This window comes from Streptomyces sp. NPDC054872 (assembly GCF_053610705.1).
The window spans coordinates 1-106,370 of record NZ_JBSGYY010000032.1 but is presented as its reverse complement, the minus strand read 5'-3'; the positions used below and the strand labels follow the sequence as shown (position 1 = coordinate 106,370).

Sequence of the window (106,370 nt, the reverse complement as noted above, 5' to 3'; positions counted from 1 at the left end):
GGGGTGAGTGACGCCCGAACGTGCGGGGGCGCCCGCTTCGAGCGGGCGCCCCCTCACGCGTCCTACATCTCGCCCAGCGTGACGTCGGCGGTCTTCTCGGAGCCGTCCCGTACGTACGTCACCTGCGCCTTGTCGCCCGGCTTCTCCCCGGCGAGCGCCTCGGAGAGCGAGGTGATCGTGGTGATCTCGGAGTCGCCGAGCTTGGTGATGATGTCGCCGTTCTCCAGGCCGGCCTCGGCCGCCCCGCCGTTCTTCTGGGCGTCGACGACGGCGACGCCCGCGGGCCTGTAGTCGTCGCCGAGGACCGTGCGCCCGGTGATGCCGAGCGCGGCCCGGCCCGAGTCGGTGACCTTGCCGTCCTTGATGATCTGGTCGGCGATGGTCTTCACCATCGCCGACGGGATCGCGAACCCGATCCCCGGCGCCGCGCTGTCGCCCATCTGCGGGTCGGTCGCGGCGAGCGTCGGGATGCCGATGACCTCGCTGTCGAGGGTGACCAGGGCGCCGCCGCTGTTGCCCGGGTTGATCGCGGCGGACGTCTGCACCATGTTCGCGATGGTGGCCCCGGCCGTGCCCTCCGTACGGGGCTCGCTCACGGTTCGTCCGGTGGCGGAGATGATGCCCTGCGTGACGCTGGACGACAGGCCGAGCGGGGAGCCCATGGCCAGCACGATCTGCCCGACCTTGGCCTTCGTGGAGTCCGCGAACTTCGCGGGCTTGAGCTTGCGCGGCGGGTCGTCGAGCTTGATGACGGCGAGGTCCTGCTCCGGGTAGGTGGCGACGAGCTTCGCGGTGAGGGCCTGCTCCCCGGTGGCCGTCGTGACCTTGAAGGTCTCCTCCTTGCCCACGACATGGGCGTTGGTGACGACGTGGCCCTTGTCGTCGTAGACGACACCGGAGCCGAGGCTGTCGGAGGCGTCGATCTGGACGACCGACGGCAGGACGTCCTCGATCACCTGCTGGTAGGCGCCCTGCAGATCGCTCTCCGCCATGGGAGCGGCCTGAGTGGTGGACTCACCGGAGTCCCCGGAACCGGCGCTCGAGCAGCCGGCGACGAGGAGCGCGGAGGCAAGGGAGGCGGACACGGTGATGGCACGGATACGCGAGGCAGTCATGCCCCGAGTGTCACGTCGGCCCCGATGCGCCGCCCTGAAATAGACCGCCGATCAGGGGGCATCGGCCTGTTCCAGCCCGCCGCCGGGAGCATTCGGCCCCAACCCACCCAATCCGCTGCGGGGTATTCGGGTGGGTGGGGCGGAAACATCCGCCGCGAAGCGACGGTTCAGTCAGTCCCGCACACCGCAGACGTGCAACAGAGCCGCGACCCGGCGATAGGGGTCGGTCCGCCCGGCCCGCTCCTCGGCGGCAAGCAGCGCCGCCAGTTCCGCGTCCTGCGGCGGTACGGCGTCATCCGCCGCGCCGTCGGTGAAGACCCGCACCCCGTACCAGGCATGCAGCGGCGCCGCGATCCCCGCGAGCGAAGCGGAGACGGCGTCGAGCCGATCGGCCCGCGCCTCCAGGCCGAGCCGATTGCGGTACACGGTGGAGTCGAAGGCGGCCATCGCCCCCGCCCAGTCCCCGGCGAGCCCCGGCCGCATGGCCAGCGCGTCCGCGTTCCGCACGAGAAGGGAGAGCAGCCCGCCGGGGGCCAGCATCCGGGCCAGGCCCGCGAGCAGCGCGTCCGGCTCCTCGACGTACATCAGGACGCCGTGGCACAGCACGACGTCGAAGCTGCCCGGCAGGAAATGCACCCCGGTCTCGCGGCCGTCGCCCTCGACGATCCGCACCCGGCCCTGGATCCCCTCGGGCTCGGCGGCGAGCGCGGCACGCGCCGCGGCCACCATCGCCGGATCCTGCTCGACGCCGGTCACCTTGTGCCCGGCGCGGGCGAGCCGCAGGGCCTGCGTGCCCTGGCCCATGCCCACGTCGAGCACCCGGAGCCGCTGCCCCACGGGGAAGCGCCCGGCTATCTGCTCGTCGAGCTGTCGGGTCACCAGCTCCTGGCGTACGGCGTTACGCAGGCCGCCCAGCTTCTCCAGCCACGCGGTGGCCCCGCCGGCGAATCCGCTCAGGGCCGCTCTCCGCGCTTGACCTGCGGCTTCGGCAGACGCAGCCGGCGCATCTGGAGCGTACGCATCAGGGCGTAGGCGACCGCGCCCTTCTTGCTCTCGCTCGGGAAGCGCTCGTTCAGGCGCTTCTTCAGACGGACCGCGGTCGTCACCGAGTCCACGATGATCAGGACGATCACGAAGAGCCAGAGGAGCAGCGCGATGTTCTGCAGCTGCGGGATCCGGACCATGCTCAGTACGAGGATGATCACGGCCAGCGGCAGGAAGAACTCGGCGATGCAGAACCGCGAGTCGACGAAGTCACGCGCGAACTTGCGCACGGGGCCCTTGTCGCGGGCGGGCAGATAGCGCTCGTCACCGCTGGCGAGCGCCTGACGCTGCTTGTCCATCTGGACGCGGCGTTCATTGCGCTGCCGCTTGGCCGCCTCCTTGCGCGTCACAGGCGTGTTGGCCACGCTGCGGCGCTGGGTCTGGGCCTCACTGCGCTTGGGCGTGGGGCGGCCCTTGGGGGCCTGCGGGTCACGGGGCTGCTGGGAGTCGGTCACCGGGGCCTTGGCTACCGGGGCCTTCTCGTCCTTGGATCGGCTACGGAACACAAAACCCAAGGGTACGGGGTGCGGACGTGTGGACCCCAGCCCCACGGGGAACGATCCGGCAACACCGGGCGTCTTGATTGTGTGGCTAAGGGGACGTTCCGTGTGGTTTACAAGCGGTTTTCGGGCGCTTACCGGGGGTGCACCTACTCCCTACGCCTGAGCCCGGCCGGACACAGTCGTCCTTGGGGATGAGCGCATCCGCACGCGAACAGTGCGGTAATGGATGCAGGGCCCGTACTGTGGGTTCTGAGCAGTACCTGGAGCTGGAAGTCCGTCAGAAGGGGGCGCGCGAAGCCCATGAGCGGTGTCATGAAGCGTATGGGGATGATCTTCCGCGCGAAGGCGAACAAGGCCCTTGACCGGGCCGAGGACCCGCGCGAAACCCTCGATTACTCGTACCAGAAGCAGCTCGAGCTGCTCCAGAAGGTGCGCCGTGGTGTCGCCGACGTGGCGACCTCGCGCAAGCGCCTCGAACTGCAGCTGACCCAGCTCCAGAAGCAGTCCTCGACCCTTGAGGACCAGGGCCGCAAGGCCCTCGCCCTCGGCCGTGAGGATCTTGCCCGCGAGGCGCTCTCGCGCCGTGCGGCCCTGCAGCAGCAGGTGACCGACCTGGAGACGCAGCACCAGACACTCCAGGGCGAGGAGGAGAAGCTCACCCTCGCGGCCCAGCGCCTGCAGGCCAAGGTCGACGCCTTCCGCACGAAGAAGGAGACGATCAAGGCCACGTACACCGCCGCCCAGGCGCAGACCCGGATCGGCGAGGCCTTCTCGGGCATCTCCGAGGAGATGGGCGACGTCGGCATGGCGATCCAGCGCGCCGAGGACAAGACCGCGCAGCTCCAGGCGCGGGCGGGCGCGATCGACGAACTGCTCGCCTCCGGTGCTCTCGACGACTCCTCCGGGCTCGCCAAGGACGACATCCAGTCCGAGCTGGATCGCCTCTCCGGTGGTACTGATGTAGAGCTGGAACTGCAGCGGATGAAGGCGGAACTGGCGGGTGGCTCGTCGGCGTCGCCGAAGCAGGCCATCGAGCCGGGTCAGGGCCAGCCCCAGACCCAGCAGCCGCAGGACACTCCGCGCTTCGACAAGCAGTAGTTCACCGCTCACGTCCGAGGAGGGCGACATGATCGTACGGATCATGGGGGAGGGGCAGGTGAAGCTGGCCGACAGCCACTTCACCGAACTGAACAAGCTGGACGACGACCTGCTCTCCGAGATGGAGAGCGGCGACGAGTCCGGCTTCCGCCGGACGCTGGGTGCTTTGCTGGACAAGGTCCGGGAGCTGGGCGAACCCCTCCCGGACGACGCCCTCGAACCCTCCGAGCTGATCCTCCCCGCGCCGGACGCGACGCTGGACGAGGTCCGGACGATGCTCGGCGACGACGGCTTGATCCCGGGCTAGACCGCCGCTTCGCGGCGGATGTCTCCCACTCACCCGCCCATTCCACAGCGGGTGCCAGGTGAGCCGGAGAACTGGATGCGGGGTAATCGAGTGGGTGGGCGGGAAGAATCCGGCGCGAAGCGCCGGGACAGGACAACCGGCCGGACGCGGCTCAGCCAGGGCTCAGCCGCAACGCCCCGCAGGGGCAAGCGGCAAGACGGGTCCCAGCAGCCCGCAGGGCCCCGTACGGTTTGAGGCGTGACCACTCTCGTGCGAGGCCGCTGCTGGGCCAAGGCGCACCCCCTGGCTGTGGACGGAACCCTCGCGGCAGCCGTCCTCGTGTGCATGGTCATCGGTTCCTTCGTCGAGCCGTACGGCCATGACGGCGGCCCCACCTGGGGCACCCGCACCCCGGGCATCCTCAGCCTCGTCCTGATGCTGCTCGGCGCCTCCGCGCTGATCTTCCGCCGCCGGGCCCCCTGGATCGTGCTCGCGGCGACCTGCACCTTCACCGTCGTCGACCTGGCCACCGGCGAATTCCGCGGCAGCGTCGTCATGAGCGCGGTCATCGCCCTCTACACCGTCGCCGCCACCACCAACCGCCCCACCACCTGGCGCGTCGGCCTGATCACCATGACCGGGCTCACCGCGGTGGCGATGCTGGCGGGCCCGCTGCCCTGGTACGCCCAGGAGAACCTCGGCATCTTCGCCTGGACCGGCATGGCCGCGGCCGCCGGTGACGCCGTCCGCAGCCGCCGCGCCTTCGTCGACGCCATACGCGAGCGCGCCGAACGCGCCGAACGCACCCGCGAGGAGGAGGCCCGGCGCCGCGTCGCCGAGGAGCGGCTGCGCATCGCCCGCGATCTGCACGACGTGGTCGCCCACCACATCGCCCTCGTGAACGTCCAGGCGGGAGTCGCCGCCCACGTCATGGACAAGCGGCCGGACCAGGCCAAGGAAGCCCTCTCCCACGTACGCGACGCCAGCCGCTCCGCGCTCAACGAACTGCGCGCCACCGTCGGCCTGTTGCGGCAGACCGGTGACCCCGAGGCGCCCACCGAGCCGGCCCCTGGCCTGGCCCGCCTCGACGACCTCGTCGAGACCTTCCGGCACGCGGGCCTGCCCGTCGAGGTGACCTGCGACGACACCGTGGCCGACCTGCCCGCCGGGGTCGACCTGGCCGCTTACCGCATCATCCAGGAAGCCCTCACGAACGTGCAGAAGCACGCGGGGGTGGGGGCCAAGGCCGAGGTCAGCGTCATCCGCGTGGGACCGAACGCCGAGGTCACGATCCTGGACGACGGCGGGGGCGAGAAGAAGGAACCAGCCGGCGAGAGCGACGGCGGCGGGCACGGCCTCCTCGGCATGCGCGAGCGCGTCAGCGCCCTGAACGGCCGCTGCACCGCGGGACCCCGCTACGGCGGCGGCTTCCGCGTCCATGCGATCCTGCCGGTCACGGCAACGCCGGTCAGCCCGGCAGAGGGAGGGACCGCGTGACGATCCGGGTGCTGCTCGCCGACGACCAGGCCTTGCTGCGCAGCGCGTTCAAGGTACTCGTCGACTCCGAGCCCGACATGGAGGTCGTCGCCGAGGCATCGGACGGCGCGGAGGCCGTCGAGCTCGCCAGATCCGAGGCAGCGGACGTGGTCCTGATGGACATCCGCATGCCCGGCACGGACGGCCTCGCCGCCACCCGGCTGATCAGCGCCGACCCCGAGCTGGCCCACGTACGCGTGGTCATGCTGACGACCTTCGAGGTCGACGAATACGTGGTGCAGTCGCTGCGCGCCGGTGCCTCCGGCTTCCTCGGGAAGGGCGCGGAGCCGGACGAACTGCTCGGCGCGATCCGGATCGCGGCCGCCGGTGACGCCCTGCTCTCCCCGGTGGCGACGAAAGGCCTGATCGCCAAGTTCCTTGCGCAGGGCGGCAGTTCGGACGGAGAGGGCGGGGTGCGCGGCGAGCGGCTCGACGCGCTCACCGGGCGTGAGCGCGAGGTGCTCGTACAGGTCGCGGGCGGTCACTCGAACGACGAGATCGCCGAACGCCTCGAGGTCAGCCCGCTCACCGTGAAGACGCACGTGAACCGTGCGATGGCGAAGCTGGGCGCCCGCGACCGGGCGCAACTCGTCGTCATTGCCTACGAATCGGGCCTGGTACGTCCAAGGGTGGAGTGATTGCGGGCGCGACGTACTGCACTCGCAGTATGCGCCGCATAAGAACGGGTCCTCGGAGTGACGATTCCTGCTCCGGACATGGCAGATCGTGTAGGGGGCACCGGCCCTGCCGGTGCCCGTTCCTGCGCAGTACGCCACAGAGAGAGACCACCATGTCCTGGCTGTCCCGGTTCAGCCTCGCCCAACGGGCCCTTGTCGGGCTGATATCGATCATCGCCCTCGTCTTCGGCGCGATCGCGATCCCTCAGCTCAAGCAGCAGCTGCTGCCCTCCATCGAACTGCCGATGGTGTCCGTCCTGGCCCCGTATCAGGGCGCGTCCCCCGATGTGGTGGAAAAGCAGGTCGTCGAACCTCTCGAGTCCTCGATCGACGCGGTCGACGGCATCACCGGCATCACCTCCACGGCGAGCGAGGGCAACGCCGTGATCATGGCCCAGTTCGACTACGGCAGCGGCTCCAAGCAGCTCGTCGCCGACGTCCAGCAGGCCGTGAACCGCGCCGGGGCCCAGCTCCCCGACGACGTGGACCCGCAGGTCATCGCGGGCTCCACGGACGACATCCCGACCGTGGTCCTCTCCGTCACCTCCGACAAGGACCAGCAGGCGCTCTCCGACCAGCTCGACCGCACCGTCGTGCCCTCCCTCAAGGACATCGACGGCGTAGCCCAGGTGACCGTCGACGGCGTGCGTGACATCCAGGTCGACGTCACCCCCGACGACAAGAAGCTGGCGAAGGCGGGCCTGACCCCGGCCGCGCTCGGCCAGGGCCTCCAGGCCGGCGGCGCCACGCTGCCCGCGGGCTCCTTCGACGAGGGCGGCAAGAACCGCACCGTCCAGGTCGGCGGCGGCTACACCTCCCTGAAGCAGATCCAGAACCTGATGGTCACCCCCGAGGCGGCGCCGGGGGAGCGGCCGGGCAAGCCGGTGCGCCTCAGTGATGTCGCCACGGTGAAGCAGACGCCTTCCGAGGCCACCTCCATCACGCGGACCAACGGCGAGCCCAGCCTCGCCCTCGCGATCACGATGGACCAGGACGGCAGCGCCGTCGCCATCTCCGACGCGGTCAAGGACAAGCTGCCCGACCTGCGCAAGGATCTGGGCGCGGGCTCCGACCTGACGGTCGCCAGCGACCAGGGCCCGGCGGTCTCCAAGTCCATCGACGGCCTCACCACCGAGGGCGCGCTCGGCCTGGTCTTCGCGGTCCTCGTCATCCTGGTGTTCCTGGCGTCGATCCGCTCGACGCTGGTCACCGCGGTCTCCATCCCGCTCTCGGTCGTCCTCGCCCTGATCGTGCTGTGGACGCGGGACCTCTCCCTCAACATGCTCACGCTCGGCGCGCTGACCATCGCCATCGGCCGCGTCGTCGACGACTCGATCGTGGTCCTGGAGAACATCAAACGTCACCTCGGATACGGCGAGGAGCGCGAGGACGCGATCATCAAGGCGGTCAAGGAGGTCGCGGGCGCCGTGACGTCCTCGACCCTGACGACCGTCGCGGTGTTCCTGCCGATCGGCCTGGTCGGCGGCATGGTGGGCGAGCTCTTCGGCTCCTTCTCGCTGACGGTCACGGCGGCGCTCCTGGCCTCCCTGCTCGTCTCGCTGACGGTCGTGCCCGTCCTCTCGTACTGGTTCCTGCGTCCCCCCAAGGACGTCCGCGGCGCCGACCCGGAGGAGGCCCGCCGCAAGGCAGAGGAGAAGGAGGCGAAGAGCAGGCTGCAGCGCTTCTACGTCCCGGTGCTCCGCTTCGCCACCCGGCGCCGCTTCACCAGCCTCGTCATCGCGGTCGTGGTCCTCGTGGGCACGTTCGGCATGGCACCGCTCCTGAAGACCAACTTCTTCGACCAGGGCGAGCAGGAAGTCCTGACCATCAAGCAGGAGTTGAAGCCGGGCACCAGCCTGGCGGCGTCCGACGCCTCGGCCAAGAAGGTCGAGAAGATGCTGGACGGTCTCGACGAGATCAAGGACTACCAGGTCACGGTCGGCAGTTCCGGTTTCATGGCGGCCTTCGGCGGCTCCACGGACACCAACCAGGCCTCGTACACCCTGACGCTCAAGGACAAGTCCTCGTACGACGCGACGCAGGACAAGGTCGAGGAGGAGCTCGGCAAGCTCTCCGGCATCGGCCAGACGTCCATCGCGGCCGGTGACGGCTTCGGCAGCCAGGATCTGAGCGTGGTCGTCAAGGCCGCCGACGGCGACGTCCTGCGCAAGGCCTCCGACGAGGTGCGTGACGAGGTCGCGAAGCTCGACGACGTCACGGACGTGCAGAGCGACCTGTCGCAGAGCATCCCGCGGATCTCGGTCAAGGCGAACTCGAAGGCCGCCGCGGCCGGGTTCAACGACACCACCCTCGGCCAGGCCGTCGCCCAGTCGGTCCGCGGCACCAAGAGCGGCAAGGCGATCCTGGACGACACCGAGCGCGACATCGTGGTGAAGTCTGCGCGGCCCGCGAAGACGGTCGCCGAGCTGCGCAAGCTGAACCTCGGCCCCGCGAAGCTCGGTGACATCGCCGACGTCAAGCTGGTCGAAGGACCGGTCTCCATGACCCGTATCGACGGCGCCCGCGCCGCGACGATCACCGCCAAGCCGACCGGCGAGAACACCGGCGCCGTCAGCGCCGACCTCACCAAGAAGCTCGACGCGCTGAAGCTGCCGGACGGCGCCACGGCGTCCATCGGCGGCGTCTCCGAGGACCAGGACGAGGCGTTCGCCTCGCTCGGCCTCGCGATGCTCGCGGCGATCGCGATCGTCTTCATGCTGCTCGTGGCGACGTTCCGCTCGCTCGTGCAGCCGCTGATCCTGCTGGTCTCGATCCCGTTCGCGGCCACGGGCGCCATCGGCCTGCTGATCGCCACCGACACCCCGATGGGTGTCCCGGCGATGATCGGCATGCTGATGCTGATCGGCATCGTGGTGACGAACGCGATCGTCCTGATCGACCTGATCAACCAGTACCGCGGGCAGGGTCACGGCGTGGTCGAGGCGGTCATCGAGGGCGGCCGTCACCGGCTCCGCCCGATCCTGATGACGGCCCTGGCGACCATCTTCGCCCTGCTCCCGATGGCCCTCGGCATCACGGGCGAGGGCGGCTTCATCGCCCAGCCGCTCGCGGTGGTCGTCATCGGCGGCCTGATCACGTCGACGCTCCTGACCCTCCTCCTCGTCCCGACGCTGTACGCGATGGTGGAACTCCGCAAGGAGAAGAGGCGCACGAAGCGCGAGGCGAAGCGCGCCAAGAAGGCAGGCGTCCCGCCGCAGGCGGCCGCGGACTCCGGGGACCAGGAGCCCGCGAAGATCTGACGCCACCCGCAAGGAGCGCTGAACGCGGTAAGGGGCACCCGGCAATGCCGGGTGCCCCTTACCGCGTGAGAACCATCAGGCCTACGGCAACGCCAGCATCCGCTCCAGCGCCAGCTTCGCGAACTGCTCGGTCTCGCGGTCGACCTCGATCTGGTTGACCAGCTTGCCCTCGGCCAGGGACTCCAGGGCCCAGACCAGGTGCGGCAGGTCGATCCGGTTCATGGTCGAGCAGAAGCAGACCGTCTTGTCGAGGAAGACGATCTCCTTGTCCTCGGCGGCGAAACGGTTCGCCAGGCGGCGTACGAGGTTCAGCTCGGTCCCGATGGCCCACTTGGAACCGGCGGGGGCCGCCTCCAGGGTCTGGATGATGTGCTCCGTGGAGCCCACGTAGTCCGCCGCGGCCACGACCTCGTTCTTGCACTCGGGGTGCACCAGGACGTTCACGCCGGGAATCCGCGCGCGCACGTCCTCCACGGACTCCAGCGAGAAGCGCCCGTGCACCGAGCAGTGCCCGCGCCACAGGATCATCTTCGCGTCACGCAGCTGCTGAGGCGTCAGGCCGCCGTTCGGCTTGTGCGGGTTGTAGAGCACGCAGTCGTCGAGCGAGAGGCCCATGTCGCGGACCGCGGTGTTCCGGCCGAGGTGCTGGTCGGGCAGGAAGAGGATCTTCTCGCCCTGCTCGAAGGCCCACTCCAGGGCCCGCTTGGCGTTGGACGAGGTGCAGATCGTCCCGCCGTGCTTGCCGGTGAAGGCCTTGATGTCGGCCGAGGAGTTCATGTACGAGACGGGCACGACCTGCTCGGATATCCCGGCCTCGGCCAGCACGTCCCAGCACTCCGCGACCTGCTCGGCGGTGGCCATGTCGGCCATCGAGCAGCCGGCGGCCAGGTCCGGCAGGACGACCTTCTGGTCGTCGGTGGTCAGGATGTCCGCGGACTCGGCCATGAAGTGCACGCCGCAGAAGACGATGTACTCCGCCTCCGGCCTGGCGGCCGCGTCCTTGGCCAGCTTGAAGGAGTCGCCGGTGACATCCGCGAACTGGATGACCTCGTCGCGCTGGTAGTGGTGGCCGAGCACGAAGACCTTGTCGCCGAGCTTCTCCTTGGCGGCGCGGGCGCGTTCCACCAGGTCGGGGTCGGAGGGCGACGGCAGATCGCCGGGGCACTCCACGCCGCGCTCGCTCTTGGGGTCCGCCTCGCGGCCGAGCAGCAGCAGAGCGAGCGGTGTGGGCTGAACATCGAGTTCCACGAGGTCCACGGGGGACTGGGCGGTGGTCACGACACGCACCCTTTCTGAATGTGATGAGCGCGGCGGCAGCCGCTCCGGTGGAGCCGGTGCTTGCACCGGGAGCCTTCTCGTCTAATTGACGTTATCTATCATAACCGCTTCACGTCAGTTTGACGATGCCCATAGTGTCGATGTGACGCGTTCGCCTCCGACGGGTCGGTGCCCCGCCGGGCGGCATGTGCGAGCATGAAGGGACAGACAGCCGAGAGACAGTCGAGAGACACATGCACTCGGCCCGGAATGAATCCGCGGCCCCGCCGGTTGCAACCGTCGGCAAGCAGTCTCCGTACAACCCGGGAGAGAAGCAGATGTCCGTATCGGACGAGACCACCACCGTGAGCGACGGCATCCTCCTGTCCGACGCCGCCGCGGCCAAGGTCAAGGGCCTTCTGGAGCAGGAGGGCCGGGACGACCTGGCGCTGCGCGTCGCCGTTCAGCCCGGCGGCTGCTCCGGCCTTCGCTACCAGCTGTTCTTCGACGAGCGCTCGCTCGACGGCGACGTGATCAAGGACTTCGACGGCGTGAAGGTCGTCACCGACCGGATGAGCGCTCCGTACCTGGGCGGCGCTTCCATCGACTTCGTCGACACCATCGAGAAGCAGGGCTTCACGATCGACAACCCGAACGCCACGGGCTCCTGCGCCTGCGGCGACTCGTTCAGCTAGACCGGTACGTACCGAGCTGAGTCCGTACTGAGCTGAGTTCGCACGTACGAAGGCGGCCCCCGAAGCGTTTCGGGGGCCGCCTTCGAGTGTGTCCGCGGTGCTGCTACTTGCGCGGCACCGTCCCGCCGCCCTTAGCGTCCACGACCTTGCGCTCGCCGAGCGGCTGGTCGAGGGTCACGGTCTTGGTGATCTCCTTGGCCATCATCACGCAGACCTCGCCCTTCTTGTGGGTCTCCGTGACCTCCACGCGCACGCTGCTCTTGCTCTCGTCGGCCGAAAGCGAGTAGTCGCTGCAGACGCCGCCCCAAAAGCGCACCGTCAGGGACTTGCCGTCCGCGCGGTAGGACTCGACGCGCGCGGTCGGGTCCTGCTTGCCCGCGTCCGGCTCCTCGGTGGGCGCCGGGGTGGCGGGCGGAGTGCTCGGCGAGGTGAGGAACTTCGGCTCCACCGCCGTGTGCGTCACCGTGAAGGTGTCCTGCGCGCCCTGCGGCTTCACGTCGAACAGCCAGGAGGGCACCAGCGCCTGGCGCCCGTCCACGAACTGCACCGCGAGCCCGAAGGTGGCGCCCTTCACCGTGACCGGCTGCGGCTTCGGAGGCGCGGAGGAAGGCTCCTCGCACGGCGCCTTCGTCCCCTTCTCGACCGCGGGTCCTTCACCCTCCGAGCTGTCCGCGGTGTCGCCCGCGGGGTTCGGCACCGCCGACGCGCAGCCGCCGATGCCGACCCGGCCGCCGCCGTCGCTCGACGCGTTGAGCTGGTCCAGGGTCTTCTCGGCGCTGATCACCGGGTACGTGGCGCCCTTCTCCGGCGCCTTCAACTGGCCGCTGCCGCCGACCACTTGGCCGTCCGAGCCGACCTGGATACCGGTCGACCAGCCGTACGTCGGCAGGCCGCCCACCTTCGGGTCGGCGTTCACCACCCGTACGCCGCCCATGAGTTGACCCGCGTCCAGCTTCGCGTCGTCCTGGCCCACGGCCTTCAGGACCGGCGCCGCGGCCTTCTTCGCCGCGCTCTCGCCGACCGCGTCACCCTCGCCGTTCGGCGCGGCGGACGGCCCCGAGGCCTCCGAACAGGGCTTGCCCTTCTCGCAGTTGTCGCTGCCGCCGGTGGCGTACTTCGTGAACGTCCAGGTGCCGGGCGCCTGCTTGCTCACCTGGAGCGAGGGGCCGGAACCGTCCTTCGTGGGGCCGATCTTCCAGGCGCCGTCCTGTGACGTGGGCTTGCCCGTGACGCCGAGGGCCTTGGCCAGCTCGGTGACCTGGTCCTGGCTTACGGTGCCCCGCGCGTGGTACACGGCTGCCTCGTCGGGGCCGCCGGGCAGCTTGCCCTCGGCGCGGTAGGCGGCGCCGTTCGGATCGGGCTCGCCGGGGGCGATGCCGCTGGTGTCGCCGGTGCCGCCTTCCCGCCGGTCGCCGTCCGTGTGGCCGTCGAGGGCCAGGGGTGGGGGCGTGCCGCCGTCGGCGGCGGGAGAACTGCCGTTGCCGTCGCTGCCGCCTGAGGCGGTCGCGGCGAAATAGGCGCCGCCGCCACCGACGAGCAGCACCGTGGCCGCCACCGACGCGACGGCAAGGCGGGAACGCCGCCGATGCTGCTCGGCCGCGTCATGAACGGGTCGCTCGGTGCTCACCGCATCGCTCCTTCGACTGCACTGCTGTCCCTGGAGGCCCATGGGCGGGCCTCGTTCGTATTCCGCGTCCCCTTTACGGGGGACAGCGGTGGGACGCAGCGGGGGAGCGCGCGGTTCCCTCGGCGCGCGCCGACGCCCCTGGCTCAGTCGCCGTACTCGGACATGCCGTCGATCAGCCGCGCGGAGGCGGACGGAACGCTGACGCCATGGATCAGCGCGGGCGACACCGGGGCGGTCGCGGCGGCCGCCGGGGCCACCCAGTGCGGGGCCATGCGGGCGCAGTCGCCACGCAAGGTCTCCAGGGACTCGGCGGGCAGCTCGACGGGACGGGCGTTCACGACATGCTTCGAGATAACGGCCATAACCGCACCGTACGCATCGCACACCTCGCGAAAAAAGACCTACTAACGGGTAGTTTGGCCTCTTCAGCGGGGGTGCACCGACCCGGTAGCGTGAAGTGTCAACCCCCGCCTCTCCTCCACAGGAGCATGCCGTCGTGCGTATCGCAGTCACCGGCTCCATCGCCACCGACCACCTGATGACCTTCCCCGGCCGCTTCGCCGACCAACTGGTCGCGGATCAGCTGCACACGGTTTCTCTCTCGTTCCTGGTCGACGCCCTGGACGTACGCAGGGGAGGTGTCGCCGCCAACATCTGCTTCGGAATGGGCCAGCTCGGCACGGACCCGATCCTGGTCGGAGCCGCGGGCTCGGACTTCGGCGAGTACCGCGCCTGGCTCGACCGGCACGGCGTGGACACGGCGTCGGTCCGTATCTCCGAGACGCTGCACACGGCACGCTTCGTGTGCACCACGGACGCCGACCACAACCAGATCGGCTCGTTCTACACGGGCGCGATGAGCGAGGCCCGCCTCATCGAACTGAAGACCGTGGCCGACCGCGTGGGCGGCCTCGACCTGGTCCTCATCGGCGCGGACGACCCCGAGGCGATGATGCGCCACACCGAGGAGTGCCGGACGCGCGGGATCCCCTTCGCCGCGGACTTCTCCCAGCAGATCGCGCGCATGGACGGCGAGGAGATCCGTACCCTCCTGGACGGCTCGACGTACCTCTTCTCGAACGAGTACGAGAAGGGGCTCATCGAGTCCAAGACCGGCTGGACCGACGCCGAGATCCTCTCCCGGGTCGGCCACCGCGTGACCACCCTCGGCCCCAACGGCGTGCGCATCGAGGCCGCGGGCCAGGACCCGATCGAGGTCGGCGTCCCCGAGGAGAAGGCGAAGGTCGAGCCCACCGGTGTCGGCGACGGGTTCCGCGCGGGCTTCCTCTCGGGCCTGTCCTGGGGCGTGTCCCTGGAGCGCTCGGCGCAGCTCGGCTGCATGCTCGCCACCCTGGTCATCGAGAACGTCGGCACCCAGGAGTACGAGCTGCACCGCAGCGACTTCATGGACCGCTTCACCAAGGCGTACGGCGATGAGGCGGCGTCCGAGGTCCAGGCCCGCCTGGTCTGACCCCGCCCGGCCTGACCCCGCCCGGCCCGGTCAGGAGCTCCGGCGGACCACATAGGCACTGCCGTGGTCCGCCGGCTCCTCGCCCACGTACTCCTGTCCCCGCATCTCGCACCACGCCGGGATGTCGAGCCGCGCGGCCTCGTCGTCGGCGAGGACCGTGACCGTGCCGCCCACCGGCACGTCCCCGATGACCTTCGCCAGCTCGATGACGGGGAGCGGGCAGCGCTTGCCGAGCGCGTCGACCACGAGCGAGCCGGACTCCGCACGCGGGGCCGAGGCCACCGGTGCGCCCAGTTGCTCCCGTACGCCGGCCACCACGCCCGGCAGAACCCCCAGAAAACGCTCGACGTCCGCTTCCTGGGTCCCCCGTGGGAGTGACACCCGGACGTTGCCCTCGCTCAGCACGCCCATCGCCTTCAGGACATGGCTCGGGGTCAGCGTCGAGCTGGTGCAGGACGAGCCGGACGACACCGAGAAGCCCGCCCGGTCCAGCTCGTGCAGCACCGTCTCCCCGTCGACATAGAGACACGAGAAGGTCACCAGGTGGGGCAGGCGCCGCTCCGGATCGCCCACCACCTCCACGTCAGGCACCAGACCCGGCACCCGCGCCCTGATCCGCTCGGTCAACTCCCGCAGCCGTGCGCCCTCCTCGGCGGCCTCGGCCTGCACGGCACGCAGCGAGGCCGCGGCGGCGACCACCGCCGGGATGTTCTCGGAGCCGGGGGCGCGCCCCGACTCCCGCTCGTCGGCGGGACCTTGCGGGGCGAACCGCACCCCCTTGCGGACCACCAGCAGCCCCACGCCCGCGGGCCCGCCCCACTTGTGGGCACTGGCGGTGAGCAGCGACCACTCCCCGCCCACCGGGCCCCACGGCAGCGACTGCGCGGCGTCCACCAGGAGCGGCACCCCGGCGGCCCGACACGCCGACGCGACCTCGGCCACCGGCTGCTCCGTGCCCACCTCGTGGTTGGCGGACTGCAGGCAGGCGAGCGCCGTGTCGGGGCGCAGACCGGCGGTGTACGCATCCGTGGACACCGCCCCCGACCGGCCCACGGGGATCTCCGACACCGCCCCGCCGTCGGCTTCGAGCGCCGCCGCCGCATGGAGCACCGAAGAGTGTTCGACCGCCGACACCACCAGATGGCGCCCGACACGCCGACGCCCCGCGAGGGCCCCGGCCATTCCGGAGTGCACCGCCCGCGTACCCGAAGAGGTGAAGGAGAGCTCGTCGGGGCGGCACCCCACGGCCTCCGCTGCGGCCTCCCGCGCGGCGTCGAGCAGCAGCCTGGCCCGCCGCCCCTCGCGATAGAGCCGTGCGGGATCGGCCCACCCCTCGTCGAGCGAGGCCTGCAGGGCCTGCCGGGCCACGGGGTGCAGGGGAGCGGAGGAGGCGACATCGAAGTAGGACACGGGGCAACGCTAAGCGCCCCGCAGGGCCGCGAGGAACGGCGCGGCCCGCCCCCACGGACCCGCAGTCGCGGACGGAGAGGTTCCGCCCAGCCGGTGGGCAGCCGACCCCCCGTCAGAAGGCAGCCGCAGGCAGGGCGCCCACCCTTCGGAGTGACCCGCGGCGCGTTAGGCACCCTCCCCGCGCGACCCCAAATAGCGTCCAGTAAGGTTTGGCCCGCATAAACATCCAAACCCCTGCCCGCCGCAGGGCGGCGACCGACGACCGAGAAGGCCGCACCCGACCGCGCGGGCCGAGACTCTCGGGAAGGCGCTACGTGAGTCCCAACGGCTCCGACCGCTCGTCGCGGCGCCCGATGCGGCGGAAGCTGCCGCAGGTGCTGACTGCGGGCCTGATCTTGGCAACCGCGACAGGTTGCACATACAAGGACTTTCCCCGCCTTGGTATGCCCACCCCCGTAACGGAGGAGGCTCCCCGGATCCTCTCCCTCTGGCAGGGCTCGTGGGCGGCAGCGCTCGCCACGGGCGTGCTGGTCTGGGGTCTGATCCTGTGGAGTGTCATCTTCCACCGGCGCAGCCGCACCAAGGTCGAGGTACCTCCGCAGACGCGTTACAACATGCCCATCGAGGCGCTCTACACGGTGGTGCCTCTCATCATCGTCTCGGTGCTCTTCTACTTCACGGCACGTGATGAGACGAAGCTCCTCGCTCTCGAGGACAAGCCCGCCCACACGGTCAACGTGGTCGGCTACCAGTGGAGCTGGGGCTTCAACTACATCGAGGACGTGCCGGGTTCCGACAAGGGAGACGCGAAGTCTGCCAAGGAGCTGGAGGCCATCCCGGACAAGTTCCGAGATGCGTTCCCGTCCAACGCCGGTGGCGTCTACGACGTCGGTACGCCCGGCCAGCGGAACCCGCAGAACGGCAACCCCGGTCCGACCCTCTGGCTCCCCAAGGGCGAGAAGGTCCGGTTCGTGCTGACTTCGCGTGACGTCATCCACTCCTTCTGGGTGGTGCCGTTCCTCATGAAGCAGGACGTCATCCCGGGCCACACGAACGCCTTCGAGGTGACTCCGAACAAGGAGGGCACCTTCATGGGCAAGTGCGCCGAGCTCTGCGGTGTCGACCACTCCCGGATGCTCTTCAACGTCAAGGTCGTTTCCCCCGAGCGCTACCAGAAGCACCTCGAGGACCTGGCGAAGAAGAACCAGACCGGTTACATCCCGGCCGGCATCGAGCAGACGAAGCACGAGAAGAACCGGGAGACGAACAACCTGTGAGCATCCTCAACGAACCTCAGGGTGCCGCGGCAGCAGAAGACTCGTACGAGGACGAGCTGCCGGTACGGCGCAAGCAGCCGGGCAACGTGGTGATCAAGTGGCTGACGACCACCGACCACAAGACCATCGGCACGCTCTACCTGGTCACGTCGTTCGCGTTCTTCTGCATCGGCGGCGTCATGGCGCTCTTCATGCGCGCCGAACTCGCTCGTCCCGGCTCGCAGATCATGTCGAACGAGCAGTTCAACCAGGCGTTCACGATGCACGGCACGATCATGCTGCTGATGTTCGCGACGCCGCTGTTCGCCGGATTCGCGAACTGGATCATGCCGCTGCAGATCGGCGCGCCCGACGTGGCGTTCCCGCGGCTGAACATGTTCGCGTACTGGCTGTACCTCTTCGGCTCGCTCATCGCGGTGGCCGGCTTCCTCACCCCGCAGGGTGCGGCCGACTTCGGCTGGTTCGCCTACTCCCCGCTGTCGGACGCCGTCCGCTCGCCGGGCATCGGCGCCGACATGTGGATCATGGGTCTGGCCTTCTCCGGCTTCGGCACGATCCTCGGCTCGGTCAACTTCATCACCACGATCATCTGCATGCGCGCACCCGGCATGACGATGTTCCGGATGCCGATCTTCGTGTGGAACGTCCTGCTGACCGCGGTTCTGGTCCTGCTGGCCTTCCCGGTTCTGGCCGCCGCGCTGTTCGCCCTGGAGGCGGACCGTAAATTCGGCGCCCATATCTTCGACGCGTCCAACGGCGGCGCGTTGCTGTGGCAACACCTCTTCTGGTTCTTCGGCCATCCAGAGGTGTACATCATCGCGTTGCCATTCTTCGGAATCATTTCCGAGGTCATCCCGGTCTTCTCCCGTAAGCCGATGTTCGGTTACATGGGTCTGATCGGCGCGACGATCGCCATCGCGGGTCTCTCCGTGACCGTGTGGGCGCACCACATGTACGTCACCGGTGGCGTGCTCCTACCGTTCTTCTCCTTCATGACGTTCCTGATCGCCGTGCCAACGGGCGTGAAGTTCTTCAACTGGATCGGAACGATGTGGAAGGGCTCACTGAGTTTCGAGACACCGATGCTCTGGGCCGTCGGCTTCCTGATCACCTTCACCTTCGGTGGTCTGACCGGCGTCATCCTGGCCTCGCCGCCGATGGACTTCCACGTCTCCGACTCGTACTTCGTGGTCGCGCACTTCCACTACGTCGTCTTCGGCACCGTGGTCTTCGCGATGTTCTCCGGCTTCCACTTCTGGTGGCCGAAGTTCACCGGCAAGATGCTGGACGAGCGGCTCGGCAAGATCACCTTCTGGACGCTGTTCATCGGCTTCCACGGCACGTTCCTGGTGCAGCACTGGCTGGGCGCCGAGGGCATGCCGCGTCGTTACGCGGACTACCTCGCGGCCGACGGTTTCACCGCCCTGAACACGATCTCGACGATCTCCTCGTTCCTGCTGGGCCTGTCGATCCTGCCGTTCTTCTACAACATCTGGAAGACGGCCAAGTACGGCAAGAAGATCGAGGTCGACGACCCGTGGGGCTACGGCCGTTCGCTCGAGTGGGCGACGTCCTGCCCGCCGCCGCGGCACAACTTCCTCACCCTGCCGAGGATCCGTTCCGAATCCCCGGCGTTCGACCTGCATCACCCTGAGATCGCGGCTCTCGACCAGCTCGAGAACAGCGGCCACGGTGACAAGGCGCTCGCGGGCGGCAAGGAGGCCGGCAAGTGAAGGTCCAAGGCAAGATGTTCATCTGGCTGAGCGTCTTCGTGCTCGTCATGGCGATCGTCTACGGCTGGTGGTCGAAGGAGCCCGCGGGTACGACCGCACTGTTCCTGGCCTTCGGTCTGTGCATCATGATCGGCTACTACCTGGCCTTCACGGCCCGGCGTGTCGACGCGGCCGCACAGGACAACAAGGAGGCCGACGTAGCGGACGAGGCCGGCGAGGTGGGCTTCTTCAGCCCGCACAGCTGGCAGCCGCTCTCGCTGGCCATCGGTGGCGCGCTCGCCTTCATGGGCGTCGTCTTCGGCTGGTGGCTGCTGTACTTCTCGGCCCCCATCCTGATGATCGGCCTCTTCGGCTGGGTCTTCGAGTACTACCGGGGCGAGAACCAGACCCAGTGAGTCTGTGACCTCCCGCTCCACCGAAGGGCCCGGACACTCCGTCAGGAGCGTCCGGGCCCTTTCGGCGTGTCGCGCTTGACACTCGTACGGGTCACTCGGCGCGCCGGAGCCGAGGAACGTCCATACCGTGAGTTCATGAGCCACTCACCGCGAATCCGCACGGTACTGAGCTGCACCTTGCTGGTGGCCGCCCTCGGGGTGGGAACCACGGCGTGCGGCAGCTCCGACGGCCATCCGCTCTCGGCGAAGCCGTACGACGCGGCCGGCCAGATCGCCTTCAACGGCCCGGTGGGCAGTCAGAAGGCGGATCCGGACAAGCCCCTGGAGGTGACCGCCCAGGGCGAGGACGGGCGCATCACCGACGTGACGGCCACCGACGCGCAGGGGCGGTACGTGGCGGGTGAACTCGCCGCCGACGGCGCCCGTTGGCACAGCACGGAGCCTCTCGCGGCGGGCGCGCACTACACGGTGCGCGTCAGCACGGAGGACGAGGAGGGCTCACCAGGCCGCAAGGTCCTGACGTTCGAGACGAACGAGGCGGCCAAGAAGAAGCGGCTCGACGTCACCTTCGGCCCCGAATCCGGCAAGTACGGGGTGGGGCAGCCGGTCACGGCCAAGCTCAGCGCCAAGGTGAAGGACAAGAAGGCCAGGGCCATCGTGGAGCGCTCGCTGAAGGTCGAGACGCAGCCCGCCACGAAGGGCGTGTGGCACTGGGTGGACAGCCAGACGCTGCACTACCGGCCCAAGGAGTACTGGCCCGTGGGCGCCACCGTCAACGTCCGGAGCAACCTCGCGGGCATCAAGGTCCGCGACAAGCTCTGGGGCGGCGAAGCGAAGCCGCTGCGGATGACCATCGGCGACCGCATCGAGGCCGTGACGGACGCCGGTTCGCACTGGATGACCGTCTACCGCAACGGCGAGGAGATCAACTCCATCCCGGTGACGACGGGCAAGCCCGGCTACTCCACGCGCAACGGCGTCAAGGTGGTGCTGGGCAAGGAGTACTCCGTACGTATGACCAGTGCCAGCATCGGCGCATCGGACTTCTACGACAAGATGGTCTACTACGCGACGCGGGTCACCGACTCAGGTGAGTACGTGCACGCCGCCCCCTGGTCGGTCGGCTCGCAGGGGAACGCGAACACCAGCCACGGCTGCACGGGCATGAGCACCGGCAACGCCGCCTGGTTCTACGAGACCGTCCGGCAGGGCGACATCGTGCGGGTCGTCAACAGCAACGGCGCGGACATGGACCCGTTCGGCAACGGCTTCGGCGACTGGAACGTCGGCTGGAAGAACTGGCGGGACGGCAGCGCGCTGCTCGGCGGGGCCAAGGAAGGCCCCACGGCGCTCGACGCGGCCCGGCTGCGGCCGCAGGTCTAGCAGCTCCGCAGAACAGCACAGAAGGCCCCGGGCCGAGGCGCGGGGCCTTCTGCCGTGGCGTCAGGCCTGGACGGCCAGCTTGTCGCGCAGGAGCGAGGCCAGGGAGTTCGCGAACTCGACCGGATCGACCGGAAGGGTCACCGCGGCCTCCGCGCGGCTCCAGGTGGCCAGCCAGGCGTCCTGCGGGCGCCCCATGAGCAGGAGGACGGGCGGGCACCGGAAGATCTCGTCCTTGAGCTGACGGCAGACCCCCATGCCGCCGACAGGGGTGGCCTCGCCGTCCAGGACGCAGACGTCGACGCCGCCCCGGTCGAGTTCCTTCAGCACTGCCGGCAGCGTCGCGCACTCGATGAACTCGACCGCGGGAACGTCCGCCGCCGGCCTGCGTCCGGTGGCCAACCGGACCTGCTCGCGGGTGCTCGCGTTGTCGCTGTAGACCAGCACCGTGGCGGTCGGCTGCATTGTTCCTCCGCTTCGTTGAGGGGCTCTCGGCCAGGGGCCGATGCGCGGATGCTACTCCTCCGGACACCCCGTCAACAGCGGTTCGGACAGCCCTTCGATGGGCCATACGGGCAGGACACACCCCGCAGACACTCCGAACGGCACCCCCCGGGGTGAGGGCGGGATAAGCGACCGACATAATGTCGGTCGTGGCGACAGCAACGACAGTAGATACCGGGCACGCGCACCCGCCGGTCAATCGGCCGAACCTCACCAGCGTCGGAACCATCATTTGGCTGAGTTCCGAGCTGATGTTCTTCGCGGCCCTCTTCGCGATGTACTTCACCCTGCGATCGGTGACAGGACCTGAGCACTGGAAGGAAATGGCGTCCGCGCTGAACTTCCCGTTCTCGGCGACGAACACCACGATCCTGGTGCTCTCCTCTCTCACGTGTCAGCTAGGCGTGTTCGCCGCTGAGCGTGGTGACGTGAAGAAGCTCCGGATGTGGTTCATCGTCACCTTCATCATGGGTGCGGTCTTCATCGGCGGTCAGGTCTTCGAGTACACCGAGCTGGTCAAGCACGAGGGCCTTTCGCTCTCGTCCGACCCGTACGGATCGGTGTTCTACCTGACCACCGGCTTCCATGGCATGCATGTGACAGGCGGTCTCATCGCCTTCCTGCTGGTCCTCGGCAGGACGTACGCGGCCAAGAGGTTCACCCATGAGCAGGCGACCGCAGCCATCGTCGTGTCCTACTACTGGCACTTCGTCGATGTTGTCTGGATCGGTCTCTTTGCCACGATCTACATGATCAAGTAAACGGGGCCGGGCCCAGCCGGGCCCGACGTTCCGACTCATTCCAGAAGCATCGACGCAGAAGATCCTGACACCGGGGTAATCCGTGAAAAAGCTCTCCGCACGACGACGCCACCCGCTGGCGGCGGTCGTCGTCCTACTCCTCGCGCTGGCGGCCACCGGGGGGCTGTACGCCGCGTTCGCACCCGCGGACAAGGCGCAGGCCGACGACACCGCCCAGTCCCTCGCCATCGACGAGGGCAAGAAGTTGTACTCCGTGGGCTGCTCCAGCTGCCACGGAACCGGCGGTCAGGGGTCCTCCGACGGTCCTAGCCTGGTGGGCGTCGGCGCAGCCGCCGTCGACTTCCAGGTCAGCACCGGCCGTATGCCGCTCCAGCAGCCGGGCGCCCAGGCGCCGAAGAAGAAGGCCATCTACAACCAGGCCCAGATCGACCAGCTCGCGGCGTACATCGCCTCGCTGGGCGCGGGCCCGACCATCCCCACCGAGAAGCAGTACAGCCCGGACGGGGCGGACATCGCCAAGGGTGGCGAGCTGTTCCGCACCAACTGCGCGCAGTGCCACAACTTCACCGGTGAGGGTGGCGCGTTGACGAAGGGCAAGTTCGCTCCTTCGTTGGAGGATGTCTCCCCGAAGCACATCTACGAGGCCATGCAGACCGGCCCGCAGAACATGCCGTCCTTCCCCGACACCGTGATGCCGGAGAAGAACAAGAAGGACATCATCGCGTACCTCGACGCGGTCAACGGCGAACAGACCGAGAGCCCTGGCGGTCTCAAGCTGGGCGGCCTGGGTCCGGTCAGTGAAGGCCTGTTCGGCTGGATCTTCGGTCTCGGCTCGCTGATCGCGGTCGCCGTGTGGGTCGCCGCTCGGACCGCAAAGGCCAAGAAGTCATGAGTAGCCAAGAGAAATCAGAAGAGAACCTGCCCAGCGTGCAGGAGACCGAGCACGGCTCGGTGGCGGTCGCGGACGAGAACCCGTTCGCCGACCCGGGCCTTCCGCCCCATGAGCACCGTGTCCAGGACATCGACGAGCGGGCCGCCAAGCGGTCCGAGCGTGCGGTCGCCTTCCTGTTCACGCTGTCGATGCTCGCCACGATCGGCTTCATCGCCTCGTACGTGGCGTTCCCGGTCGACAAGCGCGTCTACATCTGGCCGATCGGCCACATCAGCGCGCTGAACTTCTCCCTGGGCATGACCCTGGGCGTGGCGCTCTTCTGCATCGGCGCGGGCGCGGTCCACTGGGCCCGCACCCTGATGTCCGACGTGGAGGTCGCCGACGAGCGGCACCCCATCGAGGCCGAGCCCGAGGTCAAGGCCAAGGTCATGGCCGACTTCAAGGCCGGTGCCGCGGAGTCGCAGTTCGGCCGGCGCAAGCTGATCCGCAACACGATGTTCGGCGCGCTCGCCATGGTGCCGCTCTCCGGCGTCGTCCTGCTGCGCGACCTCGGTCCGCTGCCGGAGGACAAGCTGCGGCACACCCTGTGGGCCAAGGGCAAGCTGCTCGTGAACATGAACACGAACGAGCCGCTGCGCCCGTCGGACGTCCAGGTCGGCTCGCTGACCTTCGCCAAGCCCGAGGGCCTGGAGGAGCACGATCACGACTTCCAGAAGGAGATCGCCAAGGCGGCCCTGATGATCGTCCGGATCCAGCCGGACAACATCAAGGACAAGCAGGAGCTCGAGTGGTCGCACGACGGTGTCGTCGCGTACTCCAAGATCTGCACCCACGTCGGTTGCCCGATCTCCCTGTACGAGCAGCAGACGCACCACGTCCTCTGCCCGTGCCACCAGTCCACCTTCGACCTCTCCGACGGTGCCCGAGTGATCTTCGGCCCGGCCGGTCACGCGCTGCCGCAGCTGCGCATCGGCGTGAACGAAGAGGGCTACCTCGAGGCGCTCGGCGACTTCGCTGAGCCCGTCGGTCCTGCTTTCTGGGAGCGCGGATGAGCACTAAGACGACTGAGACGCGTAAGAAGGAGGCGCCCGCCGGTGAGCGGGTCGCCGACTGGGCCGACGGACGTCTGGGGATCTACTCCCTGGCCAAGGCCAACATGCGCAAGATCTTCCCGGACCACTGGTCCTTCATGCTCGGTGAGATCTGCCTCTACAGCTTCATCATCATCATCCTCACGGGTGTGTACCTGACCCTGTTCTTCCACCCGTCGATGAACGAGGTGGAGTACCACGGCAGCTACATCCCGCTGCAGGGTCAGCTGATGTCCGAGGCGTTCAACTCGACCATGCACATCAGCTTCGATGTGCGCGGTGGTCTGCTGATCCGGCAGATCCACCACTGGGCGGCGCTGATCTTCCTCGCGGCGATGTTCGTGCACATGATGCGCGTCTTCTTCACGGGTGCCTTCCGCAAGCCCCGCGAGGTCAACTGGGTCTTCGGCTTCCTGCTGTTCGTCCTGGGCATGTTCACCGGCTTCACCGGTTACTCGCTCCCTGACGACCTGCTCTCCGGAACCGGTGTGCGCTTCATGCAGGGCGCCGTCCTGTCCGTGCCGATCGTGGGCACGTACCTGGCGATGTTCCTGTTCGGCGGGGAGTTCCCCGGCGGCGACTTCGTGGCCCGGTTCTACTCGGTGCACATCCTGCTGCTGCCGGGCATCATGCTCGGGCTCGTGGTGGCGCACCTGATCCTGGTCTTCTACCACAAGCACACCCAGTTCGCGGGTCCCGGCAAGACGAACAAGAACGTCGTCGGCATGCCGCTGCTTCCCGTGTACATGGCGAAGGCCGGAGGCTTCTTCTTCCTGGTCTTCGGTGTGATCGCGGCCATCTCGGCGATCGCCACGATCAACCCGATCTGGGCGCTCGGTCCCTACCGTCCGGACCAGGTCTCCACCGGAGCTCAGCCCGACTGGTACATGGGCTTCTCCGAAGGCCTGATCCGTGTCATGCCGGGCTGGGAGATCAACGCCTGGGGTCACACGCTCGTCCTGGGCGTGTTCATCCCGCTGGTGATCTTCCCGCTGGTCCTGGTCGCGATCGCGGTCTACCCGTTCATCGAGTCCTGGGTCACCGGCGACAAGCGCGAGCACCACATCCTGGACCGCCCGCGCAACGTCCCGACCCGTACGGGCTTCGGCGTCGCGTGGATCACCTGGTACATGGTGCTGCTGATCGGTGGTGGAAACGACCTCTGGGCCACGCACTTCCACCTGTCGATCAACGCGATCACCTGGTTCGTGCGCATCGCCTTCTTCGTGGCACCGGTCCTCGCCTTCGTCATCACCAAGCGGATCTGCCTGGGTCTGCAGCGGCGTGACAAGGAGAAGGTCCTGCACGGCCGCGAGTCGGGCATCATCAAGCGCCTGCCGCACGGTGAGTTCATCGAGGTCCACGAGCCGCTCAACCAGGAGCAGCTGCACACGCTCACCGCGCATGAGCAGTACGCGCCGCTCGAGATCGGCCCCGCGGTCGACGAGAACGGCGTCGAGCGCAAGGTGTCCGGTTCGCAGAAGCTCCGGGCCAAGCTCAGCAAGGGCTACTACGGGGAGGACAACCAGATCCCCAAGCCCACCACCGAGGAGTACAAGGAGATCACCAGCGGCCACGGCCACCACTGATCCTCCGAACGCTCTGACGTTCTGACCACGGTCGCCACGGCGAGAGCCCCGTCCCATGCATCCAGTGCATGGACGGGGCTCTTTGCCGTCCCCCGGGCTGGATAAGGTGTTCCCGTCCCCGTGTACCGGGATGCTTTCTTCCTACGCTGACGAACCCAGGAGCGGCTATGAGCGCTGTGACCCCCGCAGGAGGCAACACCGCGGCGGCCCGTTCCTGGCCGGGTGTGCTGAACGGCCTGCTCGAAGGACGTGACCAGAGCACCGAGGACACGGCCTGGGCCATGGACCGCATCATGCGGGGCGAGGCGACCGACGCGCAGATCGCGGGCTTCGTCGTGGCCCTGCGGGCCAAGGGCGAGACCGTGGAGGAGATCTCCGGCCTCGTACGCACGATGTACGAGCACGCCAATGTGATCGAGGTGCCGGGGCGGACCGTCGACATCGTCGGCACCGGTGGCGACGGCGCCAAGACGGTCAACATCTCCACGATGTCCGCGATCGTGGCCGCCGGCGCGGGCGCGAAGGTCGTCAAGCACGGCAACCGCGCGGCCTCCAGCGCCTCGGGAGCCTCCGACGTCCTGGAGAAGCTCGGGGTGAACCTGGAGCTGCCGCTGGAGCGGGTCGTCGAGGTGGCCGAGGAAGCGGGGATCACCTTCTGCTTCGCCGTGAAGTTCCACCCGGCGCTGCGGCACGCGGGTGGGGCGCGCAGCCAGCTGGGCATCAGGACCGTCTTCAACGCCCTCGGTCCGCTCACCAACCCGGCCAAGGTGCGGGCCCAGGCGGTCGGGGTCGCCGACCCGAGGATGGCGCCGATCGTGGCCGGGGTCTTCGCCGAGCGCGGGAACTCCTCCCTGGTCTTCCGCGGCGACGACGGCCTCGACGAGCTGACGACCACGTCGACCTCCCGGGTCTGGGTGGTGCGGGACGGAGCCGTGCGCGAGGAGGCCTTCGACCCGCGGGACGTGGGCATCGACCTCGTCCCCGTCGAGGCGCTGCGGGGCGCCGACGCCTCGTACAACGCCGAGGTGGCGCTGCGCCTCCTGGACGGCGAGAAGGGCCCTGTGCGGGACGCCGTCCTGCTCAACACGGCGGCGGCCCTGGTGGCCCTCTCGCCGGGTGAGGGGACCCTGGTGGAGCAGATCGGCGCCGGCATCGCGAAGGCGGCCGAGGCGATCGACTCCGGGGCGGCGAAGAAGGCCCTCGAGCTGTGGGTGGCCGCCAGCAACAGGTGAGTGTGGTGCCTACCGCAGTCCGGATGCCGGACTGCGGTGGGCACCGGGAAGATCGTGTGGCAAGATGCTGCGCAGGTCATGAGTGACAGCGATTAGGCCCCGGCTCGCTGTCCGGCAACCCTCCGTCCGTGGCGGGGTGCCCCGGGTGAAGACCAGGCCGTACGCAGCAAGGCGTATGGCAAGCGCGGACCCCTGCGCACTCGATGAGTGTCGTACCCCTGGGGTCCTGGTCCTCAAGGGAGCAGTCTCGTGAGCAAGCGAATGCGATAGGGCTTTCCGGCCCCTTTTCCGCACCCCCTTTTTCTTCGTCACTGCGGCGCCGTACGCGCGCATCCGCAGTGAACTCGCCTGCCTTCCCACGGGAGTTCGCCATGTCCGCACGCATCGTCGCCACCACCGAAGCCGCCTCCGCCGAGTCCGCCGACCCCTGCTGTGCCGCGCCGCTGCCCGTCCTCGGCCGTGACGTCACCGTGCCGCTCGTCACCGGCGGCGAGGTGACCTACGCGGCGCTCGACTACGCGGCCAGCGCCCCGGCCCTGCAGCGGGTGTGGGACGACGTGGCCGCCTACGCGCCGTACTACGGCAGCGTGCACCGCGGTGCCGGTTACCTCTCGCAGCTCTCCACCGACCTGTTCGAGAACAGCCGCGTCACCGTCGCCGAGTTCCTCGGCTGCCGCGAGGACGACCAGGTCGTCTTCACCCGTTCGACCACCGACTCGCTCAACCTGCTCGCCGCGGCGCTGCCCGCCGACTGCCAGGTCTTCGTCTTCGAGACCGAGCACCACGCCTCGCTGCTGCCCTGGCGCGACGCCCGCGTGACGTACCTGAACGCCCCGCGCACCGCCGACCAGGCCGTCGCCACCCTGGAGCGCGCCCTCGCCGACCGTGACCCCTACGGGCCCGCCCTGGTCTGCGTGACCGGCGCCTCGAACGTCACCGGTGAGCTGTGGCCGGTCAAGGAGCTCGCCGCCGCCGCCCACGCGCACGGCGCCCGCATCGTCCTTGACGCCGCGCAGCTCGCGCCGCACCACCCGGTCTCCATCAGCGAGCTCGACGTCGACTGGGTCGCCTTCTCCGGCCACAAGCTGTACGCGCCCTTCGGCTCGGGCGTCCTCGCGGGCCGCTCCGACTGGCTGCGGGCCGCCGAGCCGTACCTCGCGGGCGGCGGCGCCTCGCGCAAGGTCGCGCGGCGCACGGACGGCGGCGTGGACGTCGAGTGGCACGACACCGCCGCACGTCACGAGGCCGGTTCGCCGAACGTCATCGGCGTGTACTCCATCGCCGCCGCCTGCAAGGCGCTCACCGAGGCCGGCTTCGACGAGCTCGTCGCCCGTGAGCGCCACCTCATCGCGAGGGTCCGCGAGGGCCTCGCCGACGTGCCCGCCGTGAAGGTGCTCTCGCTCTTCGGCGACGACGCGCCGCGCGTCGGCGTCATCTCCTTCGTCGTCGACGGCTGGAACAGCTCGCACTTCGCCGCCGCGCTCTCCGCCGAGTACGGCATCGGCGTACGCGACGGCCTGTTCTGCGCCCACCCGCTGGTGCGCACCCTCCTCGGCAGCGACCCGCAGACCCAGGGCGAGTGCGGTGCCCCCGAGGCCGCGCCCGGCGAGAAGTCGCTGAACGCGATCCGCGTCAGCTTCGGCGCGGGCACCCCGGACGAGCACGTGGAGCGTTTCGTGCGCGCCGTCAAGGAGCTCGTGGCGGATGGCGCACGCTGGAACTACCGCACCGAGGACGGGCGTTGCGTGCCGGACACCAACGCCGCCTGAGCCTTGGCCCGCCCCTTCAGGCGTGAGCCCAGGACGATCATCCGCAGGGCCCGCTCGGTCGCGTCGGTGAGGAATTCGCCGCCACGCCCGAGCGCCTCGGTGAGCGAGACCGGCGCGGGCAGGATCGCGCTGTAGGCGTCCACGCCCTCCGCCCGTACGTGGTGGGCGCCCTGGCCGATGGTGCCCGCGAGGACCAGGACCGGGCGGCCGAACCGCTTGGCCCGGCGCGCCACTTCGGCCGGGACCTTGCCGCGGGGCGTCTGGTGGTCGAGCGCGCCCTCGGCGGTGACGACGAGGTCGGCGCGGGCCAGGCGGGCGTTCAGGTCCAGGTGGTCCAGGAGGACGTCGAAGCGGGGGAGCAGCGCGGCGCCGAGTGCCGCGAGGCCGGCTCCCAGGCCGCCGGACGCGCCTGTTCCGGGGCCGAGGGCGAGGTCCCCCGTGGCGTGCAGGTCCCGGGTCAGGACGTGCGCCCAGTGCTCGAGGCCCGCCGCCAGCTGTTCGACCTGCGTGGGCGTGGCGCCCTTCTGGGGGCCGAAGACGCGGGCGACGCCGCGCTCACCGGTCAGGACGTTGAAGGGGTTGCAGGCGACGCGGATCTCGGTGTCCCGCAGGCGGGGGTCAAGGCCTGCGGGGTCGATGCGGCTCAGTCGGATCAACTCCCGTCCGCCGCACGGAAGTTCCCACCCGTCCGCGTCCAGGAGCCGGGCGCCGAGTGCCTGGAGCGCTCCCGCGCCCCCGTCCGACGTGCCGGAGTCGCCGCAGCCCACCAGGATGCGGCGGGCGCCCGCGTCGAGTGCGGCACCGATCAGTTCACCGACGCCGTACGTCGTCGTGGCGCCCGGGTCGCGCAGATCGCGGGGGACGAGCGAGAGCCCCGCCACGGCCGCCATCTCGACGACCGCCGTACCGTCCGGGAGCAGCGCGAAGTGCGTGCCGATCCGCTGGCCGACGGGACCGGTGGCGGGCAGCGCGACCAGGCGGCCGCCGCCCGAGGTGGCCAGGGCGCGCGCGGTGCCCTCGCCGCCGTCCACCAGGGGGATCAGATCGGTCTCGGCGTGCGGGACGACGCGGCGTACTCCTTCGGCGATGGCCTCGGCCGCGGACTGCGCGGACAGGGACTCCTTGAAACCGCTGGGGGCGATGGCGAAGTGGGTCAGCACGTGGGTCTCCAGAGTGGACGCAAGGGCGGGATCAGCGGACGGGTACGCCGAGCAGCGGCCAGAGCGCCACGGCGAAGAGCAGGACGAGGGCGGCGGTCAGTGGCGCCAGGACCGCGGAGAGGCGCAGCAGGTCGCGCGGGGTGTAGGTGGGGGTGCCCGGGATGTCGGCGAAGAGCGTGACGGGCTTCGCGGAGGCGGGCAGGGTGTGGCAGAAGCCGGCGGCGGCCGTGGAGGCGAGCGCGGCGGCGACCGGGTTGACGCCCGCGCCGACGGCCGCCGCGACGACCAGCGGGACCAGGACGGACGAGCGGGCCGAGCGCGACTGCAGGACCAGGTGCGCGGCCGTGCTGACCGCCACCACGAGGGCCAGGAAGAGCCAGGGCGGCACATCGAGCGGCACTCCGCCCACGAGCCACTTCGCCGCCCCCGACTCGGCGAGCGCGACGCCCATCGCCATCGTCGCCGCCATGAAGAGCAGCAGCGCCCAGGGCACGGTCTTCAGCGCGTCCTTGAGGCGTACGGTGCCCAGGGCGGGGGACGAGGCGACGACCGCGCCGATCAACGCGACGACGGCGGGCGGGACTTGGTGCAGCGGCTCGCTGCACCACAGGGCGACGACCGTGGCCAGGAGGAGCGCGCAGCGGGTCTCGGCGGGCTCCCAGGCTCCGGTGACCGGCTGCTCGCTGTGCTCCTGGAGCTGCTCGACGGTGATGTGCACCGGGCCCTCGCGGTCGGCGCGCCGTGTCGTCGTCAACAGGACTGCCTCCGCCGCCAGATGGGACGAGGCGATCGCGAGCGGAAGACCGAGCAGCATCCACTGCGTGAAGCCGATCCGCTCCCCGGTGGCCTCCCACAGCACGGACACCGTGATCAGATGCGCGCCCGCGCCGATCAGGGTCGCGACCGCGGAGAGCAGGATCACGGTCGGGAACAGCAGCGCGAGCATCACCACGAGGCGTTTGCGGTCGGCGAGAACCTTCGCGAGCGCCAGGAAGACCGGCAGCGCGAGCGCGGCGCGGCCCGAGGTGGCGGGCACCGCGAAGGCCGTGACCACCAGGGCGGCCGTCGTCAGATGCGTCAACTGCCGTACGCTGCGCGCCCCGCTGACGAGAAAGGCCGCCGCCCGGCCCGCCAGCCCGCTGCGGGCGACCGCGGCCGCCAGCACGAAGGCGCAGATAAGGAGCCAGACCGTCTCGTCACCGAGGGTGCCGAAGAGCGTGTCGCTGCTGATCACCCCGGTCGCGGTGAGCGCGAGCCCGGCGCCCAGCGCGATGTACGTGTCGTCGATCGGGGTGCTGATCCACGCGCAGGTCGCCAGGGCGAACACGGCCAGGGTGAGCCGGGCGTCGCCGCTCAGGCCGGGGAAGTTGCCCGGCACCAGGAGCAGCGCGCACAGGCTCAGCGCGACGCAGAGGGTGATGGCTTGGCGGGGATTCAGGGTCACGCACTGAGCCTCGGGCCCCGCCGTGAGCCCTCAATGAGCCGTGGATGAAAGGAAATTCACCCGGAGGGCGCCACTTCACCCCGGCAGGCGGTACCCCATCACCCCGGCAGGCGGTACCCCATCCCGCGTACCGTCTCCACGCGCTGCGCGCCCAGCTTCTTGCGCAGCGCCCTGACGTACACGTCCACGATGTTGGACCCGGGATCGAAGTCGTATCCCCACACGTGCGACAGGATCTGCTCCCGCGAGAGCACCTGCCCCGGATGGCGCAGGAAGAGTTCGAGCAGCACGAACTCGCGCGCCGTCAGGTCCACCGTCCGCTCGCCCGAACGCGCCCGGCGCGTGCGCAGGTCCAGCGTCAGATCCCCGCCCCGCAGCACCGTCACCTCCGGGGCGCCCGCCGCCGTACGCAGTCGCAGGCGCACCCGCGCCAGCAGTTCCTCGAAGCGGAACGGCTTGGTCATCCAGTCGTCCGCGCCGCCTTCCAGGCCCGCCACGGTGTCGCGGACGGAGTCGCGCGCGGTCAGCACGATGACCGGTGTGGACACGCGGGCCTCGCGCAACTGCCGCAGGACCGTGAAGCCGTCCTTGCCCGGCAGCCCGATGTCCAGGACGACCAGGTCGAAGCCGCCGGTCAGGGCGTAGTCGTAGGCCGCGTCGCCGTCGCCGACGACGCTGGTGGTGAAGCCGTTGGCGCGCAGGCCCTTCTCGACGAAGGAGGCGATGCGCTCCTCGTCCTCGACGATGAGGATGCGGTTGTTCATGGCTGTCCTGCTTCCTGTTCTCGCAGGTCGAGTACGAAGGTGGCGCCGCCGCCTTCCGTGGGCCGCAGCTCGACCTGGCCGCCGTGCCCTTCGGCGATCGCCCGCACGATGGCGAGGCCGAGTCCGGCGCCGGTGGCGCGGGCACCACGGCGCGCGGTGCCGCGCCGGAAGCGTTCGAAGATCACCGCGGCGTCCTGCGCCTGGACGCCGGGTCCGCTGTCGGCGACGTACAACTCGACGCGGCCCGCCGTGCTGCGCGAGCCGATGCCGATCCGCTGGCCGGGGACGGTGTGCTGGACGGCGTTCTGGGCGAGCTGCACCATCGCCTGGGTGATGCGCTGCGGGTCGAGGCCGGTTTCTCCGTCGGCCACTTCGGCCAGCTGCCAGTCCCGGTCGCCGAGCGCGCGTGCCTTGACGAAGACGTCCGCGGTCAGCTCGGCGAGCTGCACCGGCCGCGGGGTGACGAAGTCGGGCCGCTCGGCCTTGGCGAGGAGGAGAAGGTCCTCGACGATGCGGCTCATCCGGTCGAGTTCCTCCATGACGATCCGGACCGTCTCCTCCCGCTCTCCCGGGTCGTCGCCCATCAGCTCCAGGTGGCCGCGCACGATGGTGATGGGAGTGCGCAGCTCGTGCCCGGCGTCGTCGACGAACTCGCGCTGCGCCGCGAACGCGCGCTCCAGGCGGTCGAGCATGCCGTTGAAGGTCTCGGCGAGCGCCGCGATGTCGTCCCTGCCCTGCACCGGGATGCGCCGGGTCAGGTCCTGTTCGGTGAGCTGCGCGGCGGTCGTACGCACCAGGCGTACGGGCTTGAGGATGCGGCCCGCGACCGCCCAGCCGATGCCGGTCGTCATCAGGAGCGCGACCCCGGAGATGGCGAGCAGCATCGTGAACACGTCGCCCGCCTTGGCCTGTTCGCCCTCCGGGTGGAAGGCGACGACGAACGCCGCGGCCGGATGTCCGGCGCCGGCCGCGATCTCCACCTTGGCCCAGCGGACCTCGCCCCGGTCGCGGTGCAGCGTGCCGGTCGCGTCGGGGGAGTCGAAGACCGTGCGCAGTGCGGCGGGGTCCTCGGCGAGCGGATGGTCGATCCGCTGCTCGCGTGCCTGCTCCTTCTTCGCGGGCGGCTTGCCGGAGCGGCCGACCAGACCGAGCAGTTCCTCGTCGGGGTCGGCGTACTGCCGGGAGAGGAAGAGCCGCAGGAGGGGGTCGGGAGCGGTGAACTTCCGTCCGGTGTGCGGATCGACGCCTTCCCTGGCGAGGTTGGTGAACTCCCCGGTCTCCTGGGCGAGCAGCCGGTCGATGCGGTGGTCGACGTCGCGCAGCAGGACGGAGCGCGTGGTGGCCGCGACCGCGGTGAGCGCGACGGCCATCACCACGAGCAGCCAGAGCAGGATGCGGACACGGGCGGATATCCAGCGGTGCGGGCGCTCAGCCGTCGTCACCGGGACCGTCGTCGTCGTTGTCGCCCTGTCCGTTGCCTTCGTTGCCGTCGTCGTCGTCATCGCCCGTGGAATTCTCGCTCACCGGCGGCGGGGACACCGTCTCGTCGCTCGGCGTCGGCCGGGGCGAGGCGGGCTTCCCGGACGGCGACGACGAGGACGACGAAGGGGCCGACGAGGGCGAGGCGGGCGACCCGGACGGGGAGCCGCTCTCCAGCTCCACCTTGGGCGGGGCCTTGGGCGGCTCGGGGCTGTCGGTCAGGGCGTAGCTGGTCGCGGCGATGCCGAGGGGGATCGCCACGACGGCGGCCAGAGCGGCCATGCGGTGGGAGAAGACCATGACGGTGAGCGTGCGGGGCGTAGGGCGTCACAAGCATGAGCCGCAGATGAAGAAACCCTCATCCGGCACGCGTGCCGGACGCTGGGGGACCAGGGCCGGACGGCTACGAGTCGAGGCCGATCGCGAACGCCGCCTCGAGGTCGTGCTGCGAGTACGTGCGGAACGCGACGTGCGTGTCCGTCCCCTCGACGCCGGGGATCTTGCTGATCTTGCCGGGGATGACGTCGGCCAGGTCGTCGTGGCGCGACACGCGCACCATGGCGATCAGGTCGTAGGTGCCGGTCACGGAGAAGACCTCGCTGACGCAGTCGAGGGCGGCGATCGACTCGGCGATCTCCGGGATCCGGTCCACGCTGGTCTTGATGAGCACGATCGCGGTGATCACGGCTGACTGTCTCCCTCGGTAGCCGGTGCTGGCTTCTGCTTCTTCACTCTAGCTGTCCACCTGTAGCGCCCCCACGCGTACAGAAACCCCAGGGAGAACCCGACCAGGTGCGCCAGATACGCCACCCCCGGCCCCGCCGCGCCCTGCCAGGCCGCGAGCCACTGCAGCACCACCCAGAACGGCAGCACCACCCACGCCGGGAACCGCAGCGGCAGGAAGAAGAGGAACGGGAAGAGACTGGTGACCCGTGCCTTCGGGAAGAGGCTCAAGAAGGCGCCGAGCACCGCGGAGATCGCCCCCGACGCGCCCACCAGGGTCTGGTCGGAGTCCGCGTGCGCGACCGCGTAGGCGAACAGGGCGAGATAGCCGCAGCCGAGATAGAAGAGCGCGAACTGGATGTGCCCCATCCGTTCCTCGGCCATCGCCCCGAAGACGAAGAGGAAGAGCATGTTGCCAAGCAGATGAAGCCAGCTGCCGTGCACGAAGAGCGCGGTGGCGGGGCCGAGCAGGGGCCGCGCCGCGCCGCTGAACAGCTCGGAGGGAATGACGCCCCAGCGCTCGAAGTAGGCCTGCTGGGCGGCGAGCACCTCGTCGCCGGTGCCGTACGAGGGGTTGAGCCCGGACACCGGTGAGATCACGAAGACCAGACAGCAGGCGGTGATCAGGCCGTACGTCACCGGGGCGGACTGCCCCCTGAGCATTCGGCCCGCCGTCGTACCCCATGTCCTGATCATGAACAGAGCATGACGTAAGGGCAGCAAACCGTACAGAGTGCCCCGCCGCGTGGGAGGCCGCCGCATGGAGACCCTTACAGGCCTTAGGGTTACGGGCACCACGCACCATGGAATTCCGAAGGAAAGCGAACAGCCACGATGACGGTTCCTCTGCCGACCGACACCACCAGGTGGCGCTGCCAGCTCTGCGGCAACCTCACGCGCTTCGACGTGACCCGCAGTTCGAAGGTCGTCGAATATGTGCACCTCGACCTGGCCGGTGAGTCGAACATCGAGGAACGCGAGGTGGTCAGTGAGACCATCGAGTCGGTGCGCTGCCGCTGGTGCAACGCAGTGGACCAGGTGGAACTCGTGGACAGGCCGGGCGCCGGCTCCTGAGGGAGCGGGCCCCGCACAGCTAGTGGGGTGACGGATGGTGGAGAGCGCGAGCGGGGAGCCGGACGACGGCGCCGCTGAGGTGCTCGACCGCCCGCTGCCCGACGGAGTGCGCCGACGGGTCGTCCAGATCGTCTCGGACGGCTTCGGCGGCCTCACGGTCAGCGAACTGCCCGCACAGCTGCGGCAGTACGCCCGCTTCACGCCGACCCGGCGCACGAAGTTCGCGGGCAACGCGATGGCGACGGCCCTGGAGGGCGACGCGCTCTTCCGGCAGCGCATCGGCGAACGTCTCAGAGAGGCGCAGCCCGAGCTCACCGGCGCCCTGGACGCGGGCTCACCGCCCCCGGCCGCGGACCCCCTCGATGTGGCGGCCGCGGCCTATGTGCTGCGTCCCACCGGCTGGGTGAAGCTGGTGACCGCCGCGGGCGAGGAGGCCCTGCGGGCGGACGCCGAGCGCGTCGACGACGAGACCCGGGCCGAGCTCGAACGGCTGCGCGGAGAACTCGCGGCGGCCCGCGGCCAGACGAAGGCCGAGACCGAGCGGCTGCGCACGGAGCTGGAGTCGGCGAAGAAGGAAGCCGAATCGATGCATCGCAAGCTGCGCAGCGCTCTCAGCGACGTCAAGCGCGGCGAGGCGGCCCTGCGCAAGGCCGCCGCCGAGTACGACGCCGCACGCGCCGAAGGACAGGCACAGCTGTCCGCCGCCGAGAGCGAGGGCCGGCGGCTCAAGGCCCGGCTCAGCGAGACCGAGGCCGCCCTCGAGGCCAGCCGCAGGGCGGCGCGCGAAGGCCGCAGCGTCGAGGACATGCGGGTGCGGCTGCTGCTCGACACGGTGCTCGAGTCCGCCCAGGGGCTGCGCCGCGAACTGGCCCTGCCGCCCGTCTCCGTGCGACCCGCCGAGACCGTGGACGCCGTCGAGCCGGGGCGGATGACGCCGAAGGACATCGCCGCCCGGGCGCTCTCCGAGAACGACCCGGCGATCATCGACCAACTGCTCGCGCTGCCGCAGGCGCACATGGTCGTGGACGGCTACAACGTCACCAAGACCGGCTATCCGACGATGCCCCTGGAGAAGCAGCGGCTGCGGCTGCTCGGCTCGCTCTCGCAGCTCGCCGCGCAGACCGGCGCCGAGATGACCTGTGTCTTCGACGGGGCCGAACTCGCCGCGCCCGTGCTGCTCGCGCCGCCGCGCGGGGTGCGGGTGCTGTTCTCCAAACCGGGCGTCACCGCGGACGAACTCATCCGCCAGCTGGTGCGCGCCGAGCCTCCGGGGCGCCCCGTGGTCGTCGTGTCGACCGACCGCGAAGTGGCCGACGGGATCGCGAAGGCGGGTGCGCGGCCCGTCGCTTCGGCCGTACTTCTGAAGCGGCTCTCGCGCGGCTGACGCGCGCCGTTCCGCACGCCGGGCGTACGCCTGTTTCGCACTCCTAAAGGCGCGCAAGTAACTCCTGTGCCCTATGCCCGAATTGGGGCGCCGGTGGCGCGACGTAGCGTCAAGAGATCATCACCGGCTGTGCGTTATCGGTAAAATATGCCTCCCGCACCCCACTTTTTGCCGGTCAGGATTTGAACTGATCACAAGAAGGTCACTAGGGTCTCGCCTCGAACCTCCGCTCGGTTGATCACCCATCCGGGGTGACAGCGGTGGTACCCGCCGACCGGGTCTCGGTAGGCGGCTGGAGGAAGAAGGAGCCGCCTTCGTGGCGTCCCACCGTCGACCCAAGCAGCCGAGCCGCGCGCGCGTGACCGTGCTCACCGCGACTGCCGCCGCCGCCGTCGCACTCACCTCCCAGGCGGCCAACGCGACGCCGAGCGAGAAGCCGAGCAAGGACGAGGTCAAGTCCAAGGTCGACAAGCTCTACGAGGACGCCGGCCGGGCGACCGACCGGTACAACGGCGCCAAGGAGAAGCAGGAGAAGCTCGAGAAGGAGATCGGCGAGCTTCAGGACAAGGTGGCCCGCGGCCAGGAGGACCTCAACGACCTCCGCGGCGGCCTCGGTTCGATGGCCAGCGCGCAGTACCGCTCCGGCGGCATCGACCCCTCCGTCCAGCTCTTCCTCTCCGCCGACCCGGACGACTACCTCGACAAGGCGTCCGCCATGGACCAGTTGAGCGGTCATCAGGTCGAGGCGCTCAAGAAGGTCCAGGAGAAGCAGCGGACCCTCGCGCAGGAGCGCAAGGAGGCTTCCGACAAGCTCACGGACCTCGCCGACACGCGCAAGGAACTGGGCAAGAAGAAGAAGGAAGTCCAGAGCAAGCTCGGCGCCGCCCAGAAGCTGCTCAACACCTTGACCGCCAAGGAGAAGCAGGAGCTCGCCGCCAAGGAGCAGCGTGCGAGCCGCGACGCCGGCGACCGCGTGGACCTCGGCAAGGAGGCCCCTGCGTCGCAGCGCGGCCAGGCCGCCCTGAGCGCCGCGGCGACGCAGATCGGCAAGCCCTACGTCTCCGGCGGCAGCGGCCCCAACTCCTACGACTGCTCCGGCCTCACGCAGTGGGCGTACAACCAGGCCGGTGTCCAGATCACCCGGACCACCTACACCCAGCAGAACGACGGCCCGAAGATCGGTCGCGGCGAGCTGAAGCCGGGCGACCTGGTGTTCTTCAACAGCCTCGCGCACGTCGGGTTGTACGCGGGCAACGGCCAGGTGCTGCACGCCCCGAAGCCGGGTGCCGTGGTGCGCTACGAGTCGATGTCGACCATCGGCTCCTTCCAGTTCGGTGTCCGCATCTGAAACGACCGGCGTGCCGCCCAAACGGGCGAATTCCGGCAACTCACGCTGACCCCACGCCCCGTCGGTGACCTGCGTCTCCGGCGGGGCGTCACGTTGTGTGCACGGCAGGGTCTTTGGCCGTGACGTGATCCCACGGCTACTCTCGCGCCCATTCCCCCGACGCATCGGGGGATTTCCCCCCGGTTCGCCCGGGGGTCCGTCATGCGGAGGGAGAGCGGCTTCCCGTGGGGTCCCATCGTCGTCCCGCGCTGTCCGGTCTGGACCGGAGTACGCGCGTAACCGTCCTGTCAGCCGCCGCGGCGACCGCCGCGGCCGCGTTCGCCGCACCGGCGGGCGCCGCACCGCAGGACACCCCGGCGACCACCAAGGCCAAGGTGGACCGCCTCTTCGAGCAGGCCGAGAAGGCCACGGAGGCGTACAACAAGGCCGACGAGCGCGCGGACACCCTGCGCGAGCAGGTCGAGCGGGCCAAGGACAGCGTCGCCCGCGGCCAGGAGCGCATCAACACGATGCGCGGCGCGCTCGGTTCGCTCGCCGGGGCGCAGTACCGCTCGGGCGGCATCGACCCCTCCCTGGCCCTGATGCTCTCCTCCGACCCGGACGGCTACCTGGACAGGGCGGCCACGCTCGACCGCATCAGCGCCCGCCAGGCCGGTGAACTGACCGATCTGCAGAGGGCCCAGCGCAGCCTCGCCCAGGAACGCACGGAGGCGGGACACAAGCTCGCCGAGCTGGAGAAGAGCCGCACCGTCGTGGCCCGCCAGAAGCGGAGCGTCGAACACAAGCTCGCCAAGGCCCGCCGACTCCTGAACTCGCTGTCCTCGCGGGACCGTGAGGCGTACGACAGGTCATCGCGCTCGGGACGTGACGAGATGCCGGACCTCGGGGGCGCCGGGCCGTCCTCGTCGCGGGCCGCGGCCGCCATCGCGGCGGCGCGGTCGGCGATCGGCCGCCCCTACGTGTGGGGCGCCAACGGCCCCTCCGGCTTCGACTGCTCGGGCCTCACCCAGTGGTCGTACGCCCAGGCGGGCGTCGGCCTGCCGCGCACCTCGCAGGCCCAGCGGTACGCGGGACGTCAGGTGCCGCTGGCCCAGGCGCGGCCGGGTGACCTGGTCGCCTACCGCGACGACGCCAGCCACATCGGGATGTACATGGGCAACGGCCAGGTCGTGCACGCTCCCTACCCCGGCGCCCCCGTGCGCTACGACCCGGTCGGCATGATGCCGGTCTCGTCCGTGACGCGGATCTGACCGGCGGTCCGCGGCCCGCTGCCCTTACGATCTGAAACGTGGCTGGTCGCGGGCGTGGGTCGTGGGTCCTCGGGATGTGTGTCGCCCTGCTCGTCGGGTGCGGCGGTCCCTCGGCGCCCGATGCCGCGCCCGGCGACGTGCGCAGGCTGCTCGACCGGCGGGCGGAGGCGGTGCTCGACCGGGACGCGGAGGCGTACCGCGCGACGGGCCGCGACGCCGGGGCCGCCGGCGCCTACGACAACCTCCGCGAGGTCCCGCTCGAGTCCTGGCAGTACCGCCTGACCGCGTTCCGGCGCAGCGGCACGCGCGCCACGGCGACCGCCGACCTGCGGTACCGCATCAAGGGCTACGACAGCGAGCCGCTCACCACCTCGCGCGCGCTGACGCTCCAGGAGCGCGACGGACGGTGGTACGTCCTCGCTGAGCGGCCCGCGAAGAAGGCCACGCAGCAACTCTGGGACCAGGGGCCCGTGACGTCCGTACGGGGCACTCACAGCCTCGTGCTCGGCGTGGGGCGCGGCGGGCGGGAGAAGACGACGCTGCGCGAGTACGCGGCCCTCGCCGACCGGGCGGTCCCCCTGGTGCGGGACGCCTGGCAGGAGAAGTGGCCGCAGCGGGTCGTCGTCATGGTGCCCAAGTCCCTCGACGGCATGGCGGGGCTGCTCGGGGCGCCCGCTTCCGGCTACCAGGGGATCGCGGCGGTGACCACGGGGGAGACGGGCGGCTCCGGCGACGCGCCCGCGGACCGGATCATCGTCAACCCCGAGGCGTACGGCGTGCTCGGCGACTTCGGCAAGCAGGTCGTGCTGACCCATGAGACGACCCATGTCGCGACCCGCGCGCACACCTCGCCGGCGACCCCCTTGTGGCTCTCCGAGGGCTTCGCCGACTGGGTGGGCTACCGCGGCACGGGCCGCACCGCCGCCCAGGCCGCCCCCGAGCTGCGCCGTGCCGTCCAGGGGGAGCGACTGCCCGGCTCGCTCCCCGAGGACGACGACTTCGGCTTCAGCGGGGACGCGGGCCAGCTCGCGCAGGCGTACGAAGGGTCGTGGCTGGCCTGCCGGATGATCGCGGACCAGTGGGGCGAGGAGCCCCTGACGGACTTCTACGAAGCTGTCGGCGAGCGCGAGAAGAGGCCCGGGGCGGTGGAGGACGCGCTGCGGGACGTCCTGGACATCTCCCTGGAGGAGTTCACGGCGCAGTGGCGTACGTATCTGCGGGCCGAGCTCGGCTGACCTCCTCGGACGCCGACGCCCGCGCACGGGCCCGCGGTTCGGACACCGTTCGGCGCCACAGGCTCCGGCAGGCGAGCAGCGTCGCCGCGACGAGCAGGCCGTTGCGCACGAAGAGCAGGGCGATGCCCAGCGGGTCGCTCGCCACCACGTGCGAGAACCAGACGGGGAACTCCAGGAACGTGACGCACGTGGCCGCGAGCACCAGACGCGCGGGCAGCGCCATGCGGCTCGCGCGAAACGCCATGCACACGGCGGCGACCCCGACCAGCCACAGGAGGTACTGCGGGCTGATCACCCGGCTCGTCGTCGTGAACAGCAGTACGGCGACGAAGGCCGCGTCCGCGACCGTGCTCGCGGACCACTCACGGGCCCGCAGCCGCCATGCGAGGAGCCAGCAGAAGGCGGCCACGGAGAGCCCCTGCGCCACCGTGCTGACCAGTGTGACGTAGGGGCCGAGGAATTCCACCGAGCCGTAGTTGAGCTGCACCTCGCCCTGCCAGCCGAGGTGGCGCGCGACGTGGAAGACGAGCGCGCCGAGCGACTCGACCTCGGTGCCGCGGTCGCGCTGGAAGGTCAGGAAGGCGAGCGCGCCGGGCATCGTCACCAGGAAGGCGAGGGTGAGGCCGAGGGCGGTGGCGACCGCCGCGCCCCAGGAACTCCGGGTGGCACGCGCGCGTGGCATGCCGACGAGCAGCAGGGCGGGCCACACCTTGAGCAGCGCGCCGAACCCCGCAAGCGCCCCCGCGGCGCGTGGGCGCCGTGCGCCGCAGAGCAGCGCGGCGACCGCGACGGCCGTCACCATCACGTCGTAACGGGCGTAGACGGTCGGCCCGAGCAGCGCCACGCCGAGGACCCACACCCAGGCCCCGCGGAGGGTCTTGCCGGGCCGCCGGCCCGCGTACAGGAGCAGGGCGCAGACGAGCGCGTCGGCGAGGAAGGCGAGCACGAAGAACGCCGACGTGTAGTCCACGAAGGGCAGCAGGGCGGGGGAGAGGATCGCGAGGGCGGCGGCGGGCGGGTACTGCCAGGTGACGTCGTCGAGGGGGAAGGTGCCGGTGCGCAGGACCTCGTACCAGCCCTGGTAGATGACGGTGACATCGCTGGTCACGTCGGGGCCGGGCGCGGTGAGCACCTTGAAGACGCAGAGCAGCAGCACGGTCCTGGTCAGGACCCAGACGGTCAGGATCCGCGCCACGCGCACCACGCCCCTTTTCGGATACTTCATTGTGGTTCGTGGAGCCATGATGCCGGGCGCGGCCGTGGATGGGCCGAGAGGCACGCTCTGCCGGGCTTTCGGTACTGTCGGCGACGATGCACAAGACCCTGATCGTCACGAACGACTTCCCGCCCAGGCCCGGTGGCATCCAGGCGTTCCTGCACAACATGGCGCTGCGCCTGGACCCCGAACAGCTCGTCGTCTACGCCTCCACGTGGAAGCGGGGACGCGAGGGCGCCGAGGCGACGGCCGCCTTCGACGCGGAGCAGCCCTTCAAGGTCGTACGCGACCCCACGACGATGCTGCTCCCGACCCCGCGCGTCACGCGGCGCGCGGTCTCGCTGCTGCGTGAACACGGCTGCGAGTCGGTGTGGTTCGGGGCAGCGGCGCCGCTGGGGCTCATGTCGCCCGCGCTGCGCAAGGCGGGCGCGAGGCGTCTCGTCGCCACGACGCACGGGCACGAGGCGGGCTGGGCGCAGCTGCCCGCGTCACGCCAACTGCTCCGCCGCATCGGCGATTCGACGGACACGATCACCTATCTGGGCGAGTACACGCGCTCGCGCATCGCCGCCGCGCTGAGCCCCGCGGCGGCCGGGCGCATGGTCCAACTGCCGCCGGGCGTCGACGAGAAGACCTTCCACCCGGGCTCGGGCGGGGACGCGGTACGGGCCCGGCTCGGTCTGACGGACCGGCCGGTCGTGGTGTGCGTCTCGCGTCTCGTGCCGCGCAAGGGGCAGGACACCCTGATCCTCGCCATGCCGCGGATCCTGGCCCGGGAGCCCGATGCGGTGCTGCTGATCGTCGGGGGCGGCCCCTACGAGAAGGAGCTGCACAAGCTCGCCGCCGAGACCGGGGTCTCGGACTCCGTCCGGTTCACGGGGTCGGTGCCGTGGGAGGAACTTCCCGCGCACTACGGCGCGGGGGACGTCTTCGCGATGCCGTGCAGGACCCGGCGCGGCGGGCTCGACGTGGAGGGCCTCGGCATCGTCTACCTGGAGGCTTCGGCGACCGGCCTTCCCGTGGTCGCGGGTGACTCCGGCGGGGCGCCGGACGCGGTGCTCGACGGGGAGACGGGCTGGGTCGTCCGGGGCGGCTCCCCGGAGGCGGCCGCCGACCGGATCGTCACCCTGCTGGGAGACGGGGAGTTGCGGCAGCGCATGGGGGAGCGGGGCCGGGAGTGGGTGGAGGAGCGGTGGCGCTGGGATCTCCTGGCGGAGAAGCTGCGGGAGTTGCTTTGAGCGCCTGATGAGTTGCCGCCGGGGCTTGTTGCGCGGCTGACTGCCGGCGTGGGCTTGTCGCGCAGTTCCCCGCGCCCCTGACGGGGCCCAGCTGAGCGCCCCTCAAGGGGCGCGGGGAACTGCGCGAGCAACCAGCCACGACCGCACGTCGCAAGAGAAGAAGCCCCCCACGGCGAGTGGGCGCCCCGCCAACGCTACCCGCGGTAAAGCGCCTCGATCTCGTCCGCGTAGTCCTTCGCGACAACGTTCCGCTTCAGCTTCAGCGACGGAGTCAGGTGCCCCGACTCCTCCGTGAACTGCGAGGCGAGGACACGGAACTTGCGCACGGACTCCGCCTTGGAGACCGCCGCGTTGCCGTCGTCCACCGCGGTCTGGATCGCGGCGAGAAGATCCGGGTCCTCCCGGAGCGACGCGGCCGTGGAGTCCGCGGGCTTCCCGTGGTCCAGGGCCCAGCGGCCCACGAACTCGTCGTCCACCGTGACGAGCGCGCCCACGAAGGGCCGTCCGTCGCCCACGACCATGCACTCCGCGACGAGGGCGTGCGCGCGGATACGGTCCTCGATCACCGCGGGAGCGACGTTCTTGCCGCCCGCCGTCACGATGATCTCCTTCTTGCGGCCGGTGATCCGGAGGTAGCCGTCCTCGTCGAGCGTGCCGATGTCACCGGTGTGGAACCAGCCGTCGGCCAGCGCCTCTTCGGTCGCGCCCTCGTTGTTCCAGTACTCCGTGAACAGGTGCTCGCCGTGCAGCAGCACCTCGCCGTCGTCGGCGATCCGGACGACCGAGCCGGGCAGCGGCTGGCCGACCGTGCCGATCTTCTGGCGGTCCCAGGGGTTGAACGCGGTGGCCGCGCACGACTCCGTCAGGCCGTAGCCCTCCAGGACCGTGAAGCCGATGCCGCGGAAGAAGTGCCCCAGGCGCTCACCGAGCGGCGCGCCGCCCGAGATCGCGTACTCGCCGCGCCCGCCGAGGACGGCCCGCAGCTTGCTGTAGACCAGCTTGTCGAACGTCTTGTACTTGATCTTCAGGCCGAGCGAGGGGCCGCTCGGGGTGTCCAGCGCGCGGCTGTACGCGATCGCCGTGTCCGCGGCCTTGTCGAAGATCTTGCCCTTGCCATCGGCCTGCGCCTTGGCGCGCGCCGAGTTGTAGACCTTCTCGAAGACGCGCGGGACGCCCAGGATCATGGTCGGCCGGAACGAGGCCAGCTCGTCCGTGAGGTTCTTGACGTCGGGCGCGTGGCCCAGCTTGATCGGCGCCATCAGCGCGGCGACCTCGACCAGGCGGCCGAAGACGTGCGCGACGGGAAGGAAGAGCAGCACCGAGCACTCACCGGTGCGGAAGAGCGGTTTCAGGCGCTCCACCACGTTGCCGCACTCGGCGAAGAAGCTGCGGTGGGTAAGCACGCAGCCCTTCGGGCGGCCGGTGGTGCCCGAGGTGTAGACGATGGTGGCCGGGTCGTCGGCGCCCGCGACCGCGCTGCGCTCGTCGACGGTCTCCTCCGGGACGTCGGCGCCCGTGCGGTTCAGCTCGTCGACGCCGCCGCCGTCGATCTGCCAGACGTTGACCAGGTCAGGAAGACGGTCGCGCACGGATTCGACGGCGGCGCGGTGCGCGTCGAGCTCCACGATGATGCCCACGGCGCCGGAGTCGCCGAGGATCCACTGGATCTGCTCGGCCGAACTCGTCTCGTACACGGGCACGGTGACCGCGCCGGCGCTCCAGATGGCGAAGTCGAGGAGTGTCCACTCGTAACGGGTGCGGGACATCAGGGCGACGCGGTCGCCGGGGCGCACTCCGGAGGCGATGAGCCCCTTGGCGGCGGCGCGCACCTCGGCGAGGAAGGTCTTGGCGTTGACGTCCTGCCAGGTGCCGTCCACCTTGCGGCCGATGACGGCGACATCCGGGTGCTGCGCGGCATTTCTGCGGACGATGTCGGTCAGATTGCCGTCCGCAGGGACCTCGTACAGGGCCGGAAGGCTGAACTCGCGCAAGACTGCTGCTCCTACATAGGGCGCCGGCGCCACGACGTTGTGCGATGCGACGGTGCGGTCCAAGATCGGGCAGGTGCTCCGGGGGAAATGGGGGGAAAGACAGCTGGAGCACTACTGGACTGCCCGGACGTTACCCATGGGTATGGCTTGTTCGGTAGGGGGTCCGGGCCAGATGTTCGGTGCGTCACACGACGTTGTGGTCTGAACCGCACAGTACGCCACGCCATTCCCGACTCGGAAGTAACCGCAGGTCCGCCCCCTTCTCCGTGCTTCTCGGGGCCTCTACCCACGTTTGCCCGCTCGTTCTAGGGTGATCGGCATGCCAGGTTTCCGGGTCAATGTGGTCAGTGACGTGCACGGCAACACGAAGGATCTCGCCCGCGCGGGCGAGGGAGCCGACGCGCTCATCTGTCTCGGTGACCTGGTTCTCTTCCTCGACTACGCCGACCACTCGCGCGGCATCTTCCCCGACCTCTTCGGCAAGGAGAACGCCGACCGCCTGGTCGAGCTGCGCACCGCCCGCCGGTTCGAGGAGGCCAGGGAGTTCGGGGCCCGGCTCTGGGCGGGGATAGACCGCGGGCCCGCCATCGAGAAAGCCGTGCGCAAGCAGTACGCCGAGATGTTCGCCGCCTTCCCCTCCCCGACGTACGCCACCTACGGCAATGTCGACATACCGACCCTCTGGTCCGAGTACGCGGCCCCCGGCACCACCGTCGTCGACGGCGGCCGTGCCGAGATCGGCGGCCGGGTCTTCGGCTTCGTCGGCGGCGGCCTGCGCACGCCCATGCGGACGCCGTACGAGATCAGTGACGAGGAGTACGCGGCCAAGATCGAGGCCGTCGGCGAGGTCGACGTGCTCTGCACGCACATCCCGCCGGACGTCCCCGAGCTGGTGTACGACACCGTCGCGCGCCGCTTCGAGCGGGGCAGCCGCGCACTGCTCGCCGCCATTCACAGGACCCGCCCGCGATACGCACTTTTCGGCCACGTTCACCAGCCGTTGACCCGGCGGATGCGGATCGGGGCGACGGAGTGTGTGAACGTGGGGCACTTCGCGAGCTCGGGCAGGCCGTGGGCCCTGGAGTGGTGATGGTGGGCCACTTCGTGCGCGGTAGCCTTCACGCGTCACACACGTACACACCACCCCCCGTACCGGACCGCATCTGGAGGAGCCACAGAGATGGCGGAACACACCAGCTCGAGCATCACGATCGAGGCGGCACCGGCCGAGGTGATGGGGGTGATCGCCGACTTCGCGCGCTACCCGGACTGGACGGGTGAGGTGAAGGAGGCGGAGGTGCTCGACACCGACGACCAGGGCCGCGCCAAGCAGGTCCGCCTCGTCATGGACGCGGGCGCGATCAAGGACGACCAGACGCTCGGGTACACGTGGACCGGCGCGAACGAGGTCAGCTGGACCCTCGTCAAGTCGCAGATGCTGCGCTCGCTCGACGGCTCGTACCTCCTGAAGCCCGTGGGGACCGGCACGGAGGTCACCTACAAGCTGACCGTCGACGTCAAGATCCCCATGCTCGGGATGATCAAGCGCAAGGCGGAGAAGGTCATCATCGACCGGGCGCTCGCGGGCCTGAAGAAGCGCGTGGAGTCCGGCGGCAAGTAGCACCGGCGGGGGAGATCCGCCGCGCGGCGGCGGGACTCACCTCACGTACCGTTCACTCCTATGCGCACCCTCCTCGTCACCGGCCCCGGCGGTTCGGGCCGAACCACCGTCGCCGCGGCCACGGCGCTGTCCGCGGCCCGCGAGGGGAAGCGGACCCTGCTGATCTCCGCCGCCCCCCTCGACGCCCTGGGCGCGGACCACGCGAACCTCACCCTCCGCGGACTGGCCCCCGGCGACGAGTTCCGGGACGACCTCCTGGCCCTGCAGAACCGCGCGGGCTCCGCGCTCGACCTGCTCGGCGCCGGACGCCTCGACGGCGAGGAACTCACCCCCCTGCCCGGCAGCGACGAACTGGCCCTGCTGCGCGCCCTGCGCGACGCCGGACAGAGCGCGTACGACACCGTCGTGGTGGACCTGCCCCCGCTGCCCCGGGCACTCGCCGTCCTCGCGCTCCCCGAACAGCTGCGCCGCTATCTCCGCAGGCTGCTTCCGCCGGAGCGGCAGGCGGCCCGCGCCCTGCGGCCCATGCTCGGCCGCCTCGCGGGCGTCCCGATGCCCGCCTCCTGGCTGTACGAGACCGCGGCCCGCTGGGACACCGAACTCGCCGCCGCGCAGGCCGTGATCGAACACCCCGGCACGACGGTCGCTCTGGTCGCCGAGCCCGGGCCCGCGGGCGCCGACGCCGTGCGCGCCGCCGCCACCGGTCTCGCCCTCCAGGGCCTGCGCACCGACGCCCTGCACGCCAACCGGGTCCTCCCGGACGACACCGCCGACCTCTGGCTCTCCGGGCTCGTCGCCCAGCAGCGCAAGACGCTGACCGAGTGGGCACAGACGTACGGCGACATCCTCGGCACGCTCCCGCACCTGGGCCGCGACCCGCGGGGCGCCGACGACCTGGCCGCCCTGCGGGCGCCCGCCCCCGCCGCGGCCCCGGCACCCGTCCGGTGGCCCGTCGCCGACGCCCTCGCCGACGACGGCGTACTGGTCTGGCACATCCCGCTCCCCGGCGCCGTACGCGAGGAACTCGGCCTCATCCGGCGCGGGGACGAACTCGTCGTCACCACCGGCACCTTCCGGCGCATCCTGCCCCTGCCTTCCGCCCTGCGCCGCTGCACCGTCGCGGGGGCCGGCCTGCGCGACGGCGAGCTGCGCGTGCGGTTCGCGCCGGACCCCGATCTGTGGCCGCAGACACGGTGAACGCACAACCGCCGTTCGGGTAACGTCGAGAGTACGAATCCACCCGGACCGCCCTCCGCAGGAGTCTTCCGTCATGAGCGATGCCACCGAGCGCGAAGTGCCCGAACCCGAAGTGGCCGACACCGACGCCGACGCGTGGGCGAAGGCGTGCGCCGAGGACCTCGCGGCGGAGAAGGCCCGGCGCCGGGCCCAGTACGGGCCGCCGCCCGGTTCGGCCGGCGAGGAGCTGCGCAAGCTCGTCGACGCCGTCTCGGAGAAGCTGTCCGGCCTCCAGAGCCCGCTGCTCGGCGCGGTCGCCCAGGGCGCCGTCGAGCAGACCGTGCGGCAGGTCGTCCAGCAGGCGAAGGCCGCCGTCGAGCCCGTCATCGAGCGCAACCCGGACGTCTTCGACCACCTCGCATCCGCCGGCAGCGAACTGCTCGCCGCCTACCGCTCCGCGGTCGAGGGCCAGGAGGGCCGCTGGACCCGTGGCAGCGACGCCGCGAAGGGCCCCGACAGGCGCGACGAGGGCCCCGGCCCCGCCGAACACATCGACCTGGACTGAACACCCCTCGGGTACGGTTGGCCATAGCGGGGCTCGACCGAAACTGAGGGACACATGGGACTCACCATCGGCGTCGATATCGGCGGCACGAAGATCGCGGCCGGAGTGGTCGACGAAGAGGGCACCATTCTCGACACGCACACGGTGCCCACGCCGCCGACCGCCGAAGGCATCGTGGACGCGATCTGTGCCGCCGTCTCCGGGGCCGGCAAGGGGAACGACGTGGAGGCCGTCGGCATCGGCGCCGCCGGTTACGTGGACGACAAGCGCGCCACCGTTCTCTTCGCACCGAACATCGACTGGCGCCACGAGCCGCTCAAGGACAAGGTCGAGCAGCGGGTCGGCCTGCCGGTCGTCGTGGAGAACGACGCGAACGCCGCGGCCTGGGGCGAGTACCGCTTCGGCGCGGGCCAGGGCCACGAGGACGTCATCGTCATCACCCTGGGCACGGGCCTGGGCGGCGGCATCATCATCGGCAACAAGCTGCGGCGCGGGCGCTTCGGCGTGGCCGCCGAGTTCGGACACATCCGGGTGGTTCCCGACGGGCTGCTGTGCGGCTGCGGAAGCCAGGGCTGCTGGGAGCAGTACGCCTCGGGGCGCGCCCTCCTGCGCTACGGCCGGCAGCGCGCCAACGCGACGCCCGAGGCCGCCGACATCCTGCTCGGCCTGGGCGACGGCACGGTGGAGGGCATCGAGGGCAAGCACATCAGCGAGGCGGCCCGGCAGGGCGACCCCGTCGCCGTCGACTCCTACCGCGAGCTGGCCCGCTGGGTCGGCGCGGGCCTCGCCGACCTGGCCTCGCTCTTCGACCCCTCCGCGTTCATCGTGGGCGGCGGCCTCTCCGACGAGGGCGAGCTGGTGCTCGACCCGATCCGCAAGTCGTTCCGCCGGTGGCTCATCGGTGGGCAGTGGCGTCCGCACGCGCAGGTGCTCGCCGCGCAGCTGGGCAACAAGGCGGGGCTCGTGGGCGCCGCCGACCTGGCGCGCCAGGGCTAGCTCCCGCCGAATCCGCACGTCGTACGAGGCCCGCTGTCCCCCTTCCGGGGGCGGCGGGCCTCGTCGTGGCGGCACCGCGCGGCGCGTATCTTGATCCCCATGGTGACGCTGCCCAACTCCCGCACCGAAGACGACGGTTCAGCCGTGATCCGGGTGCTCAGCTACAACATCCGGTCCATGCGGGACGACACGGACGCGCTGGCCCGCGTCATCGCCGCCTGCGCGCCCGACCTCGTACTCGTCCAGGAGGCGCCCCGGTTCTTCCGGTGGCGCAAGAAGCTGGCGCGGCTGGCACGCGCCGCCGATCTGGTGATGCTCTCGGGCGGCGCCACCGCGTCGGGGCCCGCGCTGCTCTGCTCGCTGCGGGCCACCGTCGAGCGGACCGAGGACGTGCTGCTCCCGCTGACACCGGGGCTGCACCGGCGCGGCTTCGCCACCGCCGTCGTGCGCTTCGGCAGGGCCCGGCTCGGCGTGCTGAGCTGCCACTTGAGCCTGCAGACCGACGAGAGGTACGAGCAGGGCGGGATGCTGCTCGACCGGCTCGCCGGAATGGGCGTGGAACACGCCGTCGCGGGCGGTGACCTCAACGAGCGGCCCAAGGGGCGTACGTTCCGCAGGCTCGCCTCGGAGCTGCGGGACTGCTGGGCGACCGCGCCCTGGGGCGGCGAGAACACCTCGACGCCGGGGGACCCGCATCAGCGCATCGACGCGATCTTCGCCACCTCGGGCGTCGAAGTCCTCGGCTGCGGCGTGCCGTTGGAGCTGACAGGGGTGAGCGAGGCGGATCTGCGGGCGGCCACCGACCATCTGCCGGTGCTGGCCGCCCTCAGGATTCCCGCCGCCCGCGGCGCCTAGGCCACACCTGGCGCCTCAGACCACCGCGCCCCGGCCCGGGTCCTCGTTCTCCTCGTCGTCGTCGCCCTTCATCCGCGACACCAGTGTGGCGAAGCCGCCGAGGAAGCCGCCGATGCTGAGGGTCGCGAGCCACCACGTCATCTGCCAGCCGAGCAGCACGGTGAGCAGGAGCAGCAGCGGGCCGCCGAGCACCGCGAGCCAGGCGAACCTCGCCGTCACGTCCCCGGAGGGCAGCGGCGGCGGCTCCGGCGGGACGAAGTGGCCCTCGTCGTCCGCGCCCAAGTCGTCGTCCGACGCCTCGGGCGCGTCATAGTCACGCGGGCCGCCGCCCACGCCGGGGGCGAAGGAGACGGAGCCGCCCAGCGTCTTCTTGGACCCGGAGTCGTCCGGGTCCTCGGGAGCCGTGGGGTTCTTGGTGCTCTTGCCGCCCGTGTCACCGGTGTCGCTCTTGTCACCGGCCGGGGTGTCGTTCGTCTCCGGCTCCAGCAGGGCCAGGTCCTCGACGGACTTGAACGGCTTGGCGCCCGGCGGGTCCGCCGGTTCCTGGCCGTACCCCGCGACGATCGCCTGCCAGGCCGCGTCCTCGTCGAGTGGCAGACCCAGGCCTTCTGCGGGCTCCTGCCGCTTCTCGGGCTCGCGGCTCTCGCCGTCGGGTTCGATTCGGTCCTGCTCAGCCACCGGTGGCCGTCCCTTCCTTACCGACACTGGGGGCGAGCCGGCCGATGAACGCGTAGCTCTCGTCGAAGATCCGGTCCGCATCATGGTCCAACGTCGCGACGTGGTAGCTCTGTTCCAGGATGGTCTCGGTGACGTCCGTGGACGAGACCCGGCCGAGGATCCTGGCCGAGTCGGCCGGCGGCACCACGTGGTCCTGCGGGCTGTGCAGCAGCAGCAACGGCTGGGTCACCTGAGGCAGCTCACCGTCCACCCGCTGGAAGAACCGGCGCAGGGAGTGCGCCGCGTGGAGCGGGATCCGGTGGTAACCGACCTCCTCCGAGCCCTCCAGTGCGATGTCGCTCACGATGCCCTTGGTCGACGGCACCAGATACCGGGCGACCGGCAGCGCGTGCGCCGCGAGGCCGTGCACTTTGTTCCCCGGGTTCACCACGACGACGCCGCGCACCTCGTCGCCGTGCTTGGCCGCCAGCCGCAGGGCCAGCGCCCCGCCCATGGAGAGGCCGAAGACGAAGACCTCCGTGCACCGCTCGAGGAGGGCGCGCAGCTCGCGCTCCACCTCCGCGTACCAGTCCTGCCAGCCGGTGACCTGGAGGTCTTCCCAGCGTGTGCCGTGCCCCGGCAGCAGCGGGAGCGAGACGGTCAGGCCGCGGCCCGCGAGGTACTCCGCCCAGGGGCGCAGGGACTGCGGGGTTCCGGTGAAGCCGTGACAGAGGAGGACGCCGACCTCGCCGCCCTCGTGGCGGTACGGCTCGGCTCCGGGGAGGACCGGCACTTCGGTCTCCTTCGTGAGATGTGGCTGCGGGGTGTGGAGGAGTACTTCACCGTACGCGACCGGACTGACACCGACCAGGGTCGTCGGGCCCTTTGGCCTTACTGCGGGTTAAGGTCTGATCCACACTTAACAGGAGGCACTCGGTTTGATCTACGGCGCAATGAAGGTCGCCATCGGAGGGCCGCTGAAGCTCGGCTTCAGGCCCTGGGTGGAGGGCCTTGAGAACGTACCCGCCGAGGGACCGGCCATCCTGGCGAGCAACCATCTCTCCTTCTCGGACTCCTTCTTCCTGCCCGCGGTCCTCGACCGCAAGGTCACCTTCATCGCGAAGGCGGAGTACTTCACGTCCCCGGGCGTGAAGGGCAAGCTCACGGCGGCCTTCTTCAAGGGTGTGGGCCAGCTGCCCGTGGACCGCTCCGGCGGCCGGGGCGCGGGCGAGGCGGCCATCAAGAGCGGCATCGAGGTCCTGGAGCGCGGTGAGCTCTTCGGCATCTACCCGGAAGGCACCCGTTCGCCCGACGGGAGGCTCTACCGTGGCAAGCCCGGCGGCCTCGCGCGGGTGGCCCTCGCCACCGGGGCGCCCGTGCTCCCCGTGGCGATGATCGACACGGAGAAGATCCAGCCGCCGGGCAAGGTGATGCCGAAGCTGATGCGGCCCGGCATCAAGATCGGCGAGCCGCTCGACTTCAGCCGCTACCACGGCATGGAGCACGACCGGTTCGTCCTGCGGGCGGTGACCGACGAGGTCATGTACGAGATCATGAAGCTGTCCGGCCAGGAGTACGTCGACGAGTACGCGACGGCGGCCAAGCGCCGCCTCTCGGACGCGGCGAAGGCCGAGAAGGAAGCGGAGAAGAAGGCGGAGAAAGCGGCCGCGGCGGCCGAGAAGGAACGGTCCGGCGCGTAATCGCGTCGTGCAGGGGGAGCCGGCGGGCACCCCGCGGGCCGGCCGGGGGTGCCATGGGGTGGGGGACATGACCAAGCGCGTGCGCGTCATGAGGATGTCGGTCGAGCAGCCGCTGTGGCGCGCGCTGACCGGCTACCGCGTACTGACGATGCTGTACGCGATCGGCCTGTTCGTGGCCGCGCACCAGAACTTCGACCGGCCCTGGGTGGCCGTCGCGTTCTATGTGGTGCTCGCCGGCTGGACCATCGGCACGCTCCCGAAGGTCGCGAACGCGGCGAGCTGCACCAAGCGGTTCCTCATCACCGACCTGACCATCGCGCTGGTCGGCATCCTGCTCACGCCGGTCGCCGACTCGCACCAGCGGATCGTCCACGACGGCCCGACGCTGCCGTCGATATGGACGGCGGGCGCGGTGCTCGCGTTCGCGATCAAGGGCGGCTGGCGGTGGGCGGCGTTCGCGTCGGCGCTCGTCGGCGTGGCCAACATCGCGCAGCGCGGCAGGCCCACCCAGGACACGCTCCACAACGTGCTGCTCGTCTGCATCGCCTCCATCGCCATCGGTTACGTCGTCGAGGTGGCCCGCGCCTCCGAGCGCACCCTCGCCCGCGCCCTGGAGATCGAGGCCGCGACCCGCGAGCGGGAGCGTCTCGCCCGCGACATCCACGACAGCGTGCTGCAGGTCCTTGCGATGGTGCAGCGGCGCGGCAGCGCGCTCGGCGGTGAGGCGGCGGAGCTCGGCAGGATGGCGGGGGAGCAGGAGGTCGCGCTCCGTACGCTGGTGGCGGGCGGCCTGGTCCGCACGTCGCACGAGTCGGAGGACGCCTCGCTCGGAGCCGTGGTCCGGGCGGTGGACGAGCCCGACGATCCGGCCGACACCGACGGGGGAGAGCCCTGTGACCTGCGGTCGCTGCTCTTCCCGTACGCGGGCGCGAAGGTCACCGTCTCGGAGCCGGGCGCTCCGGTCGCCCTCGCCCCGAAGGCCGCCCGCGAACTGGCCGCCGCGGTGGGCGCCGCCCTGGACAACGTCCACCGGCACGCGGGCCCGGACGCCGGGGCCTGGATCCTGGTCGAGGACGAGCCGGACGCCGTGATCGTGACGGTGCGGGACGACGGCCCCGGCATCCCCGAGGGGCGGCTCGCGGAGGCCGAGGGAGAGGGGCGGCTCGGTGTCGCCCTGTCGATCAGGGGGCGGTTGCGGGACATCGGGGGCACGGCCGAGCTGATCTCGGTGCCGGGCCAGGGCACGGAAGTGGAACTGAGGGTCCCGAGGGCCGCGGAGCCCTCGGAGAACGTACGCGGCACACGGGGGAAGGCAGGCAAGGAACGATGAGCGAGCAGCAACAGCCACAGCAGCAGAACGGTGCGGGCGGCAAGGACGGCAAGGTCACGGTCAGGGTCATGGTGGTCGACGACCACCCGATGTGGCGGGACGCGGTCGCCCGCGACCTCGCGGAGGCCGGGTTCGACGTGGTCGCCACGGCGGGCGACGGCGAGCAGGCGGTGCGCCGCGCACAGGCCGCCGCACCCGACGTCCTCGTACTCGATCTGAATCTGCCCCTGAAGCCGGGCGTCCAGGTCTGCAAGGAACTCGTCGCCGCCAACCCGGCCCTGCGCGTGCTGGTCCTCTCGGCGAGCGGCGAGCACGCCGACGTCCTGGAGGCGGTCAAGTCCGGCGCCACCGGCTATCTCCTGAAGTCGGCCTCCACGGCCGAGCTGACCGACGCGGTGCGCCGCACGGCCGTCGGTGACACGGTCTTCACCCCGGGCCTCGCGGGCCTCGTCCTCGGCGAGTACCGCCGCCTGGCGTCCGATCCGGTGCCCGGCGCCCCGGACGAGCCGAAGGCCCCGCAACTGACCGACCGCGAGACCGAGGTGCTGCGGCTCGTCGCCAAGGGCCTGAGCTACAAGCAGATCGCCGAGCGCCTGGTCATCTCGCACCGCACCGTGCAGAACCACGTGCAGAACACGCTGGGCAAGCTCCAGCTGCACAACCGCGTGGAGCTCGTGCGGTACGCGATCGAGCGAGGTCTCGACGACGCGTGACCCCTCGGGCGACCCCTCATAAGGGTGAACTCGCGTGATCAACTCCCCTTGAACCGGAAGGAATTGACCATCCGGACCGTCCCCGGGTGACCTGGATCACCATTAGCGTGACTCGCATCAGGTCACTGAGGCGAAGGGACGTTTCCATGGCGGCCAAGAAAATCGGAGTACTGACCGGAGGCGGCGACTGCCCCGGGCTCAACGCCGTCATCCGAGGCGTCGTCCGCAAGGGCGTGCAGGAGTACGGCTACGACTTCGTCGGTTTCCGGGACGGCTGGCGCGGCCCGCTGGAGGGGGACACCGTCCAGCTCGACATCCCGGCCGTGCGGGGCATCCTGCCCCGGGGCGGCACCATTCTCGGCTCCTCGCGCACCAACCCGCTCAAGGCGGAGAACGGCATCCGTCGGATCAAGGAGAACCTCGCCAAGCACGAGGTCGACTCCCTCATCGCGATCGGAGGCGAGGACACCCTCGGCGTCGCCGCGCGGCTCACCGACGAGTACGGCATCAACGTCGTCGGCGTACCGAAGACCATCGACAACGACCTCTCCGCCACGGACTACACCTTCGGCTTCGACACCGCGGTGGGCATCGCCACCGAGGCGATCGACCGGCTGCACACGACCGCCGAGTCGCACATGCGGGTCCTCGTGGTCGAGGTCATGGGGCGGCACGCGGGCTGGATCGCGCTGCACTCCGGGCTCGCGGGCGGCGCGAACGTCATCCTCATCCCCGAGCAGCGCTTCGACGTCGACCAGGTGTGCGCCTGGGTGACCTCGCGGTTCAAGGCGTCGTACGCGCCGATCGTCGTCGTCGCGGAAGGGGCCATGCCCAAGGACGGCGAGATGGTCCTCAAGGACGGCACGCAGGACTCCTTCGGGCATGTGCGGCTCTCGGGCGTGGGGGAGTGGCTCGCCAAGGAGATCGAGGGACGGACCGGGAAGGAAGCGCGCACGACCGTCCTCGGGCACGTCCAGCGCGGCGGTACGCCCAGCGCCTTCGACCGGTGGCTGGCCACGCGCTTCGGCCTGCACGCGATCGAGGCCGTGCGGGACGGCGACTTCGGGAAGATGGTCGCGCTGCAGGGCACGGACATCGTGCGGGTACCGATCGCCGACGCGACGGCGAAGCTGAAGACCGTCGACCCGGAGCTGTACCGCGAGGTGGGCGTGTTCTTCGGCTGACCCTCGGTGGGCGGGTGCCCTGTGCCGCCGCTTCGCGGCGGAGCTTTCCCACCCGCCCACCTGTTTCCCCGCGGTGCCGTGTCGCCCCGTAAAACCTAGACTCGCCGCATGGAGATTCTCGCGTTCGGGGTGCAGGCGGACGAGAAGCCGCTCATCGAGAAGGCCTTCGCCGCGCACCACGACGTCCGCTGTCTCGACGTCTTCCTCACCGAGGACACCGCCCCCATCGCCGCCGGCTACGAGATCGTCTCGACCAGCGTCAACGCCGATCTCGGCAACCGTGTCCTGCAGACCCTCGCGGCGGGCGGCACGCAGATGATCGCCCAGCGTTCGACCGGCTTCAACAACATCGATCTCCTGGTCGCCGAGCGCCTCGGCCTCACCATCGCCCGCGTCTCGTACTACTCGCCGTACTCCGTCGCCGAGTTCGCCTGGACGCTGGCGATGGCCGTCAACCGCCGCATCGTGCGCGCGAGCAACCGCACCCGCGACTTCGACTTCAGGCTCGACGGCCTGATGGGCAGGGACCTGCGGGGCCGCACGGTCGGCGTGCTCGGCACCGGGAAGATCGGCGAGGCGTTCACCCGGATCGCGCACGGCTTCGGCATGAGGCTGCTCGGCTGGGACGTCGCCGAGAACCCCGCGTGCGTCGAACTCGGCATGGAGTACGTCGGGAAAGAGCGGCTCTTCGCCGAAGCCGACCTGATCAGCCTGCACGTCCCGTTGCTCCCCGCGACGCAGCACATCATCGGCGCAAAGGCGCTGCGGATGATGAAGGACGACGCGATCCTGGTGAACTCCAGCCGCGGTGGCCTGATCGACACGGACGCCCTGGTCTCGGAGCTGCGGATGGGGCGCTTCGCGGGTGTCGGGCTCGACGTGTACGAGGCGGAGGCGGGGCTCTTCTTCCTCGACAAGTCCCTCGAGGCCATCGAGGACGACACCCTGGCCCGCCTGGTGACGTTCCCGAACGTCGTGGTCACCTCGCACCAGGCGTACTACACCGTGGACGCGGTCGGCCAGATCATCGACACCACGGTGCAGAACGTCCTGGACTACAAGGAGGGCCGCCGCAGCGAGAACGTGCTGGTCCCGGCGGCCCCCAAGCCCTAGACGAGCACTCCGGAGAGCAGCTCCCGCACGATCGCCGTCCCGCGCAGCGAGAGCACCGACTCCGGGTGGAACTGGATGCCCGCGAAGCCGGGGCCCCGCAGCGCGTGCACCTCTCCGGTGGCCGCGTCCCTGCTCACCTCGATGCCGTGCGCGGCCAGTTCAAGGGACGTCTCCTCGTCGCAGTGGGCCGCGAAGCTGTTGTAGAAGCCGACCGTCTCCGGCCGCCCGAACAGGTCGATCCGCGTCTGGGCGCCCTGGTACGGGACCTCCTTGCGGACGATCTCCAGGCCGAGCTCGGCGGCCAGAAGTTCATGACCGAGGCAGACGCCGAGGACGCCGTGGCGGTGGTCGCGGATCACCTCGGCGGTCAAGGCGCGCAGGAAGGTCATCTTCGGGTCGTCGGGGTCCGAGGGGTTGCCCGGGCCGGGGCCGAGGATCAGCGGGCCCTCGTGTTCCCGGACCGTCTCCCGGAGCCCCGGCTCGTCGTAGCGGCGTACGGAGACCGTGAGGCCCGATGAGCGGAGCAGATGCGCCAGCATCGCCGTGAACGTGTCCTCGCCGTCGACGACCAGGGCGTGCCCGGTCAGCTCCGCCGTCTTTCCCCGAGCTCTCAACTCCGTTCGAGCAGGGGAGGCCCCAATCTGCATCTGCAGCCAGAACGGCGCGAGCCCGGCCCGCCGGCTGTCGAGGGCCGCCCGGACCCGCGGGTCGTCGGACAGGGCGGGGCGTACGCGCTCGTCGCGGGGCCGCCCGGGACGCACCCCGAGTGCGGTGAGCACGCCGGCCGCCTTGGCGTGCGTCTCGGCGACCTCGCCCGCGGGGTCCGAGCCCCGTACCAGTGTCGCGCCGACCGGGACCCGCAGCTTTCCGTCCGCGGAGATGTCGGCGGTGCGGATCAGGATGGGGGAGTCCAGGGTCTGTGCGCCGCCCGCGTCACGGCCGATGAGGGCGAGGGCCCCCGCGTAGTAGCCGCGCCCGCCCGTCTCGTGGCGCTCGATGACGCGGCAGGCGTTCTGCACGGGCGAGCCGGTGACGGTCGCGGCGAACATCGTCTCCTTGAGGACCTCGCGCGCGTCGAGCGACGACTTCCCCCGCAACTCGTACTCGGTGTGCGCGAGGTGGGCCATCTCCTTGAGCCGCGGCCCGACGACGACACCGCCCATGTCGCCGACGGTGCACATCATCTTGAGCTCCTCGTCGACGACCATCGACAGCTCCTCGGTCTCCTTGCCGTCGGCGAGGAAGCCGAGCAGATCGTCCGCCGTGGGCCCTTCGGCCGGGTAGCGGTACGTCCCGCTGATCGGGTTCATGACGACCGTCCCGCCGGACATCCGCACATGCACCTCGGGGCTGGCGCCGACCAGCGTCCGGTCCCCGGTGTGCACGACGTACGTCCAGTAGGCGCCCCGCTCGCCCACGAGCAGCCTGCGGAAGAGCGCCAGGGCGTCCGCCCTGGAGAAACCGGGGATCTCCCCCTCGTACGTGCGCCGGATGACGAAGTTCGCGCCCTCGCCCCGCCCGATCTCCTCGCGCAGCACCCGCCCGACGATCTCCCCGTAGGCGGCGTCGTCGACGTCGAAGGCCCCGCCCTCGACGCGCACGTCATGGCCGGGCAGCGTCGACAGGGCTTCGGAGAGCGGGAGTTCGTACGTCTCGTCGGGGGTCAGGACCGTGAGCGGCGTGCCGTCGTCGCGTACGTCGAAACCGCGCTCCCTGATCTGCCGGAAGGGGATCAGGGCGAGGCCCTCGTCGGGGATGTCGGCGAGCCGGTCGTACGTGCCGACCGCGCCGATCAGGACCTCGACCGTGTCGTGGTCGCGGCCGGGCGTGCGGCGGCGGAGCACGGCGAACGGACGGTCGTCGTCGACGAGATCGAGCAGGTGCTGGTGGGAACGGGCGGAATGCATCGGTTCGGTTCCTTCTCACTCGGAGAGGAACGGCCGCGCCCCGGACCCTGGTCCGGAAAACACTGAAGGCCGCCCCTCGGGCGGCCTTCGCGAGTCTCGAAACGCGCAGAGTCAGTGGGCCGCCGGATGAGCGGGCCACCACCAGTTTCGGTTCGTCTGCGCGTGCATGTCCCGCACCCTAGCGCATCATCAGGACGTCCAGGGCCTCGTCCAGATACGCGCCGAACTCGTCGAGGCCGGGCAGCGCCGACGGCACCGCGTGCCCGAGCTGCGCGTGCCCCAGATAGACCGTGTACGCGAGCAGCCCGCGGCGCCGCGCCTCCGGCTCGGGGAAGCCGAGCCCGACGAAGAGCTCGGCGACGTACGCCACCCGGCGCTCGGTCACGCGGCGCATGGCCTCGGCGACCTGGGGATGCGAGGCGGTCGCGAGGAGGGCGACCTCCAGGGGGCCGGAGGTGGCCGACGCGATGGCCTCGGCGAAGAGCAGGCGGATGCGCCGCCGGGGGTCGGGCTCGGCCTCGACCTCCTGGATCGCCCCCTCGGTGTGGATCTCGGCCCAGCGGTTCAGGGCGGCCTCGATGAGCGCGTCACGGTTGGCGAAGTGCCAGTAGAAACTGCCCTTGGTGGTGCCGAGGCGGACGGCGAGGGGCTCCACGGCGACGGCGGCGAGACCGCCCTCGCCGATCGCGGTGAGGGCGGCGTCCGCCCAGTCCTGAGCGGACAGCCGGGGCTTCGCCGTGGGCTTCTTCTGCTGCCGTTGCGCCATGGCCATACGGTACCGTATGGTCGACCATACGCCAGCGTATGGAGGTTCGTGATGGGCACGGTGCGCAATGAACACCAGCGTGTGATCAAGGCTCCGGCGGAGGTGGTGGGCGCCCTCCTCGATCGGCTCTCCGCCGACGACGACCCGGTCTTCCCGACACCGGCCTGGGCGGCGATGCTCTTCGACCGGCCCCTCGGCGTGGGCGCTGTCGGCGGCCACGGCCCGGTCCGCTACGCCGTCACGGAGTACGAGCCGGGAAGGCGCGTGCGCTTCGCCTTCACCCCGCCGGACAACGGCTTCCACGAGATGTCCGTCGAGCCCCTCGGGCAGGGGCGCTGCCGCGTCCGCCACGTCCTGGAGATCCAACCGCTCGGCAAGGACCGCCTGTTGTGGCCCGCCGTCGTCCGGCCCCTGCACGACACGATCATCGAAGAGGTCTTCGACAACTTCGAGCGGGCGGCGACGGGCGGCTGCGCCCGACCTGTCCGGTGGTCGCCCAGGGTGCGGCTCTGCAACCGGCTCATGTGGAGCCGCCCGGAGGCGGTCGGGACACCGGAGGCCGCCCGTCTGATCCGCACGGCCGTCGACCGCCCCGGCTACGAGGACGCGTACCGCATGGAGCTGCTCCCCGGGCAGCCCCGCGACCCGGCGGCCTGGACCGGCATCCTGCGCGGCTTCCCCGTGATCGCCCGCGAGGGCGACGAGCTGCTCCTGGAGGTGCAGGTCCGGGGCCTGACGGCGCGCGCCTCGATCCTGGTCGACGGGCGGCACGTCACGCTGAGCTCCACCGTGCGCGCCGACACCCTGCGCGGCCGGGCCTACTGGGGCGTCGTGAAGCGGGCTCACCCCTTCATGGCCCGCTCGATGCTGCGCCGCACGCACCGCGGGCTCGCCCTGGCGGCGCCGACCGCGGGGGAGCGGGAGCTGGAGCGCCGCCGCTCGGCTGTGTCGGGTCCGTCTCACTTGGTGAGCGGGTGAATGGACGGCGGACATCACCCCGTAATGTTGTACGGGTGACCGTGAACGCTAAGACCACCCCTAACAGTGGCAACACCTGGCGAGACCTTCCCGCGGCGCAGCAGCCTGAGTACCCCGATGCCGAGGCTCTGCGCGATGTGATCGCGGACCTCGAGTCGTATCCGCCGCTCGTCTTCGCGGGCGAGTGCGACCAGCTGCGCGCCCGACTGGCCTCCGTCGCCAAGGGAGAGGCGTTCCTGCTTCAGGGCGGCGACTGCGCCGAGGCCTTCGACGCCGTGTCGGCCGACCACATCCGCAACAAACTGAAGACGCTGCTCCAGATGGGCGCCGTCCTGACGTACGCGGCCTCCGTGCCCGTCGTGAAGATCGGCCGCATCGCCGGGCAGTACTCGAAGCCGCGCTCCAAGGGCACCGAGACCCGCGACGGCGTGACCCTGCCGACCTACCGCGGCGACTCGGTCAACGGCTTCGCCTTCGACGAGAAGTCCCGCGTCCCGGACCCCGAGCGCCTGAAGCGGATGTACAACGCGTCCGCCTCGACGCTCAACCTGGTGCGCGCCTTCACCACCGGCGGTTACGCCGACCTGCGCCAGGTGCACGCCTGGAACCAGGACTTCGTGAAGTCGTCCCCTTCGGGCCAGCGGTACGAGCAGCTGGCGCGCGAGATCGACAACGCGCTCAACTTCATGCGCGCCTGCGGGACGGACCCGGAGGAGTTCAAGACCGTCGAGTTCTACGCCTCGCACGAGGCGCTGCTCCTCGACTACGAGTCGGCCCTCACCCGCGTGGACTCGCGCACCGGCCGGCTCTACGACACCTCGGGCCACATGGTCTGGATCGGTGAGCGCACCCGTCAACTGGACGGCGCACACATCGAGTTCGCCTCCAAGGTGCGCAACCCGATCGGCATCAAGCTCGGCCCGACGACGACCCCGGAGGAGGCGCTGCAGTACATCGAGCGCCTCGACCCGGACCGCGAGCCCGGCCGCCTGACCTTCATCGTCCGCATGGGCGCCGACAAGGTGCGGGACAAGCTCCCGGACCTCGTCGAGAAGGTCACCGCCTCCGGCGCGACCGTCGCCTGGGTGACCGACCCGATGCACGGCAACACCTTCGAGGCGGCCTCCGGTCACAAGACCCGCCGGTTCGACGACGTGCTCGACGAGGTCAAGGGCTTCTTCGAGGTCCACAAGGGCCTCGGCACGCACCCGGGCGGCATCCACGTCGAGCTCACCGGTGACGACGTCACCGAGTGTGTGGGCGGCGGCGACGAGATCTTCGTCGATGATCTGCACCAGCGCTACGAGACGGCCTGCGACCCGCGCCTGAACCGCAGCCAGTCCCTGGACCTGGCGTTCCTGGTGGCGGAGATGTACCGCGACCAGTAGGTATTCCCGCAAGACGCGACGGTGGGGCACGGATCCATGTGATCCGTGCCCCACCGGCGTATCGGGGGCTTTTGTGGACCCGGGGTCGTGGGTAAGGTTAGGTTAGCCTCACCGATTAATCGGGACGGCGCCGCCGATGAATCCTGTCCGGGAGGTGAACCGCGTGTACGTATGCAACTGCTTCGGAGTCACCGAGGCGCAGGTGAGACAGCACGCGGCGGACGGCGCCTGTACGCCCCGCCAGATAGCGTCCGCCAGCAAGGCGGGCACCGACTGCGGTTCGTGCGTGCGGAGCATCCAGGCGCTCCTGGGCCGGGGCACGTGCCCCCGCAGGGAGCTGGCCGATCAGGGACAGCCCGTCCTCACCGGCCTGGACACGGGCCTGGACGAGGCCGCGTAGCCCACCGAGCCCACCCGTCAGCTCTCCGGCTGCTCGATCAGCTGCGAGATGTAGAGCGGCTCGCCGAGCTTCTCGACCAGTTCGAGCTGGGTGTCGAGATAGTCGATGTGGTGCTCCTCGTCCTCCAGGATCGACTCGAAGATATTCGCGGAAGTGATGTCTCCCTTGCCGCGCATCACCTCGATCCCGCGCTTGAGGCGGTCGATCGCCTCCGCCTCGATCTGCCGGTCGGCCTGGAACATCTCCGTGACGGTCTGGCCCACGCGTACGTGGAAGAGCCGCTGGTAGTTGGGCAGGCCGTCGAGGAAGAGGATCCGGTCGGTCAGGATCTCCGCGTGCTTCATCTCGTCGATCGACTCGGACCGGGTGTACTTCGCGAGCTTGGGCCAGCCGAAGTTCTCCTGCATCTTGGCGTGGAGAAAGTACTGGTTGATCGCCGTCAGCTCGGCGGTCAGCTGCTCGTTGAGAAATTCGATGACCTCGGGGTCGCCCTGCATCGCAGAGGCTCCTTCCACGTGGTAACTGGGCAGGTTCCGCGCATCCTTGCACCGGTACGGGAGACCGTCCAGTAAGTGCATGCTTAGTAGGAGTTGCCCCAATCAGCCTCCGACCGGCGCCTGTCGGCGGCCTCCTGGTCACGTCCACCTACCCGGGTCTGTCAGGATGGACTCATGGGTCAGTCGGCGGATCGCGCATCTCGGGGAGCAGTGGAGCCGGAGCTCCCACCGGGACAGCGACTTCAGCGGGGCTGGCCGGTCACCCACTACGGACCGGTGCCGAAGTTCCGCCCGGAGCGCTGGGAGTTCAGGGTCTTCGGGGCCACCGCCGACGGGGACAAACACTGCTGGACGCACGAGGAGTTCTCGGCTCTTCCGTACGCCACCGTGGTCGGCGATCTGCACTGCGTCACGAAGTTCAGCATGCTCGGCGCCGAATGGGGCGGAGTGCCCGCGCGGGCACTCCTTGAGATCGCACCGCCGGCGCCGGACGCCACCCACGTGATGGTCTGGGCCGAGTACGGCTTCAGCTCGAATCTGCGCATGGCCGACTTCATGGACGAGCGCACAATTTTCGCCACCCATAAAGGGGGCGAGCTGCTGACCGCGGAGCACGGGTTCCCGCTGCGGCTCGTGGTGCCCCATCTGTACGCCTGGAAGGGTCCCAAGTGGGTCCGCGGCGTGGAGTACATGACCGCCGACCGCCGCGGCTTCTGGGAGGAGCGCGGCTACCACAACGTCGGCGACCCCTGGACCGAGCAGCGCTACTCGTACCAGGAAGAGCCCGGGGACGGCCCCGAGCTCTGATCTCCTGGCGGCTGTGCTCAGTGGTGGTACTGGTGCACCACCGCGTGGCCCTTGCCGCGGCCGATCATCCACTTGTTGACCGGGACGGTGATCACGAAGGCGGCGGCCAGGGCGATGGCGAGGATCCACCAGAACATGGGGTCCGCCAGGTGGGCGTCCATCGCTCCGGGCCAGAGCGCGATCACGCCGTTGTCGATGAGTTCCATCACCGCGATGGACAGGGTGTCCGCGGCGAGCGCGACCCGGAACGCCGTCCTGAAATCGACGCCCGCCTTGAGGACGCCGCGCAGGGTCAGGGCGTAGCCGAAGAAGAAGGCCAGGGTGATCGCGAGGATCATCGTCTGCACGTTCCCCCAGCCCAGCGCGGTGCCGATGACCATGCCGAGGATCTCGCCGATGGCGCACCCGGTGAGGCAGTGGAGGGTGGCCTGCGCGGCCATGCGCCAGCTGACCTTGCCCATGCCGTGCTGCCCCGTGTGCTGGTGCTCGTGGTGCGCGTGCTCGGCGTGAGTGTCGTGATCGTGCTGCATGAGAATCCCCCAACGTCGGACAACGGTTCCTGCCGCCTGGCAAGAACCGTATACCCCTAGGGGGTATTCCTCAAGGGATCTCCGAGGTCTCTAGATGCTCCTGAGCTCCTTCAGACGCGCCACATCCGCCGCGTGCCCCTCCTTGCCGCCGGGCGTCTCGATGATCAGCGGCACGTTCTCGGTCGCGGCGTGAGTCATCAGCTCGCGGAAGGGTTCCTCGCCGATGTGGCCGGTGCCGATGTTCTCGTGGCGGTCCTTGTGGGCGCCGACCACGTCCTTGGAATCATTGGCGTGCACCAGCTTCAGGCGGCCCTCTCCGACGGTGTCGACCAGGAGGTCCAGCGTCTCCTTCATGCCACCGGGACCGGCCAGGTCGTGCCCCGCCGCGAAGATGTGGCAGGTGTCCAGGCAGACGCCCAGCTTCGGGTGGGCGTCCAGCGCCTCGAAGTACGGGCCGAAGTCCCAGGTGCGTGAGCAGAGCGAGAAGCCCTGGCCCGCGGTCGACTCCAGGAGGAGGAACGGGTCGTCGTCGTGCGTCAGCTCGTCGAGCAGCGGCAGCATCCGGTCGCGCACCTGTCGCAGGGCGACGGCGCGGTCCCGGCCACCGGTCGCGGAACCGGTGTGCACGACGACCCCGAGCGCGCCGATCGCGCGGGCCCTGCGCAGCGAGTGGCGCAGGGACTCCACGGACTTCTCCACGGTGGCCTCGGTGTGCGAGCCGAAGTTGATGAGGTAGGGCGCGTGGACGTACGCGGGGATCCCCTCGGCGGCACAGGCCGCGCGGAACTCCTCGTCCTGCTTCGGATTGCCGGGCGGCGTGGCCCAGCCCCGCGGGTTGGCCACGAACACCTGGACGGCCTCGGCGCCCAGGTCACGGGCGTACGAGAGGCCGACGGAGGCGAGGCCGCCCGCGACGGGGACATGGCCGCCGACGGGATTGCGGGACAGGGTGCCGGGAGGCGGGGTGCTGGGGGAGTCGTTGCTGCTCACGCGCTCAAGGGTGACATGAGCGCGTGAGCGTCCCGTCAACGGATCAAGGGATCAGCAGATCGGCAGGTCAACAACCCAACCGATCAACAACCCAACCGATCAAGGGATCAGCGGATCTGGATGGTGATCGTGGAACCCTTGGGGGCCGTGTCGCCGGCGTCCACGGACTGGTTCTCCACCTTGTCCCCGAAGAGGCCCAGCAGTCCGCGGTCCTCGTCGACGTCGAAGCCGACCGCCTTCAGCTCCTGGGTGGCCTCGTCGACGCTCATGCCCTCGACGTCCGGGACCTCGATCATCTCGGGACCCTTGGACAGCGTCAGCTTGACCGTGTCGCCCTCGGCGAGCCGCTTCTGGCCTTCCCTGGGGGACTGGTCGAGGACCGTGCCCTTGTCCTCGTCGGAGTGGACCCGCTTCGTCGCGATCTCGACCTTCAGGCCAAGGTCCTCCAGCTCGGAGGTCGCGTCGGCCTGGGAGTCGCCCGTCACGTCGGGGACATCGACCTCGGGTCCCTTGCTGACGGTGATCGCGATGGCCGAGCCCGCCTTGCGCTTGGTGCCCGCCTTCGGGTCCGTGCCGATCACGGAGCCCTTGCGGACCTCGTCGCTGAAGGCCTTGTTCGTCATCCCGGGAGCGAATCCGGCGTCCTTGAGTTCGTCCTTCGCCTTGGCCAGGGAGGCGCCCTCGAGGCTCGGGACCTTCACGATCTCGGGGCCCATCGAGATGGTCAGCGTCACCCGGTCGTTGTCCCGGATGCGCTCGCCCGCCTCGGGGTCGGTGGCCATGACCGTGCCGCGCTTGTCGGTGTCGCTGTACGCGCGCTTGACGTCCTTGACCTCGAGACCGGCTTCGCCGAGGCGCTTCTTGGCCGCCGCCTCGGTCTTCGCCAGAAGCGGTGGGACCTTCGTGAACTGGCCGGAGTTGATGTACCAGACACCCGCGCCGAGACCAAGGGCGAGAAGGACGGCGGCGACCACGGTCAGCGTGCGGCGGCGCGGATCGAGGCGCCTGCGTGCGGGCGCGGCCGGGGGAGCGGGCGGCGGCGACGCCAGGATGCTCGTGCGGTTGAGCTGGTCCTGCTGGTTCTGCCGGTCCCCGTCGCCGTCCGTGGGGAGCGGCAGCTGCACGGGGCGTCCCGTGCGCGGAATCACGCTCGTACGGTCGTCGGAGTTGTCGTGCTCCGCCGGGTGGGCCTGCGGCGGCACCGCGTCCAGCTGCTCGACGGAGAGCGCGGCGCGCGCCGCCCTGGCCTGCCCGAGGAGCGCCACCGCGTCGTACGGACGGACGTCGGGCGTGCGGGCGGTGGCGGAGGCCACGAGCTCGTCGAGCTCGACGGCGAGACCCGGGACGGCCGCCGAAGGGGGCGGTACGTCCTCGTGGAGGTGTTGGTAGAGCACCTGGGCGGGCGACTCACCGGAGTGCGGCTTGGCGCCGGTCAGCATCTCGTAGAGCACGACGCCGCACGCGTACACATCGACACGGGTGTCGGCGGTCCCGTGCTCTATCTGCTCGGGGGCGAGATAGGAGACGGTGCCGAGAACCGTGCCGGTCGTGTTCGTGACGGTGTCCACCGCGCGCACGAGCCCGAAGTCGGCGACCTTGACCCGGCCGTCATCCCCTATGAGGACGTTCTCCGGCTTCATGTCGCGGTGCACGAAGCCCGCGCGGTGCGCGGCGCCGAGCGCGGCCAGGACCGGCTCCAGGATGTCCAGGGCCGCGCGCGGCTGCAGGGCGCCGCGGTCGCGGAGCACGTCACGCAGGGTGCAGCCCGCGATGTACTCCATCGCGAGATAGACGTACGCGCCGTCGGCGCCCTGGTCGTACACCCCCACCACGTTCGGGTGGGAGAGCCGGGCGATCGACTTGGCCTCGCGGATGAAGCGCTCGACGAACGAGACGTCGGCGGCCAGTGTCGGGTGCATCACCTTGAGTGCGAGCACGCGGTCGAGGCGGGTGTCCACGGCCCGGTAGACCGTGGCCATCCCGCCGACCGCGATCCGCCCGTCCACGCGATAGCGGCCGTCGAGCACTTGCCCGACCAGCGGGTCCTGAAGGGTCGTGTCCACGCAGGGGAGTCTACGAGCCACCGCTGACACCGCTGCCCGCCCGGGCGAACTCGGGCCTCGACTGCAGCCGAGCTGTAACAGGCGCGGGACGCTCAGAACGCGGGCCGCTCCGGGTCGAGCCGTGCCATCCCCTCGGCGGGCGACGACGCCTCGGCGAAGTGGCGCCGGGGAATGCGCCCGGCCCGGTACGCGAGCCGCCCCGCCTCGACCCCGTGCCGCATGCCCTCGGCCATCAGGACCGGCTCCTGCGCCCGCGTCACGGCCGAGGCGAGCATCACACCCGCGCAGCCGAGTTCCATGGCCAGTGCCGCGTCGGACGCCGTCCCCGCGCCCGCGTCCAGGATCACCGGCACGCCGGCGCGTTCGACGATCAGCTGGAAGTTGTGCGGGTTGCGGATGCCGAGGCCGGAGCCGATGGGGGAGCCGAGCGGCATGATCGCCGCACAGCCCACGTCCTCCAGCTTCCGGGCGAGTACCGGATCGTCGTTCGTGTACGGGAGGACCGTGAAACCGTCGTCGACGAGGGTCTCGGCGGCGTCGATGAGCTCGATCGGGTCGGGCAGCAGGGTGCGCTCGTCCGCGATGACCTCCAGCTTGACCAGGTCGGTGCCGAGAGCCTCCCGCGCGAGCCGGGCGGTCAGGACGGCCTCGCCCGCGGTGAAGCAGCCCGCCGTGTTCGGCAGGACGCGGATACCGAGCCGGTCGAGGACGGAGAGCACCGAGCCCTGCACCCCGGGGTCCAGGCGGCGCATCGCGACCGTCGTCAGCTCCGTACCGGAGGCGACGAGGGAACGTTCGAGCACGTCCAGGCTCGGCGCACCGCCCGTACCCATGATCAGGCGGGAGGAAAGGGCGAGCCCGCCGATGACGAAGGGGTCGTCTGCCATGTCGGTTCAGCCTCCTTGGACGGCGGTGAGGACCTCGACGCGGTCCCCGTCGGCGAGCGGGGTGGTGGACCACCGCGTGCGCGGTACGACGGTTTCGTTGAGGGCGGCGGCGACCCCGGACGGGGCCGCGGTCAGGGTGGCGACGAGGGCTTCGAGCGTGGTGCCCGCTGCCACGTCGCGTGCTTCTCCGTTCACGGAGACGGCGGTGACGGCTGGGAGAGTCATACGGGCTGCTCCAGGAAACGCTGCGTGAGGGGATCGCGGACGAAACGCAGGGGGGTGAACCCCTGTGCCACGTCGGGCAGTTCACCGGTGGTCAGGGAGTGCGCCAGCACGTCGCCGGTGACGGGTGTCAGGAGGACGCCGTTGCGGTAGTGCCCGGTGGCCAGCTGGAGGCCGGGGAGCGCGGTCGGGCCGAGCAGCGGCGCGTTGTCGGGGGAGCCGGGGCGCAGGCCCGCGCGGGTCTCCGTCAGCGGCAGTTCCGTGATGCCGGGTACGAGCTCGTGGGCGTCCCGAAGCAGCTCGTACACGCCGCCCGCGGTGACCGTCGTGTCCCAGCCGAGCTCCTCGCTGGTCGCGCCGACGACGAGCTCGCCGTTCTCGCGCGGCACCAGGTAAATGCTGCTGCCGCGCACCACGGCGCGCACCGTGCGGCTCAGGAACGGCGCGAAACGCCGCGGCACCGTCAGCCGCAGCACCTGGCCCTTCACGGGGCGCACGGGCGGCAGGACGCCCTCCGGGACCCCGGCCAGGCGCCCGCTGAGGCTGCCCGCCGCGAGCACGGTCTGACCGGCCCCGAGCGCGGTGCCGTCGGCGAGGACGACGCCGGTGGCCCGGTCGCCCGCGACCGAGAGGCGCTCGGCCCACGCGCGGTGGAAGATCACCCCGGCCCGCTCGCAGGCCACCAGGAGCGCCGCCGCGAGCCTGCGCGGGTCGACCTGGTGATCGCCGTCGACGCGCAGGCCGCCCCGGACGCCGGGCGCGAGCATCGGCTCCAGGCGGCGGCACTCGCGCCCGCTCAGCCACTCCGACGCGAGCCCCGACTGCTGCTGAAGCGCGTGCAGCTCACGCAGGTGGGCCCGGTCGTCGGAGTCGAGTGCGACGGCGAGTGTGCCGCACGCGCGGTAGCCGAGATCGCGGCCGCTCGCCTCCGTCAGCTCGGCCGCGAACTCGGGATAGCGCCGCGCGGAGGCCAGATTCAGGCCGAGCAGCGTCTGCTCCCCGTAGTGCAGCTCGGTGACGGCGGCCAGCATGCCCGCGGCGACCTGCGCCGCGCCGCCGCCGGGCTCGGGGTCCACGACCGCGGCGGACAGGCCGCGCTGCGCCGCCCGCCAGGCCGTGACCAGGCCGATGATGCCGCCCCCGACGACAAGGACGTCGGTCGTGTTCGTCGTACGGGGTGGTGTCGGTGGATGCATGGGTGTCCAGCCCCTCCCTTCGCCGGCATGACCCGGATCAGGTTCGTACGGTCGGAGGCCGTCCAGCCTCCCTCTCAGCCCGGTGCGTCCGGGCTCCCGCGAGTGCTCTGCACCGGCCACCCTAGCCCCTGGCGTTCGGCGGCAGTAGGGGGAGCTGTCCGGGTATGAGCAGTGACGGTGTGTCAGAGATCTCGCCGTCGCGCCCTGAGGCGCGCCTCGTCCGCCGTCCTAGAGTGATCGGGTGAGTGAGCAGCGGAGGCAGGAAGAGCGCCGGGTCGTCGTCGTGGGCGCGGGGATGGCCGGGGTGCAGACCGCCGTGGCCCTGCGCGAGCAGGGGTTCGCCGGCGCGGTCACCCTGATCGGCGCGGAGCCCCACCAGCCGTACGACAGACCGCCGCTGTCCAAGGCCGTGCTGCTCGGCAAGGCGGAGGGCTCCGCCTTCGACATCGACTTCGAGGCGCTCGGCATCGAGCTGAGCCTGGGCCACGAGGTCACGGGGGTCCGTTCGGCGGACCACGAACTGGACACCGCCTCGGGGCCCGTGCCCTACGACGCACTGGTCATCGCCACCGGCGCCGAACCGATCATGCTCCCCGGTGTCTCCGGAGTCCCCGGCGTCCACCTGCTGCGCACGCTCGACGACGCCGAGCGGCTGCGGCCCGTGCTCGCCGAGCAGCACCGCATCGTGGTCGTCGGCGCGGGCTGGATCGGCGCCGAGTTCGCGACCGCCGCACGCGAGGCGGGCTGCTCCGTCACCGTCGTCGAGGCCGCGGAGCGACCGCTCGCCGGAGCGCTGCCCGCGGAGGTCGCCGCCCCGATGACGGCCTGGTACGCCGACTCCGGAACCGAACTGCGCACCCACGCGCGCGTGGAGCGCGTCGAGCCCGGCAGCGTCCACCTGGCCGACGGCACCCGGCTGCCCGCGGACGCGGTCGTCGTCGGCATCGGCGCACGCCCCGCCACGGGGTGGCTCGCGGACTCCGGCATCACCCTCGGCGCCCACCGGGAGATCCTCGCCGACGACCACCTGCGGACATCGGAACCCGACGTGTACGCGGTGGGCGACTGCTCCTCCTTCCCTTCGGGAAGGTATGGCGAGCGTCTTCTCGTCCACCACTGGGACAACGCACTTCAGGGCCCGCGCACGGTGGCGGCGAACATCATCGGCGAGACCCCTTCGGCGTACGACCCCGTCCCGTACTTCTGGTCGGAGCAGTTCGGCCGCTTCGTCCAGTACGCGGGCCACCACGCGTCCGCCGACGAGCTGGTGTGGCGCGGCGATCCGTCCGGCGCGGCCTGGAGTGTGTGCTGGCTGCGGCAGGGGGCTCTGGTGGCCCTCCTCGCGGTGGGCCGCCCCAGGGACCTGGCACAGGGCCGCAAGCTGATCGAGGCGGGCGCCCGCCTCTCCGCCGAGCTGGCGTCGGACCCCGCGGTTCCGCTGAAGAAAGCACTGCTGCCGTAGGGGTGCCGCCGTGACCGGGGGGCCTCTGACCGGCCGCTGTCGGTGCCCGGAGATACGCTTGACCCCGTGACCGAGATTGACGCAAAGACTGATGCTCTCGTCCCCGAGTGGCTCCACCTTCCCGACATCGCAGAAATGCTCGACGTCGAGGTGACGCGTGTGCGCCAGCTGGTCAAGGAGGGCCAGCTGATCGCCGTACGCCGTGGTGAGAACCGCGCGCTTCAGGTGCCGGCCGCCTTCATCGACGGCGACAAGGTCGTCAAGGGCCTGACCGGCACCCTGACGCTCCTGAAGGACGACGGCTTCTCCGACGAAGAGATGCTGGAGTGGCTCTTCACTCCCGACCCGACCCTGCCCGGCACCCCCGCACAGGCCCTGAGCGAGAATCGCGGCACGGAGGTGAAGCGTCGCGCCCAGGCGCTCGCCGTCTGACCGAAACGGAAACCGTTGCGTACGGGCCGCGGATCCCCCGGGGGACACGCGGCCCGTAGGCCACCGACGACCGGGGGACCTTTCCATGGCCACCAAGCCTGCCCGCGAGCAGCTCGCCGACGCCCGCCTCTACCTGTGTGTGGACGCCCGCAAGCGCCAGGGAGACCTCCCGGAGTTCCTCGACGCCGTCCTCGCCGGCGGTGTCGACATCTTGCAGCTGCGCGACAAGGGCATGGAGGCGGCCGAGGAGCTCGACCACCTCCAGGTCTTCGCCGACGCGGCCCGCCGGCACGGCAAGCTCCTCGCGGTGAACGACCGCGCGGACGTCGCGCACGCCATCGGCGCCGACGTGCTGCACCTGGGCCAGGGTGACCTGCCCGTCCCCGCGGCCCGCGCCGTCCTCGGCCAGGACGTCCTCATCGGCCGCTCCACGCACGCCGACACCGAGGCAGCCGCCGCGGCGACGCAGGACGGCGTGGACTACTTCTGCACAGGGCCCTGCTGGCCGACCCCCACCAAGCCCGGCCGGTACGCCCCCGGACTCGACCTCGTCAGGTACACGGCCTCGCTGGGCACCGACCGCCCGTGGTTCGCCATCGGCGGCATCGACGCGGGCAACCTCGACGAGGTGCTCGAAGCGGGCGCCCGCCGTGTCGTCGTCGTACGGGCGATCACGGAGGCGGACGATCCGGGCGCGGCGGCCGCCGACTTCGCGAAGCGGCTGCGTACGGCCTGATCGGCGATCTTCGGCCAACCTGCGGCGACGCTGTCCGCAGGGTGGACGGGGATTGGCCGGTAGCGGTGCCCCGTAGCTAACCTGCCCGTATGGCCCTAGGCACTGCTTCCACCAGAACTGATCGCGCACGCACCGTGCGCGACATGCTCGCGACCGGCAAGACGACGTACTCGTTCGAGTTCTCGGCGCCGAAGACCCCGAAGGGCGAGCGGAACCTGTGGAACGCCCTGCGCCGGGTCGAGGCGGTGGCCCCCAGCTTCGTCTCCGTGACGTACGGAGCGGGCGGGTCCACGCGCGCGGGCACGGTCAAGGAGACGCAGCAGATCGTCGCCGACTCGACGCTCACGCCGGTCGCCCACCTCACCGCGGTCGACCACTCCGTGGCCGAGCTGCGCAACATCATCGGGCAGTACGCGGACGCCGGCATCAGGAACATGCTCGCGGTCCGCGGTGACCCGCCCGGCGATCCCCTGGCGGACTGGGTCAAGCACCCCGAGGGCCTGACGTACGCCGCCGAACTGGTCCAGCTGATCAAGGAGTCCGGCGACTTCTGCGTGGGCGTCGCGGCCTTCCCCGCGATGCATCCGCGCTCGGAGGAATGGGACACCGACGTCCGGCACTTCGTCGACAAGTGCCGCGCCGGCGCCGACTACGCGATCACACAGATGTTCTTCTACCCGGAGGAGTATCTGCGCCTTCGCGACCGGGTCGAGGCCGCGGGCTGTTCGACGCCGATCATCCCGGAGATCATGCCGGTGACGAACGTGCGCATGCTGGAGCGGCTGCCCCAGCTCAGCAACGCTTCCTTCCCCCCGGCGCTCAAAGAGCGCATCCTCACAGCCAAAGACGATCCGGCGGCTGTACGCTCCATTGGCATCGAGTTCGCGACGGAGTTCTGCGCGCGACTCCTTGACGAGGGTGTGCCGGGGCTGCACTTCATCACGCTGAACAACTCCACGGCGACGCTGGAAATCTACGAGAATCTGGGTCTGCATCACCCGCAGACCTGACCGGTCGTACCCCTGCGGGCGGCGGCCGTGGGGAGAGGGGCGTACATGGGCTGGACGGTCCTCTACATCGCGTTCGGATGCGTCGCGCTGTGGCTGCTCGGCGAAGTGCTGCTGCAGTACAAGGCGCGGCTGCGCTGGCGGCTGCTCGCCTTCGGCGGCTTCCTCGGCGTGGTCATCGGCGTGCTGCTGCCGTCGGTGATCGTCATCGGTGCGGGCGCGATCGCCTTCGCCACGGGACAGACGTACGTGACGCTGTCCTTCCGGCGCGGTTTCTCCACCGGCTGGGCGCTCGGCGGCCAGCCCGGCCTGAGCAAGCGCCGCAAGACGACGCCACGGGGCGCAAAGGCCCATCAGGACCCCGTACTCCAGGTGTCCGATCTGGAGTACGAGGCGGCGGGCCCGGCAGGGCCGCCGCCCGAGGGCCCGCCCGACGTGGGGGTCTACGCGCCGGAGCCGCTGCCCGACGACACCGGGCAGTACGGCGTCTACAGCGACGCGGCGTACGCCCAGCAGCAGTCGGCCGCCGCGGACAGCGACTACGGCTACGACACGTACGCCACCGCGGGCTATGACCCCCAGCAGCCCTACGCGTACGGCGAGACGGGGCAGCAGCAGTACGCCGCGTACTCCGACCCATACATCGGGACGCAGTCGTACGGCGGCCAGCAGAGCTACGACACGTACGGCGACCAGCAGCAGTACGCGCCCTATCCCGCCGCAGATCCCTACGGCAGCGGGGCCGGGACGTACAACGAGACTCCGCCCGGCGGGGTCTGGGTGCCCCAGCAGCGCAGCGTCGAGGACCCCTACGGGCAGTACGGCGGCGAACTCCCGCCGGAGCAGCCGTACCCCTACCAGGGCGAGCAGGCCCCGGGGAACGGGTACGACGCGGGCTACGACGAGCAGTACCGGTACTGATCAAGGGCCCGCGGTGCCGGTCGGCGCCGCGGGCTTCCGCAGGTCACTGCGAGCCCCGGAACTCCGGTCCCTCCACGATCAGTCCGGCGACCAGCGTGCCGGACATCCCCGCGTGCGGAAGACCGCCGCCGGGATGGGCCCAGCCGCCGGCCGCGAAGAGCCCGGGCAGCCGTGTGCCGTTGGCCGGGTGGAGCAGCCGGCCCTCACCCGCCGCGAGGGACGGGGGCGGGACCGCGCCGCCGTCGGCGCCGGTGGCCTCCGCGATGTCGGCGGGGGTGCGCACCTCGTGCCACAGCAGGCGGTCCCGGAGTCCGGGCAGCACGGCCTCGGCGCGGTCGAGCAGCCCCTCCACGTCCGCCTCGGTGACCTCTGTGTGCGCGGGCACGGTGACCGTCAGGGTGACCGCCTCGTGTCCGGCGTCGGGCGTGAGCGCCGGGTCGGCCGGGCGCAGCACCGTGAGGGTGGGGGCGGCGGGCAGGCCGGGACGCTCCCCGAAGAGCCGGTCGAGCTCGTCCCGGCGGTCGGGGGTGTGCAGCACCGTGCGGTGGGGCGTCCCGTCCGGCCGTGCACCGGTCAGCGCCAGGAAGATCATCAGGCGGCTGGGGAGACCGGAGCGGGCCTGTACCTCACCCTCCGCCCGTATGTTCACACCGGAACCGCCGGGCATGGCGGATACACCGGACAACAAGCCGTCCAGTACGCCGGGGGCGACACCGGCGACCACGAAGTCCGCCTCGTGCGCCGTTCCGTCGGCGAGCTCGACGCCCGCCGCGCGGCCGTCCTTCTCGATGATCCGGGTCACGGGGGAGTCGAACGCGAACTCGACGCGCCGGGCGAGACACCGTTCGTACACGGCCCGCGCGAGCGCGCGCATGCCGCCGCGCACGGACCACGCGCCGAAGGTGTGCTCCATGTAGGGCAGGACGGCCGCGCTCGCCGGGGTCGCACGGGGGTCGAGGCCGCTCGCGAGGGCGTACTGCTCGAGGAGTGCCAGGAGGCGTGCATCGCCCCCCAGTTCGAACTCACCGGCCTCGGTGAGGGTCTTCGCGCGCCGCTCGCGCCGCAGGAGGCGCTTGTGCGGCACCGAGGGGTAGGGCTCGCGCTCGGCGAGAACCTGCCAGTTCGGCCAGAGGGGCTCTTCCAGGAGGGGGCGCCGGGTGCGGTCCCATGCCTCACGGGCGCGGTTCATGTACGCCGACCAGCGGGCGCCCGCGCCGCTGCCGAGGGCCGCGTCGAGGGCTTCGCCGACGCCCGCGCGCGACGCGTTCGGCAGATCGGCCGTCGTGCCGTCCGCGAAGACGTGCCGCACGGCGGGCTCCACCTGGGACAGCTCGACGCACTTCTCCAGCGGTTCCTTGCCCGTCTTGACGAACAGGTCGCGGTAGACGGCGGGGAGTTGCAGGAGGCCCGGGCCCGTGTCGAAGGCGAAGCCGTCCCGCTCGAAGCTGCCGAGCGCGCCGCCGTACGTCCCCGACCGCTCGTGGACCACCACCCGGTGGCCCGCCACGGCCAGCCGGGCGGCCGCCGTCATCGCGCCCATCCCTGCGCCGATCACCACAATCCGTGCCATGCCAGGGACTTTATCGGCCACCACTGACAGTCACGCCGGGAGCCCTCAGTCGGGCGGCCGGCCGCCGTGCGCCGCAAGCTGCCTCTCCTCGCGCCGCTGCGCCCTGCGCCGCAGGAACCGCCGGATACGCGAGATCAGGAAGTACAGCAGGATCAGGCCGAGCACCAGCAGAACGGCCGCGATGATCGCCGCCGCCTCCGGATGGAACATCGCGAAGGTGACGATCCCGGCCACCCCGAGATCCTCCGCCGTGCTCACGATGACGTTGCTGAACGGCTCCGGCGAGGTGTTGATCGCCATCCGCGTCCCGGCCTTCACGCAATGGCTCGCCAGCGCCGTGGAACCGCCCACCGCACCCGCGGCCAGGTCGGGCAGCGAACCGCTCTGCCCGGCGAGCAGCGCGCCGACCACGGCGCCGGACACCGGCCGGATCACGGTGTGCGCGGTGTCCCACACCGAGTCGACGTAAGGGATCTTGTCGGCGACGGCCTCACAGGCGAAGAGGATCCCGGCGACGATCAGCACATCAGGACGTTGCAGCGACTCCGGGACCTCGTCGGAGATCCCGGTCGCGCCGAAGACACCGAGCAGCAGGACCACGGCGTACGCGTTGATCCCGCTCGCCCAGCCGCTGGTGAAGACCAGGGGGAGTACGGACACGGACGCGATCGTAACCAGTCGGGAACGACCCGGCCTGGGGATGAGTGCCCAGGTCTGAGTATCCGTACCTAGTGATGGAGATGAGTATCAGCGCGGATGGGTCCCGACCTGCGCAGACGGAAGAGTGAGGGACACGGAGAAGGGCGCAGCGTCCGTACCGCCGACACGGGGCGGCGGAACGGCGCGGCGCCCTTGGCCGCTCCTCCCACCCCACCGAAGGTGGGAGTGAGACGCGGGGAGACGGACGGCGGCTCGGGAATGACCACCCGAGGGGCCGAACGGGGGACTGCGGGGGAACGCAAGAAGCGCCGGGCCGGTGCCACCTGGAGATCAGGCGGCACCGGCCCGGCGCCTTTGCGTGTGTGGCCCGGTCGCGGCTCAGCGGCTGCCGCTCACCCGGCCCTGCAGCAGGCGCGAGAGCGCCGAGTGCACGTCGTCGAGGGAGCGCTCCGGCTGGAAGGCCTGCCAGTCCAGGGCCGCCACCAGGACCATCCCGACGAGCGCGGCGGCCGTCAGGGGGATGTCGATCTCCTCGCTGAGCTCGCCGTTCTCCACGCCCGCGCGCAGCACGTCCTCCACGACGGCGACCGCCTGCTGCCTGACCACCATCAGGGTGGACTGCCAGGCGCGGTTGGTGCGCCACAGCTCGGCGACGTACAGCTGGGTGAAGGCGGGATAGCGGTCGATGAAGACCAGGCCCGCCCGGATCATCGCGTCCAGCGCGTCGACCTGGCTGCCGCCGCGCTCCACCGCCTTCTCGGACGCTTCCTTCAGGGAGGCGGTGAGCAGGCCGACGCCGTGCCGCAGCAGCTCTTCGAAGAGGACCGACTTGCTCGCGAAGTTGTAGTAGACCGTGCCCTTCGCGACCCCGGCCCGCTCGGCGATCTCGTCGACCGTCGTGGCCGAGAAACCCTGCTCGGCGATGAGGGTGACGGCCGCCTCGTAGAGCTTCTGCCGGGTGGCCTCACGCCGGGTGCTGGTTGCGCTGCTGTCCATGGGCCCGATTCTCACAGGTCTCGGCGCCCGGGCAGACGCACTTGCGGGTCTCACAGGCTCAGCTCCGGGTGCAGGCGGTCCAGGGTCCACACCTGCTTCTGGCGCGCGGAGAGCGCCGTCAGCGCGAGGGCGCCCGCGGTGAAGGCCGTGAGGACCACGCACGCCTGCCAGACGGGGCCGAGTCCGCCGCCCGTGATGAGCCTCCTCAGGGCGTCGACCACGTAACTCATCGGCAGGAAGGGGTGGATCGCGCCGAAGAAGGACGGACTCGTCTGGACGGGGTACGTGCCGCCTGCCGAGGTCAGCTGCAGCATCAGGACCGCGAGGACGAGGATGCGCCCGGCCGCCCCGAAGCGCGCGTTCAGCCACTGCACGATCGCGGCGAAACAGCACGTCACCAGGCAGAGGAAGCCCACCGTCCCGGCGGCCCGCGCCATCTGCAGGCCCAGGCCCCAGTGCAGGACCGACATCAGGGCCGCCGTCTGGAGCACGCCCAGCGCGGCGACCGGCAGCCAGCCCGCGAACGCGATCCGCCAGGCGGAGGCGCCCGCCGCGAGCGCGCGCCGGTTGAGCGGCTGGATCAGCATGTACGCCACCATCGCGCCGACCCACAGGGACAGCGGGATGAAGTACGGGGCGAAGCCCGTGCCGTAGTTGGGCGCCTTGTGCATCGACTGGGAGGCGAGCTGCACCGGGTCGGCCATGACGTCGGTGCGCTGGTCGCGGTCCTTCTTGCCGTAGTCGGGGATCTTCTTGACGCCGTCGTGCAGCCCGCCGGACAGCTTCCCGGAGCCGTCGGCCAGCTTGAACATGCCGCCCTTGAGGTCGGTCGCGCCCGTCTCCAGCTTGCCGATGCCGGTGTCGAGGTCGTCGGCGCCGGTCTTGGCGGTGCCGAGGCCCGTGTGCAGCTTCTTGGCGCCCTTGGCGACCTTCCCCGCGCCCGTGTTGAGTTCGTTGATCTGGGTGACGGCCTTGTTCAGGTCCTCGTCCAGGTGCGGGGCCCGGTCGGCGAGGGCCTGGGACTTCTTCTGCAGCGTGGCCAGGTGCTTGTCGAGCTTCTTGACGTCGCTGTTCTGGTCCTTGACCACGGTGTTCATGTCGTCCGCGATGGTCGACACGTTCTCGGCGGCCGTCTTGGCCTTCTTGAGCTGCGGGCAGGCAGGGTCGGGCACCGGCAGGTCCACGCAGCGCTCCGTGTAGAGGCCGCCGATGGTCTCGGAGCCCTTCTTGGCGCCCTCGGCCGCCCCGGGTGCGAGCTTGACCCAGGTGTCCAGGTTGCCCCGCAGGGCCTTGGAGGAGTCGGCGACGAGCTGGGCCGTGTCTCCGATGGTCTTGCCGTTGTCCTTGAGGAAGGGCCGCACCTGGTCCGCGGTGCCGTTGACCTTGTCGGCCAGCTTCTGGGTGCCGTCCGAGACCTTCTTCGCCCCGGTCTCCAGATCGCCCGCGCCCTTGTCGAGCTTCTTGATGCCCCCGGCCAGGTCCCCGCTGCCCTTCTTGGCGTCCTTGAGGCCGGTCACGAGCTTCTTGGAGCCCTTCTTGGCCTCGCCGATGCCGCTGTCGAGCTTGTCGGCGCCCTTGGCGGCCTTCTCGGTCGCCCCGTGGATGTCGGAGAAGGAGATGAAGATCTTGTCGAGGAAGGAGCGCGAGGCCTTCGTGGAGGCGGCCGTGCGCACCTCGGAGAAGACCGTCCGGGAGATCTGCCCGACGATGTAGTTGTTGGCGTCGTTCGTGCGGACCCGCAGGGCGCCCGTCTCCGGGGAGTCGCCGGAACTCGACGCGACGCGCTTGCTGAAGTCGGACGGCATCGTCAGCGACAGGTAGTACGTCCCGTCCTCGACACCCGCGCGTGCCTCGGCGGAACTCACCTCGTGCCAGTCGAAGGTCTTGCTGTCCTTGAGCCCGTCGACGATGCCGTCACCCACCGCGAGCTTCTTGCCCGAGGCCGTGGCGCCCTTGTCGTCGTTGACGAGCGCCACGGGAATGCGGTCGAGGCGGCCGTACGGGTCCCAGAACGAGCAGAGGTACAGCGCGCCGTACAGCAGGGGCAGCAGCAGGAGCGCGACGAGCGCGGCACGCGGCAGCTTTCCCCTGCCGAAGCGCCTGAGCTCAAGCGAGGCCAGCTTCGGCGAGCGCATCCGCCGTCTCCTTGTCGTCGGTTTCGTTGTCGTCGGTCTTGCTGTCGTCGGCGCGGACCGTGGATACGGCGATCGCGTCGTCGGGGGCTTCGTTGCACACGGCCACGACGGTGGTGCCGCTCTTGGTGAGGGACCTCAACAGGTCCCAGGCCTCGCGCCGTTCGGCGTCCGACAGCTTGAGGTCGACGTCGTCGACACCAAGGAGCCGGGGCCGCCCGATCAGCGCGAGGGCCACGGAGAGCCGCAGGATCTCCAGGCGCTCCAGATCGCGTACGGAGGTCCGCCGCCCCTTGGGCAGCGACTCCATGTCGAGCCCCGCGGCGGTCAGCGCCGTGTCGACCCGCAGCCGCGCCTCGGCCTTCCGCTCGGCGCGCGGCCTCAGCAGGCCCCGCAGGGAGCCGCCGAACCGCCGCTGCAGCAGCGCCCGTTCGTGCAGGTGCTCGGCGACGGTCAGCGCCGGATCGAGGTCGGTCACGCCGGGCACGGGCCCGAGCGCGCTGATCCGGCGGACCGCCGCGAGCTGCTTGGGCAGCCGGAAGCCCCCCACCGAGGCCTCACCCTCGGTGGGGCGCATCCGCCCGGTGAGCGCGAGCAGCAGACAGGTGCGGCCCGACCCCGAGGCTCCCTCGATCGCGATCAGCGACCCGGGTCCGGCCTCGACGCCGACCCCGCGGAACGCCCAGCCCCGCGGTCCCTTGAGCCCGAACTCCCGCGCTGTGACGGCGGCTCCCCGCTCGCCGTCGTTCGGCCCGTCCACAGTTCCCCCTCGCGCCCACTTTTTTGAACTGACTGGTCAGTGCAAAAACTAACGCGAACCGGCGATCGAGGCAAAAGCCCAGGTCAGAGCCGATTGTCAGTGGCGTACTACACGATGTGCACATACGGCCACATAGCCGTTACGCGACGACAGGAGGTTCGTCATGGCCAGCACTTCCGCAGCAGCCGCACGTCGGCACCGCCCCGTCGGCCCTGCCCCCGTAGCGACCGGCCCCGCGAGCGACGTGCACCCCGTCCTGCGCCGGGCCACGGCCCCGCCCGCCGCACTCGAACTGCTCGCCCAGGCCCGCGCCGGCATCGACGAGGCCGCGCACCTGGAGCCTCCGAACGAGCGCTATGCCACGGCCCACCTCGCGGCCCTGCGCACCGCGGCCGCCGTCCTCGCCGCCCGCGGCCGGCCCGAGGCGACCCCGCGCCGCAGGCAGCGCATCCGGAGCGCCTGGGAAGTGCTCCCCGAGATAGCACCCGAACTGGCCGAGTGGAGCGCCCTGTTCGCCTCCGGCGCGCCGCGCAGGGCCCGCGCGGAGGCCGGCATACAGGGCGCGGCCACCGTCCGGGACGCGGACGATCTGCTGCGTGACGTGGGGATGTTCTTACGCCTCGTCGAGCGGATGCTGGGGCTGCAGCCGGTGCTGCCCCAGCCCAGGCGGGAGCCGCCGGACGCGAGCCGAGACGGGTGACGGGGCAGTCGTCCGAAGGCAATAGGGTGGGAGCGCCCGCACCCTCCTGACTGCCGCAAGAGCAGGCGGAGGGAACCCCCTAGCTCCGCCGCGGACGTGCGGTGGACGCGCCGAGGAGTCAACTGCCGTGTCGGACCCGATGCGCCCCCGCGCTTCTCTCCGTACCGCCGTGGTCTGGGAGGTCCTCAAGGACGCCCTCGACCGCCGGGTCAAGGCCACGGGCCGGGAGTCACACTCCCTCGACGTGCTCGACACCGGAGGCGGCAGCGGAAACTTCGCCGTGCCCGTCGCCCGCCTCGGCCACCGCGTCACCGTCGTCGACCCCAGCCCGAACGCCCTCTTCGCGCTCGAGCGCCGGGCCGCCGAGGCGGGCGTCGCCGACCGCGTGCGCGGCGTCCAGGGCGACGTGCACGGCCTCTTCGACGTCGTGGAGCGGGCCGGGTTCGACGCCGTCCTGTGCCACGGCGTCCTGGAGTACGTGGACGATCCCGCCGAGGGCGTGCGCCACGCGGTCAGCGCGCTGCGCCCTTCCGGCACCCTGAGCCTGCTCGCCGCCGGTCTCGGCGGAGCGGTGCTCGCCAGGGCGCTCGCCGGGCACTTCACCGAGGCCAGGCAGGCGCTCGACGACCCGGCCGGCCGCTGGGGCGAGGGTGACCCCGTGCCGCGGCGCTTCACCGCCGAACAGCTCACCGGTCTCGTCGAGGACGCCGGCGTCAGGGTCGACGCCGTGCACGGCGTGCGGGTCTTCGCCGACCTGGTTCCCGGCGTTCTCGTGGACACCGAACCCGGCGCCCTGGAGGCCCTGCTCAAGCTGGAGGCGGCCGCCGCCGAGCTCGCCGCCTTCCACTCCGTGGCCACCCAGTTGCATGTGCTCGGTGAGACCCGGGATGCCGACGAGGCCTGATGTCCGGCATGGCTGCCCCGCTGATCAGCGGCGCAGCCGCACATGGAGTACGGCACACACCCCCCGAACGGGCTACGGGCGCCGTATGATCGAGGCAGACCGTCCGGCATGCCGGATCGGCCGCTGGGGAATGAACGCTTCAGTGAGCCGAAGCGGCAGGGTGGTCCGGTTTGGCGAAGTTGGCGCAGAGGGGCGGGTTTCACGGGGGCGATTCCCTGCCTATCCTGAAGGGGACCCCCGGTCGCCCCGGCGACTGCACGATGAGGAGGACTCCGTGCCGCTCTCGGAGCACGAGCAGCGCATGCTCGAGCAGATGGAGCGAGCGCTGTACGCCGAAGATCCCAAGTTCGCGACAGCGCTCGAGGGAAGCGGGCTGCGTACGTACACCCGGCGACGGGTCTACCAAGCGGTCGCGGGCTTCCTTGTGGGTATTGCCCTTCTCATGGCGGGAATGGTCGCCCAGCAGATCTGGGTGAGCGTGGTCGGTTTCCTCGTCATGCTCGGTTGTGCGGTGCTCGCCGTCACCGGATGGCGCAAAGCCCCCAAGCCAGGTGAACAGCCGGCCGCCGGCACGCCAGGCACACCAACGGCCCCGGGCAGCACCCCGGCCCGTCGGCAGGCCAGGCAGCGCCGGTCGATGATGGACCGGATCGAGCAGCGTTGGCAGCGCCGCCGCGACGAACAGGGCCAATAGCCTTCCAGCTTTTCAGCAACACATAGGGCGCCGGTCGTCCCCCTCATCGAGGCGGGAGACCGGCGCCCTACGTGTGTCAGCCCTGCTGTGTCAGTCCTCCTGCTGCCTGTGTGCGTCAGCTCTGCTGCTGCGACGGACCCGACGGTCGCGAAGGCCTCCGCAGTGCCGTCCACCGCTTGGCGACCCGCTCGGACCACCGTGCCTTGACCGCCGTCCAGCGGTCCGAGACCGCCCACACCACCCGTGCGGCCGAACGCGGGGCGAGTGTTGCCCGCAGCCGTGCCGAGCGGTTCGACGTGGCCCGCAGACCGTCCGACACGCGGTGCACGTCATCGGCCAGGCCCGCCGTCAGCTGCGGCCGTGGCGCGTAGAGGACCTGCTCGACCGCCGCGGCCAGCCGGTGGACGGAATCCGCGGGTGCCGCGGTGAGCTGCCCGATCCGCACGATCCGGGCCGCCGCCTTGCGCGGGGTCTGTGACTCGTCCGGCGTGATCCCGTGGTCCCAGGCCGTGTCGGTCACCTCGAGCCAGGCGGCGAGGGTTCGTGCGGCCGCGTCCGCCTCCGTACGGCCCGTCGAGCCCAGGCGCACCGCACGGATCCGCCGGCGCCACAGCATCGGCAGCAAGGGCAGGCCGAGGACCACCAGCGCCCCCAGGGTCACCGCCACGATCGTGTCGATCGGCGGGCCGTCGCCGCCCGAGCCCCCCGCGATCGCCGGGGCCGTGCTCGCGCAGCCGCCCTGCCTCTGCTGGTCGGGCGGGCAGCTCGCCGAGGCCGACGGCTCGTCGGACGGCGCCGACGACGCACTCGACTCGGGCGCCGCCGGGTCGCTCGCGCCGTCGGACGGGGTGTCCGGGCGCGTGTAGTCCGGCACCGTGCCTCGGTTCGGGGTGGGCTCGAAGCGGGTCCAGCCCACGCCCTCGAAGTACAGCTCGGGCCAGGCGTGCGCGTCCCGCAGTCCGACCGACATCGAGCCGTCCGCCTGAGCGGCGCCGGGCGTGAAGCCCACCGCGACGCGCGCGGGGATGTCCAGCGTCCGCGCCATCGAGGCCATCGCGAACGAGAAGTGGACGCAGAAGCCTTCCTTCTGCTCCAGGAAGCGGGCGATCGCCGCCGGGCCACTGCCCGCGCGCACCTGCGTGTTGTAGGTGAAGCCGCCCTCCGACGCGAAGTAGTCCTGGAGCTTGACCGCCTTCTCGTAGTCGTTCGACGAGCCCTTGGTGATCTTGCGGGCCTCGGATGCCACCACGGAGGGCAAGGTCTCGGGCACCTTGGTGAACTCCCGCGCGATCTGCCTCGGCGGCTCGGCGGCGTTGGCCAGCTGTTCGGCCGTGGGCTCCACGATGAGGCTCTTGACCCCGTACTGCGCGCCGCGGGTCGTCTGCCCGCGGTCACCCACCAGGGCGCGTCCCACCGGCTCGTACCGCCAGCGGCCGTTGATCTTCACCTCGCTCGCCGGGTAGGGCATCGGCAGCCAGTTCTGCGCGTAGCTGTCGGCGGCCGAGATGTTCGTCTGGATCTCGCTCCTGCGGACGTCGGGATAGAGCCCCGGCGGATCCTCCAGGCGCGGGGGCACGTCCTCGATGCTGCGGACGGTGGTCTTCCACGTCGTGCCGTCGAACTGGTCGAGGGAGACGATCCGCAGGTAGAGGTTCTCCGTCTCCTTGGCGTTCGTCTTGTACGAGATGACCTCGCGGTCGTCCGGTTCGTTCAGGCTGTCCTGGAGCGCGACCAGCGGATTCACCGCCGAGATCGTGCCGCCACCACCGGAACCCGAGCCTCCGGCGCCGCCGGAACCATCGAGGAGCCCGCCGTCCAGGGCGGGCAGCGCGAGCGGCACCACCAGGGCGATGCCCAGGGCCACCGCGCCGATGCGCCGGCCCGTGCGGACCGGCGCGATCGCACCGCTGTCGGTCTCCAGGCCCCCGGAGATCCGTCCCGGCGCGCGCGCCGCGCCCCCGAAGACCCGCCCCCACTGGGAGAGCCGGTCCCGGCCCTCCGCCAGGAGCAGCAGCAGATATCCGGCGGCCGCGAGCAGGAACCACAGCCACCCGGCCCCGTCCCCGGAGAGCCCCGCGGCGACCGAGTACAGCGCGAGCAGCGGAAGACCCGCGGGCGCCGCCGTACGGAACGTCACCGCGAGGGCGTCCACCGCCAGGCCGATCACCAGGACGCCGCCGACCAGCATCAGCCGGATGCCGTCACTGAGCGGCGCCGGGATCGCGTACTGCCCGACGTCGTTGCCGCCCGCCTCGAGGAGCAGCCCGAACTCCCGGAACACGTCGGGGCCCGGAATCACCCCGCCGATCGCCTGCTCGCGGGCGAACACCAGCGTCAGCATCAGCAGCGTCACCAGGGCCTGCACCGCGACCGTGACCGGCCGGGCCAGCGGGACCCGCCGGGTGAGCGCCCCCACGCCGCTCTGCAGCGCGAGCAGGATCGCCGCCTGGAGGAACCACGTCGCCGGATCGACGAGCGGAAGCAGCGCCCCCGATGCCATCAGCGTCGCCGCCGTGGCACAGAGCGCGAGTCGCGCGCGCCCACTCATGAACGTCCCCCCGTTGTCGTGCCCTTGGTCCCGCCTGCCGGGCAGCCGTTCGTCTCCGGCCCCCGGTTCATCCCCAGCCCCCGGTCGTCGTGCCCGCCGCGGGAGCCGGGCCCGCGCCCGCCCGCAGATGGTCCGCCTGGCGCCACAGGTCCACCAGGGGAACCCCGGGGGGTACCGCCACGGCCGTCCAGCCCGCCTCGCGCAGCATCCGGACCCGCTCGTCGCCGGGGCCCGCCGGAGGGCCGCCGGAGCCCTGCGCCCAGACCGTGGCGTCCAGGACGAAGGCGACCGCGGCGCCGCTGCGCTGGCGCATCTTGGCGGCCACCGTCGCCTGTTCCTCGTCGAGGTCGCCGAAGAAGGCGATCAGGAGGCCTTCGTTGCCCCCGCGCAGCACGTCGTACGCGGGTGAGAGCCCCGTGCCGTCCGAGTGGTCGATCACCGCGAGGGTGTCCATCATCAGCCCCGCCGCGTCGGCCGACTCCTGGCTCGCGCCCGCGAAACCGTCCGAGCCCTCGCCGGGCACCGAATTCCCGGTGTCCGTCAACAGCCGTACGGAAAAGCCCCGTTCGAGCATGTGGACCAGGGTGGACGCCGTGCCCGACACCGCCCACTCGAAGGCCGAGTCGGGCCCCGCGCCCCGGAAGGCGCGCGCCCGGGTGTCGAGCAGCACCGTGCAGCGGGCCCGCTGCGGCTGCTCCTCGCGGCGCACCATGAGCTCTCCATAGCGGGCCGTGGAGCGCCAGTGGACGCGGCGCAGGTCGTCGCCGTGGCGGTAGCCCCGCGGGATCACGTCGTCCTCGCCCGCGAGGGCCAGCGAGCGGTTGCGCCCGTCGCCGTACCCCTTGGCCTCGCCGGTGAGCCGCACCGGAGGCAGTGCCTCCACCCGCGGGATGACCGTCAAGGTGTCGTACGTCGAGAAGGAGCGCGTCAGTTCGCACATCCCGAACGGGTCCGTCAGGCGCAGCTGCAGCGGTCCCAGCGGATAGCGCCCCCGCAGATCCGAGCGGACGCGGTAGGACACCTCACGGCGGCCGCCCGCCTCCACCCGGTCGAGCACGAACCGGGGCCGCGGCCCCAGGACGTAGGGCACCCGGTCCTGGAGCATCAGCAGTCCCGTGGGCAGCCGCGAGACGTTGTCCATCCGCAGGTGGACCCGCGCCTCGGAACTGGCGGGCACGCGCGCGGGGGAGAGCCTGCGGCTGCCCGCGACGCGGTAGCGGGTGCGATAGAGCACCGTCGCGCACACCAGCGGAAGCACGGCGAGCAGCAGCCCGACCCGGAGCAGATCACTCTGCCCCAGGACATACGCGCAGATGGCGGCGGCCACTCCGGCCGCGAGGAACGAGCGCCCGCGCGTCGTCAGACCCGCGAGCGCGGTCCGCAGTCCGCCCTTGCCCTCCTCGTCCTGCGCCGGCTGCGGCCCCCCGGCCGCCATCACAGCCTCCGTGCGCCGGGCGGCTGCTGGTTGAAGTAACCGCTGTTCGGCTGGACGGCGGCCGGTACGGGCGTGCGCTGGAGGATCTCCAGGACGACCGACTCGGCCGTACGCCGGTTCAACTGGGCCTGGGCCGTGGGCAGCAGCCGGTGCGCGAGCACCGCCACGGCCAGGGCCTGGACGTCGTCCGGCAGCGCGAACTCCCGGCCGCTGAGCGCCGCGGAGGCCTTGGCCGCCCGCAGCAGGTGCAGCGTCGCGCGCGGCGACGCCCCGAGTCTCAGGTCGGGGTGGTTGCGGGTCGCCCCGACCAGGTCCACCGCGTACCGCCGCACGGAGTCGGCGACGTGGACCGTGCGCACGGCGTCGATGAGCTTGACGATGTCGTGCGCGTGCGCCACCGGCTGGAGGTCGTCGAGCGGCGAGACACCGCCGTGCACGTCCAGCATCTGCAGCTCGGCCTCCGCGTTCGGATAGCCGATCGAGACGCGCGCCATGAAGCGGTCGCGCTGCGCCTCGGGGAGGGGATAGGTCCCCTCCATCTCGACGGGGTTCTGCGTCGCCACCACCATGAAGGGGCTCGGCAGTTCGTAGGTCTGCCCGTCGATGGTGACCTGGCGCTCCTCCATGGACTCCAGGAGCGCCGACTGCGTCTTGGGGGACGCGCGGTTGATCTCGTCGCCGATCACGATCTGCGCGAAGATCGCGCCGGGCTTGAACTCGAAGTCCCGGCGCTGCTGGTCGAAGATGGACACACCAGTGATGTCCGACGGCAGCAGGTCGGGCGTGAACTGGATGCGCCGCACGGAGCAGTCGATGGACCGCGCCAGTGCCTTGGCGAGCATGGTCTTGCCCACGCCCGGCACATCCTCGATCAGCAGATGCCCCTCGGCGAGGAGCACGGTCAGCGAAAGCCGTACGACCTCCGGCTTGCCCTCGATCACACCCTCCACCGAACCGCGGACACGCTCCGCTGTGGCGGTCAGATCTGTGAGGCTCGCTCGATCGTCATAGGTCGTCACCCGGCCCTCCTCGGACACGTTCTCCGGGCCGACGCATCTGTGTGCGGCCCGGCCCACCCCGAATCACGGACACCACGCGTGAATGGTTCAGCGTGGTGCCACACCCCGCATTCTTGTTGGGCATACCGGGTTGTGTCACTCGCCCGCGGATAACTGGCGGCGATATGTCAGCTCTTACGGCCTTTTGCCTGCCGAGGTGATCCGGAAAGATCCGCTCCGGACCCGGTCACGCAGGGTCGATCTCCCGCAGCAGACCGGTGGTCACATCGAAGACGAATCCCCGCACATCGTCGGTGTGCAGAAGGAACGGCGAGGTCCGCACCCGCTGCATCGACTGGCGTACGTCCTGATCGACGTCACGGAAGGACTCCACCGCCCAGGCGGGCCGCTGGCCGACCTCGAGCTCGAGCTCGTGCCGGAACTCCTCGGTGAGGCTCTCCAGGCCGCAGCTGGTGTGGTGGATCAGCACGACGCTGCGCGTGCCGAGTGCGCGCTGGCTGATCGTCAGGGAGCGCATGACGTCGTCGGTGACCACGCCGCCCGCGTTGCGAATGGTGTGGCAGTCGCCCAGTTCGAGACCGAGCGCGTCGTGGAGATCGATGCGGGCGTCCATGCAGGAGACGACGGCCACGCCGAGCACGGGGCGGGCGTCCATGCCCGGGTCCGTGAAACCGGACGCGTACCGCTTGTTCGCCTCGACGAGACGGTCCGTGACGGTGTCGCCGGCGGCTATGCCGCCGGTCGGCTCTGTGGGGAAGCCCGTGGGCGATGCGGAAGTCGACATGACTAAGACGGTAGTCGGCACTGATCGCCGGGGCCCGCTGTGAGAAGGGACAAAGAACGTCAATGAGTCTTGTTGTGAGCTAACCCACAGGGGTGCGGCGCCTACGCCCGAACGGGTGAAGAGGCGTTCTTCGCGACCCGTCGGCGACCCGTGCGCGACGCGCAGGCCAGTTGATTGACCGGGCGACACGGTGGACTAAAGTGACGCGAAGTGGGAGCCGTGACCCTGCTCCCAGCTGGACTGTTCACCCGGAGATTCCCTGAATCCCCCCACGTGCGCGGCGCGTACGTACGGCTCGGCCTCCTCCCGCTCCCGGTCGGCTGACGCCACTTCCCCGGCGCCAGCAGGCCATTCCCCTTCTGGAGCGGGCGGGGACCCGGCCGTGCGCACCGCGCTGCGCGCCGGACCTGAGAGGGCCCTTTGAGCCACACCCGACACGTCCCGGTGATGCTCCAGCGATGCCTGGACCTGTTGGCCCCCGCGCTCGCCGAGCCGGGCGCGGTCGTCGTCGACTGCACCCTCGGACTCGGCGGCCACAGCGAGGCGCTGCTTTCCACCTTCCCCTCGGCCCGCCTCATCGGCCTCGACCGGGACAAGGAAGCGCTGCGGCTCTCCGGGGAGCGGCTCGCCCCCTTCGGTGACCGGGCCGAGCTTGTGCACGCGGTCTACGACGAACTGCCCGAGGTGCTCGACCGGCTCGGCATCGCGAAGGTCCAGGGCATCCTGTTCGACCTCGGCGTCTCCTCGATGCAACTCGACGAGGCCGACCGGGGCTTCGCCTACGCGCAGGACGCGCCCCTGGACATGCGCATGGACCAGACGACCGGCATGAGCGCCGCCGAGGTCCTCAACACGTACGCACCGGGCGAACTGGTGCGGATCCTGCGCCAGTACGGCGAGGAGAAGCAGGCCAAGCGGATCGTGAGCGCGGTCGTCCGCGAGCGCGAGAAGGAGCCGTTCAGCAACAGCGCGCGGCTCGTCGAGCTGATCCGTGACTCCCTGCCGCAGGCCGCCAAGCGCACCGGCGGCAACCCCGCCAAGCGCACCTTCCAGGCCCTGCGCATCGAGGTCAACGGCGAGCTGAGCGTCCTGGAGGCCGCCATCCCGGCGGCCGTGAAGGCGCTCGCCGTCGGCGGCCGCATCGCCGTCCTGTCGTACCACTCCCTTGAGGACCGGCTGGTCAAGCAGGTGTTCGCGGCCGGTGCCGCGACGACCGCGCCGCCCGGCCTGCCCGTCGTCCCCGAGCGCTACCAGCCCCGGCTCAAGCTGCTCACGCGCGGCGCCGAACTCCCCACCGAGGAAGAGGTCGCCGAGAACCGCCGGGCGGCCCCGGCACGGCTGCGGGGTGCGCAGCGCATCCGCGAGGAGGCCCCGTGAAGCGCGCCCGCCGGGAGGACCCGTGAACGGCGTCCCTGAGGAGGCCCCATGAGCAAGAAGCCCGAGCTGCGGGGGAGGGCCGCCCGCCTCGCGCGGCTGCTGCCGTCGGGGCCGAGCCAGGCCGCGCGCACACCGTTCGTGCTGCTCGTCGTGCTGCTGCTCGGCGGCGGTCTGATCACGCTGCTGATCCTGAACTCCTCGCTCAACGAGGGCTCGTTCCAGCTGAGCGAGCTCAAGAAGGAGACGACGGAGCTCACCGACCAGGAGCAGGAGCTCCAACGGGACGTGGACGCCTACGCCGCCCCTGAGGCCCTCCAGCGCCGCGCCGGTGAGCTCGGCATGGTGCCGGGCGGTGACCCGGCCTTCCTGAACCCGGACGGCACCGTGCGCGGCGTCCCCGGAGCCGCCGAGCAGTCCTCCGCGCTGGGGCCGGATCCACGCCCGCAGGAAGTAGCCTCCCCGGCGCCCTCGGTCTCGATCCCGGTGGCGCCGTCGCCCGCGGTGCCCTCGGCGCCCCAGGCGTCCCCGGCGCCCTCCGCCCCGGCCCCGGGCGCCTCGCCCACGCCCCACCCCTCCGCGACGCCCGGCCCCACGACCTCCGGCAGGTGACGTAAGTGACGGACCGCCAACCCCCGCGACGCAGGGTCCCGGGACCCGCGCGGCCCTCGCGCCCCGCCCGCCCCGGCGAACAGCGCCGCGCAGGAGGGGGAGCTGGGCCCGCCCGCCGCCCGCGCCCCGCCACCAAGGCCCGCACCATCCGCCTCGGCAGCCCGCGGCCCCGCCTGCGCATGGTGAGCCTCGGCCTGACCCTGGTGATGCTGGCTTTCGTCGTACGCCTCCTGCAGGTGCAGGCGGTCGACGCGAGCGTCTACACCGCCAAGGCCGAGAAGAACCGCTACTTCAGCCACGTCCTGACCGCCGAGCGCGGCGGCATCACCGACCGCCGCGGCGTCGAACTGGCCGCCAGCGTGGACGCGTACGACATCACGGCCGACCCCACGATGTTCACCGCCAAGGAGATGGGCATCAAGGACGCGCCCGAGCAGGCCGCCGCGCTCCTCGCCCCGATCCTCGACAAGGACGCCGACCGGCTCACCGAACAGCTGAAGACCCCCAAGACGCGCTACGTCCTGCTCGCCCGCAGGCAGACCCCGCAGGTCTGGAAGCAGATCAAGGACCTGCGCGGCGGGCGCGCCGCCAACGCGCGCGCCCCCACCAATACACCCCACAAAACAGGGGGGGGGTTGCACGACCCCACCCCCAAACGCCGGGTAACCAAACAACAACAGGGCGCCGGGATACTGGGCTGGGTCAACGCCGAGGGCAAGGGCGCGGGCGGCCTCGAGCAGCAGCTCAACAAGGAGCTCGCGGGCAAGGACGGCAAGATCAGGTACGCCCAGTCCGGCGGCCACCAGGTGCCCACGGCGGGCAGCACCGAGACGCCGGCCGTGCCCGGTTCCGACGTCGAGCTCACCATCGACCGCGACATCCAGTGGGCCGCGCAGAGCGCCATCACCAGGCAGGTGGAGAAGTCCCAGGCGGACCGCGGCTACGTGATAGTGCAGGACAACAAGACCGGCGAGATCCTCGCGATGGCCAACTCCCCGGGCTTCGACCCGAACGACCTCTCGCAGGCCGACGGGACGGCCATGGGCAACGCCTCGCTCCAGGACGCCTTCGAGCCGGGTTCCACCGCCAAGGTCATGTCGATGGCCGCCGTCCTGGAGGAGAACGCGGCCACGCCCGCCACCCATGTGACGGTCCCCAACCGGCTGCACCGCGGCGACCGGCTCTTCCAGGACGACATCGACCACCCGACCTGGCACCTCACGCTCAACGGCGTGCTCGCCAAGTCCAGCAACATCGGCACGATCCTGGCCACCGGCGAGCTGGGCAAGACCCAGAAGGAAGCCAACCGGTCGCTCTACTCGTACCTGCGCAAGTTCGGCATCGGCAGGGAGACCGGACTCGGCTTCCCCGGCGAGACGTCCGGCATCTTCGCGCCCGCCGACAAGTGGTCCACCTCGCAGCAGTACACGATCCCGTTCGGCCAAGGCTTCTCCATCAACGCGATGCAGGCGACCTCCGTCTACTCGACCATCGCCAACGACGGCGTACGCGTCGAGCCCACGCTGGTGCGCGGCACGAAGGGGCCCGACGGCCGCTTCACGCCCGCGCCCAAGCCCAAGAAGACCCGGGTGGTGAGCACGAAGACCGCCAAGACGTTGTCGCGGATGCTCGAATCCGTCGTCGACGACGAAGAGGGCACGGGCACCAAGGCCCGCATCCCCGGCTACCGGGTCGCGGGCAAGACGGGTACGGCCAACCGGGTCGACCCCGAGACCGGCAGGTACAAGGGCTACACCTCGTCGTTCGCCGGATTCGCGCCCGCCGACAAGCCGCGCGTCACCGTCTACTGCGCGATCCAGAACGCCACCAAGGGCAGCTACTTCGGCGGCCAGATCTGCGGTCCCATCTACAAGGAAGTCATGCAGTTCGCCCTCAAGACGCTCCAGGTCCCGCCCACCGGCAAGGGCGCGGCCCGGCTCCCCGTCACCTTCGAACCCTGAGCCCCACCAGGACAAACCCGTGACAACGATCACCCCGCGGCCGGGGAACCAGCCCCCGCCACACCGCCCGCTTCGCCCTGAGCCCGGTGCGCCCGGTACGCTCACCGCCGTGCCACACGCTGATCAGTCCCAAACCACCCAGAAGGGCGTTCCCGTGACATATCCGGGACCGCCGCGGCCGGTCCAGGTCTCCGCGACGCCGCTCGCCAGGATCGCCGATCAGCTGGGCGTCGCCGCCCCGGGCACCGGGGAGGTCAGCGGCATCACGCACGACTCCCGCGCGGTCCGCCCCGGCGACATCTACGCCGCGCTGCCCGGCGCCCGGCTGCACGGCGCCGACTTCGTCGCCCAGGCGGCCGACCTCGGCGCCGCCGCGATCCTCACCGACCCGACGGGCGCCGAACGCGCCGCCGTCACGGGCCTGCCGGTCCTGGTCGTGGAGAACCCGCGCGGCGCCATGGGGGAGCTGGCGGCCACGGTCTACGGCCATCCGGGCCGCGATCTGCTGCAGATCGGCATCACCGGCACGTCCGGCAAGACCACCACGGCGTACCTCGTCGAGGGCGGCCTCAAGGGCGTCAAATCGACCGGCCTCATCGGCACGGTCGAGATGCGCATCGGCGACGAGCGGATCAAGTCCGAACGCACGACCCCCGAGGCGACCGACCTCCAGGCGCTGTTCGCGGTGATGCGCGAGCGCGGCGTCGAGGCCGTCGCCATGGAGGTCTCCAGCCATGCCCTCGTGCTCGGCCGGGTGGACGGCTGCGTCTTCGACGTCGCCGTCTTCAACAACCTGAGCCCGGAGCACATGGAGTTCCACTCCGACATGGAGGACTACTTCCAGGCCAAGGCGCAGCTGTTCACCAAGCTGCGTTCGAAGGTCGGCGTGGTCAACTTCGACGACGAGTACGGGCGTCGGCTCATCGACGAGTCCGAGGTCCCCGTCACCACCTTCTCCGCCGAGGGCCACCCCGACGCCGACTGGCGCGCGGAAGGCGTCGAGGTCACGCCGTTCGACTCCACGTTCGTCGTGGTCGGCCCGCAGGGCGAGCGGATCACCGCCAAGTCCCCGCTGGCCGGTCCTTTCAACGTCGCCAACACCCTCTCCGCGATCGTCTCGCTGGCCGTCGCCGGGATCGACCCGCAGCAGGCCGCCGACGGCATCGGCGCCGTGGCGGGCGTCCCGGGCCGCCTGGAGCGCATCGACGCGGGCCAGCCCTACCTCGCGGTCGTCGACTACGCCCACAAGACGGACGCCGTCGAATCGGTCCTGCGCGCCCTGCGCAAGGTCACCGAGAACAAGCTGCACATCGTCCTCGGCTGCGGCGGCGACCGGGACAAGACCAAGCGGATGCCGATGGGCGCCGCGGCGGCCCGGCTCGCCGACACCGCCGTACTGACCTCTGACAACCCCCGTGGCGAGGACCCCCTCGCGATCCTGGCCACGATGCTCGCCGGCGCCGCCGACGTGCCGTCCCACGAACGCGGTGACGTCGCCGTCTTCGAGGACCGCGCCGCCGCCATCCGCGCGGCCGTCGCCCGGGCCGAGCCGGGCGACACGGTGCTCGTCGCGGGCAAGGGCCACGAGCAGGGACAGGACATCGCCGGGGTGGTGCGTCCCTTCGACGACCGCCAGGTACTTCGCGAAGCAATCCAGCAAACCCAGGGATGAATCTGTGATCGCCCTCTCCCTCGCCGAGATCGCCAGTGTCGTCGGCGGGCAGACGTACGACATACCGGATCCGTCCGTCCAGGTCACCGGACCGGTCGTCAGGGACTCCCGTGAAGTGGAGCCCGGCAGCCTCTTCGTCGCCTTCGCGGGCGAGCGCGTCGACGGCCACGACTACGCGTCCGCGGTGATCGACGCGGGCGCCGCCGCGGTCCTGGCGTCGCGCCCCGTCGGCGTACCCGCCATCGTCGTGGACGACGTGCAGGCGGCGCTCGGCGCCCTCGCGCGGCACGTCGTGGAGCGGCTCGGCGCCACGCTCGTGGCGCTCACCGGCTCCGTCGGCAAGACGAGCTCCAAGGACCTGCTCGCCCAGGTGCTGCGGAGCAAGGCGCCCACGGTCTTCACGCCGGGCTCGCTCAACAACGAGATCGGCCTGCCGCTCACCGCCCTCAGCGCCACCGACGAGACGCGGTTCCTCGTCCTGGAGATGGGCGCCCGCGGCATCGGCCACATCCGCTACCTCACCGGCCTCACCCCGCCGAAGATCGGCCTCGTGCTCAACGTCGGCACCGCCCACATCGGCGAGTTCGGCGGACGCGAGCAGATCGCAGTGGCGAAGGGTGAACTCGTCGAGAGCCTGCCCGCCGACGGCACCGCCGTCCTCAATGCCGACGACCCCCTCGTCCGCGCCATGGCTTCGCGCACGAAGGCACGCGTCCTCTTCTTCGGAGAGCGCGCCGACGCCGACGTACGTGCCGAGAATGTCCGGCTCACGGAGAACGGACAGCCTGCTTTTACGCTGCACACACCCTCCGGGTGCAGCGACGTGACCTTGCGGCTGTACGGTGAGCATCACGTGTCGAACGCGCTTGCCGCGGCCGCCGTCGCCCATGAGCTGGGCATGTCCGCAGACGAGATCGCCCGCGCGCTCTCCGAGGCGGGCACGCTGTCCCGCTGGCGGATGGAGGTCACCGAGCGCCCGGACGGCGTGACGGTCGTCAACGACGCCTACAACGCGAACCCCGAGTCCATGCGAGCCGCCCTGCGCGCGCTCGCGGCCATGGCCAAGGGACGTCGTACGTGGGCGGTGCTCGGTCATATGGCCGAGCTCGGTGACGAGGGGCTCGCCGAACACGACGCGGTCGGACGGCTCGCTGTCCGGCTGAACGTGAGCAAGCTCGTGGCAGTCGGGGGCAGGGAAGCGTCCTGGCTCCAACTGGGCGCATACAACGAGGGTTCGTGGGGTGAGGAGTCGGTGCACGTGTCCGACGCACAGGCGGCGATCGACCTGCTGCGCAGCGAGCTGCGCCCGGGAGACGTCGTGCTGGTGAAGGCTTCCAGATCGGTCGGTCTCGAGCGGGTCGCCACGGCGCTGCTCGATGACTCCGCGTCGTCCGAGGGGCAGGTCGCCGGCCGATGAGGCAGATCCTCTTCGCGGGTGTGATCGGGCTCTTCCTGACCCTGGTCGGAACCCCGCTCCTTATCAAGTTCCTTGCCCGCAAGGGCTATGGGCAGTTCATCCGGGACGACGGCCCGCGCGAGCACCACAGCAAGCGCGGTACGCCGACCATGGGTGGCATCGCCTTCATCCTCGCCACGCTCATCGCGTACTTCCTCACGAAGATCATCACGGGTACGGAGACCACGCTCTCCGGTCTCCTCGTGCTCTTCCTGATGGCGGGCATGGGCCTCGTCGGCTTCCTCGACGACTACATCAAGATCGTGAAGCAGCGCTCGCTCGGCCTGCGCGCCAAGGCGAAGATGGCCGGCCAGCTGATCGTCGGCATCGGCTTCGCCGTGCTCGCGCTGAACTGGCCGGACAACCGCAACCAGACCCCGGCCTCCACCAAGCTGTCGTTCGTCACGGACTTCGGCTGGTCGATCGGCCCGGTGCTCTTCGTGGTCTGGGCGCTGTTCATGATCCTCGCGATGTCGAACGGCGTGAACCTCACCGACGGCCTCGACGGCCTCGCCACCGGCGCCTCCGTGATGGTCTTCGGCGCGTACACCTTCATCGGTGTCTGGCAGTACCAGGAGTCCTGCGCCAACGCGGTCACGCTGACCAACCCACAGGCGTGCTTCGAGGTCAGAGACCCACTCGACCTCGCGGTGGTGGCCTCCGCGCTGATGGGTGCCTGCTTCGGCTTCCTGTGGTGGAACACCTCGCCCGCCAAGATCTTCATGGGTGACACCGGCTCGCTCGCCCTCGGCGGCGCGCTCGCCGGCCTCGCGATCTGCTCGCGCACCGAGATGCTCCTCGCCCTGCTCGGCGGCCTCTTCGTCCTCATCACGATGTCGGTCGTCATCCAGGTCGGCTCCTTCCGCATGACCGGGAAGCGCGTCTTCCGTATGGCGCCACTGCAGCACCACTTCGAACTCAAGGGGTGGTCCGAAGTCCTTGTGGTGGTCCGCTTCTGGATCATCCAGGGCATGTGCGTGATCGTCGGACTCGGCCTCTTCTACGCAGGATGGGCAGCCAAGAAGTGACCAGCTGGCAGGGGAAGAACGTCACCGTCGCCGGACTCGGCGTCTCCGGGATCCCGGCGGCCCGCGTGCTGCACGGCCTGGGTGCGGCCGTCACGGTCGTCAACGACGGCGACGACGAGCGCTCCCGTACGCAGGCCGATGAGCTGAGGGCGGAGGGCATCTCCGTCCGCCTCGGCGACGGGGCCACCCTGCCCGAAGGCACCGAACTCGTCGTCACCACGCCCGGCTGGCAGCCGGACAAGCCGCTCTTCGCGGCAGCCGCCGCAGCGGGCGTCGAGGTGTGGGGCGACGTCGAGCTGGCCTGGCGCCTGCGCGGCCCCGACGCCGCGCCCTGGCTCGCGGTCACCGGCACGAACGGCAAGACCACGACCGTGCGCATGCTGGCCTCGATCCTGGAGGCGGCCGGTCTGCGCACCGCCGCCGTCGGCAACATCGGGGTCTCGCTGCTCGACGTCGTCACCGGCGACGAGACGTATGACGTCCTGGCCGTCGAGCTCTCCAGCTACCAGCTGCACTGGGCGCCCTCGCTGCGCGCCCACTCCGCGACCGTCCTGAACCTCGCGCCCGACCACCTGGACTGGCACGGCTCCATGGAGGCGTACGCCGCCGACAAGGGCCGGATCTACGAGGGCAATCAGGTCGCCTGCGTCTACAACGTCGCCGACAAGGCGACGGAGGACCTCGTCCGCGAGGCCGACGTCGAAGAAGGCTGCCGCGCCATCGGTTTCACGCTGAACGCGCCCGCGCCCTCGCAACTGGGCGTCGTGGACGGCATTCTGGTCGACCGTGCGTTCGTGCCGGACCGTCAGAAGCAGGCGCAGGAGCTCGCTGAGATCTCCGACGTGCAGCCGCCCGCGCCGCACAACATCGCCAACGCCCTGGCCGCGGCGGCGCTCGCGCGCGCCTACGGCGTGCCCGCGACGGCCGTCCGCGACGGCCTGCGCGCCTTCCGCCCGGACGCCCACCGCATCGAACACGTCGCCGACGTGGCCGAGGTGGCGTACGTCGACGACTCCAAGGCCACCAACACCCACGCCGCGGAAGCCTCGTTGGCGGCGTACGAATCGATCGTCTGGATCGCGGGCGGGCTCGCCAAGGGCGCCACCTTCGACGAGCTCGTCACCAAGTCGGCCAAGCGGCTTCGGGGTGTCGTCCTGATCGGCGCGGACCGCGCGCTGATCCGCGAAGCCCTGGCGCGACACGCGCCCGAGGTCCCGGTCGTCGACCTCGACCGGACCGACACTGGGGCGATGTCCGAGGCGGTACGACAGGCGGCACGGCTCGCCGAGCCGGGGGACACCGTACTGATGGCTCCGGCCTGTGCGTCGATGGACATGTTCACCAACTACAACAAGCGTGGTGACGCGTTCGCGGACGCGGTCCGCGAACTCGGCGCGAGCGCCTGACGCGGGCCCGGAGGTCCGGGGCGCCCGGCACCCTGAGGAGGGCACGTGGCAGCGTCTTGGTGGCTGGGCGGGGGTCCTGATGGCCGGCAGTAGCGGGCGCGCGCCCACACGCCTTGCCAGGCGGCCCGCACCGGTCCGTTCCCCGCGGGCTCCACGCCCGCCGAGCGAGAACGCGGTGCGGCGGTTCGTCACCCGGGTCAAGCGCGCCTGGGACCGGCCGCTGACGGCGTACTACCTCATCTTCGGCAGCAGCCTGCTGATCACCGTGCTCGGCCTGGTGATGGTCTACTCGGCGTCGATGATCCAGGCGCTGCAGCTCGACCTGCCCGCCGCGTACTTCTTCCAGAAGCAGTTCGTCGCCGCCGTGCTCGGCTCAATCCTGCTGCTCGTGGCCATGCGCATGCCCATCAAGCTGCACCGGGCGCTCGCCTATCCCATCCTCGCCGTGACCGTCTTCCTGATGGTGCTCGTGCAGATCCCCGGGATAGGGCGCAGCGTCAACGGAAACCAGAACTGGATCTATCTGGGCGGCCCCTTCCAGCTCCAGCCCAGCGAGTTCGCCAAGCTCGCCCTCGTCCTGTGGGGCGCCGATCTGCTCGCCCGCAAACAGGACAAGCGCCTCCTCACCCAGTGGAAGCACATGCTGGTGCCGCTCGTCCCCGTCGCCTTCATGCTGCTCGGTCTGATCATGCTGGGCGGCGACATGGGCACGGCGATCATCCTCACGGCGATCCTTTTCGGCCTGCTCTGGCTCGCGGGGGCGCCCACGCGGCTCTTCGCGGGAGTGCTCTCGATCGCGGCCCTGCTCGGCGTGATCCTCATCAAGACCAGCCCCAACCGCATGGCGAGGCTCGCCTGCATCGGCGCGACGGATCCGGGCCCCGGCGACCAGTGCTGGCAGGCCGTGCACGGGATCTATGCCCTGGCCTCCGGCGGATTCTTCGGTTCCGGCCTCGGCGCGAGTGTGGAAAAATGGGGTCAACTGCCGGAACCGCACACCGACTTCATCTTCGCCATCACAGGGGAGGAACTCGGCCTGGCGGGGACGCTGTCGGTGCTCGCCCTGTTCGCGGCTCTAGGCTATGCGGGTATCCGCGTGGCCGGACGCACGGAGGACCCCTTCGTACGGTATGCCGCGGGAGGCGTGACCACCTGGATCACGGCGCAGGCCGTGATCAACGTCGGTGCGGTGCTCGGTCTGCTGCCGATCGCCGGTGTCCCGCTCCCGCTGTTCTCGTACGGGGGCTCAGCCCTGCTGCCGACCATGTTCGCCATCGGACTCCTCATCGCCTTCGCGCGGGAGGAACCGGCGGCAAAGGCGGCCCTGGCCATGCGGCAACCTCGGGTGAGATGGAACACGATGAGACGGCGCGTCAAGGCGCGTTCGTCCGGAGAGCGGTGAATTTCGGTGCATGTCGTACTCGCCGGTGGGGGGACCGCCGGCCACATCGAGCCCGCGCTCGCCCTCGCGGACGCCCTGCGGAGGCAGGACCCGACCGTGGGCATCACGGCCCTGGGCACGGAGCGTGGACTCGAGACCCGACTCGTACCCGAGCGGGGCTACGAACTCGCGCTGATCCCGGCCGTTCCGCTGCCGCGCAAGCCCACTCCTGAGCTGATCACCGTCCCGGGACGGCTGCGCGGCACGATCAAGGCGGCCGAGCAGATCCTGGAGCGCACGAAGGCGGACTGCGTGGTCGGCTTCGGCGGCTACGTCGCGCTGCCGGGCTACCTCGCGGCCAAGCGGACCGGCACGCCGATCGTCGTGCACGAGGCCAACGCCCGCCCCGGCCTCGCCAACAAGATCGGTTCGCGGTACGCCCACGGGGTGGCCGTCGCCACGCCGGACAGCAAGCTGCGCAACTCCCGCTACATCGGCATCCCGCTGCGCCACACCATCGCCACGCTCGACAGGGCCCGGGTCCGCCCGGAGGCGCGCGCCGCCTTCGGCCTCGACCCGAACCTGCCGACGCTGCTGGTCTCCGGCGGTTCGCAGGGCGCCAGGCGGCTCAACGAGGTCGTCCAGCAGGTCGCTCCGGTCCTGCAGCGCGCCGGGATCCAGATCCTGCACGCGGTCGGCCCGAAGAACGAAATGCCGTACGTCGAGAACATGCCCGGTATGCCGCCCTACATCCCGGTACCGTACGTGGACCGGATGGACCTCGCGTACGCGGCGGCGGACATGATGCTCTGCCGTGCGGGCGCGATGACCGTCGCCGAACTCTCCGCCGTCGGGCTTCCGGCCGCTTACGTCCCGCTGCCCATCGGCAACGGCGAACAGCGGCTGAACGCCCAGCCGGTGGTCAAGGCCGGCGGTGGACTCCTCGTGGACGACGCCGAACTGACGCCCGAGTGGGTGCAGGGCAACGTACTCCCGGTGCTCGCCGACCCGCACCGGCTGTACGAGATGTCCCGTGCGGCCTCGGAGTTCGGCCGCAGGGATGCCGACGACCTCCTCGTCGGCATGGTGTACGAGGCGATCGCGTCGCGCCGCAACGGGTGAGACGGCACTAGAAGCACAAGAAGGCAGGGGACCGTGGCCGGACCGACCACCGCCGAACGGCAGAAGCCCGCTTCTGGTGGGTCCCGCCCGCCCCGCCCTCGGCGCTCCCGCGTGCGCGTGCCGCGGCCGCGCACCCTGATCCTCTCGCTCATCGCACTCGTGCTGGTGGGGGCGGGAGGAGTCTGGTTGTTCTACGGCTCGCAGTGGCTGCGCGTGGAGCGCGTGACGACTTCGGGGACCCGGATCCTGACGCCCGAAGAGGTGCGCGAGGCGGCCGCGGCCCCGGTCGGGGCACCACTGATCTCGGTCGACACCGACGCCCTTGAGGACCGGCTGCGGAAGAGGCTTCCGCGTATCGACTCGGTCGAGGTCGACCGATCCTGGCCGCACGCGATCGGTCTGAAAGTGACCGAACGCAAGCCGGTACTGCTTATCGAAAAGGGCGGAAAGTTCGTCGAAGTGGACGCCAAGGGAGTGCGATTCGCCACGAGCGGACAAGCCCCCAAGGGTGTCCCCCTCCTGGAATTGAGGCCGGATCAGGAGAACGCGGAGGCGAGTCTGCGCCGTTTCGACTCGCACCGTCTGCGGCGTGAGGCGGTACAGGTCGCGGGTGCGCTGCCCGCCGCCGTGGCCCGCGATACACGGGCCGTCAAGGTCCGTTCGTACGACTCCATCTCGCTGGAGTTGACGGGCGGACGCACCGTGGAGTGGGGCAGCAGCGAGAAGGGTCGGACGAAGGCAAGCACACTCATCGCCCTGATGAAAGCCGCCCCCAAGGCACGGCACTTCGATGTGAGTGTCCCCACCGCCCCCGCCTCGTCGGCGAGTTGACGCATATCGTCGCAGGCCAGCACCCTGGTTCGGCAGCGCTACGGCTGATCACATAGGGTGAAAAGAAAAACGGGAGGTTCGGCGTGTTCGTTGAACGTGCGCCACTTGTCGACTTAGTGTCCTGTTCGGAAGAGTCCAAGGAACAGACACACTGGTAACCCTAAACTTCAACGTTAGGGTTCGGGTCGGCGTTCGGACCGTCCCATTCGGCATCAGTCGTCGCGGCGCTTGACCGCGAGGCGGCGACACGTAACTCGAGGCGAGAGGCCTTCGACGTGGCAGCACCGCAGAACTACCTCGCAGTCATCAAAGTCATCGGTGTCGGCGGCGGTGGTGTCAATGCCATCAACCGGATGATCGAGGTCGGTCTCAAGGGCGTCGAGTTCATCGCCATCAACACCGACGCGCAAGCCCTGTTGATGAGCGACGCCGACGTCAAGCTCGACGTAGGCCGGGAACTCACCCGCGGCCTCGGCGCCGGAGCCAACCCGGCAGTCGGCCGCAAGGCGGCCGAGGACCACCGCGAGGAGATCGAGGAGGTCCTCAAGGGGGCCGACATGGTCTTCGTCACCGCCGGCGAAGGCGGTGGCACCGGCACCGGCGGCGCACCTGTCGTCGCCAACATCGCTCGCTCCCTGGGCGCCCTGACCATCGGCGTCGTCACCCGGCCGTTCACCTTCGAGGGCCGTCGTCGCGCCAACCAGGCCGAGGACGGGATCGCGGAGCTGCGCGAAGAGGTCGACACCCTCATCGTCATCCCCAACGACCGGCTCCTGTCCATCTCGGACCGCCAGGTCAGCGTTCTGGACGCCTTCAAGTCGGCGGACCAGGTCCTGCTCTCCGGTGTCCAGGGCATCACCGACCTCATCACGACCCCGGGTCTGATCAACCTCGACTTCGCCGACGTCAAGTCGGTCATGTCCGAGGCCGGTTCGGCACTCATGGGCATCGGCTCGGCCCGCGGCGACGACCGCGCGGTGGCCGCCGCCGAGATGGCGATCTCCTCGCCACTCCTGGAGGCGTCCATCGACGGAGCGCGGGGAGTCCTGCTCTCCATCTCCGGCGGCTCCGACCTCGGCCTCTTCGAGATCAACGAAGCGGCCCAACTGGTCAGCGAGGCGGCCCACCCCGAGGCCAACATCATCTTCGGCGCCGTCATCGACGACGCCCTGGGCGACGAGGTCCGGGTCACCGTCATCGCGGCGGGCTTCGACGGCGGGCAGCCGCCGTCCAAGCGCGACACCGTCCTCGGTTCGGCGTCGTCGGGCAAGCAGCGTGACGAGCAGCCGGCGGCCACGAGCCGTCCGGCCGAGTCCCGTTCGCCGTACGGCGGCCTCGGCAGCGTCACGTCGCACGAGGAGCCGTCGGCCCCGGAGCCGGTCGAGGTGACCCCGGTCAACGAAACCCCGTCCGCGCCCGTGGCCCCGCCGCAGGTGCCGCCGGCCCGTCCCTACTCGGACAGCCAGGCCGAGGAGCTGGACGTGCCGGACTTCCTGAAGTGATAGGCGAGCACAGCACCGTGAGCGGCGCGCACTTCGCCTTCACCGACAGGTGGGGCGGGGTGAGCGCCGTTCCGTACGAAGAGCTCAACCTCGGCGGCGCGGTCGGCGACGACCCCGAGGCCATGCGCACGAACCGTGCGCTGGCCGCCACGGCGCTGGGCATCGAGCCGACGCGCGTGGTCTGGATGAACCAGGTCCACGGCCCCGACGTCGTCGTGGTCGACGGGCCCTGGGGCTCCGACGCCGAGATCCCGGCGGTCGACGCCGTGGTGACCGCCCGCCGCGGCCTCGCCCTCGCGGTCCTCACCGCGGACTGCACGCCCGTCCTGCTCGCCGACCCGGTGGCCAAGGTGGCCGCCGCGGCGCACGCGGGCAGGCCCGGCATGATCGCCGGGGTCGTGCCCGCGGCCGTCGAGGCGATGATGAAGCTCGGCGCGGACCCGGACCGCATGGTCGCCCGCACCGGCCCCGCCGTCTGCGGCCGCTGCTACGAGGTGCCGGAGGAGATGCGCGCCGATGTCGCCGCGATCGAACCCGCGGCGTACGCCGAGACGAGCTGGGGCACTCCGGCGGTCGACGTGACCGCGGGCGTGCACGCCCAGCTGGAGCGGCTCGGGGTGCGCGACCGGGAGCAGTCGCCGGTGTGCACCCTGGAATCCGGTGACCACTTCTCGTACCGCCGCGACCGGACCACCGGTCGTCTCGCGGGCTATGTCTGGCTGGACTGATAGGGCATGACGGACCGTAAGTCTCAACTCGCCGCAAATCTGGCGCAGGTCGAAGAGCGCATCGCCGCGGCGTGCGTGGCGGCGGGGCGCAAGCGGGAGGAGGTGACCCTGATCGTGGTCACCAAGACCTATCCCGCGAGCGATGTGCGGATCCTCTCGGAACTCGGTGTGCGTCACGTCGCCGAGAACCGTGACCAGGACGCGGCCCCCAAGGCCGCCGAGTGCTCGGATCTGCCCCTCGACTGGCACTTTGTCGGTCAATTGCAGACCAACAAGGTCCGTTCTGTGGTCAGTTATGCCGATGTGGTCCAGTCCGTGGACCGCCCCAAGCTCGTCACTGCCCTGTCGGCCGGTGCCGTGCGGGCCGAGCGGGAACTCGGCTGTCTGATCCAGGTCGCCCTCGACGCCGAGGAGAACGGCCGGGGCGAGCGCGGGGGAGTGGGCCCCGGCGGAATCGAAGAGTTGGCCGGACTGGTGGCCGAGGCCCCGGGGCTGCGGCTCGACGGTCTGATGACCGTGGCGCCGCTCACCGGTCCGTACGCGGGGCGGCAACAGGCGGCGTTCGAGCGGCTGATGGAATTCTCAACCCTCATGCGCGCGACTCATCCGGCTGCGAACATGGTGTCGGCAGGGATGAGTGCGGACCTCGAACAGGCCGTGGCGGCCGGAGCGACACATGTGCGCGTCGGTACGGCGGTACTCGGAGTCCGACCCGGGCTCGGGTAACGTCGCCAAGAAGTCGGACCACAGCAGAAAATATGGTCATTCTCGCTGTTGGGCGGGGAGGCCTCGTGGATCGCGGGCAGTTGGTGACGACAGCCGATCCACCACAGAGCGGAGGACTCAGAGCATGGCCGGCGCGATGCGCAAGATGGCGGTCTACCTCGGCCTCGTGGAGGACGATGGGTACGACGGTCCGGGGTTCGACCCCGATGACGAGTTCGAACCCGAGCCGGAGCCCGAGCGGGACCGCAGGCGGCACGAACCGCCGCACCAGTCCCACTCATCCCGTCAGGCACACGTGCCTGAAAGGGACGAATCGGTACGAGTGGTGCAGCCCCCCGCACAGCGTGAGCCGGTCGCCCATTCCGCTTCGCTAGGCGCGGAATCAGGACGTCCGGCACGTATCGCCCCCGTGGCATCCATCACACCTGAACGTCAGAGTCTGGAGAAGAACGCACCGGTGATCATGCCCAAGGTCGTGTCCGAGCGGGAGCCCTACCGCATCACCACGCTGCACCCGCGGACGTACAACGAGGCCCGTACCATCGGGGAACACTTCCGCGAGGGCACTCCGGTGATCATGAATCTGACCGAGATGGACGACACGGATGCGAAGCGACTTGTCGACTTTGCCGCCGGTCTGGTGTTCGGTCTCCATGGCAGCATTGAACGAGTGACGCAGAAGGTGTTCCTGTTGTCGCCTGCTAACGTCGATGTAACGGCGGAGGACAAGGCTCGCATCGCAGAGGGCGGGTTCTTCAACCAGAGCTGAGACGTAAGTGACGCAGTAACGCAGAACCAGCAGACGCAGCACGAGTAACAGGGGAGAGGGAACCGCGAACATGGGCGTGGTCTTGCAGGTGCTTTACATCGCGCTGATGTGCTTCCTCATCGTGCTGATCTTCCGGTTGGTCATGGACTACGTCTTCCAGTTCGCCCGCTCATGGCAACCCGGCAAGGCGATGGTGGTCGTTCTGGAGGCCACCTACACTGTCACTGATCCACCGCTCAAGCTTCTGCGGCGGTTCATTCCGCCGCTGCGTCTCGGGGGCGTGGCGCTCGACCTGTCCTTCTTCGTACTGATGATCATCGTCTACATCCTGATCTCCGTCGTGAGCCGGCTGTGAACGATACGGTCTTGCCGAATGCCGACGACTACGTTGAGGTGAAGAGATGCCGTTGACCCCCGAGGACGTGCGGAACAAGCAGTTCACGACCGTCCGCCTCCGAGAAGGCTATGACGAGGACGAGGTCGATGCCTTCCTCGATGAGGTCGAAGCCGAACTGACTCGCTTGCTCCGCGAGAACGAGGACTTGCGCGCCAAACTGGCCGCTGCCACCCGCGCCGCTGCGCAGAACCAGCAGCAGGGCGGCATGCGCAAGCCTCCGGAACCGCAGGACCAGCGCGGTCCCGGCGCCCCGGTGCCCGCCGCAATATCGGGCCCGCAGCCGGTGCCGCCGCAGCAGCAGCACCCGCAGCACCAGCAGATGGGCGGTCCGCCGCAGCTGCCCGGTGGTGCGCCGCAGCTGCCCGCAGGCCCCAGTGGGCACGGCCCGCAGGGTGGTCCGCAGGGTCCCGGCCCGATGGGCCAGGGCGGTCCGATGGGCGGCCCCATGGGTGGTCCCATGGGCGGTCACGGTCCGCAGATGCCCCAGCCCGGCCAGGGCCCCGGCGGCGACAGTGCCGCGCGCGTGCTCTCCCTCGCCCAGCAGACCGCTGACCAGGCGATCGCGGAGGCCCGTTCCGAGGCCAACAAGATCGTCGGCGAGGCTCGTTCGCGCGCCGAGGGCCTCGAGCGTGACGCCCGTGCCAAGGCCGACGCCCTGGAGCGGGACGCGCAGGAGAAGCACCGTGTCGCGATGGGCTCCCTGGAGTCCGCCCGCGCCACGCTGGAGCGCAAGGTCGAGGACCTGCGCGGCTTCGAGCGCGAGTACCGCACGCGTCTGAAGTCCTACCTGGAGTCGCAGCTCCGTCAGCTGGAGACTCAGGCCGACGACTCGCTGGCCCCGCCGCGGACCCCGGCGACGGCTTCCCTTCCGCCGTCCCCGGCGCCTTCCATGGCACCGGCCGGCGCGGGCGCCCCGTCGTACGGCGGGCAGCAGTCCATGGGCGGCAACCAGCAGAACGCCGGTCCGTCCTACGGCGGCCAGCAGCAGATGTCCCCGGCGATGACCCAGCCGATGGCGCCGGTGCGGCCGCAGGCCCCGCAGCCCATGCAGCAGGCTCCGTCGCCGATGCGTGGCTTCCTCATCGACGAGGACGACAACTGACGGCCGTTTCCACGCCTTAGGCGTCGGCAGCGTTCAGGGCGAGGCCCCCAGTTCTTCTGGGGGCCTCGCCCTTTTGTGCGTCAGCACACAACTT

Annotated in this window: 100 protein-coding genes and 2 riboswitches; of the genes, 62 read left to right on the top strand and 38 right to left on the bottom strand. The window is 70.5% G+C overall.

What is annotated here, in order from left to right:
* Positions 1-62: 62 nt before the first annotated feature.
* The 3 genes from ACWGIH_RS31740 to ACWGIH_RS31730 form a co-directional block, all read right to left on the bottom strand.
* Entirely contained in the window at positions 63-1,115 is a 1,053-nt protein-coding gene (locus ACWGIH_RS31740) for a S1C family serine protease (protein WP_453452655.1), read from the bottom strand.
* Positions 1,116-1,286: 171 nt separating this feature from the next.
* Positions 1,287-1,994, bottom strand: coding sequence for a class I SAM-dependent methyltransferase (locus ACWGIH_RS31735; RefSeq protein WP_453452653.1), 708 nt, complete (start codon positions 1,992-1,994; stop codon positions 1,287-1,289).
* Between the two features lie 74 nt (positions 1,995-2,068).
* Positions 2,069-2,743, bottom strand: coding sequence for a DUF3043 domain-containing protein (locus ACWGIH_RS31730; RefSeq protein ID WP_363208686.1), 675 nt, complete (start codon positions 2,741-2,743; stop codon positions 2,069-2,071).
* Positions 2,744-2,962: 219 nt separating this feature from the next.
* Here ACWGIH_RS31730 and ACWGIH_RS31725 point away from each other — a divergent pair, with 219 nt between their 5' ends.
* The 5 genes from ACWGIH_RS31725 (at position 2,963) to ACWGIH_RS31705 (ending at position 9,519) form a co-directional block, all read left to right on the top strand.
* The gene (locus ACWGIH_RS31725) at positions 2,963-3,760 is read left to right on the top strand and encodes a PspA/IM30 family protein (RefSeq protein ID WP_453452652.1); all 798 of its coding nucleotides are present in this window, start codon (positions 2,963-2,965) and stop codon (positions 3,758-3,760) included.
* Between the two features lie 28 nt (positions 3,761-3,788).
* Positions 3,789-4,067: a PspA-associated protein PspAA gene (gene pspAA, locus ACWGIH_RS31720; protein WP_453452650.1), complete on the top strand. Its 279-nt coding sequence runs from the start codon at positions 3,789-3,791 to the stop codon at positions 4,065-4,067.
* A 237-nt stretch (positions 4,068-4,304) separates the two neighbouring features.
* Positions 4,305-5,543, top strand: a complete 1,239-nt coding sequence (locus tag ACWGIH_RS31715; RefSeq protein ID WP_453452648.1) for a sensor histidine kinase — start codon at positions 4,305-4,307, stop codon at positions 5,541-5,543.
* Complete coding sequence (locus ACWGIH_RS31710) at positions 5,540-6,220, top strand: response regulator (protein ID WP_453452646.1); 681 nt, start codon at positions 5,540-5,542, stop codon at positions 6,218-6,220. The genes ACWGIH_RS31715 and ACWGIH_RS31710 overlap by 4 nt, the downstream gene beginning before the upstream one ends.
* A 152-nt stretch (positions 6,221-6,372) precedes the next feature.
* A complete protein-coding gene (locus tag ACWGIH_RS31705; RefSeq protein ID WP_453452644.1) occupies positions 6,373-9,519 on the top strand; it encodes an efflux RND transporter permease subunit in 3,147 nt (1,048 codons plus the stop codon).
* 81 nt (positions 9,520-9,600) lie between these two features.
* Here ACWGIH_RS31705 and nadA read toward each other — a convergent pair whose 3' ends face one another.
* Positions 9,601-10,806: a quinolinate synthase NadA gene (nadA, locus tag ACWGIH_RS31700; protein ID WP_453450553.1), complete on the bottom strand. Its 1,206-nt coding sequence runs from the start codon at positions 10,804-10,806 to the stop codon at positions 9,601-9,603.
* A 308-nt stretch (positions 10,807-11,114) separates the two neighbouring features.
* Between nadA and ACWGIH_RS31695 the strand changes: the two genes are divergently transcribed.
* Complete coding sequence (locus ACWGIH_RS31695; protein WP_365822849.1) at positions 11,115-11,471, top strand: HesB/IscA family protein; 357 nt, start codon at positions 11,115-11,117, stop codon at positions 11,469-11,471.
* A gap of 103 nt (positions 11,472-11,574) precedes the next feature.
* Here ACWGIH_RS31695 and ACWGIH_RS31690 read toward each other — a convergent pair whose 3' ends face one another.
* Together ACWGIH_RS31690 and ACWGIH_RS31685 are read right to left on the bottom strand one after the other, a co-directional pair.
* Positions 11,575-13,098: a hypothetical protein gene (locus ACWGIH_RS31690; protein ID WP_453450552.1), complete on the bottom strand. Its 1,524-nt coding sequence runs from the start codon at positions 13,096-13,098 to the stop codon at positions 11,575-11,577.
* 143 nt (positions 13,099-13,241) lie between these two features.
* Positions 13,242-13,460, bottom strand: coding sequence for a hypothetical protein (locus tag ACWGIH_RS31685; RefSeq protein WP_453450551.1), 219 nt, complete (start codon positions 13,458-13,460; stop codon positions 13,242-13,244).
* Positions 13,461-13,594: 134 nt separating this feature from the next.
* On the opposite strand from ACWGIH_RS31685, the gene ACWGIH_RS31680 reads away from it, so the two are divergent.
* Positions 13,595-14,569: a carbohydrate kinase family protein gene (locus ACWGIH_RS31680; RefSeq protein ID WP_453450550.1), complete on the top strand. Its 975-nt coding sequence runs from the start codon at positions 13,595-13,597 to the stop codon at positions 14,567-14,569.
* A gap of 30 nt (positions 14,570-14,599) precedes the next feature.
* On the opposite strand, the gene ACWGIH_RS31675 is transcribed toward ACWGIH_RS31680, so the two are convergent.
* Complete coding sequence (locus tag ACWGIH_RS31675) at positions 14,600-15,979, bottom strand: aminotransferase class V-fold PLP-dependent enzyme (protein ID WP_453450549.1); 1,380 nt, start codon at positions 15,977-15,979, stop codon at positions 14,600-14,602.
* Positions 15,980-16,293: 314 nt separating this feature from the next.
* Between ACWGIH_RS31675 and ctaC the strand changes: the two genes are divergently transcribed.
* The 4 genes from ctaC (at position 16,294) to ACWGIH_RS31655 (ending at position 20,767) form a co-directional block, all read left to right on the top strand.
* Complete coding sequence (gene ctaC, locus ACWGIH_RS31670) at positions 16,294-17,256, top strand: aa3-type cytochrome oxidase subunit II (protein ID WP_451202813.1); 963 nt, start codon at positions 16,294-16,296, stop codon at positions 17,254-17,256.
* Positions 17,253-18,989 (top strand): aa3-type cytochrome oxidase subunit I, encoded by a 1,737-nt coding sequence (ctaD, locus tag ACWGIH_RS31665; protein WP_453450548.1) that lies wholly within the window; start codon positions 17,253-17,255, stop codon positions 18,987-18,989. Before ctaC ends, ctaD begins: the two co-directional genes overlap by 4 nt.
* Positions 18,986-19,384 carry a cytochrome c oxidase subunit 4 gene (locus tag ACWGIH_RS31660; RefSeq protein WP_363208294.1) on the top strand — a complete coding sequence of 133 codons (399 nt, stop codon included), beginning with the start codon at positions 18,986-18,988 and terminating at the stop codon, positions 19,382-19,384. Before ctaD ends, ACWGIH_RS31660 begins: the two co-directional genes overlap by 4 nt.
* Positions 19,385-19,519: 135 nt before the next feature.
* Positions 19,520-20,767, top strand: coding sequence for an Ig-like domain-containing protein (locus tag ACWGIH_RS31655; protein ID WP_453450547.1), 1,248 nt, complete (start codon positions 19,520-19,522; stop codon positions 20,765-20,767).
* A 60-nt stretch (positions 20,768-20,827) separates the two neighbouring features.
* On the opposite strand, the gene ACWGIH_RS31650 is transcribed toward ACWGIH_RS31655, so the two are convergent.
* Positions 20,828-21,229 (bottom strand): hypothetical protein, encoded by a 402-nt coding sequence (locus ACWGIH_RS31650; RefSeq protein ID WP_453450546.1) that lies wholly within the window; start codon positions 21,227-21,229, stop codon positions 20,828-20,830.
* A gap of 179 nt (positions 21,230-21,408) precedes the next feature.
* On the opposite strand from ACWGIH_RS31650, the gene ctaE reads away from it, so the two are divergent.
* From ctaE to ACWGIH_RS31620, 6 genes are all read left to right on the top strand, one after another.
* Positions 21,409-22,029 (top strand): aa3-type cytochrome oxidase subunit III, encoded by a 621-nt coding sequence (gene ctaE, locus ACWGIH_RS31645; RefSeq protein WP_363208291.1) that lies wholly within the window; start codon positions 21,409-21,411, stop codon positions 22,027-22,029.
* Between the two features lie 82 nt (positions 22,030-22,111).
* A complete protein-coding gene (gene qcrC / locus ACWGIH_RS31640) occupies positions 22,112-22,921 on the top strand; it encodes a cytochrome bc1 complex diheme cytochrome c subunit (protein ID WP_453450545.1) in 810 nt (269 codons plus the stop codon).
* The gene (qcrA, locus tag ACWGIH_RS31635) at positions 22,918-23,973 is read left to right on the top strand and encodes a cytochrome bc1 complex Rieske iron-sulfur subunit (protein WP_453450544.1); all 1,056 of its coding nucleotides are present in this window, start codon (positions 22,918-22,920) and stop codon (positions 23,971-23,973) included. The genes qcrC and qcrA overlap by 4 nt, the downstream gene beginning before the upstream one ends.
* Complete coding sequence (gene qcrB, locus ACWGIH_RS31630) at positions 23,970-25,601, top strand: cytochrome bc1 complex cytochrome b subunit (RefSeq protein ID WP_453450543.1); 1,632 nt, start codon at positions 23,970-23,972, stop codon at positions 25,599-25,601. Before qcrA ends, qcrB begins: the two co-directional genes overlap by 4 nt.
* 167 nt (positions 25,602-25,768) lie before the next feature.
* A complete protein-coding gene (gene trpD / locus ACWGIH_RS31625) occupies positions 25,769-26,833 on the top strand; it encodes an anthranilate phosphoribosyltransferase (RefSeq protein ID WP_453450542.1) in 1,065 nt (354 codons plus the stop codon).
* Positions 26,834-26,907: 74 nt separating this feature from the next.
* Positions 26,908-27,024, top strand: a riboswitch (SAM riboswitch).
* Positions 27,025-27,204: 180 nt separating this feature from the next.
* Positions 27,205-28,602, top strand: coding sequence for an aminotransferase class V-fold PLP-dependent enzyme (locus ACWGIH_RS31620; RefSeq protein WP_453450541.1), 1,398 nt, complete (start codon positions 27,205-27,207; stop codon positions 28,600-28,602).
* Here ACWGIH_RS31620 and ACWGIH_RS31615 read toward each other — a convergent pair.
* The 7 genes from ACWGIH_RS31615 to ACWGIH_RS31585 all read right to left on the bottom strand — a co-directional run bounded on the left by ACWGIH_RS31615 (position 28,554) and on the right by ACWGIH_RS31585 (position 34,868).
* On the bottom strand, positions 28,554-29,762 hold the full coding sequence (locus ACWGIH_RS31615) for a glycerate kinase family protein (protein ID WP_453450540.1): 1,209 nt from the start codon (positions 29,760-29,762) through the stop codon (positions 28,554-28,556). The genes ACWGIH_RS31620 and ACWGIH_RS31615 overlap by 49 nt on opposite strands.
* A 31-nt stretch (positions 29,763-29,793) precedes the next feature.
* The gene (locus ACWGIH_RS31610) at positions 29,794-31,206 is read right to left on the bottom strand and encodes an SLC13 family permease (protein ID WP_453450539.1); all 1,413 of its coding nucleotides are present in this window, start codon (positions 31,204-31,206) and stop codon (positions 29,794-29,796) included.
* 98 nt (positions 31,207-31,304) lie between these two features.
* Positions 31,305-31,970, bottom strand: a complete 666-nt coding sequence (locus ACWGIH_RS31605; protein WP_453450538.1) for a response regulator transcription factor — start codon at positions 31,968-31,970, stop codon at positions 31,305-31,307.
* Entirely contained in the window at positions 31,967-33,472 is a 1,506-nt protein-coding gene (locus tag ACWGIH_RS31600; RefSeq protein WP_453450537.1) for an ATP-binding protein, read from the bottom strand. The genes ACWGIH_RS31605 and ACWGIH_RS31600 overlap by 4 nt, the downstream gene beginning before the upstream one ends.
* Entirely contained in the window at positions 33,399-33,749 is a 351-nt protein-coding gene (locus tag ACWGIH_RS31595; protein ID WP_453450536.1) for a small secreted hydrophilic protein, read from the bottom strand. The genes ACWGIH_RS31600 and ACWGIH_RS31595 overlap by 74 nt, the downstream gene beginning before the upstream one ends.
* A 103-nt stretch (positions 33,750-33,852) precedes the next feature.
* Positions 33,853-34,134 (bottom strand): Lrp/AsnC family transcriptional regulator, encoded by a 282-nt coding sequence (locus tag ACWGIH_RS31590; RefSeq protein ID WP_363208281.1) that lies wholly within the window; start codon positions 34,132-34,134, stop codon positions 33,853-33,855.
* Positions 34,131-34,868: a rhomboid family intramembrane serine protease gene (locus ACWGIH_RS31585; protein ID WP_453450535.1), complete on the bottom strand. Its 738-nt coding sequence runs from the start codon at positions 34,866-34,868 to the stop codon at positions 34,131-34,133. Before ACWGIH_RS31585 ends, ACWGIH_RS31590 begins: the two co-directional genes overlap by 4 nt.
* A gap of 138 nt (positions 34,869-35,006) precedes the next feature.
* On the opposite strand from ACWGIH_RS31585, the gene ACWGIH_RS31580 reads away from it, so the two are divergent.
* From ACWGIH_RS31580 to ACWGIH_RS31560, 5 genes are all read left to right on the top strand, one after another.
* Positions 35,007-35,246, top strand: a complete 240-nt coding sequence (locus tag ACWGIH_RS31580) for a hypothetical protein (protein WP_363208279.1) — start codon at positions 35,007-35,009, stop codon at positions 35,244-35,246.
* A gap of 34 nt (positions 35,247-35,280) precedes the next feature.
* Positions 35,281-36,630 carry an NYN domain-containing protein gene (locus ACWGIH_RS31575; protein WP_453450533.1) on the top strand — a complete coding sequence of 450 codons (1,350 nt, stop codon included), beginning with the start codon at positions 35,281-35,283 and terminating at the stop codon, positions 36,628-36,630.
* A 316-nt stretch (positions 36,631-36,946) separates the two neighbouring features.
* Entirely contained in the window at positions 36,947-37,978 is a 1,032-nt protein-coding gene (locus ACWGIH_RS31570) for a C40 family peptidase (RefSeq protein WP_453450532.1), read from the top strand.
* Between the two features lie 224 nt (positions 37,979-38,202).
* The gene (locus tag ACWGIH_RS31565) at positions 38,203-39,228 is read left to right on the top strand and encodes an NlpC/P60 family protein (RefSeq protein ID WP_453450531.1); all 1,026 of its coding nucleotides are present in this window, start codon (positions 38,203-38,205) and stop codon (positions 39,226-39,228) included.
* 38 nt (positions 39,229-39,266) lie between these two features.
* Positions 39,267-40,463 carry a hypothetical protein gene (locus tag ACWGIH_RS31560; protein WP_453450529.1) on the top strand — a complete coding sequence of 399 codons (1,197 nt, stop codon included), beginning with the start codon at positions 39,267-39,269 and terminating at the stop codon, positions 40,461-40,463.
* Here the strand turns inward: ACWGIH_RS31560 and ACWGIH_RS31555 are convergent.
* Positions 40,420-41,688: a glycosyltransferase 87 family protein gene (locus ACWGIH_RS31555; protein WP_453450528.1), complete on the bottom strand. Its 1,269-nt coding sequence runs from the start codon at positions 41,686-41,688 to the stop codon at positions 40,420-40,422. The genes ACWGIH_RS31560 and ACWGIH_RS31555 overlap by 44 nt on opposite strands.
* Before the next feature lie 86 nt (positions 41,689-41,774).
* On the opposite strand from ACWGIH_RS31555, the gene ACWGIH_RS31550 reads away from it, so the two are divergent.
* On the top strand, positions 41,775-42,917 hold the full coding sequence (locus tag ACWGIH_RS31550; RefSeq protein ID WP_453450527.1) for a glycosyltransferase family 4 protein: 1,143 nt from the start codon (positions 41,775-41,777) through the stop codon (positions 42,915-42,917).
* Between the two features lie 194 nt (positions 42,918-43,111).
* On the opposite strand, the gene ACWGIH_RS31545 is transcribed toward ACWGIH_RS31550, so the two are convergent.
* On the bottom strand, positions 43,112-44,908 hold the full coding sequence (locus ACWGIH_RS31545; RefSeq protein WP_453450526.1) for an AMP-dependent synthetase/ligase: 1,797 nt from the start codon (positions 44,906-44,908) through the stop codon (positions 43,112-43,114).
* Between the two features lie 319 nt (positions 44,909-45,227).
* On the opposite strand from ACWGIH_RS31545, the gene ACWGIH_RS31540 reads away from it, so the two are divergent.
* The 6 genes from ACWGIH_RS31540 (at position 45,228) to ACWGIH_RS31515 (ending at position 50,121) form a co-directional block, all read left to right on the top strand.
* A complete protein-coding gene (locus ACWGIH_RS31540; protein WP_453450525.1) occupies positions 45,228-45,998 on the top strand; it encodes a metallophosphoesterase family protein in 771 nt (256 codons plus the stop codon).
* A gap of 90 nt (positions 45,999-46,088) precedes the next feature.
* The gene (locus ACWGIH_RS31535) at positions 46,089-46,529 is read left to right on the top strand and encodes an SRPBCC family protein (protein WP_453450524.1); all 441 of its coding nucleotides are present in this window, start codon (positions 46,089-46,091) and stop codon (positions 46,527-46,529) included.
* A gap of 60 nt (positions 46,530-46,589) precedes the next feature.
* Positions 46,590-47,726 carry an ArsA family ATPase gene (locus ACWGIH_RS31530; protein WP_453450523.1) on the top strand — a complete coding sequence of 379 codons (1,137 nt, stop codon included), beginning with the start codon at positions 46,590-46,592 and terminating at the stop codon, positions 47,724-47,726.
* A 73-nt stretch (positions 47,727-47,799) separates the two neighbouring features.
* Entirely contained in the window at positions 47,800-48,270 is a 471-nt protein-coding gene (locus ACWGIH_RS31525; protein WP_453450522.1) for a DUF5304 domain-containing protein, read from the top strand.
* Positions 48,271-48,324: 54 nt separating this feature from the next.
* Entirely contained in the window at positions 48,325-49,266 is a 942-nt protein-coding gene (locus tag ACWGIH_RS31520; RefSeq protein ID WP_453450521.1) for an ROK family glucokinase, read from the top strand.
* Positions 49,267-49,365: 99 nt separating this feature from the next.
* Positions 49,366-50,121, top strand: a complete 756-nt coding sequence (locus tag ACWGIH_RS31515) for an endonuclease/exonuclease/phosphatase family protein (protein ID WP_453450520.1) — start codon at positions 49,366-49,368, stop codon at positions 50,119-50,121.
* Positions 50,122-50,136: 15 nt separating this feature from the next.
* Here ACWGIH_RS31515 and ACWGIH_RS31510 read toward each other — a convergent pair whose 3' ends face one another.
* The gene (locus ACWGIH_RS31510) at positions 50,137-50,799 is read right to left on the bottom strand and encodes a hypothetical protein (RefSeq protein WP_453450519.1); all 663 of its coding nucleotides are present in this window, start codon (positions 50,797-50,799) and stop codon (positions 50,137-50,139) included.
* Positions 50,792-51,571 carry an alpha/beta hydrolase gene (locus tag ACWGIH_RS31505; protein WP_453450518.1) on the bottom strand — a complete coding sequence of 260 codons (780 nt, stop codon included), beginning with the start codon at positions 51,569-51,571 and terminating at the stop codon, positions 50,792-50,794. The genes ACWGIH_RS31510 and ACWGIH_RS31505 overlap by 8 nt, the downstream gene beginning before the upstream one ends.
* A gap of 160 nt (positions 51,572-51,731) precedes the next feature.
* Here ACWGIH_RS31505 and ACWGIH_RS31500 point away from each other — a divergent pair, with 160 nt between their 5' ends.
* From ACWGIH_RS31500 to ACWGIH_RS31480, 5 genes are all read left to right on the top strand, one after another.
* The gene (locus ACWGIH_RS31500) at positions 51,732-52,478 is read left to right on the top strand and encodes a lysophospholipid acyltransferase family protein (RefSeq protein WP_453450556.1); all 747 of its coding nucleotides are present in this window, start codon (positions 51,732-51,734) and stop codon (positions 52,476-52,478) included.
* Positions 52,479-52,545: 67 nt separating this feature from the next.
* Positions 52,546-53,808: a MacS family sensor histidine kinase gene (gene macS, locus ACWGIH_RS31495; RefSeq protein WP_453450517.1), complete on the top strand. Its 1,263-nt coding sequence runs from the start codon at positions 52,546-52,548 to the stop codon at positions 53,806-53,808.
* Positions 53,805-54,521 (top strand): response regulator, encoded by a 717-nt coding sequence (locus ACWGIH_RS31490; protein WP_453450516.1) that lies wholly within the window; start codon positions 53,805-53,807, stop codon positions 54,519-54,521. The genes macS and ACWGIH_RS31490 overlap by 4 nt, the downstream gene beginning before the upstream one ends.
* A gap of 146 nt (positions 54,522-54,667) precedes the next feature.
* Positions 54,668-55,705: a 6-phosphofructokinase gene (locus ACWGIH_RS31485; RefSeq protein WP_453450515.1), complete on the top strand. Its 1,038-nt coding sequence runs from the start codon at positions 54,668-54,670 to the stop codon at positions 55,703-55,705.
* Positions 55,706-55,813: 108 nt separating this feature from the next.
* On the top strand, positions 55,814-56,818 hold the full coding sequence (locus ACWGIH_RS31480) for a 2-hydroxyacid dehydrogenase (RefSeq protein ID WP_453450514.1): 1,005 nt from the start codon (positions 55,814-55,816) through the stop codon (positions 56,816-56,818).
* On the opposite strand, the gene ACWGIH_RS31475 is transcribed toward ACWGIH_RS31480, so the two are convergent.
* The 3 genes from ACWGIH_RS31475 to ACWGIH_RS31465 form a co-directional block, all read right to left on the bottom strand.
* Positions 56,815-58,725, bottom strand: coding sequence for an anthranilate synthase family protein (locus ACWGIH_RS31475; protein WP_453450513.1), 1,911 nt, complete (start codon positions 58,723-58,725; stop codon positions 56,815-56,817). The genes ACWGIH_RS31480 and ACWGIH_RS31475 overlap by 4 nt on opposite strands.
* Positions 58,726-58,836: 111 nt before the next feature.
* Positions 58,837-58,893, bottom strand: coding sequence for a trp operon leader peptide (locus tag ACWGIH_RS31470; RefSeq protein WP_361046300.1), 57 nt, complete (start codon positions 58,891-58,893; stop codon positions 58,837-58,839).
* Positions 58,894-58,903: 10 nt separating this feature from the next.
* Positions 58,904-59,497 carry a TetR/AcrR family transcriptional regulator gene (locus tag ACWGIH_RS31465; protein ID WP_453450512.1) on the bottom strand — a complete coding sequence of 198 codons (594 nt, stop codon included), beginning with the start codon at positions 59,495-59,497 and terminating at the stop codon, positions 58,904-58,906.
* Between the two features lie 45 nt (positions 59,498-59,542).
* Here ACWGIH_RS31465 and ACWGIH_RS31460 point away from each other — a divergent pair, with 45 nt between their 5' ends.
* From ACWGIH_RS31460 to ACWGIH_RS31450, 3 genes are all read left to right on the top strand, one after another.
* The gene (locus ACWGIH_RS31460) at positions 59,543-60,469 is read left to right on the top strand and encodes a DUF2867 domain-containing protein (protein WP_453450511.1); all 927 of its coding nucleotides are present in this window, start codon (positions 59,543-59,545) and stop codon (positions 60,467-60,469) included.
* A 35-nt stretch (positions 60,470-60,504) separates the two neighbouring features.
* Complete coding sequence (locus tag ACWGIH_RS31455; protein ID WP_453450510.1) at positions 60,505-61,857, top strand: class II 3-deoxy-7-phosphoheptulonate synthase; 1,353 nt, start codon at positions 60,505-60,507, stop codon at positions 61,855-61,857.
* Between the two features lie 154 nt (positions 61,858-62,011).
* Positions 62,012-62,257: a (2Fe-2S)-binding protein gene (locus ACWGIH_RS31450; RefSeq protein WP_453450555.1), complete on the top strand. Its 246-nt coding sequence runs from the start codon at positions 62,012-62,014 to the stop codon at positions 62,255-62,257.
* A gap of 17 nt (positions 62,258-62,274) precedes the next feature.
* Here the strand turns inward: ACWGIH_RS31450 and bfr are convergent, their stop codons facing one another.
* Positions 62,275-62,754, bottom strand: coding sequence for a bacterioferritin (bfr, locus tag ACWGIH_RS31445; protein ID WP_160504564.1), 480 nt, complete (start codon positions 62,752-62,754; stop codon positions 62,275-62,277).
* Positions 62,755-62,928: 174 nt separating this feature from the next.
* On the opposite strand from bfr, the gene ACWGIH_RS31440 reads away from it, so the two are divergent.
* The gene (locus ACWGIH_RS31440; protein ID WP_453450509.1) at positions 62,929-63,561 is read left to right on the top strand and encodes a sulfite oxidase-like oxidoreductase; all 633 of its coding nucleotides are present in this window, start codon (positions 62,929-62,931) and stop codon (positions 63,559-63,561) included.
* A gap of 17 nt (positions 63,562-63,578) precedes the next feature.
* Here the strand turns inward: ACWGIH_RS31440 and ACWGIH_RS31435 are convergent, their stop codons facing one another.
* The 6 genes from ACWGIH_RS31435 to thiO form a co-directional block, all read right to left on the bottom strand.
* On the bottom strand, positions 63,579-64,091 hold the full coding sequence (locus ACWGIH_RS31435) for a DUF4396 domain-containing protein (protein WP_453450508.1): 513 nt from the start codon (positions 64,089-64,091) through the stop codon (positions 63,579-63,581).
* A 90-nt stretch (positions 64,092-64,181) separates the two neighbouring features.
* Positions 64,182-65,081: a deoxyribonuclease IV gene (locus ACWGIH_RS31430; RefSeq protein ID WP_453450507.1), complete on the bottom strand. Its 900-nt coding sequence runs from the start codon at positions 65,079-65,081 to the stop codon at positions 64,182-64,184.
* A gap of 107 nt (positions 65,082-65,188) precedes the next feature.
* Positions 65,189-67,144 carry a Stk1 family PASTA domain-containing Ser/Thr kinase gene (gene pknB, locus ACWGIH_RS31425; protein ID WP_453450506.1) on the bottom strand — a complete coding sequence of 652 codons (1,956 nt, stop codon included), beginning with the start codon at positions 67,142-67,144 and terminating at the stop codon, positions 65,189-65,191.
* Between the two features lie 92 nt (positions 67,145-67,236).
* Entirely contained in the window at positions 67,237-68,031 is a 795-nt protein-coding gene (locus ACWGIH_RS31420; protein WP_453450505.1) for a thiazole synthase, read from the bottom strand.
* Between the two features lie 6 nt (positions 68,032-68,037).
* Positions 68,038-68,256 (bottom strand): sulfur carrier protein ThiS, encoded by a 219-nt coding sequence (gene thiS, locus ACWGIH_RS31415; RefSeq protein WP_453450504.1) that lies wholly within the window; start codon positions 68,254-68,256, stop codon positions 68,038-68,040.
* Complete coding sequence (gene thiO / locus ACWGIH_RS31410; protein WP_453450503.1) at positions 68,253-69,449, bottom strand: glycine oxidase ThiO; 1,197 nt, start codon at positions 69,447-69,449, stop codon at positions 68,253-68,255. Before thiO ends, thiS begins: the two co-directional genes overlap by 4 nt.
* Positions 69,447-69,559: riboswitch (TPP riboswitch) on the bottom strand. (Overlaps the previous gene by 3 nt.)
* Positions 69,560-69,744: 185 nt before the next feature.
* On the opposite strand from thiO, the gene ACWGIH_RS31405 reads away from it, so the two are divergent.
* From ACWGIH_RS31405 to ACWGIH_RS31385, 5 genes are all read left to right on the top strand, one after another.
* Complete coding sequence (locus ACWGIH_RS31405) at positions 69,745-70,911, top strand: NAD(P)/FAD-dependent oxidoreductase (RefSeq protein WP_453450554.1); 1,167 nt, start codon at positions 69,745-69,747, stop codon at positions 70,909-70,911.
* Between the two features lie 66 nt (positions 70,912-70,977).
* Entirely contained in the window at positions 70,978-71,343 is a 366-nt protein-coding gene (locus ACWGIH_RS31400; RefSeq protein ID WP_363208251.1) for an Rv2175c family DNA-binding protein, read from the top strand.
* Positions 71,344-71,428: 85 nt separating this feature from the next.
* Positions 71,429-72,079, top strand: a complete 651-nt coding sequence (gene thiE, locus ACWGIH_RS31395; RefSeq protein WP_453450502.1) for a thiamine phosphate synthase — start codon at positions 71,429-71,431, stop codon at positions 72,077-72,079.
* Positions 72,080-72,168: 89 nt separating this feature from the next.
* On the top strand, positions 72,169-73,089 hold the full coding sequence (gene metF / locus ACWGIH_RS31390) for a methylenetetrahydrofolate reductase [NAD(P)H] (protein ID WP_365822753.1): 921 nt from the start codon (positions 72,169-72,171) through the stop codon (positions 73,087-73,089).
* Positions 73,090-73,134: 45 nt separating this feature from the next.
* A complete protein-coding gene (locus tag ACWGIH_RS31385; RefSeq protein WP_453450501.1) occupies positions 73,135-74,007 on the top strand; it encodes a hypothetical protein in 873 nt (290 codons plus the stop codon).
* A gap of 43 nt (positions 74,008-74,050) precedes the next feature.
* Here the strand turns inward: ACWGIH_RS31385 and ACWGIH_RS31380 are convergent, their stop codons facing one another.
* From ACWGIH_RS31380 to ACWGIH_RS31360, 5 genes are all read right to left on the bottom strand, one after another.
* Positions 74,051-75,577 (bottom strand): phytoene desaturase family protein, encoded by a 1,527-nt coding sequence (locus ACWGIH_RS31380; RefSeq protein WP_453450500.1) that lies wholly within the window; start codon positions 75,575-75,577, stop codon positions 74,051-74,053.
* Positions 75,578-75,622: 45 nt separating this feature from the next.
* On the bottom strand, positions 75,623-76,237 hold the full coding sequence (locus ACWGIH_RS31375; RefSeq protein ID WP_453450498.1) for a DUF4126 domain-containing protein: 615 nt from the start codon (positions 76,235-76,237) through the stop codon (positions 75,623-75,625).
* Between the two features lie 378 nt (positions 76,238-76,615).
* Positions 76,616-77,233 (bottom strand): TetR/AcrR family transcriptional regulator, encoded by a 618-nt coding sequence (locus ACWGIH_RS31370; RefSeq protein ID WP_453450318.1) that lies wholly within the window; start codon positions 77,231-77,233, stop codon positions 76,616-76,618.
* Positions 77,234-77,283: 50 nt separating this feature from the next.
* Positions 77,284-79,368, bottom strand: coding sequence for a YhgE/Pip family protein (locus ACWGIH_RS31365; RefSeq protein ID WP_453450319.1), 2,085 nt, complete (start codon positions 79,366-79,368; stop codon positions 77,284-77,286).
* Positions 79,340-80,125, bottom strand: coding sequence for an ATP-binding cassette domain-containing protein (locus tag ACWGIH_RS31360; RefSeq protein ID WP_453450320.1), 786 nt, complete (start codon positions 80,123-80,125; stop codon positions 79,340-79,342). Before ACWGIH_RS31360 ends, ACWGIH_RS31365 begins: the two co-directional genes overlap by 29 nt.
* A gap of 163 nt (positions 80,126-80,288) precedes the next feature.
* Between ACWGIH_RS31360 and ACWGIH_RS31355 the strand changes: the two genes are divergently transcribed.
* The 3 genes from ACWGIH_RS31355 to ACWGIH_RS31345 all read left to right on the top strand — a co-directional run bounded on the left by ACWGIH_RS31355 (position 80,289) and on the right by ACWGIH_RS31345 (position 82,423).
* Positions 80,289-80,825 carry an SAV_6107 family HEPN domain-containing protein gene (locus ACWGIH_RS31355; RefSeq protein WP_453450321.1) on the top strand — a complete coding sequence of 179 codons (537 nt, stop codon included), beginning with the start codon at positions 80,289-80,291 and terminating at the stop codon, positions 80,823-80,825.
* Between the two features lie 127 nt (positions 80,826-80,952).
* Positions 80,953-81,729, top strand: coding sequence for a methyltransferase (locus tag ACWGIH_RS31350; protein WP_453450322.1), 777 nt, complete (start codon positions 80,953-80,955; stop codon positions 81,727-81,729).
* A 274-nt stretch (positions 81,730-82,003) separates the two neighbouring features.
* Positions 82,004-82,423 carry a DUF3040 domain-containing protein gene (locus tag ACWGIH_RS31345; RefSeq protein WP_453450323.1) on the top strand — a complete coding sequence of 140 codons (420 nt, stop codon included), beginning with the start codon at positions 82,004-82,006 and terminating at the stop codon, positions 82,421-82,423.
* A gap of 115 nt (positions 82,424-82,538) precedes the next feature.
* On the opposite strand, the gene ACWGIH_RS31340 is transcribed toward ACWGIH_RS31345, so the two are convergent.
* The 4 genes from ACWGIH_RS31340 to ACWGIH_RS31325 all read right to left on the bottom strand — a co-directional run bounded on the left by ACWGIH_RS31340 (position 82,539) and on the right by ACWGIH_RS31325 (position 88,272).
* Positions 82,539-84,971: a transglutaminase TgpA family protein gene (locus tag ACWGIH_RS31340; protein WP_453450324.1), complete on the bottom strand. Its 2,433-nt coding sequence runs from the start codon at positions 84,969-84,971 to the stop codon at positions 82,539-82,541.
* Positions 84,972-85,038: 67 nt separating this feature from the next.
* Positions 85,039-86,406: a DUF58 domain-containing protein gene (locus tag ACWGIH_RS31335; protein WP_453450325.1), complete on the bottom strand. Its 1,368-nt coding sequence runs from the start codon at positions 86,404-86,406 to the stop codon at positions 85,039-85,041.
* Positions 86,406-87,425: an AAA family ATPase gene (locus ACWGIH_RS31330; RefSeq protein ID WP_453450326.1), complete on the bottom strand. Its 1,020-nt coding sequence runs from the start codon at positions 87,423-87,425 to the stop codon at positions 86,406-86,408. The genes ACWGIH_RS31335 and ACWGIH_RS31330 overlap by 1 nt, the downstream gene beginning before the upstream one ends.
* A gap of 226 nt (positions 87,426-87,651) precedes the next feature.
* Positions 87,652-88,272 (bottom strand): beta-class carbonic anhydrase, encoded by a 621-nt coding sequence (locus tag ACWGIH_RS31325; protein WP_453450327.1) that lies wholly within the window; start codon positions 88,270-88,272, stop codon positions 87,652-87,654.
* A gap of 357 nt (positions 88,273-88,629) precedes the next feature.
* On the opposite strand from ACWGIH_RS31325, the gene rsmH reads away from it, so the two are divergent.
* The 16 genes from rsmH to ACWGIH_RS31245 all read left to right on the top strand — a co-directional run bounded on the left by rsmH (position 88,630) and on the right by ACWGIH_RS31245 (position 106,276).
* Entirely contained in the window at positions 88,630-89,586 is a 957-nt protein-coding gene (rsmH, locus tag ACWGIH_RS31320; protein WP_453450328.1) for a 16S rRNA (cytosine(1402)-N(4))-methyltransferase RsmH, read from the top strand.
* 48 nt (positions 89,587-89,634) lie between these two features.
* Positions 89,635-90,195, top strand: a complete 561-nt coding sequence (locus tag ACWGIH_RS31315; protein ID WP_453450329.1) for a hypothetical protein — start codon at positions 89,635-89,637, stop codon at positions 90,193-90,195.
* Between the two features lie 5 nt (positions 90,196-90,200).
* The gene (locus tag ACWGIH_RS31310) at positions 90,201-92,156 is read left to right on the top strand and encodes a peptidoglycan D,D-transpeptidase FtsI family protein (RefSeq protein WP_453691722.1); all 1,956 of its coding nucleotides are present in this window, start codon (positions 90,201-90,203) and stop codon (positions 92,154-92,156) included.
* A 19-nt stretch (positions 92,157-92,175) separates the two neighbouring features.
* Positions 92,176-93,828 carry a UDP-N-acetylmuramoyl-L-alanyl-D-glutamate--2,6-diaminopimelate ligase gene (locus tag ACWGIH_RS31305; protein ID WP_453450331.1) on the top strand — a complete coding sequence of 551 codons (1,653 nt, stop codon included), beginning with the start codon at positions 92,176-92,178 and terminating at the stop codon, positions 93,826-93,828.
* A 4-nt stretch (positions 93,829-93,832) separates the two neighbouring features.
* Positions 93,833-95,245 carry a UDP-N-acetylmuramoyl-tripeptide--D-alanyl-D-alanine ligase gene (locus tag ACWGIH_RS31300; protein ID WP_453450332.1) on the top strand — a complete coding sequence of 471 codons (1,413 nt, stop codon included), beginning with the start codon at positions 93,833-93,835 and terminating at the stop codon, positions 95,243-95,245.
* Positions 95,242-96,312 (top strand): phospho-N-acetylmuramoyl-pentapeptide-transferase, encoded by a 1,071-nt coding sequence (gene mraY / locus ACWGIH_RS31295; protein WP_160504534.1) that lies wholly within the window; start codon positions 95,242-95,244, stop codon positions 96,310-96,312. Before ACWGIH_RS31300 ends, mraY begins: the two co-directional genes overlap by 4 nt.
* Entirely contained in the window at positions 96,294-97,718 is a 1,425-nt protein-coding gene (murD, locus tag ACWGIH_RS31290; RefSeq protein ID WP_453450333.1) for a UDP-N-acetylmuramoyl-L-alanine--D-glutamate ligase, read from the top strand. Before mraY ends, murD begins: the two co-directional genes overlap by 19 nt.
* 79 nt (positions 97,719-97,797) lie before the next feature.
* The gene (ftsW, locus tag ACWGIH_RS31285; RefSeq protein WP_453450334.1) at positions 97,798-99,120 is read left to right on the top strand and encodes a putative lipid II flippase FtsW; all 1,323 of its coding nucleotides are present in this window, start codon (positions 97,798-97,800) and stop codon (positions 99,118-99,120) included.
* 6 nt (positions 99,121-99,126) lie between these two features.
* Positions 99,127-100,221 (top strand): undecaprenyldiphospho-muramoylpentapeptide beta-N-acetylglucosaminyltransferase, encoded by a 1,095-nt coding sequence (gene murG / locus ACWGIH_RS31280; RefSeq protein ID WP_160504531.1) that lies wholly within the window; start codon positions 99,127-99,129, stop codon positions 100,219-100,221.
* A gap of 33 nt (positions 100,222-100,254) precedes the next feature.
* The gene (locus ACWGIH_RS31275; protein WP_453450335.1) at positions 100,255-101,052 is read left to right on the top strand and encodes a cell division protein FtsQ/DivIB; all 798 of its coding nucleotides are present in this window, start codon (positions 100,255-100,257) and stop codon (positions 101,050-101,052) included.
* Between the two features lie 275 nt (positions 101,053-101,327).
* On the top strand, positions 101,328-102,554 hold the full coding sequence (gene ftsZ / locus ACWGIH_RS31270; protein WP_453450336.1) for a cell division protein FtsZ: 1,227 nt from the start codon (positions 101,328-101,330) through the stop codon (positions 102,552-102,554).
* The gene (pgeF, locus tag ACWGIH_RS31265; RefSeq protein WP_453450337.1) at positions 102,551-103,282 is read left to right on the top strand and encodes a peptidoglycan editing factor PgeF; all 732 of its coding nucleotides are present in this window, start codon (positions 102,551-102,553) and stop codon (positions 103,280-103,282) included. Before ftsZ ends, pgeF begins: the two co-directional genes overlap by 4 nt.
* Before the next feature lie 6 nt (positions 103,283-103,288).
* A complete protein-coding gene (locus tag ACWGIH_RS31260; RefSeq protein WP_453450338.1) occupies positions 103,289-104,008 on the top strand; it encodes a YggS family pyridoxal phosphate-dependent enzyme in 720 nt (239 codons plus the stop codon).
* A 124-nt stretch (positions 104,009-104,132) separates the two neighbouring features.
* The gene (locus ACWGIH_RS31255; RefSeq protein ID WP_453450339.1) at positions 104,133-104,777 is read left to right on the top strand and encodes a cell division protein SepF; all 645 of its coding nucleotides are present in this window, start codon (positions 104,133-104,135) and stop codon (positions 104,775-104,777) included.
* Positions 104,778-104,847: 70 nt separating this feature from the next.
* On the top strand, positions 104,848-105,132 hold the full coding sequence (locus tag ACWGIH_RS31250) for a YggT family protein (RefSeq protein WP_384554861.1): 285 nt from the start codon (positions 104,848-104,850) through the stop codon (positions 105,130-105,132).
* Positions 105,133-105,178: 46 nt separating this feature from the next.
* A complete protein-coding gene (locus ACWGIH_RS31245; RefSeq protein WP_453395048.1) occupies positions 105,179-106,276 on the top strand; it encodes a DivIVA domain-containing protein in 1,098 nt (365 codons plus the stop codon).
* The last annotated feature ends 94 nt before the right edge of the window (positions 106,277-106,370 follow it).

Excerpts from the sequence above, each read along its gene's own strand:
- ACWGIH_RS31435 (WP_453450508.1), bottom strand. The coding sequence starts at position 64,091 with ATGCAGCACGATCACGACACTCACGCCGAGCACGCGCACCACGAGCAC.
- ACWGIH_RS31595 (WP_453450536.1), bottom strand. The coding sequence starts at position 33,749 with ATGGTCTTCTCCCACCGCATGGCCGCTCTGGCCGCCGTCGTGGCGATC.
- ACWGIH_RS31550 (WP_453450527.1), top strand. The coding sequence starts at position 41,775 with ATGCACAAGACCCTGATCGTCACGAACGACTTCCCGCCCAGGCCCGGT.
- ACWGIH_RS31520 (WP_453450521.1), top strand. The coding sequence starts at position 48,325 with ATGGGACTCACCATCGGCGTCGATATCGGCGGCACGAAGATCGCGGCC.
- ACWGIH_RS31475 (WP_453450513.1), bottom strand. The coding sequence starts at position 58,725 with ATGCATTCCGCCCGTTCCCACCAGCACCTGCTCGATCTCGTCGACGAC.
- ACWGIH_RS31250 (WP_384554861.1), top strand. The coding sequence starts at position 104,848 with ATGGGCGTGGTCTTGCAGGTGCTTTACATCGCGCTGATGTGCTTCCTC.
- ACWGIH_RS31530 (WP_453450523.1), top strand. The coding sequence starts at position 46,590 with ATGCGCACCCTCCTCGTCACCGGCCCCGGCGGTTCGGGCCGAACCACC.
- bfr (WP_160504564.1), bottom strand. The coding sequence starts at position 62,754 with ATGCAGGGCGACCCCGAGGTCATCGAATTTCTCAACGAGCAGCTGACC.
- ACWGIH_RS31620 (WP_453450541.1), top strand. The coding sequence starts at position 27,205 with ATGTCCGCACGCATCGTCGCCACCACCGAAGCCGCCTCCGCCGAGTCC.
- ACWGIH_RS31440 (WP_453450509.1), top strand. The coding sequence starts at position 62,929 with ATGGGTCAGTCGGCGGATCGCGCATCTCGGGGAGCAGTGGAGCCGGAG.
- ACWGIH_RS31480 (WP_453450514.1), top strand. The coding sequence starts at position 55,814 with ATGGAGATTCTCGCGTTCGGGGTGCAGGCGGACGAGAAGCCGCTCATC.
- thiS (WP_453450504.1), bottom strand. The coding sequence starts at position 68,256 with ATGACTCTCCCAGCCGTCACCGCCGTCTCCGTGAACGGAGAAGCACGC.
- trpD (WP_453450542.1), top strand. The coding sequence starts at position 25,769 with ATGAGCGCTGTGACCCCCGCAGGAGGCAACACCGCGGCGGCCCGTTCC.
- ACWGIH_RS31365 (WP_453450319.1), bottom strand. The coding sequence starts at position 79,368 with ATGCGCTCGCCGAAGCTGGCCTCGCTTGAGCTCAGGCGCTTCGGCAGG.
- ACWGIH_RS31695 (WP_365822849.1), top strand. The coding sequence starts at position 11,115 with ATGTCCGTATCGGACGAGACCACCACCGTGAGCGACGGCATCCTCCTG.
- ftsW (WP_453450334.1), top strand. The coding sequence starts at position 97,798 with ATGGCCGGCAGTAGCGGGCGCGCGCCCACACGCCTTGCCAGGCGGCCC.
- ACWGIH_RS31255 (WP_453450339.1), top strand. The coding sequence starts at position 104,133 with ATGGCCGGCGCGATGCGCAAGATGGCGGTCTACCTCGGCCTCGTGGAG.
- ACWGIH_RS31420 (WP_453450505.1), bottom strand. The coding sequence starts at position 68,031 with ATGGCAGACGACCCCTTCGTCATCGGCGGGCTCGCCCTTTCCTCCCGC.
- ACWGIH_RS31725 (WP_453452652.1), top strand. The coding sequence starts at position 2,963 with ATGAGCGGTGTCATGAAGCGTATGGGGATGATCTTCCGCGCGAAGGCG.
- macS (WP_453450517.1), top strand. The coding sequence starts at position 52,546 with ATGACCAAGCGCGTGCGCGTCATGAGGATGTCGGTCGAGCAGCCGCTG.
- ACWGIH_RS31740 (WP_453452655.1), bottom strand. The coding sequence starts at position 1,115 with ATGACTGCCTCGCGTATCCGTGCCATCACCGTGTCCGCCTCCCTTGCC.
- qcrA (WP_453450544.1), top strand. The coding sequence starts at position 22,918 with ATGAGTAGCCAAGAGAAATCAGAAGAGAACCTGCCCAGCGTGCAGGAG.
- ACWGIH_RS31315 (WP_453450329.1), top strand. The coding sequence starts at position 89,635 with ATGAGCAAGAAGCCCGAGCTGCGGGGGAGGGCCGCCCGCCTCGCGCGG.
- ACWGIH_RS31370 (WP_453450318.1), bottom strand. The coding sequence starts at position 77,233 with ATGGACAGCAGCGCAACCAGCACCCGGCGTGAGGCCACCCGGCAGAAG.
- ACWGIH_RS31535 (WP_453450524.1), top strand. The coding sequence starts at position 46,089 with ATGGCGGAACACACCAGCTCGAGCATCACGATCGAGGCGGCACCGGCC.
- ACWGIH_RS31525 (WP_453450522.1), top strand. The coding sequence starts at position 47,800 with ATGAGCGATGCCACCGAGCGCGAAGTGCCCGAACCCGAAGTGGCCGAC.
- ACWGIH_RS31260 (WP_453450338.1), top strand. The coding sequence starts at position 103,289 with ATGACGGACCGTAAGTCTCAACTCGCCGCAAATCTGGCGCAGGTCGAA.
- ACWGIH_RS31245 (WP_453395048.1), top strand. The coding sequence starts at position 105,179 with ATGCCGTTGACCCCCGAGGACGTGCGGAACAAGCAGTTCACGACCGTC.
- mraY (WP_160504534.1), top strand. The coding sequence starts at position 95,242 with ATGAGGCAGATCCTCTTCGCGGGTGTGATCGGGCTCTTCCTGACCCTG.
- qcrB (WP_453450543.1), top strand. The coding sequence starts at position 23,970 with ATGAGCACTAAGACGACTGAGACGCGTAAGAAGGAGGCGCCCGCCGGT.
- ACWGIH_RS31340 (WP_453450324.1), bottom strand. The coding sequence starts at position 84,971 with ATGAGTGGGCGCGCGCGACTCGCGCTCTGTGCCACGGCGGCGACGCTG.
- ACWGIH_RS31605 (WP_453450538.1), bottom strand. The coding sequence starts at position 31,970 with ATGAACAACCGCATCCTCATCGTCGAGGACGAGGAGCGCATCGCCTCC.
- ACWGIH_RS31355 (WP_453450321.1), top strand. The coding sequence starts at position 80,289 with ATGGCCAGCACTTCCGCAGCAGCCGCACGTCGGCACCGCCCCGTCGGC.
- ACWGIH_RS31575 (WP_453450533.1), top strand. The coding sequence starts at position 35,281 with ATGGTGGAGAGCGCGAGCGGGGAGCCGGACGACGGCGCCGCTGAGGTG.
- ACWGIH_RS31335 (WP_453450325.1), bottom strand. The coding sequence starts at position 86,406 with ATGGCGGCCGGGGGGCCGCAGCCGGCGCAGGACGAGGAGGGCAAGGGC.
- ACWGIH_RS31655 (WP_453450547.1), top strand. The coding sequence starts at position 19,520 with ATGAGCCACTCACCGCGAATCCGCACGGTACTGAGCTGCACCTTGCTG.
- thiE (WP_453450502.1), top strand. The coding sequence starts at position 71,429 with ATGGCCACCAAGCCTGCCCGCGAGCAGCTCGCCGACGCCCGCCTCTAC.
- ACWGIH_RS31380 (WP_453450500.1), bottom strand. The coding sequence starts at position 75,577 with ATGGCACGGATTGTGGTGATCGGCGCAGGGATGGGCGCGATGACGGCG.
- ACWGIH_RS31385 (WP_453450501.1), top strand. The coding sequence starts at position 73,135 with ATGGGCTGGACGGTCCTCTACATCGCGTTCGGATGCGTCGCGCTGTGG.
- murD (WP_453450333.1), top strand. The coding sequence starts at position 96,294 with ATGGGCAGCCAAGAAGTGACCAGCTGGCAGGGGAAGAACGTCACCGTC.
- ACWGIH_RS31540 (WP_453450525.1), top strand. The coding sequence starts at position 45,228 with ATGCCAGGTTTCCGGGTCAATGTGGTCAGTGACGTGCACGGCAACACG.
- ACWGIH_RS31490 (WP_453450516.1), top strand. The coding sequence starts at position 53,805 with ATGAGCGAGCAGCAACAGCCACAGCAGCAGAACGGTGCGGGCGGCAAG.
- ACWGIH_RS31585 (WP_453450535.1), bottom strand. The coding sequence starts at position 34,868 with ATGATCAGGACATGGGGTACGACGGCGGGCCGAATGCTCAGGGGGCAG.
- ACWGIH_RS31705 (WP_453452644.1), top strand. The coding sequence starts at position 6,373 with ATGTCCTGGCTGTCCCGGTTCAGCCTCGCCCAACGGGCCCTTGTCGGG.
- metF (WP_365822753.1), top strand. The coding sequence starts at position 72,169 with ATGGCCCTAGGCACTGCTTCCACCAGAACTGATCGCGCACGCACCGTG.
- ACWGIH_RS31600 (WP_453450537.1), bottom strand. The coding sequence starts at position 33,472 with ATGACGACGACGACGGCAACGAAGGCAACGGACAGGGCGACAACGACG.
- ACWGIH_RS31650 (WP_453450546.1), bottom strand. The coding sequence starts at position 21,229 with ATGCAGCCGACCGCCACGGTGCTGGTCTACAGCGACAACGCGAGCACC.
- ACWGIH_RS31685 (WP_453450551.1), bottom strand. The coding sequence starts at position 13,460 with ATGGCCGTTATCTCGAAGCATGTCGTGAACGCCCGTCCCGTCGAGCTG.
- ACWGIH_RS31500 (WP_453450556.1), top strand. The coding sequence starts at position 51,732 with ATGAAGGTCGCCATCGGAGGGCCGCTGAAGCTCGGCTTCAGGCCCTGG.
- ACWGIH_RS31515 (WP_453450520.1), top strand. The coding sequence starts at position 49,366 with ATGGTGACGCTGCCCAACTCCCGCACCGAAGACGACGGTTCAGCCGTG.
- ACWGIH_RS31405 (WP_453450554.1), top strand. The coding sequence starts at position 69,745 with ATGGCCGGGGTGCAGACCGCCGTGGCCCTGCGCGAGCAGGGGTTCGCC.
- ACWGIH_RS31555 (WP_453450528.1), bottom strand. The coding sequence starts at position 41,688 with ATGAAGTATCCGAAAAGGGGCGTGGTGCGCGTGGCGCGGATCCTGACC.
- thiO (WP_453450503.1), bottom strand. The coding sequence starts at position 69,449 with ATGCATCCACCGACACCACCCCGTACGACGAACACGACCGACGTCCTT.
- ACWGIH_RS31485 (WP_453450515.1), top strand. The coding sequence starts at position 54,668 with ATGGCGGCCAAGAAAATCGGAGTACTGACCGGAGGCGGCGACTGCCCC.
- ACWGIH_RS31580 (WP_363208279.1), top strand. The coding sequence starts at position 35,007 with ATGACGGTTCCTCTGCCGACCGACACCACCAGGTGGCGCTGCCAGCTC.
- pspAA (WP_453452650.1), top strand. The coding sequence starts at position 3,789 with ATGATCGTACGGATCATGGGGGAGGGGCAGGTGAAGCTGGCCGACAGC.
- ACWGIH_RS31460 (WP_453450511.1), top strand. The coding sequence starts at position 59,543 with ATGGGCACGGTGCGCAATGAACACCAGCGTGTGATCAAGGCTCCGGCG.
- ctaE (WP_363208291.1), top strand. The coding sequence starts at position 21,409 with ATGTCGGTCGTGGCGACAGCAACGACAGTAGATACCGGGCACGCGCAC.
- ACWGIH_RS31465 (WP_453450512.1), bottom strand. The coding sequence starts at position 59,497 with ATGGCCATGGCGCAACGGCAGCAGAAGAAGCCCACGGCGAAGCCCCGG.